109 protein-coding genes and 1 riboswitch (1 of these 110 running past the window's edge) are annotated in these 113713 nt (G+C 61.0%); of the genes, 58 read left to right on the top strand and 51 right to left on the bottom strand.

Annotated elements, in window-relative coordinates:
- Window positions 1–83: 83 nt before the first annotated feature.
- From betA to yccS, 7 genes are all read left to right on the top strand, one after another.
- Window positions 84–1784, top strand: coding sequence for a choline dehydrogenase (gene betA / locus KW841_RS02660; protein WP_218473360.1), 1701 nt, complete (start codon window positions 84–86; stop codon window positions 1782–1784).
- 264 nt (window positions 1785–2048) lie between these two features.
- On the top strand, window positions 2049–3491 hold the full coding sequence (locus KW841_RS02655; protein WP_218473358.1) for a TldD/PmbA family protein: 1443 nt from the start codon (window positions 2049–2051) through the stop codon (window positions 3489–3491).
- The gene (locus KW841_RS02650) at window positions 3491–4828 is read left to right on the top strand and encodes a TldD/PmbA family protein (protein WP_218473356.1); all 1338 of its coding nucleotides are present in this window, start codon (window positions 3491–3493) and stop codon (window positions 4826–4828) included. Before KW841_RS02655 ends, KW841_RS02650 begins: the two co-directional genes overlap by 1 nt.
- 133 nt (window positions 4829–4961) lie before the next feature.
- Window positions 4962–6389, top strand: coding sequence for a multidrug transporter subunit MdtD (gene mdtD / locus KW841_RS02645; RefSeq protein WP_015097157.1), 1428 nt, complete (start codon window positions 4962–4964; stop codon window positions 6387–6389).
- A gap of 105 nt (window positions 6390–6494) precedes the next feature.
- On the top strand, window positions 6495–7832 hold the full coding sequence (gene dbpA / locus KW841_RS02640) for an ATP-dependent RNA helicase DbpA (protein WP_238540823.1): 1338 nt from the start codon (window positions 6495–6497) through the stop codon (window positions 7830–7832).
- Between the two features lie 152 nt (window positions 7833–7984).
- Entirely contained in the window at window positions 7985–9163 is a 1179-nt protein-coding gene (locus tag KW841_RS02635; RefSeq protein ID WP_116579589.1) for an NAD(P)/FAD-dependent oxidoreductase, read from the top strand.
- A 263-nt stretch (window positions 9164–9426) separates the two neighbouring features.
- A complete protein-coding gene (yccS, locus tag KW841_RS02630; RefSeq protein ID WP_218473354.1) occupies window positions 9427–11610 on the top strand; it encodes a YccS family putative transporter in 2184 nt (727 codons plus the stop codon).
- 155 nt (window positions 11611–11765) lie between these two features.
- On the opposite strand, the gene KW841_RS02625 is transcribed toward yccS, so the two are convergent.
- The gene (locus KW841_RS02625) at window positions 11766–12503 is read right to left on the bottom strand and encodes an ABC transporter substrate-binding protein (RefSeq protein ID WP_218473352.1); all 738 of its coding nucleotides are present in this window, start codon (window positions 12501–12503) and stop codon (window positions 11766–11768) included.
- Between the two features lie 257 nt (window positions 12504–12760).
- Here KW841_RS02625 and KW841_RS02620 point away from each other — a divergent pair, with 257 nt between their 5' ends.
- Window positions 12761–13213 carry a GNAT family N-acetyltransferase gene (locus tag KW841_RS02620; protein ID WP_218473350.1) on the top strand — a complete coding sequence of 151 codons (453 nt, stop codon included), beginning with the start codon at window positions 12761–12763 and terminating at the stop codon, window positions 13211–13213.
- A gap of 111 nt (window positions 13214–13324) precedes the next feature.
- On the opposite strand, the gene KW841_RS02615 is transcribed toward KW841_RS02620, so the two are convergent.
- From KW841_RS02615 to KW841_RS02605, 3 genes are read right to left on the bottom strand one after another with little or no spacing between them, the layout of a single operon-like run.
- A complete protein-coding gene (locus tag KW841_RS02615; RefSeq protein ID WP_007894945.1) occupies window positions 13325–13621 on the bottom strand; it encodes a helix-turn-helix domain-containing protein in 297 nt (98 codons plus the stop codon).
- Between the two features lie 12 nt (window positions 13622–13633).
- On the bottom strand, window positions 13634–14140 hold the full coding sequence (locus KW841_RS02610; protein WP_218473347.1) for a YgjP-like metallopeptidase domain-containing protein: 507 nt from the start codon (window positions 14138–14140) through the stop codon (window positions 13634–13636).
- Between the two features lie 45 nt (window positions 14141–14185).
- A complete protein-coding gene (locus KW841_RS02605; RefSeq protein ID WP_218473345.1) occupies window positions 14186–16309 on the bottom strand; it encodes a bifunctional diguanylate cyclase/phosphodiesterase in 2124 nt (707 codons plus the stop codon).
- Window positions 16310–16630: 321 nt separating this feature from the next.
- Here KW841_RS02605 and KW841_RS02600 point away from each other — a divergent pair, with 321 nt between their 5' ends.
- Window positions 16631–17299: a polysaccharide lyase family 7 protein gene (locus tag KW841_RS02600; RefSeq protein WP_007975468.1), complete on the top strand. Its 669-nt coding sequence runs from the start codon at window positions 16631–16633 to the stop codon at window positions 17297–17299.
- Between the two features lie 95 nt (window positions 17300–17394).
- On the opposite strand, the gene KW841_RS02595 is transcribed toward KW841_RS02600, so the two are convergent.
- From KW841_RS02595 to tkt, 7 genes are all read right to left on the bottom strand, one after another.
- Window positions 17395–17808, bottom strand: coding sequence for a hypothetical protein (locus KW841_RS02595; RefSeq protein ID WP_218473343.1), 414 nt, complete (start codon window positions 17806–17808; stop codon window positions 17395–17397).
- A 246-nt stretch (window positions 17809–18054) separates the two neighbouring features.
- Window positions 18055–19119, bottom strand: a complete 1065-nt coding sequence (gene fba / locus KW841_RS02590) for a class II fructose-bisphosphate aldolase (RefSeq protein ID WP_007975467.1) — start codon at window positions 19117–19119, stop codon at window positions 18055–18057.
- 260 nt (window positions 19120–19379) lie between these two features.
- Complete coding sequence (locus tag KW841_RS02585) at window positions 19380–19721, bottom strand: MliC family protein (RefSeq protein WP_218473341.1); 342 nt, start codon at window positions 19719–19721, stop codon at window positions 19380–19382.
- Window positions 19722–19777: 56 nt separating this feature from the next.
- Complete coding sequence (locus tag KW841_RS02580; protein WP_218473340.1) at window positions 19778–19999, bottom strand: hypothetical protein; 222 nt, start codon at window positions 19997–19999, stop codon at window positions 19778–19780.
- A 35-nt stretch (window positions 20000–20034) separates the two neighbouring features.
- A complete protein-coding gene (locus KW841_RS02575; RefSeq protein WP_218473339.1) occupies window positions 20035–21198 on the bottom strand; it encodes a phosphoglycerate kinase in 1164 nt (387 codons plus the stop codon).
- Between the two features lie 12 nt (window positions 21199–21210).
- Window positions 21211–22263: an erythrose-4-phosphate dehydrogenase gene (gene epd, locus KW841_RS02570; protein ID WP_007975463.1), complete on the bottom strand. Its 1053-nt coding sequence runs from the start codon at window positions 22261–22263 to the stop codon at window positions 21211–21213.
- A 151-nt stretch (window positions 22264–22414) separates the two neighbouring features.
- Entirely contained in the window at window positions 22415–24412 is a 1998-nt protein-coding gene (tkt, locus tag KW841_RS02565; protein ID WP_218473338.1) for a transketolase, read from the bottom strand.
- A gap of 261 nt (window positions 24413–24673) precedes the next feature.
- Between tkt and KW841_RS02560 the strand changes: the two genes are divergently transcribed.
- From KW841_RS02560 to KW841_RS02545, 4 genes are all read left to right on the top strand, one after another.
- Window positions 24674–25669, top strand: coding sequence for a metalloregulator ArsR/SmtB family transcription factor (locus KW841_RS02560; protein WP_102699239.1), 996 nt, complete (start codon window positions 24674–24676; stop codon window positions 25667–25669).
- Between the two features lie 18 nt (window positions 25670–25687).
- On the top strand, window positions 25688–26878 hold the full coding sequence (gene metK / locus KW841_RS02555) for a methionine adenosyltransferase (protein WP_007975460.1): 1191 nt from the start codon (window positions 25688–25690) through the stop codon (window positions 26876–26878).
- A 268-nt stretch (window positions 26879–27146) separates the two neighbouring features.
- The gene (gene ligB, locus KW841_RS02550) at window positions 27147–28826 is read left to right on the top strand and encodes an NAD-dependent DNA ligase LigB (RefSeq protein ID WP_218473337.1); all 1680 of its coding nucleotides are present in this window, start codon (window positions 27147–27149) and stop codon (window positions 28824–28826) included.
- A gap of 96 nt (window positions 28827–28922) precedes the next feature.
- On the top strand, window positions 28923–29318 hold the full coding sequence (locus tag KW841_RS02545; RefSeq protein ID WP_218473336.1) for a DUF1090 domain-containing protein: 396 nt from the start codon (window positions 28923–28925) through the stop codon (window positions 29316–29318).
- Between the two features lie 130 nt (window positions 29319–29448).
- On the opposite strand, the gene KW841_RS02540 is transcribed toward KW841_RS02545, so the two are convergent.
- Complete coding sequence (locus KW841_RS02540; RefSeq protein WP_218473334.1) at window positions 29449–29898, bottom strand: cytochrome c; 450 nt, start codon at window positions 29896–29898, stop codon at window positions 29449–29451.
- A gap of 128 nt (window positions 29899–30026) precedes the next feature.
- Here KW841_RS02540 and KW841_RS02535 point away from each other — a divergent pair, with 128 nt between their 5' ends.
- Window positions 30027–31211: a murein transglycosylase A gene (locus tag KW841_RS02535; protein ID WP_218473332.1), complete on the top strand. Its 1185-nt coding sequence runs from the start codon at window positions 30027–30029 to the stop codon at window positions 31209–31211.
- A gap of 142 nt (window positions 31212–31353) precedes the next feature.
- On the opposite strand, the gene KW841_RS02530 is transcribed toward KW841_RS02535, so the two are convergent.
- Both KW841_RS02530 and KW841_RS02525 read right to left on the bottom strand, forming a co-directional pair.
- Window positions 31354–31737: an MAPEG family protein gene (locus tag KW841_RS02530; protein WP_218473330.1), complete on the bottom strand. Its 384-nt coding sequence runs from the start codon at window positions 31735–31737 to the stop codon at window positions 31354–31356.
- Window positions 31738–31786: 49 nt separating this feature from the next.
- A complete protein-coding gene (locus KW841_RS02525) occupies window positions 31787–32620 on the bottom strand; it encodes an EamA family transporter (RefSeq protein ID WP_218473328.1) in 834 nt (277 codons plus the stop codon).
- Window positions 32621–32937: 317 nt separating this feature from the next.
- On the opposite strand from KW841_RS02525, the gene KW841_RS02520 reads away from it, so the two are divergent.
- Window positions 32938–34107 carry an MFS transporter gene (locus tag KW841_RS02520; RefSeq protein ID WP_218473326.1) on the top strand — a complete coding sequence of 390 codons (1170 nt, stop codon included), beginning with the start codon at window positions 32938–32940 and terminating at the stop codon, window positions 34105–34107.
- 3 nt (window positions 34108–34110) lie between these two features.
- Here KW841_RS02520 and KW841_RS02515 read toward each other — a convergent pair whose 3' ends face one another.
- Window positions 34111–35007: a formate/nitrite transporter family protein gene (locus KW841_RS02515; RefSeq protein ID WP_218473324.1), complete on the bottom strand. Its 897-nt coding sequence runs from the start codon at window positions 35005–35007 to the stop codon at window positions 34111–34113.
- A 147-nt stretch (window positions 35008–35154) separates the two neighbouring features.
- Window positions 35155–35559 (bottom strand): acyl-CoA thioesterase, encoded by a 405-nt coding sequence (locus KW841_RS02510; RefSeq protein ID WP_102699934.1) that lies wholly within the window; start codon window positions 35557–35559, stop codon window positions 35155–35157.
- Window positions 35560–35757: 198 nt separating this feature from the next.
- A riboswitch (S-adenosyl-L-homocysteine riboswitch) is annotated at window positions 35758–35857 on the top strand.
- Window positions 35858–35880: 23 nt separating this feature from the next.
- On the opposite strand from KW841_RS02510, the gene ahcY reads away from it, so the two are divergent.
- The 4 genes from ahcY (at window position 35881) to KW841_RS02490 (ending at window position 41363) form a co-directional block, all read left to right on the top strand.
- Complete coding sequence (gene ahcY / locus KW841_RS02505) at window positions 35881–37290, top strand: adenosylhomocysteinase (RefSeq protein WP_218473323.1); 1410 nt, start codon at window positions 35881–35883, stop codon at window positions 37288–37290.
- Window positions 37291–37450: 160 nt separating this feature from the next.
- On the top strand, window positions 37451–38296 hold the full coding sequence (gene metF / locus KW841_RS02500; protein WP_104450110.1) for a methylenetetrahydrofolate reductase [NAD(P)H]: 846 nt from the start codon (window positions 37451–37453) through the stop codon (window positions 38294–38296).
- Window positions 38297–38462: 166 nt separating this feature from the next.
- Window positions 38463–39278 carry an ABC transporter substrate-binding protein gene (locus KW841_RS02495; protein WP_007975447.1) on the top strand — a complete coding sequence of 272 codons (816 nt, stop codon included), beginning with the start codon at window positions 38463–38465 and terminating at the stop codon, window positions 39276–39278.
- 222 nt (window positions 39279–39500) lie between these two features.
- The gene (locus KW841_RS02490) at window positions 39501–41363 is read left to right on the top strand and encodes a DEAD/DEAH box helicase (RefSeq protein ID WP_007975446.1); all 1863 of its coding nucleotides are present in this window, start codon (window positions 39501–39503) and stop codon (window positions 41361–41363) included.
- Between the two features lie 180 nt (window positions 41364–41543).
- Here the strand turns inward: KW841_RS02490 and KW841_RS02485 are convergent, their stop codons facing one another.
- The 3 genes from KW841_RS02485 to KW841_RS02475 form a co-directional block, all read right to left on the bottom strand.
- Window positions 41544–42131, bottom strand: a complete 588-nt coding sequence (locus KW841_RS02485) for a YceI family protein (protein WP_015097179.1) — start codon at window positions 42129–42131, stop codon at window positions 41544–41546.
- Window positions 42132–42163: 32 nt separating this feature from the next.
- Window positions 42164–42715 (bottom strand): cytochrome b, encoded by a 552-nt coding sequence (locus KW841_RS02480; RefSeq protein WP_218473322.1) that lies wholly within the window; start codon window positions 42713–42715, stop codon window positions 42164–42166.
- Between the two features lie 641 nt (window positions 42716–43356).
- Window positions 43357–45111 carry a flavin monoamine oxidase family protein gene (locus tag KW841_RS02475; protein WP_218473321.1) on the bottom strand — a complete coding sequence of 585 codons (1755 nt, stop codon included), beginning with the start codon at window positions 45109–45111 and terminating at the stop codon, window positions 43357–43359.
- Window positions 45112–45334: 223 nt separating this feature from the next.
- Here KW841_RS02475 and KW841_RS02470 point away from each other — a divergent pair, with 223 nt between their 5' ends.
- Window positions 45335–46741: an adenosylmethionine--8-amino-7-oxononanoate transaminase gene (locus tag KW841_RS02470; protein WP_218473320.1), complete on the top strand. Its 1407-nt coding sequence runs from the start codon at window positions 45335–45337 to the stop codon at window positions 46739–46741.
- Window positions 46742–46946: 205 nt separating this feature from the next.
- Entirely contained in the window at window positions 46947–47666 is a 720-nt protein-coding gene (locus KW841_RS02465; RefSeq protein ID WP_095964181.1) for a 16S rRNA (uracil(1498)-N(3))-methyltransferase, read from the top strand.
- A 122-nt stretch (window positions 47667–47788) separates the two neighbouring features.
- Here KW841_RS02465 and KW841_RS02460 read toward each other — a convergent pair whose 3' ends face one another.
- The 3 genes from KW841_RS02460 to KW841_RS02450 are packed head-to-tail and all read right to left on the bottom strand — an operon-like array spanning window position 47789 to window position 50340.
- Complete coding sequence (locus KW841_RS02460) at window positions 47789–48691, bottom strand: transporter substrate-binding domain-containing protein (protein WP_218473318.1); 903 nt, start codon at window positions 48689–48691, stop codon at window positions 47789–47791.
- A gap of 29 nt (window positions 48692–48720) precedes the next feature.
- Complete coding sequence (locus KW841_RS02455; RefSeq protein ID WP_218473315.1) at window positions 48721–49071, bottom strand: RidA family protein; 351 nt, start codon at window positions 49069–49071, stop codon at window positions 48721–48723.
- A 27-nt stretch (window positions 49072–49098) separates the two neighbouring features.
- Window positions 49099–50340 (bottom strand): D-amino acid dehydrogenase, encoded by a 1242-nt coding sequence (locus KW841_RS02450; RefSeq protein WP_218473313.1) that lies wholly within the window; start codon window positions 50338–50340, stop codon window positions 49099–49101.
- 109 nt (window positions 50341–50449) lie between these two features.
- Between KW841_RS02450 and KW841_RS02445 the strand changes: the two genes are divergently transcribed.
- Entirely contained in the window at window positions 50450–51367 is a 918-nt protein-coding gene (locus KW841_RS02445) for a LysR family transcriptional regulator (protein WP_102699944.1), read from the top strand.
- Here the strand turns inward: KW841_RS02445 and KW841_RS02440 are convergent.
- Window positions 51364–51981 (bottom strand): hemolysin III family protein, encoded by a 618-nt coding sequence (locus KW841_RS02440; RefSeq protein WP_007975433.1) that lies wholly within the window; start codon window positions 51979–51981, stop codon window positions 51364–51366. The genes KW841_RS02445 and KW841_RS02440 overlap by 4 nt on opposite strands.
- Window positions 51982–52206: 225 nt before the next feature.
- Here KW841_RS02440 and KW841_RS02435 point away from each other — a divergent pair, with 225 nt between their 5' ends.
- Window positions 52207–53121 (top strand): LysR substrate-binding domain-containing protein, encoded by a 915-nt coding sequence (locus KW841_RS02435; protein ID WP_007975432.1) that lies wholly within the window; start codon window positions 52207–52209, stop codon window positions 53119–53121.
- 110 nt (window positions 53122–53231) lie between these two features.
- On the opposite strand, the gene madM is transcribed toward KW841_RS02435, so the two are convergent.
- The 15 genes from madM to pilG all read right to left on the bottom strand — a co-directional run bounded on the left by madM (window position 53232) and on the right by pilG (window position 70829).
- Window positions 53232–53996, bottom strand: a complete 765-nt coding sequence (madM, locus tag KW841_RS02430) for a malonate transporter subunit MadM (protein ID WP_015097187.1) — start codon at window positions 53994–53996, stop codon at window positions 53232–53234.
- A gap of 1 nt (window position 53997) precedes the next feature.
- The gene (madL, locus tag KW841_RS02425; RefSeq protein ID WP_008050285.1) at window positions 53998–54414 is read right to left on the bottom strand and encodes a malonate transporter subunit MadL; all 417 of its coding nucleotides are present in this window, start codon (window positions 54412–54414) and stop codon (window positions 53998–54000) included.
- 57 nt (window positions 54415–54471) lie between these two features.
- Entirely contained in the window at window positions 54472–55383 is a 912-nt protein-coding gene (mdcH, locus tag KW841_RS02420; RefSeq protein WP_218473310.1) for a malonate decarboxylase subunit epsilon, read from the bottom strand.
- Entirely contained in the window at window positions 55380–56000 is a 621-nt protein-coding gene (locus KW841_RS02415; RefSeq protein ID WP_218473307.1) for a malonate decarboxylase holo-ACP synthase, read from the bottom strand. Before KW841_RS02415 ends, mdcH begins: the two co-directional genes overlap by 4 nt.
- Window positions 55994–56797 carry a biotin-independent malonate decarboxylase subunit gamma gene (gene mdcE, locus KW841_RS02410; RefSeq protein ID WP_218473305.1) on the bottom strand — a complete coding sequence of 268 codons (804 nt, stop codon included), beginning with the start codon at window positions 56795–56797 and terminating at the stop codon, window positions 55994–55996. The genes KW841_RS02415 and mdcE overlap by 7 nt, the downstream gene beginning before the upstream one ends.
- Window positions 56794–57645: a biotin-independent malonate decarboxylase subunit beta gene (locus tag KW841_RS02405; RefSeq protein WP_218473300.1), complete on the bottom strand. Its 852-nt coding sequence runs from the start codon at window positions 57643–57645 to the stop codon at window positions 56794–56796. The genes mdcE and KW841_RS02405 overlap by 4 nt, the downstream gene beginning before the upstream one ends.
- Complete coding sequence (locus tag KW841_RS02400; RefSeq protein WP_008001147.1) at window positions 57638–57937, bottom strand: malonate decarboxylase subunit delta; 300 nt, start codon at window positions 57935–57937, stop codon at window positions 57638–57640. The genes KW841_RS02405 and KW841_RS02400 overlap by 8 nt, the downstream gene beginning before the upstream one ends.
- Window positions 57937–58812 (bottom strand): triphosphoribosyl-dephospho-CoA synthase, encoded by an 876-nt coding sequence (locus tag KW841_RS02395; protein WP_218473298.1) that lies wholly within the window; start codon window positions 58810–58812, stop codon window positions 57937–57939. The genes KW841_RS02400 and KW841_RS02395 overlap by 1 nt, the downstream gene beginning before the upstream one ends.
- Window positions 58812–60482: a malonate decarboxylase subunit alpha gene (gene mdcA / locus KW841_RS02390; protein ID WP_218473296.1), complete on the bottom strand. Its 1671-nt coding sequence runs from the start codon at window positions 60480–60482 to the stop codon at window positions 58812–58814. The genes KW841_RS02395 and mdcA overlap by 1 nt, the downstream gene beginning before the upstream one ends.
- A 247-nt stretch (window positions 60483–60729) precedes the next feature.
- On the bottom strand, window positions 60730–61191 hold the full coding sequence (locus tag KW841_RS02385) for a chemotaxis protein CheW (protein ID WP_218473294.1): 462 nt from the start codon (window positions 61189–61191) through the stop codon (window positions 60730–60732).
- Window positions 61184–67198, bottom strand: coding sequence for an Hpt domain-containing protein (locus tag KW841_RS02380; protein ID WP_218473292.1), 6015 nt, complete (start codon window positions 67196–67198; stop codon window positions 61184–61186). Before KW841_RS02380 ends, KW841_RS02385 begins: the two co-directional genes overlap by 8 nt.
- A gap of 37 nt (window positions 67199–67235) precedes the next feature.
- Window positions 67236–69296: a methyl-accepting chemotaxis protein gene (locus KW841_RS02375; protein WP_218473289.1), complete on the bottom strand. Its 2061-nt coding sequence runs from the start codon at window positions 69294–69296 to the stop codon at window positions 67236–67238.
- A 155-nt stretch (window positions 69297–69451) separates the two neighbouring features.
- The gene (locus KW841_RS02370) at window positions 69452–69991 is read right to left on the bottom strand and encodes a chemotaxis protein CheW (protein WP_218473287.1); all 540 of its coding nucleotides are present in this window, start codon (window positions 69989–69991) and stop codon (window positions 69452–69454) included.
- Window positions 69992–70001: 10 nt separating this feature from the next.
- Window positions 70002–70367, bottom strand: coding sequence for a twitching motility response regulator PilH (gene pilH / locus KW841_RS02365; RefSeq protein WP_007975417.1), 366 nt, complete (start codon window positions 70365–70367; stop codon window positions 70002–70004).
- Between the two features lie 57 nt (window positions 70368–70424).
- On the bottom strand, window positions 70425–70829 hold the full coding sequence (pilG, locus tag KW841_RS02360; protein WP_007987791.1) for a twitching motility response regulator PilG: 405 nt from the start codon (window positions 70827–70829) through the stop codon (window positions 70425–70427).
- Window positions 70830–71175: 346 nt separating this feature from the next.
- Here pilG and gshB point away from each other — a divergent pair, with 346 nt between their 5' ends.
- The 7 genes from gshB to KW841_RS02325 all read left to right on the top strand — a co-directional run bounded on the left by gshB (window position 71176) and on the right by KW841_RS02325 (window position 77183).
- Window positions 71176–72129 (top strand): glutathione synthase, encoded by a 954-nt coding sequence (gshB, locus tag KW841_RS02355; protein ID WP_218473285.1) that lies wholly within the window; start codon window positions 71176–71178, stop codon window positions 72127–72129.
- A 64-nt stretch (window positions 72130–72193) separates the two neighbouring features.
- On the top strand, window positions 72194–73093 hold the full coding sequence (locus KW841_RS02350) for an energy transducer TonB (RefSeq protein ID WP_218473283.1): 900 nt from the start codon (window positions 72194–72196) through the stop codon (window positions 73091–73093).
- A 182-nt stretch (window positions 73094–73275) separates the two neighbouring features.
- Window positions 73276–73848 (top strand): YqgE/AlgH family protein, encoded by a 573-nt coding sequence (locus KW841_RS02345; protein WP_015097200.1) that lies wholly within the window; start codon window positions 73276–73278, stop codon window positions 73846–73848.
- Window positions 73848–74285, top strand: a complete 438-nt coding sequence (gene ruvX, locus KW841_RS02340; RefSeq protein ID WP_007975412.1) for a Holliday junction resolvase RuvX — start codon at window positions 73848–73850, stop codon at window positions 74283–74285. Before KW841_RS02345 ends, ruvX begins: the two co-directional genes overlap by 1 nt.
- A gap of 79 nt (window positions 74286–74364) precedes the next feature.
- Window positions 74365–74868: a bifunctional pyr operon transcriptional regulator/uracil phosphoribosyltransferase PyrR gene (gene pyrR, locus KW841_RS02335; RefSeq protein WP_015097201.1), complete on the top strand. Its 504-nt coding sequence runs from the start codon at window positions 74365–74367 to the stop codon at window positions 74866–74868.
- Window positions 74869–74895: 27 nt separating this feature from the next.
- Complete coding sequence (locus KW841_RS02330; protein ID WP_104450136.1) at window positions 74896–75915, top strand: aspartate carbamoyltransferase catalytic subunit; 1020 nt, start codon at window positions 74896–74898, stop codon at window positions 75913–75915.
- The gene (locus tag KW841_RS02325; protein WP_218473281.1) at window positions 75912–77183 is read left to right on the top strand and encodes a dihydroorotase; all 1272 of its coding nucleotides are present in this window, start codon (window positions 75912–75914) and stop codon (window positions 77181–77183) included. The genes KW841_RS02330 and KW841_RS02325 overlap by 4 nt, the downstream gene beginning before the upstream one ends.
- Window positions 77184–77240: 57 nt before the next feature.
- Here KW841_RS02325 and KW841_RS02320 read toward each other — a convergent pair whose 3' ends face one another.
- Window positions 77241–77660: an NINE protein gene (locus KW841_RS02320; protein ID WP_116579628.1), complete on the bottom strand. Its 420-nt coding sequence runs from the start codon at window positions 77658–77660 to the stop codon at window positions 77241–77243.
- A gap of 251 nt (window positions 77661–77911) precedes the next feature.
- Between KW841_RS02320 and KW841_RS02315 the strand changes: the two genes are divergently transcribed.
- Complete coding sequence (locus KW841_RS02315) at window positions 77912–78532, top strand: C40 family peptidase (protein ID WP_104450138.1); 621 nt, start codon at window positions 77912–77914, stop codon at window positions 78530–78532.
- A gap of 98 nt (window positions 78533–78630) precedes the next feature.
- Here the strand turns inward: KW841_RS02315 and KW841_RS02310 are convergent, their stop codons facing one another.
- Window positions 78631–79665, bottom strand: a complete 1035-nt coding sequence (locus KW841_RS02310; protein ID WP_218473278.1) for a type IV pilus twitching motility protein PilT — start codon at window positions 79663–79665, stop codon at window positions 78631–78633.
- Window positions 79666–79721: 56 nt separating this feature from the next.
- Here KW841_RS02310 and KW841_RS02305 point away from each other — a divergent pair, with 56 nt between their 5' ends.
- The 10 genes from KW841_RS02305 (at window position 79722) to KW841_RS02260 (ending at window position 86670) form a co-directional block, all read left to right on the top strand.
- The gene (locus KW841_RS02305; RefSeq protein ID WP_015097206.1) at window positions 79722–80408 is read left to right on the top strand and encodes a YggS family pyridoxal phosphate-dependent enzyme; all 687 of its coding nucleotides are present in this window, start codon (window positions 79722–79724) and stop codon (window positions 80406–80408) included.
- A gap of 35 nt (window positions 80409–80443) precedes the next feature.
- On the top strand, window positions 80444–81262 hold the full coding sequence (gene proC / locus KW841_RS02300) for a pyrroline-5-carboxylate reductase (protein WP_218473276.1): 819 nt from the start codon (window positions 80444–80446) through the stop codon (window positions 81260–81262).
- A gap of 10 nt (window positions 81263–81272) precedes the next feature.
- On the top strand, window positions 81273–81863 hold the full coding sequence (locus KW841_RS02295) for a YggT family protein (RefSeq protein WP_007975402.1): 591 nt from the start codon (window positions 81273–81275) through the stop codon (window positions 81861–81863).
- A 4-nt stretch (window positions 81864–81867) separates the two neighbouring features.
- On the top strand, window positions 81868–82155 hold the full coding sequence (locus KW841_RS02290) for a DUF167 domain-containing protein (protein ID WP_103395773.1): 288 nt from the start codon (window positions 81868–81870) through the stop codon (window positions 82153–82155).
- A 158-nt stretch (window positions 82156–82313) separates the two neighbouring features.
- A complete protein-coding gene (locus KW841_RS02285) occupies window positions 82314–83453 on the top strand; it encodes a homoserine O-acetyltransferase (RefSeq protein ID WP_218473274.1) in 1140 nt (379 codons plus the stop codon).
- A gap of 7 nt (window positions 83454–83460) precedes the next feature.
- Window positions 83461–84081, top strand: coding sequence for a methionine biosynthesis protein MetW (metW, locus tag KW841_RS02280; RefSeq protein ID WP_007975398.1), 621 nt, complete (start codon window positions 83461–83463; stop codon window positions 84079–84081).
- A 26-nt stretch (window positions 84082–84107) separates the two neighbouring features.
- Window positions 84108–84542: a DUF4426 domain-containing protein gene (locus KW841_RS02275; RefSeq protein ID WP_102699963.1), complete on the top strand. Its 435-nt coding sequence runs from the start codon at window positions 84108–84110 to the stop codon at window positions 84540–84542.
- Complete coding sequence (rdgB, locus tag KW841_RS02270) at window positions 84539–85135, top strand: RdgB/HAM1 family non-canonical purine NTP pyrophosphatase (RefSeq protein ID WP_007975395.1); 597 nt, start codon at window positions 84539–84541, stop codon at window positions 85133–85135. The genes KW841_RS02275 and rdgB overlap by 4 nt, the downstream gene beginning before the upstream one ends.
- Window positions 85132–86337 carry a radical SAM family heme chaperone HemW gene (gene hemW, locus KW841_RS02265; protein ID WP_256357669.1) on the top strand — a complete coding sequence of 402 codons (1206 nt, stop codon included), beginning with the start codon at window positions 85132–85134 and terminating at the stop codon, window positions 86335–86337. Before rdgB ends, hemW begins: the two co-directional genes overlap by 4 nt.
- Window positions 86338–86346: 9 nt before the next feature.
- Window positions 86347–86670 (top strand): DUF3392 domain-containing protein, encoded by a 324-nt coding sequence (locus tag KW841_RS02260; protein ID WP_007975393.1) that lies wholly within the window; start codon window positions 86347–86349, stop codon window positions 86668–86670.
- A 117-nt stretch (window positions 86671–86787) separates the two neighbouring features.
- Here the strand turns inward: KW841_RS02260 and trmB are convergent, their stop codons facing one another.
- From trmB to KW841_RS02240, 4 genes are all read right to left on the bottom strand, one after another.
- Window positions 86788–87513 (bottom strand): tRNA (guanosine(46)-N7)-methyltransferase TrmB, encoded by a 726-nt coding sequence (gene trmB / locus KW841_RS02255; protein WP_057712910.1) that lies wholly within the window; start codon window positions 87511–87513, stop codon window positions 86788–86790.
- 9 nt (window positions 87514–87522) lie between these two features.
- Window positions 87523–88317 (bottom strand): thiazole synthase, encoded by a 795-nt coding sequence (locus tag KW841_RS02250; RefSeq protein ID WP_218473272.1) that lies wholly within the window; start codon window positions 88315–88317, stop codon window positions 87523–87525.
- Between the two features lie 60 nt (window positions 88318–88377).
- Window positions 88378–88578, bottom strand: coding sequence for a sulfur carrier protein ThiS (thiS, locus tag KW841_RS02245; protein ID WP_162130286.1), 201 nt, complete (start codon window positions 88576–88578; stop codon window positions 88378–88380).
- An 83-nt stretch (window positions 88579–88661) separates the two neighbouring features.
- A complete protein-coding gene (locus KW841_RS02240; protein WP_218473270.1) occupies window positions 88662–89030 on the bottom strand; it encodes a DUF423 domain-containing protein in 369 nt (122 codons plus the stop codon).
- 74 nt (window positions 89031–89104) lie between these two features.
- Here KW841_RS02240 and mtgA point away from each other — a divergent pair, with 74 nt between their 5' ends.
- Window positions 89105–89827 carry a monofunctional biosynthetic peptidoglycan transglycosylase gene (gene mtgA / locus KW841_RS02235; protein ID WP_218473268.1) on the top strand — a complete coding sequence of 241 codons (723 nt, stop codon included), beginning with the start codon at window positions 89105–89107 and terminating at the stop codon, window positions 89825–89827.
- Between the two features lie 159 nt (window positions 89828–89986).
- On the opposite strand, the gene rpoH is transcribed toward mtgA, so the two are convergent.
- The 4 genes from rpoH to ftsY all read right to left on the bottom strand — a co-directional run bounded on the left by rpoH (window position 89987) and on the right by ftsY (window position 94172).
- Window positions 89987–90841 (bottom strand): RNA polymerase sigma factor RpoH, encoded by an 855-nt coding sequence (gene rpoH / locus KW841_RS02230; protein ID WP_007975386.1) that lies wholly within the window; start codon window positions 90839–90841, stop codon window positions 89987–89989.
- Between the two features lie 120 nt (window positions 90842–90961).
- Entirely contained in the window at window positions 90962–91984 is a 1023-nt protein-coding gene (gene ftsX / locus KW841_RS02225) for a permease-like cell division protein FtsX (protein WP_110661215.1), read from the bottom strand.
- Window positions 91981–92652: a cell division ATP-binding protein FtsE gene (ftsE, locus tag KW841_RS02220; protein ID WP_007975383.1), complete on the bottom strand. Its 672-nt coding sequence runs from the start codon at window positions 92650–92652 to the stop codon at window positions 91981–91983. Before ftsE ends, ftsX begins: the two co-directional genes overlap by 4 nt.
- Complete coding sequence (ftsY, locus tag KW841_RS02215; protein ID WP_218473267.1) at window positions 92649–94172, bottom strand: signal recognition particle-docking protein FtsY; 1524 nt, start codon at window positions 94170–94172, stop codon at window positions 92649–92651. Before ftsY ends, ftsE begins: the two co-directional genes overlap by 4 nt.
- A 343-nt stretch (window positions 94173–94515) precedes the next feature.
- Between ftsY and KW841_RS02210 the strand changes: the two genes are divergently transcribed.
- The 11 genes from KW841_RS02210 (at window position 94516) to KW841_RS02160 (ending at window position 106383) form a co-directional block, all read left to right on the top strand.
- A complete protein-coding gene (locus tag KW841_RS02210) occupies window positions 94516–95871 on the top strand; it encodes a pitrilysin family protein (protein WP_218473266.1) in 1356 nt (451 codons plus the stop codon).
- On the top strand, window positions 95864–97354 hold the full coding sequence (locus KW841_RS02205; protein WP_218473265.1) for a pitrilysin family protein: 1491 nt from the start codon (window positions 95864–95866) through the stop codon (window positions 97352–97354). The genes KW841_RS02210 and KW841_RS02205 overlap by 8 nt, the downstream gene beginning before the upstream one ends.
- Window positions 97354–97962: a 16S rRNA (guanine(966)-N(2))-methyltransferase RsmD gene (gene rsmD, locus KW841_RS02200; protein WP_218473264.1), complete on the top strand. Its 609-nt coding sequence runs from the start codon at window positions 97354–97356 to the stop codon at window positions 97960–97962. The genes KW841_RS02205 and rsmD (KW841_RS02200) overlap by 1 nt, the downstream gene beginning before the upstream one ends.
- A gap of 144 nt (window positions 97963–98106) precedes the next feature.
- Entirely contained in the window at window positions 98107–98301 is a 195-nt protein-coding gene (locus tag KW841_RS02195; protein ID WP_218473263.1) for a hypothetical protein, read from the top strand.
- Window positions 98302–98436: 135 nt separating this feature from the next.
- Entirely contained in the window at window positions 98437–99345 is a 909-nt protein-coding gene (locus KW841_RS02190; protein WP_218473262.1) for a pitrilysin family protein, read from the top strand.
- 158 nt (window positions 99346–99503) lie between these two features.
- The gene (gene rsmD / locus KW841_RS02185) at window positions 99504–100112 is read left to right on the top strand and encodes a 16S rRNA (guanine(966)-N(2))-methyltransferase RsmD (RefSeq protein WP_007975379.1); all 609 of its coding nucleotides are present in this window, start codon (window positions 99504–99506) and stop codon (window positions 100110–100112) included.
- 144 nt (window positions 100113–100256) lie between these two features.
- Complete coding sequence (locus KW841_RS02180; protein WP_218473261.1) at window positions 100257–101495, top strand: pitrilysin family protein; 1239 nt, start codon at window positions 100257–100259, stop codon at window positions 101493–101495.
- A gap of 169 nt (window positions 101496–101664) precedes the next feature.
- Window positions 101665–103011 carry a pitrilysin family protein gene (locus KW841_RS02175; protein WP_218473259.1) on the top strand — a complete coding sequence of 449 codons (1347 nt, stop codon included), beginning with the start codon at window positions 101665–101667 and terminating at the stop codon, window positions 103009–103011.
- Window positions 103004–104449, top strand: a complete 1446-nt coding sequence (locus tag KW841_RS02170; protein ID WP_218473258.1) for a pitrilysin family protein — start codon at window positions 103004–103006, stop codon at window positions 104447–104449. Before KW841_RS02175 ends, KW841_RS02170 begins: the two co-directional genes overlap by 8 nt.
- Before the next feature lie 98 nt (window positions 104450–104547).
- Entirely contained in the window at window positions 104548–105540 is a 993-nt protein-coding gene (locus KW841_RS02165) for a hydrolase (protein ID WP_218473257.1), read from the top strand.
- 3 nt (window positions 105541–105543) lie between these two features.
- Window positions 105544–106383, top strand: coding sequence for an AraC family transcriptional regulator (locus KW841_RS02160; RefSeq protein ID WP_218473256.1), 840 nt, complete (start codon window positions 105544–105546; stop codon window positions 106381–106383).
- Between the two features lie 131 nt (window positions 106384–106514).
- Here the strand turns inward: KW841_RS02160 and KW841_RS02155 are convergent, their stop codons facing one another.
- Both KW841_RS02155 and KW841_RS02150 read right to left on the bottom strand, forming a co-directional pair.
- On the bottom strand, window positions 106515–107369 hold the full coding sequence (locus KW841_RS02155) for a sulfurtransferase (RefSeq protein ID WP_218473255.1): 855 nt from the start codon (window positions 107367–107369) through the stop codon (window positions 106515–106517).
- A gap of 34 nt (window positions 107370–107403) precedes the next feature.
- Complete coding sequence (locus KW841_RS02150) at window positions 107404–108075, bottom strand: TetR/AcrR family transcriptional regulator (RefSeq protein ID WP_095964222.1); 672 nt, start codon at window positions 108073–108075, stop codon at window positions 107404–107406.
- A 145-nt stretch (window positions 108076–108220) separates the two neighbouring features.
- Here KW841_RS02150 and KW841_RS02145 point away from each other — a divergent pair, with 145 nt between their 5' ends.
- From KW841_RS02145 to KW841_RS02125, 5 genes are all read left to right on the top strand, one after another.
- Window positions 108221–109651, top strand: coding sequence for a coniferyl aldehyde dehydrogenase (locus KW841_RS02145; protein WP_218473254.1), 1431 nt, complete (start codon window positions 108221–108223; stop codon window positions 109649–109651).
- 28 nt (window positions 109652–109679) lie between these two features.
- The gene (locus tag KW841_RS02140) at window positions 109680–110225 is read left to right on the top strand and encodes a twin-arginine translocation pathway signal protein (RefSeq protein WP_218473252.1); all 546 of its coding nucleotides are present in this window, start codon (window positions 109680–109682) and stop codon (window positions 110223–110225) included.
- Between the two features lie 153 nt (window positions 110226–110378).
- Window positions 110379–111974, top strand: coding sequence for a GMC family oxidoreductase (locus KW841_RS02135; RefSeq protein WP_218473251.1), 1596 nt, complete (start codon window positions 110379–110381; stop codon window positions 111972–111974).
- 115 nt (window positions 111975–112089) lie between these two features.
- Window positions 112090–112569, top strand: a complete 480-nt coding sequence (gene coaD, locus KW841_RS02130) for a pantetheine-phosphate adenylyltransferase (protein WP_007975368.1) — start codon at window positions 112090–112092, stop codon at window positions 112567–112569.
- 206 nt (window positions 112570–112775) lie between these two features.
- Window positions 112776–113027 (top strand): YfhL family 4Fe-4S dicluster ferredoxin, encoded by a 252-nt coding sequence (locus KW841_RS02125; protein WP_003195146.1) that lies wholly within the window; start codon window positions 112776–112778, stop codon window positions 113025–113027.
- 144 nt (window positions 113028–113171) lie between these two features.
- On the opposite strand, the gene mutM is transcribed toward KW841_RS02125, so the two are convergent.
- Window positions 113172–113713 carry the 3' portion of a bifunctional DNA-formamidopyrimidine glycosylase/DNA-(apurinic or apyrimidinic site) lyase gene (gene mutM, locus KW841_RS02120; protein WP_015097228.1) on the bottom strand. Its footprint extends 271 nt past the window's final position, so only the last 542 of its 813 coding nucleotides appear in the window; its start codon lies off the right edge, out of view; its stop codon occupies window positions 113172–113174.

The raw sequence follows: 113713 nt of genomic DNA, 5'->3' as shown, positions 1-113713 counted from the left end.
CTGTGGGAGCTGGCTTGCCAGCGAATCGAGTGCGCAGCACTCGCCGAGGCCCGACCTGACCACCATCAAAGAGGGTGCATTCAATGTCCCAAGAATTCGACTACATCATCATCGGTGCCGGCTCGGCCGGTAACACCCTGGCGACCCGTCTGACCGAAGACGCCGGCGTCACCGTCCTGCTGCTCGAAGCCGGTGGCCCGGACTACCGTTTCGACTTCCGCACGCAAATGCCGGCCGCCCTGGCGTTCCCGCTGCAAGGCCGTCGCTACAACTGGGCCTACGAAACCGATCCTGAGCCACACATGGACGGTCGTCGCATGGAGTGCGGTCGCGGCAAGGGCCTGGGCGGTTCTTCGCTGATCAACGGCATGTGCTACATCCGCGGCAACGCCATGGACTACGACGGCTGGGCGAAACTGCCAGGCCTGGAAGACTGGTCGTACCTGGACTGCCTGCCGTATTTCCGTAAAGCGGAAACCCGCGACATCGGCCCGAACGACTACCACGGTGGCGACGGCCCGGTCAGCGTGACCACGCCGAAAGCCGGCAACAACCCGCTGTTCCACGCCATGGTTGAAGCCGGCGTGCAGGCCGGTTACCCGCGCACCGAAGACTTGAACGGCTACCAGCAGGAAGGCTTCGGCCCGATGGATCGCACCGTGACACCGAAAGGTCGTCGTGCCTCCACCGCCCGTGGTTACCTGGACGTGGCCAAGAAGCGTTCGACCCTGACCATCGTCACCCACGCCCTGACCGACAAGATCCTGTTCGAAGGCAAGCGCGCGGTTGGCGTGCGTTACCTGGTGGGCGCGGCGGAAGAGCGCGTCGAGGTCAAGGCGCGCAAGGAAGTGCTGCTGTGCTCCGGCGCCATCGCTTCGCCGCAGATCCTGCAACGCTCCGGCGTCGGCCCGGCCGCGCTGCTGAACAAGCTCGACATTCCGGTGGTCCACGACCTGCCGGGCGTCGGTGAAAACCTGCAGGACCACCTTGAGCTGTACCTGCAATACGCTTGCACCCAGCCAGTCTCGCTGTACCCGTCGCTGCTCTTGCACAACCAGCCGGCCATCGGCGCCGAGTGGCTGTTCAACGGCACCGGCATCGGCGCCAGCAACCAGTTCGAAGCCGGCGGTTTCATCCGCACCCGTCCGGAATTCGAATGGCCGAACATCCAGTACCACTTCCTGCCGGTAGCGATTAACTACAACGGCAGCAACGGCGTGAAAGAGCACGGCTTCCAGGCACACATGGGCTCCATGCGTTCGCCAAGCCGTGGGCGCATCCAGGCCAAGTCCAAGGACCCACGCCAGCACCCAAGCATCCTGTTCAACTACATGGCCACCGAGCAGGACTGGCAGGAATTCCGCGACGGCATCCGCCTGACCCGTGAAATCATGCAACAGCCGGCGCTGGACGCTTTCCGTGGTCGCGAGATCAGCCCGGGTATCGAGGTGCAAACCGACGAGCAACTGGACAAGTTCATCCGCGAACATGCCGAAACCGCTTTCCACCCGTCCTGCTCGTGCAAGATGGGCACCGACGAGATGGCCGTGGTCGATGGCGAAGGTCGCGTGCATGGCATGCAAGGCCTGCGGGTGGTCGATGCCTCGATCATGCCGATCATCACCACCGGCAACCTCAACGCACCCACGATCATGATGGCCGAGAAAATCGCCGACAAGATCCGTGGCCGCAAGCCATTGCCGCGCAGCACAGCCACTTACTATGTGGCCGGTGAAGCGCCGGTGAAGGGCAAGCCGGTGCGGGAAGTGAGCCAGACGGCGTAAGGCGTTACACCGCGTCGAACCTATCGCGAGCAAGCTCGCTCCCACAGGTTTCGGGTTGGATTGCAGATTTGTGATCCAACCGAGCCCCCTGTGGGAGCTTGCTCGCGATGGGGCCATGTCAGTCCGCACACATCTTCCAATCCCCCCACAGATCCAAACTTGATCCTCCCCCCCTCGCAGGCCTAATCTAGCGCCACGCAATCGTTTCACCCCTTCCCCTCGCAGCACCGCGTCATCGCCACTCCATAACCAGGAGGTTCACGAATGTTCGACTTCTACCCCCAGCTCAAGCAGCGCTTCGCTGCCTTGCGCACGGGTGCTGAATTCTTTTCCCTGCGTTATGTGCGCGAGTCCGGGCAGTACCTGTCGGTGCGCAAGAACGTCGCAGAACCGCCGAGCCTGAGCCGTGACGAAGGGGCGATGCTGACCGTGCGGGTCAATGGCGTCGAGGTCTATGCGGCGACCAACGATCTGTCGCAACAAGGCCTGCAGGCCGCCCTCGAGCGCGCCGAACACCAGGCCCGTCGACTCAAGCCCCACGCCTTGCTGGACCTGCGTGAACAGGCTGTTTCCAGCGACCGTGCCGATTATTTTTCGCCGAACCTCGAACAGACCTTCCCGTCCCTGAGCGACTGCTACCAACTGCTCGGCACCGAGTCGGCCGCCGTGCCCAGGGACGAGCGCCTGGTGAACTGGCAGGTCAGCCTCGGCATCACTCACGTCGAGCAGATTTACCTCAACAGCGCCGGTGCCGAACTGCGCCAGGCGCAACGCTTTGTGTACCCTGGCCTGGACGTCACGGCCTACGACGGCAACGACAGCCAGACCCGCAGCCTGGGTCGCGAGAACTTCGGCCAGCAAGGCGCGGCGGACGTCATCAGCCGCTGCGGCCTGATCGGTGCCGGTGCCCAGGTGGCTGATCAAGCGCTGCAACTGCTGCTGGCGCCAAACACACCGCAAGGCAAGCGCGACCTGCTGCTGATGCCCGACCAGATGATGCTGCAAATCCACGAATCCATCGGCCACCCGCTGGAGCTGGACCGCATTCTGGGTGACGAGCGCAATTACGCCGGCACCAGTTTCGTCAAAACCGAAGATTTCGGCCGACTGCAATACGGCTCCGGCCTGCTCAACGTGACCTTCGACCCGGACATCCCCGAAGAACTCGCCAGCTATGGCCATGACGACGACGGCACGCCCGCCAGCAAGCAGTTCCTGATCCGCGAAGGCCTGTTGCTGCGCCCGCTGGGCGGTGCGCTGTCGCAATTCCGGGCCGGCATGGACGGCGTCGCCAACAGCCGCGCCTGCGGCTGGAATCGCCCGCCGATCGATCGCATGGCCAACCTCAACATCGAGCCGGGCGATCAGTCCATCGAGCAGTTGATCGGCGGTATCGAACACGGCGTGCTGATGTCGACCAACCGTTCCTGGTCGATCGACGATGCCCGCAATAAATTCCAGTTCGGCTGCGAATGGGGCCAATTGATCGAAAACGGCGAACTCAAGGGAGTGGTAAAGAATCCCAATTACAGGGGCATCTCCGCGCAGTTCTGGAAAAGCCTCAGCGCCGTCGGCGATGCCAGTACTGTCAAGGTCCTCGGCACACCGAATTGCGGCAAGGGCGAGCCGAACCAGGTGATCCGCGTCGGCCACGCATCACCGGCCTGCGTGTTCAGCAACGTTGATGTATTCGGAGGTGACGCCTGATGCATCCGTCAATCAGCCAGTCCGCATCGTTCAAGGCGCTGGTCAACAGCCTGCGTGCAGCGCTTCACGAGCCCGAACAGTTCACCCTCAGCTACGCCGCCGAATCTTCGGCCTTCATACGTTTCAACCACGCCAAGGTGCGTCAGGCCGGTCAGGTGCAGCAGGCGAGCATCGCCCTGAAACTGATCAACGAAGGCCGCCATGCCGACCTGCAAATCACGTTGGCCGGCGATCCCCAGGTTGATCTGCAACGTTTGAACGAAGGCCTGCAACAGCTGCGCGACACCTTGCCGCTGCTACCTCCGGACCCGTATCTGCTGCTCAACCACAATGGCTGGCAGAGCAACCACGTGCAGGCCCAACCGCTGCCGGACACCGAACAGGTGGTCGCGCAAATCACCCAGGCCGCCGAAGGCCTGGATCTTGTCGGTTTCTACGCTGCCGGACCGATCAGTCGTGGTTTTGCCAGTTCTTCGGGCGCCTTCGGCTGGCATCAGGCCAACAGTTTCAATTTCGACTTCAGCCTGTTCCACGAGAACGGCCAGGCGGTAAAGGCCAGCTATGCCGGGCAGGACTGGAACAGCGAAGGCTTTGCCAAACGCTTCGAGCAAGCCCGCGAGCAGCTTGAGTTTCTGGGACGCCCGCTACGCACTTTGGCGCCCGGCCAATACCGCGCTTACCTGGCACCGGCGGCGCTGGAAGAAATCATGGGCATGCTGTGCTGGGGTGGTTTCTCGGCACAGTCGATTGCCAGCAAAAGCAGCCCGCTGCAAAGGCTCTACGGTGGCGACAGCGCGTTCAGCTCGCTGGTCTCGCTGGACGAAAAAGTCAGCGGCTCACTCAGCCCGGCGTTTTCCGATGAAGGTTATCCGCGCAGTGACCTGGGGCTGATCGTCAACGGCAAGGCCGGGGCACAACTGGTCAGCTCGCGCAGCGCCGCGGAGTACGGTTTGACTGCCAACGGCGCCAGCGGCGGTGAATCCCCGAGCGCGCTGAACATGAAAGCCGGGGCATTGCCTGACGCGGACATCCTCAAGCAGTTGGGTACGGGGCTATACATCAGCAACCTGTGGTACCTGAACTTTTCGGATCAACCGGCCGCACGCCTGACCGGCATGACCCGCTTCGCCACTTTCTGGGTCGAGAACGGCGAGATTCAAGCACCGGTCAACACCATGCGCTTTGATGACAGCGCCTTCAGCCTGCTCGGTTCGCGGCTGGAAGCGTTGACCGCGGAGCGGGAGTTGTTGTTGTCGGCGAGCACCTACAGCCAGCGGGCGACGGCTTCGGCGCTATTGCCTGGGGCGTTGGTCAGCCGATTGACTCTGACCCTGTAAACGCAATACCTGTGGGAGCGGGCTTGCCCGCGAAAGCGGCGGATCAGTCGACATTGATGTTGAATGTTACGGCCTCTTCGCGGGCAAGCCCGCTCCCACAGGGTCCGGTTACCTGACCACCACAAGAGGTCCCATGCCCAACCGCCCGCCTCTCGACGCTGTCACCGCTCGGTGGATACCCTGGGTCGTCGCCATTGCCTTCTTCATGCAGTCCCTCGACGGGACGATCCTCAACACCGCCCTGCCGGCCATGGCCCGCGACCTGGCCGAGGACCCATTGCGCATGCAAGGGGTGATCATCGCCTACATGCTCACGGTCGCCTTGCTGATCCCGGCTTCGGGCTGGATCGCCGACCGTTTTGGCACCAGGAAGATCTTCTTCAGCGCAATCCTGCTGTTCAGTCTCGGCTCATTGCTCTGCGCATTGTCGAGCAGCCTGAGCCTGCTGATCGGCGCCCGGGTGATCCAGGGCCTGGGCGGGGCGTTGATGCTGCCGGTCGGGCGGCTGGTGGTACTGCGTGCCTACCCGCGTTCGGAACTGGTGCGGATCATGGGTTTCATCACCATTCCCGGGCTGCTCGGCCCGCTGATCGGCCCGACCATGGGCGGCTGGATGGTGCAATACCTGACCTGGCACTGGATCTTCCTGATCAACCTGCCGGTGGGTCTGGTGGGCTGCTACGCCGTGTGGAAATTCATCCCGGACCTGCGCGGCTCCGAGCGCACACGCTTCGACAGCCTGGGCTTCGTGCTGTTCGGCGCGGCGATGATTCTGATCACCATCGCCATGGAAGGCCTGGGCGAACTGCACCTGCCGCACCTGCGGGTGATGCTGCTGCTGTTCGGTGGCATGGCGTGCCTGGCGGCGTACTGGTTGCGCGCCGGGCATATCGAGAACCCGTTGTTCGCGCCGTCGCTGTTCAAGACCCGGACCTTTGCCGTGGGCATTCTCGGCAACCTGTTCGCCCGTCTCGGAAGCGGCGCCCTGCCCTTTCTGGTGCCGTTGCTGCTGCAAGTGGCGCTGGGCTACTCGCCATCCCAGGCCGGGATGAGCATGTTGCCGCTGGCCGCTGCGGCGATGATCGCCAAGTGGGTGGCCCGGCCGCTGATCGAGCGTCTGGGTTACCGCATCGTGCTGACCGGCAACACCCTGGCACTGGGCATCATGCTGGCGAGCATGGGCCTGGTCAGCGAGCAGACGCCTTATTGGCTACTGCTGTGCCTGTTGGCGATTCTTGGCGCGATCAACTCCCTGCAGTTCACCGCGATGAACACCGTGACCCTGATCGACCTCGACGACGCCAGCGCCAGCAGCGGCAACAGCCTGCTGTCGGTGGTCGCGCAATTGTCCCTGAGCCTGGGCGTTGCCTGCGCCGGTGCGTTGCTCGGCGGCTTTACGGCGGAGATTGGTAACGATGGCGTGGACACGGTCCTGGGGGCATTCCAATTGACCTTCGTGACCGTGGGAATCATGGCGATGCTGGCCGCTACGATCTTCTCGCAACTGTCAAAAAATGACGGACGGCGAGTTAAACGTCCGGAAGAACACATAGAGCCTTAGGGCGAATGGCCACCGGACTGGTACACTGCGCGACATTTTGTTTTGCAGGCCAGTCCCGTGACCACCATCGCCACCGAATTTAATACTTTGCCGCTGTCTGCCGCCATGCTGGCTAACCTCGAATCCCTCGGTTATGCCCAGATGACGCCGATCCAGGCGCAAAGCTTGCCGGTGATCCTCAAAGGGATGGACCTGATCGCCCAGGCCAAGACCGGCAGCGGCAAGACCGCGGCCTTCGGCATCGGCCTGCTGAACCCGATCAATCCGCGTTACTTCGGTTGCCAGGCGCTGATCCTGTGCCCGACCCGCGAGCTGGCCGACCAGGTCGCCAAGGAAATCCGTCGCCTGGCCCGTGCCGAAGACAACATCAAGGTCCTGACCCTGTGCGGCGGCGTGTCCCTCGGCCCGCAGATCGCTTCGCTGGAGCACGGCGCGCACATCATCGTCGGCACGCCGGGGCGCATCCAGCAGCACCTGCGCAAGGGCTCGCTGGTCCTTCACGGCCTCAACACCCTGATCCTCGACGAAGCCGACCGCATGCTCGACATGGGTTTCTACGACTCGATCGAAGAAATCATCATGCAGGCCCCGGAGCGTCGCCAGACCCTGCTGTTCTCCGCGACCTACCCGGTGGGCATCAAGCAGCTTGCATCAAAATTCATGCGCAACCCGCAGCAAGTGAAGGCCGAAGCGTTCCACGACGACACGCAGATCGAGCAGCGCTTCTACGAGATCTCCCCGGATGACCGCATGAGTGCGGTGACCAAGGTACTTGGCCACTTCCGCCCGGCGTCCTGCGTAGCCTTCTGCTTCACCAAGCAGCAGGTTCAGGAAACCGTCGATCACCTGACCGCCAAAGGCATCTCCGCCGTTGGCCTGCACGGTGACCTGGAACAGCGCGACCGCGACCAGGTGCTGGCGATGTTCGCCAACCGCAGTACTTCGGTACTGGTCGCCACCGACGTCGCTGCCCGTGGCCTGGACATCGATTCCCTGGACATGGTGATCAACGTCGAGCTGGCCCGTGATTCGGAAATCCACATCCACCGCGTCGGCCGTACCGGCCGCGCCGGTGAGAAAGGCCTGGCGATCAGCCTGGTGGCGCCGTCCGAAGCACAGCGTGCACAAGCCATCGAGCAATTGCAGAAAACACCGCTGACCTGGGATCAGGTGGACAACCTCACCTCCAAGGGCGGTGGTCCGCTGTTGCCGCAGATGAGCACCCTGTGCATCGCTGGCGGCCGCAAGGACAAAGTCCGTCCGGGCGATATTCTTGGCGCACTGACCGGCGACGCTGGCATCCCCGGCGCCCAGGTCGGCAAGATCGCGATTTTCGACTTCCAGGCCTATGTGGCCGTGGAGCGCGGCGTCGCCAAACAGGCCTTGCAGCGTTTGAACGACGGCAAGATCAAGGGCCGCTCGTTGCGCGTGCGTATCCTGTAAAAACGCATCGCCCCCTGTAGGAGCGAGCCTGCTCGCGATGGACGACAGAACACCGCTGGGTATCAGACACCCCGCGTTATCGTTGACGTCCATCGCGAGCAGGCTCGCTCCTACAGGTTTGTTTTGTGGTGAGTCATCAAGAGGACACCGTTTTGCGCTCTACCGAAGTCGTGATCATTGGCGCTGGCGCCGCAGGGTTGATGTGTGCGCTGACCGCCGCCGGGCGCGGGCGCAAGGTGCTGCTGCTCGACCATGCCAACAAGGCCGGCAAGAAAATCCTGATGTCGGGCGGCGGTCGCTGCAATTTCACCAACATGTACACGGAACCAGGCAATTTTCTTTCGCAGAACGCGCATTTCTGCAAATCCGCCCTGGCCCGTTATACCCAGTGGGATTTCATCGGCATGGTGGCCAAGCACGGCGTGCCGTACCACGAGAAAAAACTCGGCCAGTTGTTCTGCGATAACAAATCCAGCGACATCCTCGAAATGCTGCTGAACGAGTGCGATCAGGTCGGCGTCAACCTGCACCTGGATACCTCTATCCAGACCATCGAGAAGCTTGAGAAGGGCTATTTGCTGGACACGACGCTCGACCAGATCACCTGCGAATCCCTGGTGATCGCCACCGGCGGCCTGTCGATCCCGACGCTGGGCGCCACCGGCTTCGGTTACCAGGTGGCCAGGCAGTTCGGCCACGAGCTGCTGCCGACCCGCGCCGGCCTGGTGCCATTCACCATCACCGATCAACTCAAGGTGTTGTGCACCGAGTTGTCCGGTACCTCGGTGGATTGCCTGGTGAGCTGCAACGACCAGAGCTTCCGCGAGAACATCCTGTTTACCCACCGCGGCCTCAGCGGCCCGGCGATTTTGCAGATTTCGTCGTTCTGGGAGTCCGGCGATACCGTCGAGATCAACCTGATGCCGGATCACGACGTGCCGAGCTGGCTGCAACAGCAACAGGCCGAACGCCCCAACAGCGAGCTGAAAACCCTGCTCGGTGAAATCTTCACCAAGAAGATGGCCAACCTGCTGGCGGACAACTGGTTCGTCTCCAAACCGATGAAGCAGTACACCCACGCGGAACTGGCTGACATCGCCGAGAAACTGGCGAGCTGGAAAGTCGTGCCGGCGGGCACCGAAGGTTATCGCACCGCCGAGGTGACCCTGGGCGGCGTCAACACCAATGAAGTGTCGTCCAAGACCATGGAGTCGCTGAAAAGCCCGGGCCTGTACTTCATCGGCGAAGTGCTGGATGTCACCGGGCATTTGGGCGGATTCAACTTCCAATGGGCGTGGGCCTCCGGTTACGCCGCGGCGCAGTACGTCTGATTCAGAAACCTACACAATCCCCCTGTGGGAGCGAGCTTGCTCGCGATGGCGGCCTATCAGTCAACATCTCTGTTGAATGTTATGGCCTCATCGCGAGCAAGCTCGCTCCCACAGGTTTCTAGGCCAGCCACAAAACTTGTGATCAACCCAGATCACCAATGCTCAAAGGAACAGATTTTGCTGTCTGATGTGATCGGCGCCATTGCGTCGGCGTCATTAGTGGCTCAATTTAGCGTCATTGCCTCGGAAGGCCTTCGCACTTCATGTCATCGACTTCGTTCCGCCAGTCTCTGCGGCGCCTTTGGGCGCTGGATAAATTCAGCTACAGCGTGCGGGTATTCATTGCCCTGACCGGCACCATGGCGCTGTGTTGGTATCAAGACGAAATGGGCCTGCTGATCCCGTTGTTCCTGGGGATTATCGCCAGTGCCCTGGCCGAGACCGACGACAGCTGGCAGGGCCGTCTCAACGCGCTGGCGGTGACGCTGGTGTGTTTCGCTGTCGCCGCCCTGTCCGTCGAACTGCTCTTCCCCTACCCCTCGCTGTTTATCATCGCTTTCGCCCTGGCCGCGTTCTGCCTGACCATGCTCGGTGCTCTCGGCGAGCGCTATGGCGCGATTGCTTCGGCAACCTTGATCCTGTCGGTCTACACCATGATCGGCGTGGACCAGCGTGGCGGCGCGGTGACCGACGTCTGGCACGAGCCGGTGCTGCTGGTGGCCGGTGCCGCCTGGTATGGCCTGCTGTCGGTGCTGTGGCAGGCGCTGTTTTCCAATCAGCCGGTGCAGCAGAGCCTGGCGCGGTTGTTCCGCGAGCTGGGCTATTACCTGAAGCTGAAATCCTCGCTGTTCGAGCCGGTCCGGCAGATGGACGTGGAGGCGCGGCGCCTGGAACTGGCCCAGCAGAACGGCCGGGTGGTGGCGGCACTGAATGCCGCCAAGGAAATCATCCTGCACCGGGTCGGCAACGGGCGCCCGGGGTCGAAGGTCAGCCGCTACCTGAAACTGTACTTCCTCGCCCAGGACATCCACGAACGCGCCAGCTCTTCGCACTATCCGTACAACGCACTCGCAGAAGCGTTTTTCCACAGTGACGTCATGTTCCGCTGCCAACGCCTGTTGCGTCAGCAAGGCAAAGCCTGCCGTGCCCTGGCCGAATCGATCCAGATGCGTCAACCGTTCACCTATGACGCCAGTTTCACCGAGGCCCTCAGCGATCTGGATGCCTCTCTCGAACACCTGCGCATCCAGAGCAACCCGGCCTGGCGCGGCCTGCTGCGTTCGCTGCGGGCACTGGCGGCCAACCTCGGCACCCTCGACCGTTTGCTCAGCGATGCCAGCAACCCCGACGCCCTGGCCGACGCCACCGACAGCAGCTTGCTCGACCGTTCGCCACGCAACCTCAAGGACGTGTGGGTTCGCCTGCGCACGCAGCTGACGCCGACCTCGTTGCTGTTCCGTCATGCCCTGCGATTGCCCCTGGCGTTAAGCATCGGCTACGCCATGGTGCATTTGATTCACCCGTCCCAGGGCTACTGGATCATCCTCACGACGCTGTTCGTCTGCCAACCGAACTACGGCGCCACCCGCCGCAAACTCGGTCAACGGATCATTGGCACCGCCATCGGCCTGACGTTGGCCTGGGCGCTGTTCGACCTGTTCCCGAACCCGCTGATCCAGTCGTGCTTCGCCATTGCTGCCGGGGTGGTGTTCTTTACCAACCGCACCACCCGCTACACCCTGGCGACGGCGGCAATCACCCTGATGGTGCTGTTCTGCTTCAACCAGGTGGGCGATGGTTACGGGCTGTTCCTGCCACGGCTGTTCGATACCCTGCTCGGCAGCCTGATCGCCGGGCTGGCGGTGTTCCTGTTCCTGCCGGACTGGCAGGGCCGGCGCCTGAACAAAGTGCTGGCCAACACCCTGGCCTGCAACAGCATTTACCTGCGCCAGATCATGCAGCAGTACGCGGCGGGCAAAAGCGACGACCTGGCCTACCGCCTGGCCCGCCGCAACGCGCACAACGCCGACGCGGCGCTGTCGACCACGCTGGCCAATATGCTGATGGAGCCGGGGCATTTCCGAAAGGAAGCGGACGTGGGCTTCCGCTTCCTGGTGCTGTCGCACACGCTGCTCAGTTACCTGTCAGGCCTGGGTGCACACCGGGAAACCCAACTGCCGGCAGACGTGCGTGAACAGTTGATCGAGGGGGCCGGGGTGAAACTGGCTGCCAGCATCGACGAAATCGCCCAGGGACTGGCGAGCAAGGCTTCGATTGCGATTCAGAGCGATGAAGAAGAAGCACTGGCCAATGAGCTGGAACAGATGCCGGATGAAATCGATGAAGGCCAGCGGCTGGTGCAGACGCAACTGGCGCTGATCTGTCGACAGCTCGGGCCGTTGCGGACACTGGCGGCGCATCTCATCAAGGACACCAGTGAGGATTGAGATTCCGGCTGGCTGTACCGGCCCCTTCGCGGGCAAGCCCGCTCCCACAGGGTTATCTGATGGTCACAAGATTTGTGTTCACCCTCGCCCACTGTGGGAGCGGGCTTGCCCGCGAAGAGGCCATCAGCAACAGTACAGAATCCGGATCAATGCACTCACATCCCATGCTGCTTCATCAACTTTTCATAACTCCCGTCCGCCTTCATCGCCGCGATCTCCCGGTCGAAGCCGGCAACGATCTGCTCATGCTGCGGGTTCTTCAGGCTGACCAGAATATGCAGGCTGTTCTCGCTCAAGGCCTTGGGCAGGAATTCCACGGCGTTTCGTACCTTGGGTGACTCGCGGGCCAGGTAATAGCGGGCGACGTACTCATCTTCCAGCGTCAGTTTGACCCGGTCGGCAGCAACCATGCGCACGGCCATGGCGAAGCTGTGCACGGGGATTTTCTGCAACGAGTCATCCTTGTCGAACCCGGGCGAATAGGCGTAACCGCGCACGATGGCAATCGGATAAGTGTGCAATTGCTGCAGGTTATTGAATTCGATGGGCGCGTCCTTACGCTTGAGAAAACGTACGCGATTGAGCAGGTATTCGCCGGAAAACTGGCCGAGACTTGTACGCTCCTCGGTGTACCAGGCATTGACCAGCACGTCGTATCGGCCCTCACCCAACCCCATCAAGGCCCGCGCCCAAGGCGCTTGTTCAAACTCACTGGCATAGCCGGCCCTGGCGAGCGCGGTACTGACAATGTCCGTGGCCAGACCACCATTGATGAGCGTGGCATCGGTAAAGGGTGGCCAGGCATCGGCGACCAACCGCAGTTTTTCTGCCGCCGCCCCCTGAACCAGCAACAGCAATCCAATCAAAGCAAAAGCTCGATGCAATCGCGGCATGCTAGAAAATCCTTAGCGGGCGATTGCCCGACGTGTTTTCAGCCAAAACCCCAAGGCCCCTGATCCGGCGATACCGGGGTACTCAACATTAGCTCATCGAAGCCACAGCACAGCGCTTCGATCCAGATTACACAAAGAAGACATCCACGCGAGAAATGAATGATGGCATTTTGGCCTTTGTCACAGATTCTCCCGCCATAAAGACTTCTGGCGTGACTGCGCTTAGTATCGGAACGACGTTTTCAGGGAATCAAAACATGACAGTCGATTGGATTTGCAAACATCACAGCGACCTGGGCAAGGAGCAGCTGTACGCCATTTTGCAGCTGCGCGCGCAAGTGTTCGTCGTCGAGCAGAAATGCGTTTACCAGGACATTGATGGCCAGGACCTGGATGGCGACACCTGCCACGTGATGGCCTGGGACGGTAACCAGCTGGTGGCCTACCTGCGGTTGCTTGACCCGCAATCGCAGGGCGGCGACGTGGTGATCGGGCGGGTGATCATTGCCCCGCAGGCACGCGGCGCGGGCCTGGGGCATGAACTGATGGACCAGGCGTTGAAACAGATCGAGAAGTACTGGCCCGGCCTGCCGGTCTACCTTTCGGCCCAGGCGCATTTGCAGGGGTATTACGGGCGCTATGGGTTTGTCGTGGCGGGTGAGGAGTATGTGGAAGATGGCATTCCACACATTGGCATGCGTCGTCCGTAAGGGCCTCTTCGTCGGAACGCCGCCCGGAGCAAGCCCGCTCCCACAGGGGACCGCATTCCAGTGTGGGAGCGGGCTTGCTCGCGAAGGCGTCAGTCAAACCACTGAAAGATTTCAGGGATACTCCAGCACCGCCTTGATCTGCCGCAGATTACGCTCGATCCATCCCCGATCAATCGCCCCCCACTCGCGAATCCGATAGCGCCCCGCATGGTTGCGCGCGCCTTCTTCCTGCTCGAATTCACAGACGATATCCAGGTCCGCCAACGCCGCGATGGTGTCCTGCGCCGTGCGCCTGGGCATGCCGGTCACTTCGGTGAGCGCCGGGACGCTGCTGGCCAGTCCGCTGTCGATCAGGTACGCCACGTACAACCGGCGATAGAAGCTGCTCTTGGTCTTGCTCACGTCCATCCATTGCTCTCCTTAAAAGATCGCAGCCTGCGGCAGCTCCCGCCACGTCAGGTACACCCGCACATCAAACTCCACCTGGTGATACCCCGGCAGCATGTGCTCGCACAGCTTGTAGAACGCCTTGTTGTGATCCGACTCCCTGAAGTGCGCCAGCTCATGCACCACGATCATTTTCAGGAACTCGCAAGGCGCTTCCTTGAACAGCGAAGCGATGCGGATTTCCTTCTTGGCCTTGAGCTTGCCGCCTTGCACCCGGGAGATCGTGGTGTGCAGGCCAAGGGCACGGTGAGTGAGGTCCAGGCGGTTGTCGAACAGCACCTTGTCGATGGCCGGAGCATTGCGCAGGTACTCCTGCTTGAGGTCCAAGGCATAGGTGTACAGCGCCTTGTCGCTCTGCACACCGTGCTTTTGCGGGTAACGCTGGCTCAGGTAATCGCCCAGCCGACCGTCGGCGATCAGCTGGCGCACCTGATCCTGCAAGGTGGCGGGATAGGCCTGGAGATATTTCAACGCGGTCATCGGGGCGGCAATACAGGTCACTGAAAGGTCGCCAGTGTAGCGAATTCAGCGGGGCAGCGCGCTCCAGTCAAACGGCTGGACAAAGACCTCGGCGTCCTCGGCCATCATCGGTCGAGCCACCAGGAAGCCTTGCACATATTCGCAACCGTTGGCCCGCAGCCACTCATACTGCGCGACGGTCTCCACCCCTTCGGCAATCACCAGCACCCCGAACTGTTTGCACAGGTCGATCACACTGCGCGCCAGCGCCGCATCCCGTACCGAGTCCGGCAACCGGGCTATCAAATGCCGGTCGAGCTTGAGGGTGTCCAGTTCCAAGTCGCGCAGGTGCGACAGGGAGCACGGGCCGGCCCCGAAGTCATCCAACGCCACTCGTACGCCCAGATTGTGCAACAGGCGTAACTGCTTGCGGGTTTCCTCGGGGTGATGCATCAAGGCCTCTTCCGTGATCTCGACCTCCAGATGACGCGGCTGCAAGCCATGGCGCTCCAGCACCTGGCGCAGTTCGGTGACCAGATTGGGCATGCCGAACTGCGTGCTGCTCAAGCTGACGCCGAGCACCAGGTCCTCAGTGAACAGGGTTTCCCAGGCTTTGCGCTGCCCAGCGCTGCGGTGGTAGATCCAGCTACCCAGCCGACTGATCAGCCGCGCCTCTTCCAGCAATGGCAAAAACAGCCCCGGCGGCACGTCGCCTACGCTCGGATGCTGCCAGCGCAGCAAGGCCTCGAAGCCACGAATCCGTCCGTCCGCAATCGCAACCTGAGGCTGATACACCAGGTTGAAATCCCGGTTCTCGATGGCCGTGCGCACACTTTCCTCGAGCATCAGCCGCGAGCGCGCCCGACCATTCATTTCGTGATCGTAGAAGCGGTATTGCTGACGACCGGCACGCTTGGCTTCGTACATGGCGATGTCGGCCGCCCGCAGCATCCCGTCGAGATTGGCACCACAATCGGGGAACGTAGCAATGCCGATGCTGGCACCCAGGGCGATATCGAGGCCGTCGACCTGCTGACAGATCGACACGCGCTCGATGAGCTTCTCGGCAATCTTCGCCGCTTGCTCGGGGACCTCCAGATCCAGCAGCGCGGTGAATTCATCGCCGCCCATCCGCGCCAGTATGTCGAAAGGCCGCAAGCACGCCTTCAACTGTTCGGAGACCCAGCGCAGCACCCGATCGCCGGCATCGTGCCCGAGCGAATCATTGACGCGCTTGAAGCCGTCGAGGTCCAGATACATCAAGACCCACGAACTGTCGGTACGCTCACCGCGCAACAGCAGGTTCTCTACGGTCTGGTAGAAACCGCGGCGGTTGAGCAATCCGGTCAGCGGATCGGTGACCGCCTGAAACTCCAGCTGCTGATGCAGATGGCGCACCACCGACATGTCCAGCACGGTCACCACCATTGCATGTTGCTCGGCAGGCAATGGCGCACAGGACAAGGCCACCGGCACCTGCTGGCCGCGCGTCGTACGCAGCAAAGCATCGTGCAGGCGCAAGGTTTCGCCACGTTTGTAGCCCGTGAAAAACTCGGAATCGGCCCAGACCGGGACATGGGGCTTTTGCAGATAGTCCAGAAACTCCTTGCCTTGCAGTTCCTGCACCGGGGCATTGAGCAGCCGCGACATCGCTGGATTGGCAAAACGAATCAGGCCGTCCTCCCCCAATACCAGAATGCCTTCGGCCGCGTTATCCAGCACCGACGCATTGAAGGCCCGGGCGGATTCCAGATCATGACTCAAGCGCTGCAAGGCCCGGCGGTTGCGCTGGTGTTCGAGCAACGCCTGGACCTTGGGCGTGAAGATCTGCGGGTCGAACGGCTTGAACAGGTAATCCACCGCACCGCTGGCATAGCCCTTGATGACCGCGTCCTGGGACTGTTCATTGGCGGTCAGGAAAATGATCGGCGTGAGGCGGGTCCGCTGGCTACCGCGCATCAGGCGCGCCACTTCAAAACCGTCCATGCCCGGCATCTGCACGTCCAGCAGCACCAGGTCGATCTCGTGTTCAAGCAACAAGCCGAGGGCCTCGAATCCCGAGGTGGCAGTAATGACTCGCCAGCCCTGGCGCTGTAACAACGCGCGCATGCTGATCAGGTTTTCAGGGTAATCGTCTACGACTAAAAGGGTTGAGCCGCCTTCTACTGGCGTGGGTTGCGCGCATTCCATGCTGCTTCTCTAATTGCGGGGCGTCAGGCCGGTTTCTCGTGAAAACCGGACAAATACTGTGCCTTCACTCTAGACCCGGTTCTGCAAAAGCAGAAGGTATCAGTGAGCCAGCATTCACCATTGTGACTTTTTGCCGACTAACGGTCGATGGTTCAGACCCATAAAACCGGGAAAGATGGCATTTCGACAGGATGTTGACGTCAACCACCCGTCAGACGAGCATTAACAAAAAACCTCGCTACGCTTATAAAGGCCGCCCCAAAGGCGCGGTCTAGAGCTAGTGGCACGTCCGTGCAGCATGAATCAAGCGGAAGAACCGACATGATCGACCTCGCAACCTGGAACCTCAGCGTCCCCGTCGGCAGCCCGCCGTACACTGTCGAAACCTCCAAGCTGGTGGATGGTTTCAAGGATCAATACTTCCACTCCGACACCGGCACATTGTTTTTCTGGTCGCCCGTGACCGGCTCCCGTACCGAAAACGCGATTTATCCGCGCACCGAATTACGTGAAACCTACAGCAACGGCACATTGAAAAACTGGTATTACCCGGATGCCGACAATTTGTTGTATGCCACGCTGGCAGTGAACCAGGTGCCGAGTTCCGGGAAAGTCGTCATCGGCCAGATCCATGCCTATCAAAGCCAGAAACCGCTGGTGAAGGTCGAATACCAATACAAAACCAGTACAGGCACGGGCAATATCGTCGCCAAGGTCCGGATGCATCCCGATGACGATACAGGCCGGGTGATCATCGTTGCGACTGGGGTGAAACTCGACCAGGAGTTCAACTACCTCATTCACCTCAGCCCCGGTGGTGCCTTGGGCATCAGCGCGGCAGGCTATCAGTGGGATACGCAAATCAGCACAACCTGGCGCGACAAGCCGCTGTACTTCAAGGCCGGGGTCTATGTGCAGGACAACACCGGGTACACCACCGAAGGCGGGAAAGTGACCTTCAGCAAGCTGGATATCGATCACAACCAGTAGTTCCTGAACCGTCGCCGCTCCATTTGACTTCCAAAAAGGAAAACCGTCCTACGACGGTTTTCCAAGTCAACCTGGCCCTCTAGCAACGCGCAAATCTATTGGATACACATCAACATAAAACTCTTCGAAGAATCGTAATCCTTCTCCAGACTCCCAACCAAATGAGTAACAACTTGAACGCTGCTAGAAGTTGGCGTACCGGCCAATTTTGCATGAGCATAAAAAATGTCATCAAACGTATCAACATCTGTTACAGATACAGCACAAAAGGCCGGAGCTTTTTTAAAGACCCCAGTTTCGAAAGCAATTTTATAAGTGGAGTAATATCCTGAACGAGGATTTACCTTTACTGCAGAAATCCATTCTGATGATTTTGCCAGCACCTTACCCCGGGAGTCGATCGAAGCAGTAAAAACTCCATCTTCCGATGCCGCTGAGCCCAGGTTCGGTGAAATCATCAAAACAACACAACAGAAGCACCTTGATATTTTTCTGAATGGCATCAGCATTTCCTTTCATCCATGAAATTTTATGCACGATTTGCGTACGAATTAATTTAAATAGCAAACTTCGATAGCAGTCAATAAAGACACCAAGATAAAGAATAATACTTCACACGCGCTCTATTTCCCCTACATAAACTGGAGCCATAAAGAACACCCAGACACCTTATTTCTCACAACAATAAATATTACAGGCAATAAAAAACCCGCATCGCTGCGGGCTTTTTAATTCAACATGAACGCACTGAAGTCTTAGTTGACCTTGGCGTTCAACTCACCTTTCAGGTAACGCTGATACATGCCTTCCAGGGAGATCGGCTTGATCTTCGAAGCGTTGCCGGCAGTACCGAAGGCTTCGTAGCGAGCGATACACACGTCGCGCATGGCGGTGACAGTGGCGCCGAAGAATTTACGCGGGTCGAATTCGCTCGGGTTGGTGGCCATCAGGCGACGCATGGCGCCAGTGGATGCCAGGCGCAGGTCGGTATCGATGTTGACCTTGCGCACGCCGTGCTTGATGCCTTCGACGATTTCTTCAACCGGTACGCCGTAGGTTTCCTTGATGTCGCCGCCGTACTGGTTGATGATCGCCAGCCACTCTTGCGGAACCGAAGACGAACCGTGCATCACCAGGTGAGTGTTCGGAATGCGCTTGTGGATTTCCTTGATGCGGTCGATCGCCAGCACGTCGCCGGTAGGTGGCTTGGTGAACTTGTAGGCGCCGTGGCTGGTGCCGATGGCAATGGCCAAGGCATCAACCTGAGTGCGTTTTACGAAGTCAGCGGCTTCTTCCGGGTCGGTCAGCATCTGGCTGTGATCCAGAACGCCTTCGGCGCCGATGCCGTCTTCTTCACCGGCCATGCCGGTTTCCAGCGAACCCAGGCAACCCAGCTCGCCTTCTACCGAAACGCCGCAGGCGTGAGCCATGGCCACGGTCTGTTGGGTAACGCGCACGTTGTAGTCGTAGTCGGTCGGGGTCTTGCCGTCTTCGCCCAGGGAACCGTCCATCATCACCGAGCTGAAGCCCAGTTGAATGGAACGCTGGCAGACGTCAGGGCTGGTGCCGTGGTCCTGGTGCATGCACACCGGGATGTGCGGGAACTCTTCGATTGCCGCCAGGATCAGGTGACGCAGGAACGGTGCACCGGCGTATTTGCGAGCACCGGCCGAAGCCTGGACGATCACCGGGGAGTCAGTCTTGTCAGCGGCTTCCATGATGGCGCGCATCTGCTCAAGGTTGTTGACGTTGAAGGCTGGAACGCCGTAGCCGAACTCGGCTGCGTGGTCCAGCATCTGGCGCATGCTGATAAGTGCCATTGTGTGTGTCTCTCCCGGTTGAGGGTCGTTAATCGTGCCAGCCTGCCGTAGCGGCGGCGGCTATTCAAGTTATTGCAGATCGGGGGTTGAGCCCGGGCTGCGAATTCGGTGTTGCGAAAATCTCAAGAACTTCCCCGGAACCCTGTGGGAGCGAGCCTGCTCGCGATGGTGGCCCAGACAGCGCGGGCATTCAGGTGCCCAGCGTTATCGTTAACGACCATCGCGAGCAGGCTCGCTCCTACAGGTACGGCGTAGTCCGTTTATTGCGCTTTACAACCGCGCCCAATCAAATCATTGGTGGCGACCCAGTAAACCAGGCCTTCCTCACCTTTTATGTGAAACGCCAGCATGTCATTGCTGTACAGCGAACCCGATGCACCCGGTTCCTGCTTCAAGCGGTAGACCTGATCGGCACCGCCAAGGCGCACGTCGACTTCCTTGCGGCTGTCGTCGGTGTAGCGCCACAGCACTTTGGCCTGGCTGTCGCAGGTCCAGGTGGTCCAGTTATCCACAGGCGCGGACGACTGGAACGGGTTCAACTGATTCATCTGAGCACAACCGGCCAACAGCGCCAGCGCCGTAACGGCGATAAAACCTTTCATCCGTGTCCCTCGACTGGCGGCGCACGCTGCCAGCCCTGAGTAATGAGTCAGACCCGTCAAGGGCAGCCATGTTCCTTGGCGGGCGTCCGGGTCTCGTATTTGTCCAGGCCTTCCGGCCCGGAACGCTTGTTGAGCACCGGGTTGGTTTCGGCCTGCCAGTCAGCCTGGTAGCAGCCTTTGTCCGACTCGGACGGCGCCGGTTCCGCAGTGGCCTTCGGGTTACTCCCGCACGCCACCAGCGAACCTGCGACGATCAACAGCGCAAACGTCTTGACCATGTCAACACTCCCTTGCCTGGTCAAACGGGCGACCCTCAGGCCTTGGCCCGGCTTTCCAGGACTTCAACGGCTGGCAGTACCTTGCCTTCGACGAACTCGAGGAACGCGCCGCCGCCGGTGGAAATGTAGGAGATCTTTTCCGCCACGCCATATTTATCGATGGCGGCCAGGGTGTCGCCACCGCCGGCAATGGAGAACGCTGCGCTTTCAGCGATGGCCTGGGCCAGCACTTTGGTGCCATTGCCGAACTGGTCGAATTCGAACACACCGACCGGACCATTCCACAGGATGGTCTTGGACGATTTCAGCAGTTCGGCGAAGTTCGCAGCGGTCTGCGGGCCGATGTCCAGGATCATGTCGTCGGCAGCGACGTCAGCGATCAGTTTGACGGTCGCAGCGGCGCTTTCAGCGAATTCCTTGGCAACCACCACGTCAACTGGCAGCGGCACGCTGACTTTGGCGGCGATGGCGCGAGCGGTGTCGAGCAGGTCCGGCTCGTACAGCGACTTGCCGACCGGGTGACCGGCAGCGGCCAGGAAGGTGTTGGCAATGCCGCCGCCGACGATCAACTGATCGCAGATCTGGCTCAGGCTGTTCAGTACGTCGAGTTTGGTCGACACCTTGGAGCCAGCGACGATGGCCGCCATCGGCTGGGCCGGGGCACCCAGGGCCTTGCCCAGTGCGTCGAGCTCAGCGGCCAGCAGCGGGCCGGCAGCGGCGACTTTGGCGAACTTGGCCACGCCGTGGGTCGAACCCTCGGCACGGTGAGCGGTGCCGAAGGCGTCCATTACGAACACGTCACACAGGGCGGCGTATTGTTGGGCCAGTTCGTCGGCGTTCTTTTTCTCGCCTTTGTTGAAGCGCACGTTTTCGAACAGCACGATGTCGCCGGCCTTGACGTCAACACCGCCCAGGTAATCAGCCACCAGCGGCACTTCACGACCCAGGGCACGGCTCAGGTAGTCGGCAACCGGCTTGAGGCTGTTCTCGGCCGAGAACTCACCTTCGGTCGGACGGCCAAGGTGCGAGCAAACCATCACGGCCGCACCTTTTTCCAGGGCCAGCTTGATGGTCGGCAGCGAGGCCAGGATACGCGCATCGCTGCTGACAACACCGTCCTTGACTGGGACGTTGAGGTCTTCGCGGATCAATACGCGCTTACCTTGCAGATCGAGGTCGGACATCTTCAACACGGTCATGGGTCGCACTTCCTACGGTTTTTTTGAAGTTGCTGTTTGCAGATAGTGTTCTGCAACGTCCAGCATTCGGTTGGCAAAACCCCATTCGTTGTCGAACCAGGCCAGGATGTTCACCAGCCGTGGGCCGGAAACGCGGGTCTGACTGGCATCGACGATCGCCGAATGTGGGTCATGGTTGAAATCACAGCTTGCGTGGGGTAACTCGGTGTAAGCCAGCAGGCCTTTGAGCGGGCCGCTGGTGGCGGCTTCGCGCAGGATCCGGTTGACCTCGGTGGCGTCGGTCGCAGTGGCGGTCTGCATCGTGATATCGAGGCAGGACACGTTGACCGTCGGCACCCGCACGGCTTTGGCCTGAATTCGTCCGGCAAGTTCCGGCAACAGGCGTTCGATACCACGCGCCAGACCGGTGGACACCGGAATCACCGACTGGAACGCCGAACGGGTGCGGCGCAGGTCTTCGTGGTGATAGGCATCGATGACCGGCTGATCGTTCATCGCCGAGTGAATGGTGGTGATCGATACGTAATCCAGGCCAATGGCCTGATTCAGCAGGCGCAACAGCGGCACACCGCAGTTGGTGGTGCAGGAAGCGTTGGACACCAGCAGTTCGTCGCCGGTCAGGCAATCCTGGTTCACGCCGTAGACGATGGTGGCGTCGACATCGGTCTCGCTGGCCATCGGCTGGGAAAACAGCACACGTGGAGCGCCGGCGTCGAGGAAACGCTGGCCGTCTTCGCGAGTGTGGTAAGCGCCGGAGCACTCCAGCACCAGATCGATGCCCAGGGATGCCCAATCGATGCCTTCGGGGGTGGCACTGCGCAGGACCTTCACGCAGTCGCCATTAATATGCAGACAATCGCCATCGACCTTCACTTCGCCGGGGAACCGGCCATGGGTGGAGTCGAAGCGTGTCAGGTATTCGATGCTGGCCATGTCCGCCAGATCGTTGATCGCGACAATCTCGAACCCGGCCTTGTCGCCTCGCTCGAACAACGCACGCAAGACGCAACGACCAATCCGGCCGTAGCCGTTGAGTGCAACTTTGTAGGGACGCGGTTGAGGCATGGGGTTCTCGATTACCGTGGTGAATCCGTTAGTGCAGCGTTGAATGTTCCATTGTCATCGCGAGCAAGCTCGCTCCCACAGGGTATACACCGTCCATGTGGGAGCGAGCTTGCTCGCGATAGCGTCAGTTCAGACAACCCGATTTCCGGATTTAGTCTTCCAGCAGTTCTTCAGCCTGACCCAGGATGTTTTCCAGGGTGAAGCCGAACTCTTCGAACAGAGCCGACGCAGGTGCCGACTCGCCGTAGGTGGTCATGCCGATCACGCGGCCTTCCAGGCCCACGTACTTGTACCAGTAGTCCGCGTGAGCAGCCTCGATGGCGATACGGGCGCTGACCTGCAACGGCAGGACCGATTGCTTGTAGCCGGCGTCCTGGGCATCGAACACGCTAGTGCACGGCATGGAAACCACACGAACCTTGCGGCCCTGCTCGGTCAGTTTGTCGAAGGCTTGAACAGCCAGGCCGACTTCCGAACCGGTAGCGATCAGGATCAGCTCAGGCTCGCCTGCACAGTCCTTCAGCACATAACCACCGCGGCTGATGTCGGCGATCTGGCCGGCATCACGGGTTTGGTGCTGCAGGTTCTGACGGGAGAAGATCAGGGCCGAAGGACCGTCCTTGCGCTCCAGCGCGTACTTCCAGCACACCGCCGATTCAACGGCGTCGGCTGGACGCCAGGTGTCGAGGTTCGGCGTGCAGCGCAGGCTGGCCAGTTGCTCGATTGGCTGGTGAGTCGGGCCGTCTTCGCCCAGACCGATGGAGTCGTGGGTGTAGACGTGGATCACGCGCTGCTTCATCAGGGCCGACATGCGCACCGCGTTGCGCGCGTACTCCATGAACATCAGGAAGGTCGCGCCGTAAGGCACCAGGCCGCCGTGCAGGGCAACGCCGTTCATGATCGCGGTCATGCCGAACTCGCGCACGCCGTAGTACATGTAGTTGCCGCTGGCGTCTTCGGCGGTAACGCCTTTGCAACCTTTCCACAGGGTCAGGTTGGAACCGGCCAGGTCGGCCGAACCGCCGAGGAACTCGGGCAGCAGCGGGCCAAATGCGTTCAGGGCATTCTGGCTGGCTTTACGGCTGGCGATGGTTTCGCCCTTGGCAGCCACTTCGGCGATGTAGGCCGCGGCTTTTTCGCTGAAGTCGGCTGGCAGGTCACCGCTCAGGCGACGCACCAGTTCGTTGGCTTCAGTCGGGAACGCAGCGGAGTAGGCAGCGAAACGCTGGTCCCACTCGGCTTCGACAGCCTTACCTGCTTCCTTGGCGTCCCACTCGGCGTAGATGTCGGCCGGGATTTCGAACGGGCCGTGGTTCCACTTCAGCGCCGCACGGGTCAGGGCGATTTCCGCGTCACCCAGCGGGGCGCCGTGGCAGTCTTCCTTGCCTTGCTTGTTCGGCGAACCGAAGCCGATGGTGGTCTTGCAGCAGATCAGGGTTGGCTGCGAGCTTTTGCGCGCAGTGTCGATCGCGGTCTTGATCTCTTCCGGATCGTGACCGTCAACGTTGCGGATCACTTGCCAGTTGTAGGATTCGAAACGCTTCGGCGTGTCGTCGGTGAACCAGCCTTCGACTTCGCCGTCGATGGAGATGCCGTTGTCATCGTAGAAGGCGATCAGCTTGCCCAGGCCCAGGGTACCGGCCAGGGAAGCGACTTCGTGGGAAATGCCTTCCATCATGCAGCCATCACCCAGGAACACATAGGTGTGGTGGTCGACGATGTTGTGGCCAGGACGGTTGAACTGTGCCGCCATAACTTTTTCAGCCAGGGCAAAACCCACGGCGTTGGCCAGGCCCTGGCCCAGTGGACCGGTGGTGGTTTCCACGCCCGGGGTGTAGCCGAGTTCCGGGTGGCCCGGGGTGCGGCTGTGCAGTTGACGGAACTGCTTGAGGTCATCGATCGACAGGTCGTAGCCGGTCAGGTGCAGCAGCGAGTAGATCAGCATCGAGCCGTGGCCGTTGGACAGCACGAAGCGGTCACGGTCGGCGAACGATGGATTGCTCGGGTTGTGCTTGAGGTAGTCGCGCCAAAGTACCTCGGCGATATCCGCCATACCCATTGGGGCACCGGGATGGCCGCTGTTGGCTTTTTGCACGGCATCCATGCTGAGGGCACGAATGGCGTTGGCACGCTCACGACGGCTAGGCATCGCTGTTCTCCTGGGGACTTGAATAAAACGAAACGGAAAAAAGGCGAGCATTTTCCCTCACCGGGCCGCCTCGGGGCAATGACAGATAGTCATCTGAAGGCGTTTTTCCAATGGATAACGACGTATTCGCCTGATGAAACCTTTCCGCTGTTCGTTTGTTGACTGAAGCTAACGTCAAGAAGTGCCATCTATCGAGCAATATCAAAACTTTTTGATATTGCTCTTGCGATGCCTTCGACCCGTGACTAGACTGCCGGCCTTATGAATTTACGCGTGCCCTCCATTCAGCATGACGATTGCGATGAGCTGGCAGCCTTGTGCAAGGCTGGCGGCGATCCCCTGCGGTTGAATGTTTTGCGCGCACTGGCCAACGATTCGTTTGGCGTGCTGGAACTGGCGCAGATCTTCGGCATCGGCCAGTCAGGCATGAGCCACCACCTCAAGGTACTGGCCCAGGCCGGCCTGGTGGCAACACGCCGCGAAGGCAATGCGATTTTTTACCGTCGCGCCCTGCCCCACACCGAACTGCTGGGCGGCAAATTGCACGCAGCCCTGCTCGAAGAAGTCGACAACCTGACACTGCCGGCCGATGTGCAGGCGCGCATCGCCCAGGTCCACGGGCAACGAGCAGCCGCCAGCCAGGACTTTTTCTCACGGGTAGCGGAGAAGTTTCGCGCCCAGCAAGACTTGATCGCCGGCCTGCCGCAATACCGCGAAAGCGTGGTGGCCCTGCTCGACAAGTTGAGCCTGGGCAAAGACGCCACGGCCATTGAAGTCGGCCCCGGCGATGGTGCATTCCTGCCGGAACTGGCGCGCCGCTTCTCGCAAGTCACGGCGCTGGACAACAGCACCGCGATGCTCGAACTGGCGCGCCAGGTCTGCGAACGCGACAAGCTGACTAACGTTAGCCTGCAATTGGCCGATGCATTGAACGGCGTCAGCCTCAAGGCCGATTGCGTGGTACTGAACATGGTGCTGCATCATTTTGCCGCGCCGGCCGATGCGCTCAAGCACATGGCCCACTTGCTGCAACCAGGCGGTAGCCTGTTGGTGACAGAGTTATGTAGCCACAACCAGAGTTGGGCCAAGGAGGCCTGCGGTGATCTCTGGCTGGGGTTTGAACAGGACGATCTGGCCCGTTGGGCCACCGCTGCGGGACTCGTTCCCGGGGAAAGCCTCTATGTAGGCTTACGTAATGGTTTCCAGATCCAGGTTCGCCACTTTCAGCGACCGGCTGGCGACACTCACCATCGGTAATTTCAGGAAAACATCGAGATGAGCGAATACTCCCTTTTCACCTCCGAGTCCGTGTCTGAAGGGCATCCGGACAAAATCGCCGACCAGATTTCTGATGCGGTGCTGGACGCCATCATTGCTGAAGACAAGTTCGCCCGTGTGGCGTGCGAGACTCTGGTGAAAACGGGCGTGGCCATCATCGCCGGCGAAGTCACCACTTCGGCCTGGGTTGACCTGGAGCAGATCGTTCGTGACGTGATCACCGACATCGGCTACACCAGCTCCGACGTTGGCTTCGACGGCGCCACCTGCGGCGTGATGAACATCATCGGCAAGCAGTCCCCTGACATCAACCAGGGCGTCGACCGTGCCAAGCCTGAAGATCAGGGTGCCGGCGACCAGGGCCTGATGTTCGGCTACGCCAGCAACGAAACCGACGTGCTGATGCCAGCGCCGATCACCTTCTCGCACCAGCTGGTGCAGCGCCAGGCTGAAGCCCGCAAATCCGGCCTGCTGCCTTGGCTGCGTCCGGATGCCAAGTCGCAAGTGACCTGCCGCTACGAAAACGGCAAAGTCGTCGGTATCGACGCAGTCGTCCTGTCGACCCAGCACAACCCGGAAGTGTCGTACAACGACCTGCGCGAAGGCGTGATGGAGTTGATCGTCAAGCACGTGCTGCCTGCCGAACTGCTGAGCAAGGACACCCAGTTCCACATCAACCCGACCGGCCAGTTCATCATTGGCGGCCCGGTGGGTGACTGCGGCCTGACCGGTCGCAAGATCATCGTCGACAGCTACGGCGGCATGGCCCGTCACGGCGGTGGCGCGTTCTCCGGTAAAGATCCATCGAAGGTTGACCGTTCGGCGGCCTACGCCGGTCGTTACGTGGCCAAGAACATCGTTGCCGCCGGCCTGGCCGAGCGTTGCGAGATCCAGGTTTCCTACGCGATCGGTGTTGCTCAACCGACTTCGATCTCGTTGAACACCTTCGGCACCGGCAAGATCAGCGACGACAAGATCGTCAAACTGGTTCGCGAAGTGTTCGACCTGCGTCCATACGCGATCACCACCATGCTCGACCTGCTGCACCCGATGTACCAGGAAACCGCGGCGTACGGCCACTTCGGTCGCACCCCGGCGACCAAGACCGTGGGTGACGACACCTTCACCACGTTCACCTGGGAAAAAACCGACCGCGCCGACGCCCTGCGTTCTGCTGCCGGCCTGTAAGACTTCCCCGCAACACCCGAAGCCCCGCACGGCTCGCGCCTTGCGGGGCTTTTTATTGGCTGCGCTTGAGACCGCATTGCCCCCATCGCGAGCAGGCTCGCTCCCACAGTAGACGGTGGTGTTCTGACTAACTCACAACCCTGTGGGAGCGAGCCTGCTCGCGAAGAGGCCAGCAAGGCCACCGGAAATACCCGGCAAAACACCCACCCGCTGCACCGACAGATACTGACCTAGCCTTCACGCACCTCACCGAGCAAGGACGCTCAAGATGCTTCCCGACCTGCGCCTGTTTTTCGCCGCCCTACTGACCTTTGCCTGCCTGAGTGCCAGCGCCACCGAGTGCCCGGACTGGCCACCCGAACGCGCCCTGAACGAAGTCGGCACACTGCAACAGCAGATCGACTTATGGGACGACAGCTATCACCGTCAGGGACATTCACTGGTCGCCGATGAACTCTACGACCAGTCCCGCGCGCGACTCACCCAACTGCGCCACTGCTTCAACCTGAACCCGCCCGCAGACCCCTTGCGCACTGCGCGCGGCGCACTGCCCCACCCCATCGCCCACACCGGCCTGGGCAAACTGCATGATCGGCCCGCCGTCGAAAAATGGCTGCGTGACCGGGTGGACGTCTGGGCTCAGCCTAAAATCGACGGGGTGGCGGTGACCCTGGTTTACCGTAATGGTCTGCTGACCCAGGCCATCAGCCGCGGCGACGGCGAGAGCGGTCAGGACTGGACGGTTCCGGCACGACAGATTCCGGCCATCCCGCAGCAGCTATCCCAGCCTCGGGATCTGCTCGTGCAAGGCGAACTGTATTGGCGCCTGACCGATCATGTGCAGGCCCGCGCCGGCAGCCTCAACGCCCGCGCCACGGTGGCGGGCCTGATGGCGCGCAAGGTCTTGAGCACCGAACAGGCCGCCGGCATTGACCTGTTTGTCTGGGACTGGCCCCAAGGGCCGGCAAGCACACCCGCCCAGGCCGCAGCACTGAAGGCGCTGGGCTTCCCCAGTACCACGGCATACAGCCAGCCAGTCGCCTCCGTCAGCGATGCCGAACGCTGGCGCGAACACTGGTATCGGGCCTCCCTGCCCTTTGCCAGCGACGGCATCGTCCTGCGCCAGAACCAGCGCCCGGCCGCCGAACGCTGGCAGGCCCGGTCACCCTACTGGGCCATCGCCTGGAAATATCCCTTCGCCCAGGCACTGGCCGAAGTCCGCCAGGTTCACTTCAAAATCGGCCGGACCGGGCGAATCACTCCGGTACTGGAACTGACCCCGGTGACGCTCGATGACCGGCAGATCAAACGCGTCAGCGTCAGCTCGCTGCAACGCTGGCGGGCAATGGACATACGTCCGGGTGATCAGGTCGCCATCAGCCTGGCCGGGCTGACTATTCCCAGGCTCGATGGCGTTGTGTTGCGCAGCAGCGAGCGCGTCGAATTGAGCGTGCCGAAGGCAGCGGACTTTCATTCATTGAGTTGCTGGCAACCGAAACCGGGTTGTGAGGGCCAGTTTCTCGCACGCCTGACCTGGCTCAGCGGCAAACAGGGTCTGGCGCTGCCCAATGTCGGTCCGGGCACTTGGGAAAAACTTCTTGCAACAGGTCGCCTGAACGGTCTGCTGGATTGGTTGACCCTTGATGCCCAAGAGCTTGCTACCATTGACGGTTTCGGCGAGCGCAGTGCGACTCGCCTTGCAGACAGCTTCAACCAGGCCCGGCAACGCCCGTTCGCGCACTGGCTGAAAGCCTTGGGATTGCCGCCTGCAGGTCCGGTGCCTCTCGGCGATTCATGGCAGACGCTGGCGCAGCGAGACATCGAGCAATGGCGAGCCGAGGCCGGTATCGGACCGGGACGCGCGGCGCAACTGAGCGCTTTTTTCCGCGATCCGCAGGTCCTGGCCTTGAGTGAAACGTTACGTGAAACGGGGATTGACGGCTTTTAGCTGCCAGCCCCGTGCCCACCGGGAACCCCTGGGGATCGCTGGGCTCCAACAAGCCATTGCCACACCGGCCCGCTGGCCTTCCTACATGGAGCTTTTATGAAATTTCTTTCACCGCTCGTCCTCCTGGCCCTGTGCAGCATGCTGGCCACCCCGTTGATGGCGGACGAGGAAGCGCCGGGGCTGTCCGGTTGCGCCGCCAAGAAGCAAGGTATCGTCAACCAGATCGAATTGGCCAAGGTCCACGGCAACGCCGACCAGCAGGCCGGCCTGGAAAAGGCCCTGAGCGAAGTCGAAGCCAACTGCACCGACGCCTCGCTGAAGAAGGAACGGGAAAACAAGGTGCTCGACGCCAGGCACGAAGTCAGCAAGCGTCAGGCGGACCTCGACAAGGCCATGAGCAAAGGTGACTCCGAGAAGATCAACAAGCGCAAAGACAAACTGGCCGATGCCCGCAAGGAATTGCAGGACGCTTTGGATGAGCTGGATAAGTAAGTACAGATTAAGGAACAAAGATTTCGGTGTTGCCAAAGCAGTCTTCGCGAGCAGGCTCGCTCCCACAGGGTTATGAGACCACCCGTGGGAGCGAGCCTGCTCGCGAAGGCGTCAGACCGAACAACGCCAATCAATGATCCCGAAACGCCTTATGACACGCACTGCAAGCATCTTCGACTTTCTGCACCGCCGGCCCCAGGTTACTGGCCTTGTAGGGTTGAACCTGGCTAGCGATCACCAGTTCACCGGTGGCGGATTCAAGATCGCGGGCCATGCCCTGAAAGCGTGCCTGCTGCTCCCAGACATCGCTCTTGGCGCTGGTGTGATCCTCCTCGCGCGCCTGCGGAAAATGTTTCCACGGCTCACGGGACAACCCATCGAGCTTCACCGCGCCCTCGGCGAATTTCGGGCCATCGAACGGGATACGCCCGCGCAACATGCCGCCCAGGTCTTCGCCGGTCTTGAGCATCTGCTTGAAAATGGCCTTGCGCTGACCGAGCGGCGAGTTGGGGTCAACGCCGCCACAAGCGGACAATGTCAGGCAGGCCAGCAATACAACAGAAAGTCTTTTAAGAGTCATGGTGGCTTCAGGTCACGGGAAACGGCGGCCAGTATCCTCGTGTCATCGGCAAAGACCAATAGCCCTATTATCAATACGGGTTGCTTGAGCGCATGGAGCGATCAGGCAACCGGCAAAGGAATCACTCCATGAACAGCCGTTTAAAGGCATGGCGTCACAGCCTGGCCTGGACCCTGCCGATGATGGCCCTGCTCGCAGGCTGCACCGGTGGCGACAAGCAACAACCGAAAACCCATGCCCTGGCCACTTACTCCAGCGCTACATGGGAAGCGCTGCCGGCGGTGTCCGACACCGACCTGGTCGCCGGTTTCGGCTCCTGGCGCAGCGCCTGCACCCGACTCAAGGCCGACCCGGTCTGGGGTGGCACCTGCGCGGCGGCGGCCAACGTGCCGCAAACCGCCAGCGACATTCGCGGCTTTCTCAAGCAGAACCTCGATGTGTATGGCCTGCGCGCCGCCAACGACAACCCCAACGGCTTGATCACCGGCTACTACGAGCCGGTCTATCCGGGCAGCCTGACCCAGACCGGCTTGGCCAATGTCCCGGTCTATGGCGTCCCCGAAGACATGATCATCGTCGCCCTCGACAGCATTTACCCGGAACTCAAGGGCAAACGCCTGCGCGGTCGACTTGAAGGTCGCGTGCTCAAGCCGTACGACGATGCGGCAACCATCGAGAGCAAAGGGGTCAAGGCACCGGTCGTGGCCTGGCTGACCGATCCGATGAACCTGCAGTTCCTGCAAATCCAGGGTTCGGGTCGCATCCAGCTCGATAACGGCCGCCAGTTGCGCATCGCCTATGCCGACCAGAACGGCCATCCGTATCGACCGATCGGCCGCTGGCTGGTGGAACAGGGCGAGTTGAAAAAAGAAGACGTGACCATGGGCGCCATCAGCACCTGGGCCAAGGCCAATCCGTCGCGGATTCCCGAACTGCTCGGCAGCAACCCCAGCTATGTGTTCTTCACCCGTAATCCGGACAGCAACGAAGGTCCGCGCGGCTCGTTGAACGTACCCTTGACCGCCGGTTTCAGCGCAGCCGTGGATCGCAAGGTGATTCCGCTGGGCAGCCTGCTGTGGCTGTCCACCACCAGACCGGACGGTACAGCCCTGGTTCGCCCCGTAGCAGCGCAGGACACCGGCGGCGCGATTGCCGGCGAAGTCCGGGCGGATCTGTTCTGGGGCACCGGCGATGCAGCCGGGCAACTGGCCGGGGACATGAAACAGCAGGGACAGATCTGGATGCTCTGGCCCAAAGGTGCGGCGTTACCGCAAGTGCCGCAGGTGGCGGATGCGGTTAAAACCAATCCTTGAGTCTCGCATCGCCTGACAGTTAGCTTTCGCGAGCAAGCCCGCTCCCACACAGGATCACTGTCGAACAGAGAATCTGTGTCCACTGAGGATCAAATGTGGGAGCGGGCTTGCTCGCGAAGAGGCCTTGATTAGCGCCTGAGACTCAGATGGACACTACAAAGAAACTCACGATCAACGCCATCCCCACGAACCACATCAACGACCGCAGCGCCGCCAAGTCCGCCAGATAGAAAATGATGAAAAGCAGACGACTGGTGATGAACAACACCGACAACACATTGATGGTCACCAATTCGGCGTTGCCCGCCAGGTGCGCCACGATCACCGCGGCTGCAAACGCCGGCGTCACTTCAAAACTGTTCAGCTGCGCCGCATTTGCCCGCTTGCCCAAACCCTCCAGGGAATCGAGAAACCCTCGTGGATCATGATTGTCTTTCAGTCGGAACCCGCCACTGACCTTCGCGACACCCGTGCATAGATACGGCAGGAAGATCGCAATCAAAATGCACCACAGAGCAACCGTCATTACGCAGTCCCTTCTTCATGTTGTAGAAAATCGAATCCATCAACGGCGATCAAAACTTCATCACCAGTATGCCGATCAGCACCAGCCCACAGGCTAAGAGGCGTGGCCCGCCAAAAGGTTCTTTGAGGTAACGCATGCCAAACAGCACCACCAGAATGACGCTGATCTCGCGCAACGCTGCCGCTTCTGCAATCGAGCCCAATTGCATCGCCCACAGCACCAGAGCGTAGCTGAACAACACGCAAAACCCGACCGCCAGACCCAGGCGCCACTGCTCGCGCCAGAACAGCATGAACGCGGGGCGCTTGCGCACCAATGCCAACAATGGAAACGGCCAGGCACTGAGCAGGGTGACCCAGACCAGGTAATCCAGAGGATGGGACCAGCGCCGCAAGGCCTGACCGTCGATGTAGGTGTAGCAACCAATGCACAGGCCGATCAATGCCACCACCGGCAGCATCGACCACGGCAAACGCGCACCGCCGCCACCCTGCCAGAGCAGGCACAGCATGCCGAACGGGATCAGCAGGATTCCGAAAATCTGCTGATGGGTCAGCACCTCCCCGGCAAAGATCAGCGTCAGCGCCAGCACCACCAACGGTGACAGACCACGCATCAGCGGATAAACCAGCCCGAGGTCGCCGACCCGATAGGCCTGGATCAGTAAGTAGCGGTAGAGCAGTTCGAACGCCGCCGAGGCCAGGATCCACGGCCAGATCTCCAGCGGCGGCAGGCTCAGGAACGGCACCATCAGCGCGACAAAGAGCAGCGCCACGCTGTCCATGCAGGCCACCACCAACAGCCGCTCCGCACTGAACTTGATCAGGGTATTCCACGCCGCGTGCAACAGCGCCGCCACCAACACCAACGCCGTCGCAAGCACGGCCCACTCCTTTTGTTGTCTACACGATCTCTGTAGGAGCGAGCTTGCTCGCGATGGACGTTAACGATAACGCGTGCTGTCTGGATAAACGCGTCGCCTTGACGTCTTTCGCGAGCAAGCTCGCTCCTACAGAATTTCGGTAGATAATTGATTCGCCATATGTCAGCAGCTGTTTATACTGCAAACGACCACGCCGCACTCAGTTGCGCACAGACCAATTCCAATAAAAATCCTGCCCCGCCCGCTCTCGTCGAGAACGGTCGTCGGCCTGCGTATGCCTGATCACAGCGTCAAGACTACCGACAGAGACCTTGCGCATGCCACTCGCTTTGCTTGCCCTCGCCGTTGCCGCCTTCGGCATCGGCACCACCGAATTCGTGATCATGGGCCTGTTGCCCGACGTCGCCCGCGATCTCGGCGTCAGCATTCCCGATGCCGGATTGCTGATCACCGGTTACGCCCTGGGCGTGGTGTTCGGTGCACCGATCCTCGCCGTCGGCACCGCCAACATGCCGCGCAAAGCCACCCTGCTGGGCATGACGCTGATGTTCATCCTCGGCAACATGCTCTGCGCACTGGCACCGAACTACGCCACGCTGATGGCCGCGCGGGTGATCACGGCACTCTGCCACGGCGCATTTTTCGGCATCGGTTCGGTGGTGGCTGCCGGACTGGTCGCCCCCAACAAACGGGCCCAGGCGATTGCCATGATGTTCACCGGCCTGACCCTGGCCAACGTGCTCGGCGTGCCATTGGGTACCGCGCTCGGGCAATACGCGGGTTGGCGCTCGACGTTCTGGGCGGTATCGGTGATCGGTGTGCTGGCCGCGATTGCGCAATGGGTCTGGCTGCCGAAAAACATCGCGATGGATAAAGCCAACCTGGCCAGCGAGTTCAAGGTGCTGGGCAAGGCCAACGTGCTACTGGCCCTGGGCATGAGCGTGCTGGCCTCGACCAGCCTGTTCAGTGTGTTCACTTACATCGCGCCGATCCTGCAGGAAATCACTGGCGTCAGTCCCCACGGCGTCACCATCATGTTGCTGTTGTTCGGTGTTGGCTTGACCGCCGGCAGCATGCTCGGCGGTCGTCTGGCGGACAGCCGCTTGCTGCCATCGCTGGTGGGCATGGCATTGGCGGTACTGGTGGTGCTGGCGGCATTCACACAAACCAGCCAATCGGTGATTCCGGCGGCAATCACACTGGTGTTGTGGGGGACGTTCGCCTTCGCGCTATGCCCGATCCTGCAACTGCTGATCATCGATCAGGCCCATGAAGCACCGAACCTCGGCTCAACGTTGAACCAGAGTGCCTTCAACCTCGGCAACGCCGCCGGCGCATGGATTGGTGGCCTTGTAGTAGCCAGCGGCGCAGACCTGGCAGACCTGCCGTGGACCGGCGCACTGGTCAGTGGCTTGACCGTGCTGACCGCACTGTTCTTCATCTATCGCCAGCGTCGCAGTGCGGCTGCACTGATTGCGGCGGGCTGAGCATCACCTTGATGGTTTTTTGATCTTCTGCGGAACAGGTGCCTGACTCTGATCCGCTGACTCTTTCGGCGGCCCGCTTTCGCTGCGAATCTGCGCATGACTGATCAGCGCGAAAATAAAGCTGCCACCTATGATGTTCCCCGCCAGCGTCGGCCCGGCGAACACCAGCCAGAAGTCCTTCCACGGCAACTCGCCGGCAAACACCAGATACGAAACCTCCAGCGAGCCGACGACGATGTGGGTGAAGTCTCCCAGCGCCATGAGATAGGTGATGAGGATGATGATCCACATCTTGGCGCTCTCCATGGACGGAATCATCCAGACCATGGTCGCGATCATCCAGCCGGAAACGATGCCCTTGGCGAACATCTGGCTGGCGTGGTTTTCCATGACCTTGCGGCCGATATCGAGAAAGGCGACGTCGGTCTTGCTGTCGAAAATCGGCAGCTCCAGCATCACGTACGCCACCAGCAAAGTGCCGCAGAGGTTACCGACCAGCACCACCGTCCACAGCCGCAGCAGACGGCCGAAGTTGGCCAGGGTCGGCTTGGTCATCACCGGCAGCACAGCGGTCAGGGTGTTTTCGGTGAACAGTTGCTGACGAGCGAGGATCACCGCGAGGAAACCGGCGCAATAACCGAAACTGGCGATCACCTTGAATCCCTCGCCGTCCGGCAGGCGCGAATTGAGCAGCCCCATGCCCATCAGTGACAGACCCATGGTCAACCCCGCCGCCAGCGCCGACCACCACAAAGCGGCAATGCTGCGCTCCAGCTCCTGATCGCCCTGGGTGCGGATGATCTCGTGCAACACGGCGGCACGGGGCGGCTGGCTCTTTTCGACTTCGTGCTCTTCTTGCGCCGAAAGGTTCGGGGTCTTGCCGTCTTGTGCCGAGTTCATGATGTGCGCAACCAGTGGCGGGCTATTTAGCTACGACACGCGGGCGTTCTATTCCGTTCTGTAGGAGCTGCCGCAGGCTGCGATCTTTTGATCTTTTAAAATCAGGATCAAAAGATCGCAGCCTGCGGCAGCTCCTACTGGCTCGCATTACGAGCCGGCGTCATCGTCCTGGAACTGGTCTTTGACGTACTTGATCTCGGTCCGGCCGTGGGGCGCCGGCAAGCCGTCTTCACCGAGGTTCACGAAGACCATTTTCTCGACCGTGAGGATGCTCTTGCGGGTGATCTTGTTGCGCACTTCGCAGGTCAGGGTGATCGAGGTACGGCCGAACTCGGTGGCGGTGATGCCCAGTTCAATGATGTCGCCCTGGCGCGAGGCGCTGACGAAGTTGATTTCGGAAATGTACTTGGTCACCACACGCTGGTTGCCCAACTGGACGATGGCGTAGATCGCCGCCTCTTCGTCGATCCAGCGCAACAGGCTGCCGCCGAACAACGTGCCGTTAGGGTTGAGGTCTTCGGGTTTTACCCATTTGCGGGTGTGGAAATTCATGTTCACTCCTGAACGTCTTGCCGAATGATGCTGACCATCATGGCAGAGCCCGACCCAGAGCTCTATTGAGCATCGACTATGGTCTCGATTACCGTTCGGACATTGACCGACAGAAACACTTTGGAAGATCAGCATAGCCCGCTATAATCGCCACCGTTTCAAAACGGTCATCATCACTTGATACCGTTTTCCCGCCACCTGTCCGAGGGGCGCTGCAGCAGGTTCGACCTGTCAGGCTCGGATGGGGCGTTGCCTGGCCTTAAGCCAGACACTAAACGCACAACGGCGCCCATTCGCATACATTACGAATGGAGGCTCTTCATGAGCGCTGTTATCACGCCTGCAGATTTTACCGATTACAAAGTCGCCGACATGTCCCTGGCTGCCTGGGGCCGTCGCGAAACCATCATCGCCGAATCCGAAATGCCAGCCCTGATGGGTCTGCGTCGCAAGTACTCCGAAGAGCAACCGCTCAAGGGCGCGAAGATCCTCGGCTGCATCCACATGACCATTCAGACTGCCGTGCTGATCGAGACCCTGGTTGCCCTGGGTGCCGAAGTGCGCTGGTCGTCCTGCAACATTTTCTCGACTCAGGATCAGGCCGCCGCTTCCATCGCCGCTGCCGGCATCCCGGTTTTCGCCTGGAAAGGTGAAACCGAACAAGAGTACGAGTGGTGCCTGGAGCAAACCATCCTCAAGGATGGCCAGCCATGGGACGCCAACATGATCCTCGACGACGGCGGCGACCTGACCGAACTGCTGCACAAGAAGTACCCACAGGTTCTGGATCGCGTCCACGGCGTGACCGAAGAAACCACCACCGGCGTTCACCGCCTGCTGGACATGCTGGCCAAGGGCGAGCTGAAAATCCCGGCCATCAACGTCAACGACTCGGTGACCAAGAGCAAGAACGACAACAAGTACGGCTGCCGTCACAGCCTGAACGATGCCATCAAGCGCGGTACCGACCACCTGCTGTCCGGCAAGCAAGCGCTGGTGATCGGCTACGGTGACGTGGGCAAGGGTTCCGCTCAGTCCCTGCGTCAGGAAGGCATGATCGTCAAGGTTTCCGAAGTCGACCCGATCTGCGCCATGCAAGCCTGCATGGACGGTTTCGAACTGGTTTCGCCGTTCATCGACGGTATCAACACCGGTACCGAAGCCAGCATCGACAAAGCGCTGCTGGGCAAGATCGACCTGATCGTGACCACCACCGGCAACGTCAATGTTTGCGACGCGAACATGCTCAAAGCCCTGAAGAAGCGCGCAGTTGTCTGCAACATCGGCCACTTCGACAACGAAATCGACACCGCTTTCATGCGCAAGAACTGGGCATGGGAAGAAGTGAAGCCACAGGTTCACAAAATCCACCGTACCGGCGCTGGCGATTTCGACCCGCAGAACGATGACTACCTGATCCTGCTGGCCGAAGGCCGCCTGGTTAACCTGGGCAACGCCACCGGCCACCCGAGCCGCATCATGGACGGTTCGTTCGCCAACCAGGTTCTGGCGCAGATCTTCCTGTTCGGCCAGAAGTACGCCGACCTGTCGCCAGCCCAGAAAGCCGAGCGCCTGACCGTTGAAGTACTGCCGAAGAAACTCGACGAAGAAGTGGCCCTGGAAATGGTCCGTGGCTTCGGCGGCGTGGTGACTCAACTGACCAAGACCCAGGCCGATTACATCGGCGTGACCGTCGAAGGTCCGTTCAAGCCGCACGCTTACCGCTACTGATCGGATCTGCTGCCTGCTCTCCCTGTGGGAGCGGGCTTGCTCGCGAAGGCGGTTTATCATTCAACATTAATGTCGACTGACCCACCGCCTTCGCGGGCAAGCCCGCTCCCACATGGGATATGCAAGCCTCACAGGCTTACGCGTTTTCAAGGGTATTCCCATGTCCCAAGATCGTCGCTACAGCTTCGAGTTCTTCCCTACGAAGACCGATGCTGGGCATGAAAAGCTGCTCGCCACTGCTCGTCAGCTGGCCATCTACAACCCCGATTTCTTCTCCTGCACCTATGGCGCCGGCGGTTCGACCCGTGATCGCACGCTGAACACCGTGTTGCAGCTGGAAAGCGAAGTCAAAATCCCTGCCGCTCCGCACCTGTCCTGCGTGGGCGACAGCAAAGACGACCTGCGTGGTCTGCTGGCCCAGTACAAGGCCGCCGGCATCAAGCGCATCGTCGCCCTGCGCGGTGACCTGCCTTCGGGCATGGGCATGGCCAGTGGCGAAATGCGCCACGCCAATGACCTGGTTGAATTCATTCGTGAAGAAACCGGCGACCATTTCCACATCGAAGTCGCCGCCTACCCGGAAATGCATCCGCAAGCGCGCAACTTCGAAGACGATGTCGCCAACTTCGTGCGCAAGGCCAACGCCGGCGCCGATAGCGCGATCACCCAGTACTTCTTCAACGCCGACTGCTACTTCTACTTCGTGGAACGTGTGCGGGCGTTGGGCGTGGACATCCCGATCGTGCCGGGCATCATGCCGATCACCAACTACAGCAAGCTGGCGCGCTTCTCCGATGCCTGCGGTGCGGAGATTCCGCGCTGGATCCGCAAGCAACTGGAAGCTTACGGCGACGACACCCAGAGCATTCAGCGCTTTGGCGAACAGGTCATCACCGAGATGTGCGAACAACTGCTGCAGGGTGGCGCTCCAGGGCTGCACTTCTACACGCTGAACCAGGCTGAAGCGAGCCTGGCGGTGTGGAACAACCTGAAGTTGCCGCGTTAAGCAAAGCAAGATCAAAAGATCGCAGCCTGCGGCAGCTCCTACAGGAGCTTTCGTGGGCTGCGATTTTTTTGCTTCAACGCACTATAAATGTGCAGCAATCCACGGAGTTAGAGCATCTGCGGTGAGTTTCTGGCTCTTTCCGGTTTCTCGTCGTAATCTCAAGCCCATGCCTTTGATCACGCAGTTAATCGCCGTACTTGCCTTCACTTGCCTGAGCTTCGCCGCCCGGGGCGAGAAGTTGCGCATTGTCACGGAGCCGTGGGCGCCTTATGTGTACGAGGACAACGGCAAGTCACTGGGCCTGGACTACGAAACCACCGCCATTGTCTTCAACCGCCTGGGCATCGAAGTGGAGTGGCAGTTCCTGCCATGGAAACGCTGCCTGTCGATGCTTGAATCAGGCCAGGCCGACGGCGCGCTGGACATCTTTCACAGCGATGAGCGTGATGCGACCCTTCTCTACCCCAGCGAACCACTGTCTGAAGTGCAGTTCGTGTTGTTCTACGCCAATGACCGGCCCCATCCGTTTCGCACCCTTGATGACTTGCGCGGCCTGACCATCGGCACCTCGCCGGGTTACCTGTACAGCAAGGACTTCAGCGACTCCACGCTGTTCACTCGCGAGCCGGCGCCCACCCACGAAGCCAACTTCGGCAAACTGCTGCGCGGGCGGATTGACCTGTTGATTACCGACCGCCGGGTCGGCCAGCATTTGCTCGATGAACTGGGCATCCGCGACAAGATCACCGAAAACCCGACGATCATCAGCCAGCAAAGCCAGTTTCTCGCGGTGCGGCGCAATGCGGGCATGGACTTGCTGGTGCAACGTTTCGGTGCCGAACTCAAACGCTTCAAGCGCGAGCCCGCCTACGCCGAACTGAGTGCCCGCTATGGCGCGGAACCGGCCGTCAACATGAAAACTGAAAAGACCACGGCCGCCACGGAAAAAACCGTTGAGCAGCAGGAAAGCGGCGCGCAGTGATTGCTCTGTTATACTCCGGCCTTCCCGCCAGGCTCACGCCCGGACGCCCGGAATCGTTAAAGGCATCTCAACCCCGCTACTGCGCAGCTTTCAGCCCGCGCGAGCGCTTGCAGACGAGCCTTCGAGACCCAGCAGGACCGGACGGGATTGCGTCCTCTTAAACGCCATTCGCGCCAGGCAAGACTCCCATTGGGCCAAGCCCTAACTAAAACAGGATTACTCATGTCCTTTGCTTCCCTCGGTCTCTCCGAGGCTTTAGTCCGCGCCATCGAGGCAGCGGGCTATACCGAGCCTACTCCGGTGCAACAGCGGGCCATTCCCGCCGTGTTGCAAGGTCGCGACCTGATGGTCGCGGCACAGACAGGTACTGGTAAAACCGGCGGTTTCGCCCTTCCGATCCTGGAGCGGTTGTTCCCCAACGGTCACCCGGACAAATCCCAGCGTCACGGCCCGCGCCAGCCGCGCGTACTGGTCCTGACCCCGACTCGCGAACTCGCCGCGCAAGTGCATGAAAGCTTCAAGGTCTATGCCCGTGACCTGAAGTTCGTCAGCGCCTGCATCTTCGGCGGTGTCGGCATGAACCCGCAGGTTCAGGCCATGTCCCGTGGCGTAGACGTGCTGGTGGCCTGCCCTGGCCGTCTGCTTGACCTAGCCGGCCAAGGCAGCGTCGATCTGTCCCACGTGGAAATCCTCGTGCTGGACGAGGCCGACCGCATGCTCGACATGGGTTTCGTCCATGACGTGAAAAAAGTCCTGGCCCGCCTGCCGGCCAAACGCCAAAACCTGCTGTTCTCGGCGACCTTCTCCAAGGACATCACCGACCTCGCCGGCAAGCTGCTGCACAACCCGGAACGCATCGAAGTCACGCCGCCGAACACCACGGTCGAGCGTATTGAACAGCGCGTATTCCGTCTGCCGGCCAGCCACAAGCGTGCCTTGCTGGCGCACCTGATCACCGCTGGCGCCTGGGAACAGGTACTGGTGTTCACCCGCACCAAGCACGGCGCCAACCGCCTGGCCGAGTACCTGGACAAACACGGCCTGAGCGCCGTCGCGATCCACGGCAACAAGAGCCAGAACGCCCGCACCAAAGCCCTGGCCGACTTCAAGGCCGGCACCGTGCGTATCCTGGTGGCCACCGACATCGCCGCCCGCGGCCTGGACATCGACCAGTTGCCACACGTGGTCAACTTCGAGCTGCCGAATGTCGATGAAGACTACGTGCACCGTATCGGCCGTACCGGTCGTGCCGGTCGTTCGGGCGAGGCGATTTCGCTGGTCGCCCCGGACGAAGAAAAACTGCTGAAAAGCATCGAGCGCATGACCAAGCAGAAAATCGCCGACGGCGACCTGATGGGCTTCGATGCAAGCACCATCGAGGCGGAAAAGCCTGAAGTGCGCGAGCGCCCGGACATGCGTAACCCGCGCAATCCGCGTGGCCCGCGCGGCGACGGCCCGAACGGCAGCGGTGGTGGCGGCGGCCGCAAGGACAAAGGCAAGGACAAGGGCAAGGAAAAACCGGCCGGCGAACGCGGCGAGCGCCCTGCCCGTCAGCAAAAGCCACGTGAAGGCACTCCGGCACGCGAACAGCGTCCGTCGCAGCCTCCTCGTGCCGCCGCTGACCGTGCCCCGGACGAGTTCCTGGACGACGATATCGATAACTTCGGTAACCGCGTCGACTACGTACCGCAGCAGAAACCCGCGCAAGGCCGTGGTCGCCGTCCGGGTGCTCCGGCACAGGGCACCGCCGCAGGCACTCCACGTTCCGGCAAGCCACAAGGTCGCCAGAACGGTCCGCGCAACAGCGATGGCGCCAGTACCGGCACCCCGCCGGCCAAGCGTAACGGTCCTCGCAGTGGCGCACCACGCGATGGCCAGGCCCGCCGCGAAGACTCACGCAATCGCCGCCCGGCCCGTGACGACCAGCCTCGTTCGGAACCGGCTGTGCAGAACCCGCGTGGCCCGGCACCGAAGATCATGCACAAGGAATCGAAAGCCGACCGCTTCCCGACACCTGAGCAGCTGGATCAACTGCCAAGCCGTCCTCGTGGTGAGAAACCAGCGCTGCTGACCCGCAATCGCTGAGTTATCGCTGTAATAAAAAATGCCCCGGTTTGTGAGAACCGGGGCATTTTTTTATGGCTGATGTAATACCCTGTAGGAGCGAGCTTGCTCGCGATGGTCGTCAACGATAACGCTGGAAGCCTGATGCTCCGCGGCGCTCTCGTGTCTATCGCGAGCAGGCTCGCTCCTACAGACTCAGCATTACTTCGCTTTGACACCTTCGAACGTCACGTACATCTCAACCGCATCGGACGATGGGCCCAGGTCTTTCTGCTTGCCGAAATCGGAACGCTTGAGGCTGAAAGTACCCTCAAAGCCTGCACGGTAGCCGCCCCATGGATCCTTGCCTTCACCCAGGAAAGTGGCCTTGACCACGATTGGCTTGGTTACACCGAGGATCGTCAGGTCGCCAGCCACGTCAGCAGTGTCCTTGCCAGCGGCATTTTTGCCGGTAGGTTTGACGCTGGTGGAAACAAACGTGGCTTTGCTGGCGTTCAGGAAGTCTTTGCTGGCGATGTGCTTATCACGCTCGGCGTTGTTGGTGAACACGCTGGCGGTGTTCACGTTGAACTCGATCTTGCTGTCTTCAGGCTTGGCAGCGTCGAAGCTGAACTTGCCGTCGATGTCCTTGAAAGTACCGGTGATGAAGCTGTAACCCAGGTGGCTGATCTTGAAGTCAACGAAGGCGTGCTGGCCTTCTTTGTCGACCACGTAGTCAGCGGCCATTACGTTACCGGCGGACAACAGGGCCGAACCGATTGCCAGAGCGGCCAGAGTCTTTTTCAACATGCTTTGTTTTCCTTGGGAGTCGAGGTTGAACTTCAGGCTTTGCGACCCAGCATTCGCTTGAGGGTCACATCACGGTCGATAAAGTGGTGCTTCAATGCTGCCAACGCATGGAGGCCGGAAAAAATTACCAGCACCCACGCCAGATAGAGGTGAATCACCCCAGCGGTATCTGCCTGGTCCGGCAATCCGGATACCAGAGCAGGCACTTCAAACAAGCCAAACACCGGGATACCGACGCCTTCTGCGGTGGAAATCAGGTAACCGGCAATCATCACAGCGAACAGGCAGAGATACAGAAAGCCATGGCCGAACCTGGCGCCCAGGCGCGTCATGCGGCTGTAGCTGGCCAGGGTTGGCGGCGGCGGGCTGATGAAGCGCCACAGCACCCGCAGCAGCATCACACCCAACACCACCAGGCCGATGCTCTTGTGCAGGTCCGGCGCGTCTTTGCGCCAGGTGCTGTAGTAGTCGAGCCCGACCATCCACAACCCAAGCGCGAACAAACCGAACACGGCCAGCGCCACGCCCCAGTGCATGAAGATGCTGACCCAGCCGTAGCGGGAGGTAGAGTTACGTAGCTGCATTGCCTGGATCCCTGTAAGTGCTGGCTCAAGAGTATCGAGTTATCTATCGAATTAAAGCGGAAAAATTTGCTTTGAAATATCGAAAAATACGATCAACAGTCTGAAGCCTGCGAGTTAAGGAAAGATTAAAGTCGAAATTGTGAGTAAAAGTGAATACAAACCAGAGAACACCTGTATCAAAAAATTTATTCGATTCTGGTCCCGGCTTTCTCCAGGCAAAAAGAAGCGGCCCTTGAGCCGCGTTTTTTGCCTGAACGTCACTGAGCCTTGATCTCAGCGGTCACGCCCTCCCTAATTGTGGAACACTGGAGGGGGCTGTAAACAATCAGGACTGTAGGGATTCATATCGCATTCAAAGGCCAGCTCATGGCCGTATCCTCCAGGAAATAGACGTCCCTCTACACAACCAGAAAGCGCTATCAATATGATTATTACTGCTAGTTCTTTCATACATTCTCCAGTTTTTGAAGATCGTAGGGCTCAAGATCAGGCGCTATCTATCATCTCCCTCTGGTTCGTTTGTGGGAGGCATCTGATGTATCGCTGAGGCGTGTAGGACTGGTAGACAAAGTCGAGATGTCTCATGTGCGATGGCAAAAAAAAAGCGCGGCCCTTGAGCCGCGCTTGTTTACGCCTGAACGTTACTGCGCCTTGGCATCCGTTGCCGGAGTCACAGCCGGTTTGGCCGCTGGCTTCTTGGCCGGCTCGGCTTTCTTGACGGGTGCCTTGGCCGGGGCTTTTTTCGTTTCGGTCTTGGCGGCCGGTTTGACCGGTGCCTTCTTGGCTGGCTCGGTTTTTACCGGTGCCGCAGCCTTCGGTGCTTCCACCGGTGCCGGCGCGGCGGCCGGGGCTGGCGCCGGAGCAGGTGCTGGCGGTGCAACAGGCTCAGGTGCCTTGACCGGTTCCGGCTTCTTCTCGTCATCCGAGCCGCCGAACAGGTTGCTGAAGAAGTTGCCCTTCTTCGCCGCCACCGCACCAGCGCCCGCCGCAGCGGCGGCCGGAACCACTTTCGCCGGTTCGAACGACTTGCCCGCCGCCAGGTCTTCAACCTGGCTGGCCGCACGCTGACCGGTGCGCAGCGCGCCTTCCAGGGTGCCCGGATACAGGGTATCGGTGTGTTCGCCAGCGAAGGTTACGCGCTGAATCGGGCGTTCCCACAGGCGCCAGAACTTGCTGATCTGGCCCGGGCCGAAGGCCAGGTAGGCACCGCCAGTCGACGGGTCGGTGCTGTAGCGACGGATTTCATAACCGGTGAACGAACCGCGGGCCTGTGGATAGAACGCGTGCAGGCGGATCAACACCTGATCGACCATCTGCTTGTCGCCGAACGCCTGCATTACTCGCGCATTGTCGCCGGACAGGTTGATCACCACGTTGGCGCCGCCCTTCAGGGCAGGCTCGATCCACAACATGCCCAGGCCGGTGTTGCTGTAGATCTCGCCGGACATGCGCGCCTTGCTTTCCCACACCGGCGTCTTGAACTTCAGCATGATCTGGTCGCGCCAGCCGTAGTTGGTGCCCTTGATCGCTGCCAGGTGCTGGGCGTCCAGCGCCGGAGTCATCTGGATCTTGTTCAGGGCGCGCAACGGCACGGCCAATACAACGTAGTCAGCTTTATAACCGACACTGTCGACTTTGACGGTCACGCCGTCCTTGTCCTGAATGATCGCCGAAACCGGGGAGTTGGTCTTGATGGTTTTCAGCTGCTTGACGAAGGCCTGGGCCAGCACCGGGCTGCCACCGACCAGGCGCGAAGCACGCAGGTCACGATCGGAGACGCCACGGTAGACGCGGCTCTGCTGCGCGAAGTACAGAAGCGACAAGCGCGAAGGTTCGTCGTAGCGGGTACGGATCTGCTGGTTGATCAACTGGCGGGCAGTGGCCGGCAGGTTCTGCTTGTCGAGCCAGCTCGACACGTTGATCTGATCCAGCGCGTGCAGCGTGTTGTTGGCGGCCGGGTTCAGCGGGTCGTCAATCGAACGCGCCAGATCGTCCAGAGTCTTGTCAAAACGCTTGAGCGCCTCGGCGGTGGCCGGTTGTTTGGTCGCCAGATCGGCGGCAGAGAAATACTCGCCATCGATCAGGTAGCCTGGGGTCCGCACGAATTCAGGGGCCGGCGTGGTGCTCAGCTTGAAGTTCGATACGTACTTGTTCAGCACCGGCTGGGTCTTGTCGTTGCCGATCCACTCGCTGGTGGCCATGCCGGAACGGCCGCCCAGACTCGACTTGGCTTCCAGCAGGGTGACCTGCCAGCCCTTGCTCTGCAGCTCGTACGCGGCAGTCAGGCCCGACAGGCCGCCGCCGATCACGATCGCGGTTTTATCCTTGGCCAGCGCAGACACGCTGAACAGCCCCAACATCACCAGCGCACAGGCGCGCAGCCAACCGACAGACATTCAGCGAACTCCGGAATCACACGAGGAAAACAGCAGTTTTTGCGAGCCAGACGGCTCAAGAAGCGCGAAGGATACGTCAGCTATCAGGCACCTGCCAGCAACGTCTATCGGCCTGAACGAAGTAGCTCTTTCGACACAATGGGTTGTCCCCGTGGCACGCATTGCATAGGCTTGCCCGATTGTTTGTCCGCGCAGGTCACGGACCGCCTCCAGGAGAGTGAAAATGGGCCTGAATAATCAGTGGATGCAACGCGATCTAGCCGTGTTGTGGCATCCCTGCACCCAGATGAAAGATCACGAACAACTGCCGCTGATCCCGATCAAACGCGGGGAAGGCGTGTGGCTGGAAGACTTCGAAGGCAAACGCTACCTCGATGCGGTCAGCTCCTGGTGGGTCAATGTGTTCGGGCACGCCAACCCGCGGATCAATCAGCGCATCAAGGACCAGGTTGATCAACTCGAGCATGTGATCCTTGCCGGTTTCAGTCATCAACCGGTGATCGAGTTGTCCGAGCGCCTGGTGAAGATGACGCCGGAAGGCCTGACCCGGTGTTTCTACGCCGATAATGGCTCGTCCTGTATCGAAGTCGCGCTGAAAATGAGCTTTCACTACTGGCTCAATCGCGGTCAGCCGGGCAAGAAGCGCTTCGTCACCCTGACCAACAGCTACCACGGCGAAACCATGGCGGCGATGTCGGTGGGCGACGTGCCGCTGTTCACCGAGACCTACAAGGCGCTGTTGATGGACACCATCAAAGTGCCAAGCCCGGACTGCTACCAGCGTCCCGAGGGCATGAGCTGGGAAGAACACTCGCGCAACATGTTCGCCGCGATGGAACAGACCCTGGCCGAGAACCATGACAGCGTCGCAGCCGTGATTGTCGAGCCGCTGATCCAGGGCGCCGGTGGCATGCGCATGTACCACCCGGTGTACCTCAAGCTGCTGCGCGAAGCCTGCGATCGCTACGGCGTGCACCTGATCCACGACGAAATCGCCGTCGGCTTCGGCCGCACCGGGACGATGTTCGCCTGCGAACAGGCTGGCATCCGCCCCGATTTCCTGTGCCTGTCCAAGGCCCTGACCGGCGGTTATCTGCCACTGGCGGCGTGCATGACCACAGACGAAGTCTACAGCGCCTTCTACGACGACTACCCGACCCTGCGCGCCTTCCTGCACTCCCACAGCTACACCGGCAACCCGCTGGCGTGCGCGGCGGCCCTGGCAACCCTGGACATCTTCGAAGAAGACAACGTCATCGAGAACAACAAGGCCCTGGCGCAGCGCATGGCTTCGTCGACGGCGCATCTGGTGGATCACCCGAACGTGTCCGAAGTGCGCCAGACCGGCATGGTGCTGGCCATCGAGATGGTCAAGGACAAGGCCAGCAAAGAGGCTTACCCGTGGCAGGAACGCCGTGGCCTGAAGGTGTTCCAGCACGCCCTGGAGCGCGGTGCTTTACTGCGCCCATTGGGCAGCGTGGTGTATTTCCTGCCGCCGTATGTGATCACCCCGGAACAGATCGACTTCCTGGCCGAAGTGGCCAGTGAAGGGATCGACATCGCCACCCGTGACAGTGTCAGCGTGGCAGTGCCGAAGGACTTCCATCCGGGGTTCCGTGATCCGGGCTGACAGTCACTGATTACCCTGTGGCGAGGGGGCTTGCCCCCGTTGGGTCGCATAGCGACCCCAGATTCGGCAACCTGGTTTCCCCAGATAAATCGCATCAGCAGGATTTGCGACTGCTTCGCAGCCGAACGGGGGCAAGCCCCCTCGCCACAAAAAGCTACTCCGACACACTTACGATGCCGAACATTAGATTCAGTAGAGACCCCGCATGAGACTGTCCCGCTTCTTCATCGACGCCCCCCTGAGCACCGGCGAGCACGAATTGCCCGAAGCCCAGGCCCATTACATCAGCCGCGTGCTGCGCATGGCCGAGGGCGATGCGTTGCAATTGTTCGACGGCTCGGGCCAGGAGTTTCGCGCCAGGCTGGTCGAAGTCGGCAAAAAGCGCGTCGTGGTGCAGATCGATGAAAGCTTCGCCGGGCAGATCGAATCGCCGCTGCAGATCCATCTCGGCCAGGGCCTGTCCCGGGGCGAGCGCATGGACTGGGCGATTCAGAAAGCCACGGAACTGGGCGTCAGCGAAATCACCCCGATCTTCACCGAACGCTGCGAAGTCAGGCTCAAGGACGAGCGCGCCGACAAACGCCTGCTGCACTGGCGCCAGGTGGCGATCAGCGCTTGCGAGCAATGCGGCCGTTCAAGGGTACCGGTGATTCATCCGCCGCTGTTGCTGGCTGACTGGTTGAAGCAGACGCAAGCCGAGTTGAAGCTGGTGCTGCACCCGGTGGCCGAGCCGCTGGTGAGCCATGCCAAGCCTTCAAGTCTGGCATTCCTGATCGGTCCGGAGGGTGGGTTGTCCGATGCCGAAGTCGATCAGGCCAAGGCCGGCGGCTTCCACGCCGCCCGCCTCGGTCCACGGGTACTGCGCACCGAAACCGCGCCGGTGGTGGCGTTGGCGGTGGCCCAGCAACTGTGGGGGGATTTCTAGGCCCCCATCGCGAGCAAGCTCGCGCCCACAGTAGATCTCCAGTGATCACAAAATCTGTGAGCACCACAGGTCCAATGTGGGAGCGAGCCTGCTCGCGAATGGCCACGACACGGTCTGGATGACTACTGCACCGGATCACTCACCGGTTTGGCAATGATCGCCTTGAGTTCGCTGGTCATCGGGAACTCAAGGTTCAAACCCTTCGGCGGGATCGGCTGCTCGAACCAGCGTTTGTAGATGCCATTGATCTGGCCCGAGCTGTACAGATCCGCCAACGCACCGTTGACCAGCGCCAGGAACTGCGGATCGTCCTTGCGCACCATGCAGCTGTAGATCTCCCGCGATTGCTCCTCCCCGACCACCACCCATTTGTGCGGTTCGTTGGCCTTTGCGCGCTCGCCATAGAGCAGCGCGTCGTCCATGTAGAACGCCACCGCCCGGCCCGACTGCAGCATCTGGAAGGCTTCGCCGTGGTCCTTGGCGCTGATCACGAACATGTCGATCTTGTGATCGACGTTGTAGCTTTTCAGGAAGCGCTCGTTGGTGGTGCCGGCGGTGGTCACCACGTTCTTGCCGCGCAGGTCAGCAAAGCTCTTGATCCCGCTGTCCTTCGCGGTCAGCAACTGGCCTTTGACGTAGATGAAACCATAAGAGAACGCCACCTGTTTCTGTCGTTCGGCGGTCACGCCGGTGGAGCCGCACTCCAGGTCCACGGTGCCGTTCTGCACCAGTGGAATACGGGTCTGCGAGGTCACCAGGTTGTACTTCACCTTCAAGTCCGGCAGCGCCAGTTGCTGCTGGATGCGCTCGACGATCTTGCCCGCCAGATCCACCGAGTAACCCATCGGCTTGCCGCTGTGATCACCCACGTACGAGAAAGGCACCGAAGCATCGCGATAGCCCAGAGTGATGCTGTTGGCGCTGGCGATTTTGCTCAGGGTGCCGGTCAAGGGCGCTTCATTGGCCTGAACCTGACTGCCGAGCAACAGGCCAAGCGTACAAGCGAGCAACGTGATTTTTTGCATTGTTATTCTCCGTTGTGGGTGTTGGTTCATCAGACGCGTGCAGCGATGACGGTGATTTCCACCAGCACCTGCGGGCGGGCCAGTTCGGCCTGCACGGTGGTGCGGCTCGGTGCCTGCCCCGGCGATAGCCAGGCCGACCAGGCCTCGTTCATCGCGGCGAAATCCTCGGTGATGTTCTTCAGGTAAATGGTCGCACTGAGTAGATGATCCTTGTCGCTGCCCGCCTCGGCCAGCAAGGTATCGATTTTCGCGAGCACTTCGCGGGTCTGGCCGCTGGCATCCCGGGCATCGCCCGGCACCTGCCCGGAAAGAAACACCAGGTCGCCAAAGGTCACGGCGCCAGACAGGCGCGGGTTGCTGTGCAGTCGGGTAATGGTCATTGCAGTGTCCTCTTCAGAAATCAGTATTCAGGCGGCCCGGTGGCTGAAACCCTGAAGGTCAATGGAGGGCTGGCGCTCGCCGATCAGCTCGCTGAGCAAGCGCCCGCTGCCGCATGCCAGGGTGAAACCCAGCGCGCCGTGGCCGAGGTTGAGCCACAGGTTGCGATACGCCGTCGCGCCCAGCAACGGCACGCCGCTAGGGGTGGCCGGGCGCATGCCAGCCCACTCGACGGCTTCGTCATAGGTGCCGGCATCTGGAAAGGTGTCATGGGCCTGACGCTTGATCAGTGCCAGGCGCTTGGGGTCCAAAGCAGGGTCGAAGCCGACAATGTCGACCATTGCCGCCACTCGCAATTGCTTGCCGATGCGGGCGTAGACGATCTTGCGGTCGTAGTCGGTGATGCTCACGTCCGGCGCCCGGTGACCGGCGCCGATCGGCACGGTCAGGCTGTAGCCCTTGAGCGGGTAAAGTGGCAGTTGCAACCCGGGAAGCGCCAACAGCGGGCTACGGTGACCGGCGGCGATCACCAGTTGATCGACCGGCAGCACTTGCTCGCCCAGTTCGATGGCGTTGACGCTGCCGTTGCTGTGGCGGATGCCGGTTACCGCTTGCCCGAGACGAAACTCGCAACGGCCGGATGCTTGCAGCCGGGCGGCCAGTTGCTGGCAAAAACCGTGGCAGTCGCCCACCTCTTCGTCCGGGGTGTAGATCGCCCCGACAAAGGGCGCATCGATCAGCGCCGGTTCCACTTGCGCGCATTCGGCCGGCGACAACACCTGCTGTTGCTGCGGGTCGGCCAGGCTCTGGCGCGCACGCTCAAAGCTGCTGTTCTGGCGGAAGGTCACCAGTTTGCCATTGCGCCGCCACTGGAATCCCGTCAGCCCATCGCCTTCGCGCCAGGACTTCAATGTGTCCTGGCTGAACAGCGCCAGACGCAGCAGGTGCGCGGCGTTCTCGCGGTTGACCGAGCGGCGGCAGGCGCCGAGGAACGATGCCATCCAGCGCCACTGGGCCGGGTCAAAGCGCGGGCGCAGCTTCAACGGTGAGTCGCCGCGCAGTATCCAGCCTATGGCTTGCAAAGGCACACCGGCGTCGGCCAGGGGCGCGACATAGCGATAGGACAACTGGCCGCCGTTGGCGAAGCTGGTTTCGCTGCCCAGCGAGCCCCGTGCCTCGACCACCGTCACCTCAAAGCCGTCGCGCACCAGCGCATAGGCCGTTGCCAGGCCAATCACACCGCCACCGATGATGCACACACGCTGAGCCATGTCCGTCCTTAAAACCGTTGCGAAGACGAGGCCAAGGTTAGAGCCAGGTGACAGACGTTGAACAATGCATAAAGATGGCAAACCCATAAACAAAGGTTATGGACTTGCCATGCGCCTACGCCATATCGAGATTTTCCAGGCCATCCGCCAGACCGGTTCGATCAGCGCTGCCGCGCAATTGCTGCACGTCTCGCAGCCGGCGGTGAGCAAGGTGTTGCAGCACGCCGAGCAACAATTGGGTTTCCCGCTGTTCCTGCGGGTACGCGGCAAGTTGCAGGCGACGCCGGAAGCGCTGGAGCTGGAGCGTGAAGTGGACAAGGTCAGTGAAAGCCTGCAAGGCGTGCGACGCCTGGCACAGAGCCTGCGCCGCGAACCGGGCCACAGCCTGCGCATCGGTGCCACCCCGGCACTGGCCCTGTCATTGCTGCCGCCGGCCATTCACGAATGGACCGGGCGCTACCCGGACATCGCTTGCGAACTCTCCAGCGCCCACAGTCGCGAACTGGTGCAGAACCTGTTGATGCGCGAAGTGGATGTCGCCCTGACCCTGCAACGCCCGGATCACCCGGGGCTCAAGGCCCAGGCGCTGGCGTCCGGCGTGCTGGTGGCGCTGGCGCCGAGTGGTTACTGGACTCAGGAAGAGGTGGGTAAACCGTTACCGCTGATGGCGCTGGCGGATGCGCCGCTGATCGGCCTATCCAGCGCCGATCCACTGGCCGCGCGGCTCGACAGTTACCTGGAAGCGGTCGAACCGCCGCCCCGGGTACGCATCGCCGTGCAAACCTACTCACTGGCACGGGCGATGGTGGAATCTGGCGCGGGCCTGGCGGTGATCGATCCGTTCACCGCCCTTGGCGCCTCTCCCGCCAACACAATGATCCGCCCTCTGGCACCGCCGTTACCCATCACCCTGTACGCAGTGACCCGCGCCGCCGAACCACCGCCCCACACCTTGAATGACCTGTTGCAGGTATTCAGCCGCCGAGCCCGGGAGCAATTGGATCGGCTGGCCCCGGTACAGCCTTAAAGGACATAAAAGAAAATCGCCACAAAGTGCAGCAAGCTCCCGGCGATCACGAACAGATGCCAGATCCCGTGGGCATGGCGCAGGCGATGATCAAGGGCAAAAAAGATTATCCCCACCGTGTACAACACCCCGCCCGAGGCCAACCACGCAAACCCGGCGCCGCCCAGCGCCGCGAGCAGCGGCTTGACCGCCACCAGCACAATCCAGCCCATCACCGCATAAATCACGATCGACAGAATCCGCGCCTCCGAACGCGGCTTGATCTCTTGCAGGATGCCGATCAGCGCCAGCCCCCAGACAATCCCGAACAAGGTCCAGCCCCACGGCCCGCGCAGGGTCACCAGGCAGAAAGGCGTGTAGCTGCCGGCGATCAACAGGTAGATCGAGAAGTGATCGACCTTCTGCATGATCGCTTTCTTGCGTCCGCGCACGCTGTGGTACACGGTCGATGCGCTGTAAAGCACCAGCAAGGTAAAGGCGTAGATCGCCATGCTGACAATCTTCCACGGGCTGCCGTCGAGACTGGCCAGCACAATCAGCCACACCCCGCCGATAAACGCCGCCACAGCCCCGGCCAGATGCGTCCAGGCGTTCAGTCTTTCTCCGTGATACATCGATTACTCACCTTAAAAATAGTTACCGCAAAACAAGGCTCAAGCCTTGAGCGTAAAAGTGCAATGTTTCCGTACGTCACGATTCCTGTAGGAGCTGCCGAAGGCTCGGGCCGCGTTCGGACGATCTTTTGATCTTCAACGTCAAAAGATCGCAGCCTTCGGCAGCTCCTACAACGCTCCGTGTTTAACGGGCACAATTGACCGATACCAAAAAGAGTCCGCCCCATGCTGATCGATGAAGAGTTGACCCTGAAAAAACTCGAGGTGTTCCTGGCCTTCATGCGCACCGGCAACCTGGCACGCGCCGCCGCCGAATTGCAGACCAGCAACGTCAGCGTGCATCGGGCGATCCATTCCCTGGAAAGTGCCCTGCGCTGCCCGCTGTTCAAGCACGAAGGCCGCAACCTCACACCGCTGGAAAGCGCTTACGTGCTGGAAGAGCGGGCGCAGAAGCTGATTCAGGATGTCGTCGAAAGCGTGCGCCTGACCCGCGAGGCCGCCGGGTTCTCGGCCGAGCGTTTCAAGTTGGGATCGCTGTATTCGCTGACGGTGAAGACCGTACCGCAACTGATCATGGGCCTGAAAATCCGCCGCAGCGAACTCAACATCGACCTGATTCTGGGCTCCAATATCGACCTGCTCTACAAGCTCAAGAACATGGAAGTCGATGCGGCCCTGGTGTCGCTGGACGAGAGTGTCAACGATCCGGATTGCGAGCAGATCCCGCTGTTTTCCGACGACATCTTCCTCGCCACACCCGCCGACTCGAAGTTTGCCCAACGGACTGAAGTCGACCTGGCCGAAGTCCGCGACGAAACCTTCATCACCCTGACCCAGGGCTTCGCCACCCATCAGGACGGCAAGCGGGTATTCGAGCAGGCAGGGTTCGAACCGAAGGTGGCGATGCAGGTCAACGACATCTTCACCCTGCTGAGCATGGTCAGTTCGGGCGTGGGTTATGCGTTGCTGCCGGGACGTATTGCGGCTGTGTACGAGAACCGGGTGAAGCTGATCCCGTTGCAGGAAAAGTACCGCTTGCAGCAACACATTGGCGTGGTGTTCCTGAAGGCCAAGGAGCGTGATCCGAACCTGCTGGCGTTGCTGGCGGAGTGTCGGATGTATGCCAATCGCCAGGCTTGAAACCGAGTCGCACCCTTCGCGAGCAAGCCCGCTCCCACAGGAACTGCGCTGTCCCTGTGGGAGCGGGCTTGCCCGCGAAGGCGTCGGATCTGACGACTCAGGATTTGTGGCTACCCCACAATCCCGCGAACAATGAAGAACAACAGCGAAGGCCCCAGCAGACAGCCAAGCCCGGTGTGGAACGTGGCCGTTAGCGCGCCATAAGGCACCAGGCGCCGGTCCGTCGCCGCCAAGCCGGCGGTCACGCCGCTGACCGTACCAGCCAGCCCACCGAACACCATCGCCGAACGCGGGTTGTCCAGGCCCATCCAGCGCGCCGCCATCGGCGTGCCCACCATTACCAGGATCGCCTTGATCAGGCCGGTGGCAATCGACAGCGCCACCACATCGGAACTGGCGCCAATCGCGGCCCCGGTCACTGGGCCGACGATGTAAGTCACCGCACCGGCGCCAATGGTGGTCATGCTCACCGCGTCGCGGTAACCGAATACCCAGGCCATGCACGCGCCGACAATGAACGGCAGCACCGTGCCCAACAGCAGCGCGATCACGCCAATCAAACCGGCCTTTTTCGCTTCGGTGGCCTGCACCTCGAATGCCGTGGCGACGATGGCAAAGTCCCGCAGCATGGCGCCACCCATCAGGCCGATGCCGGAAAACAGCGTCAAGTCCGCCAGGCCCTTTTGCCCGCCGGTCATCGTTCCGCCAACCCAGGCCAGCACCAGGCCGATGACGATGGCAATCGCCGAGCCGTGGATGCGTCCGAAGGTCAGGCGTTTGGAGATCACCACTGACACCCACATGATCACGCCGACGAAGGCGAATGCGGTGACCAGACCGTTGTGTTCCAGACCGCTCTTGATCAGATCCCACATATCAGCGACCTCCTGCCGGTGCGCCAACCTGCGTTACATCCGCCGGTTCATCGGGCAAGGGTTCGCCTTTGTGGGTCCGGCTGATCAGGGCAATGGTGCAACCGCAAACCACCACCGAACCGATCGCCGCCAGCACCGCCACCGGACCACCGTGCAGCGCCGTAACCACGTTCTGTTGCGCCGCCATCGCCACCACCACCGGGATGTACATCGCGCCCCAGAAACCGACGCCCATCTCGCACTCCCGGGTCATGCCGCCACGCCTGTGCATCCACAACCGTGCGCAAATCAGCAGGATCATCGCGATCCCGACGCCGCCGACGTTTGATTTCACACCCAGCAACACCCCGAGCATGTCACCCATGATCACCCCTGCCAGCGTACAGATCGCCAACAGCGCCACACCGTAAATAATCATTGTTGTAGTCCTCAAAGTGCATTTCGAATGTTGTTTTTGTTGTTCGAAGCCTGAGTTTTAGGAGTGGCGGCTTCCCTCCTCACGCATCAGCGCCTGCAGGGTATCGAGCCGAGCACCGTCGAAGGCAATCACGCTGCCCTGTTCGAACACCCGGCGCGCCAGCCCGGTCAACACCGCACCGGGCGGCAGTTCGATCTGTAGACGTACGCCGCGCTCGTAGGCGCTTTGTACCGTACCGCGCCAATCGACGATGCGGCACATGTTGAAAGCCAGGTCGTCACGCAAGGCTTCAGGCCTGTTCAGCGGACGCGCACGGCTGCCGCTCAGATAGCCCACCTTCGGGGTTTGCAGCGCTACCCTGGCGAAGGCTTCGGCTAGTCGTTGCGCGGGCACCTCAAGCAGTGGGCAGTGGGATGGCACGCTCACTGCCAGACGCTTGGCCAGTCCGGCTCCGCAACCTTTCGCCAACTCGGCTACCGCTTTCATCGCCGCATCGCTACCGGCAATCACCACCTGGTTATCGGCGTTGATATTGGCCAGATAGACCGGCGCATCGGCGCTGTGAACCTGCGCCAACAAATCTTCCACCAGGGCCAGCTCCAGACCGATGATCGCGGTCATGCCGTAGCCCTGTGGATAAGCCTGCTGCATCAGCTCACCGCGCAGGCTGACCAGATGCAGTGCATCGCTGAAACCCAATGCACCCGCCACCACTGCCGCCGGATAAGCGCCAATCGACAAGCCGGCCACGTAGTCCGGGGCCATGGCCAGCTGGCGTGAAGCGGCGACGCCAGCGATCAGCAGGCAAAGCTGAACCGCCCTCGTCGACCGCAGCGCTTCGGCAGAATCCAGCTGCGTCACGTCTTCACCGAGCCAATCGCTCGCCTCGTTCAACGTTTCCCGAGGCAAGCGCGCCAGCATGCCGGGTTGCTGCGCACCCTGGCCGGGGAACACCAGCAAGCTGCTCACGCTGCCTGCTCCCGTGGATGCCACGGGTCAGTGACCAGACGGGCCTGAGTGGCGTTTTTCAGCAGGACCCGCGACGCAGTGCCGGCCCACTCGCGCAAGGTAACGGCGCCCAAGGGTGTCTGCAATTGCAGGTCCACGCGGCACACGGCCGTGTCGAGAACGGCCACCAGCGCCTGCGCGTCGGCACGACTCAACGGCCGTGGCGTTCGCAGGATCAGGTCGAGATCGCTGCCCTCGTGCAATGCGGCAAACCCGCTGGCCAACTCAAACCCGGCACTGCCACTGACACCCCAGACCCAGCCACTCTCATCGAGGTGCAAGCGCAGTTGCGCCAAGGCACGCAGCGCCGGGAAATCACGCAGGCCTTGAACACGGCAAAGTTCTTCCGGCCGCACCCGCCGCGTGATGGTGGCGACTTCCATCTGCGTCGCAAACCGCTGTTCGCGCAACGGCCCGCGCACGCCCACCGCCACCTGCCCCGCCGCGCTCAAGGCGCGACGGACCACCACCGGCTGGCCGGCACTGATCGAGTCGATCACCCACGCCGGGGCATCCACAGGCAACTGTCGCGGGGTCATGCCCCACAGCAGGTCGTGAGCCAGAAGCGCATTCACCACTGTGCTCTCAGCAATTGGCGAACCTTGCTCGACGCCGCACGATTGGCTGCACCGAGACGACCTCTGAGATCTGCACCCTTCTCGGCGATATCGCCCATCGCCTGCCCCAGGCACTCGGTCACCCGCGCCAGATCCGCCTTAGTCGGCTGCTCGATTTGCTCCACCGACAAGGTTTCCCACAGCAGCCCGAGGCTGGCATAGCTGTCGATGTCATAGGCCATCGGCGGCACGCTGGCCGCCAGGGCTTCGAGTTCTTCGACGCTGCGCAAGGTCACCCGCGCCGCCGACGCCTTGCCCATGGCATGCACCATCACCCCCGGATCGCGCAGGGCGATCAAACGATTGGCCTGATAGCCGTGGGCCAGGAACGCCCCGGACATCGCCTTGCCCACCAGCAAACCGATCACCGCATGGCCGGCCAGACGGGCACGGGCGTAACTGCCCGCCGCTGCGGCCAGCGCCTGATGAACGCCGAGCGCTTCTTCGCGGCGACCGTAAGCCTGGCTCGGCACGTCGACGATGGCGATCAGGGCGCGTTTGCGGGCCTTGTTCTGATCGGCGGCGATGACTTCATCCACGGCCTTGGCCAGGCCCCAGCCTTCGAGCAAACCTACTTCGCCATTGCGTGCACGGACGAAGCGGTTTTCCGGATCGGCCACCACCGCGATGAAACGCACAGGCTGATCGCCCAGCGCACCGTCCGCGACCTTCAGCGAAGCCGGCAAACCCTCGACCGCTTTCGCCCCGGCGCTCAAGGCGTTGAACCAGTTCAAACCACGCAGGGAATACGAGCTCATGGGCGTTCTCCTTGGTACAGATCGCGAACCACGGACGGCTCGATTTGCGGTTCGGCGTCCAGACGTGCCAGGCGTTGCAGGAACAGTTCGGCCTGACGACTGCGTGATTGCGCCGGCAAACCCTGCTGGAGCAACTCACCCACCTGCTGGCGAATCTGCGCCACGTCGTCGGCCACATAGCGATCCACCAGACCACTGGCGAAGCGCTGTTCGCCACCGGTCAGGCTCCAGATGAAGGGCCGGTCGCGGGAGTCGTATTCCTCGAGTCCAGCTTCCTGCTCGATCACCTGCGGGCCATTCAGGCCGAGTCGCGCTTCCTGGGTCACCAACAGGTAGCTGCACAAACCGGCAGCAATCGACATGCCGCCAAAGCAACCGACACTGCCCGCCACGACTCCGACCACGGGTTGGTACTGCTGCAAATCGACAATCGCCGCGTGGATGTCGGCAATCGCTGCCAGGCCGAGGTTGGCTTCCTGCAAACGCACGCCGCCGGTTTCCAGCAGCAGCACGGCGCGAGTCGGGATGCCGTTGCGGTTGTCTTCGGCGGCCAGTTCCAGCGCACCGGCGATTTTTGCCCCGCCGACTTCACCGAGGCTGCCGCCCTGAAACGCGCCTTCGATGGCGGCGATCACCACCGGCAAACCATCGAGGCTGCCCTTGGCGATCACCACGCCGTCGTCGGCTTGCGGCACCACGCCTTGGCGCGACAGCCACGGCGACATGATCCGTTGAAAAGGGTCGAGCAGTTCGCGGAAGGTGCCGGTGTCGAGCAGGGCCTTGGCCCGCTGCCGCGCACCGAGTTCGACGAAGCTGTGCTTTTTCAGCAGGGATGCGCTGTCAGTCATGGCCGATCTCCTCGAAACCCTGTTCCAGACGCAGGCGCACCACACCGGGGGTCGCGCCGAAATCGTGGATGTCGATGGCCATCGCCGGTGGCGTCTGGCCGTCGAACATCCGTGCGAACAGATGCTGCCAGCGTTGTTCGCTGCCATTGACCGAGGTCTGCACGTTGATCGTCAGCTTGCCGGCCTGACCCGGTTCGATCAGCACTTCCAGATCGCCCGAGCCGACACAGCCCACCAGGGTACGACCGCGTGGCGGCTGCCCGGCGGGAAATTCAAAAGATAAGGTTTCCATCAGAAAGCTCCCTGTTTGAGGCTGTCGCCCGACTCGATACGGTCGATGAACAGGCAGGCTGCGAGCAGGTCCGCAGCACCACCGGGCGAGGCATTCAACGCGATGAGTTGTTGGTCCAGTTCATGCAGGCGGCGACGTCCGGCGAGGCTGGCGCTACCTCCGGCATCGAGCACTGCCTGGGCGCCGAGTTGCATGGTGTGCAGGCCTTGTTCTCCAGCGCGATAAAGCACGCAGGTGTCGGCCAGATTCGTCATGATCGCCAGCAGCGCATCGAGCCGGGCGTTCTGTTCGCCATGGCCGGCGGCGCGGCTGCATTTGAGTTGCGGCAACGCGCGTTGCAACACCGCCGGGAAGCCCAGTTGCGCTTCTTCACGGGCGCCCCGTGCGCCGTAGCGTTGGGCGACTTGAGCACCGTGACTGAGTGGCCGCGGTGCGTAACGGTCGTCGAGCAGCGCCAGACGCGCCGCACGAGTCGATACGCTGTTTGCAGCCGTTGATTCAGGGTCCAGCGCAGCGGCAGTGACCAACAGGCCCAAGGCCCAGATCGCCCCGCGATGAGTGTTCACGCCGCCCGTGGTGTCGAGCATCGCTTGCTCGCCTTCGCGACCGATGCGGCCCACGGCTTCGCGCAGGGGCATGCCGATCTCACCGAACTCAATCGCGGCATCGGCCATCGCCTTGAAGGCTGGCCACAGGGACAGCGCCGAAGCGTGCATCAGCCCCAGGTGCAAATCGCTGTGAGCGCCATTGCCGCGACGATCGACCAGTGCCGGTTTCGGCGACAGATCAGCCTCGTCGATCAGCGCGTCCACCGCCAGGTCCGCCAGCTGCTCGGCCAGGCTCAGGGTTTTGGGTTGCAGGTTGAGTGCGTGCATTACCAGCTCCTGAACTTGGCGGGCGGGTTGTAGAGGCCACCGGACCACTCCACCAGATCGGCCACGCTTTTCGCCGCGAGCAGTTCGCGGGTGGCGTCGGTTCGGCGGATGCCGAGGTCTTCGGGCAAGGCGATCAGGCCTTCGCGGCGCATGCGCGCGGTGTCTTTGGGGTTGTGGCGCAGGCCGATGGCGGTCACCCCGGCGACGGCGGCGATCATCGCCTGGCGCTCTTCCAGCGAGCGCGCCTTGTACAGGTAGGCGATACCTTCTTCGGTCAACAAATGGGTGACGTCGTCGCCATAGACCATGATCGGCGCCAGCGGCATGCCGCTTTTCTTCGCTACATCAACGGCATCAAGGGTTTCGACGAAGGTCGGTTTGCCGCCCTCCTGGAAGGTCTCGACCATCTGCACCACGAGTTTCTTGCCACGCTCGAGCATCGGCTCGGCCACGTCGGTGTTGCGCATGTCGAGCCAGGCCGGCGTGCCGTGGCGACGACCGCGCGGGTCGTGGCCCATGTTCGGCGCGCCGCCGAAACCGGCCAGGCGCCCACGGGTCACGGTGGAGGAATGGCCGTCGCCATCCACCTGCAAGGTCGCACCGATGAACAGGTCCACGGCGTATTGCCCGGCCAGTTGGCTGAACATCCGGTTGGAACGCAGGGAACCGTCGCGCCCGGTAAAGAACACATCCGGCCGCGCCGCAATGTAGTTCTCCATCCCCAGTTCGGTGCCGAAGCAATGCACACTTTCGACCCAGCCACTTTCAATCGCCGGAATCAGGGTCGGGTGCGGGTTGAGCGTCCAGTTGCGGCAGATCTTGCCTTTGAGGCCGAGGGATTCGCCGTAGGTCGGCAGGATCAGCTCGATGGCCGCGGTGTTGAAACCGATGCCGTGGTTGAGGGACTGCACGTTGTGTTTTTCGTAGATGCCGCGGATCGCCATCATCGCCATCAGCACGTGCACCGGTTTGATGTGCCGCGGGTCGCGGGTGAACAGCGGTTCGATGTAGAACGGCTTGTCGGCCACCACCACGAAGTCGACCCAGGAGGCGGGAATGTCGACGCGCGGCAGGTCGCTGACATCGTCCACCAACTGATTGACCTGGACAATGACGATGCCGTCGCTGAAGGCCGCCGGTTCGATCAGTGCCGGGGTGTCTTCGGTGCTCGGCCCGGTGTAGATGTTGCCGGCGCGGTCGGCCATGAAGCCGGCCGAGAGCACGACGTTGGGAATCAGGTCCACCACCAGCCGCGCGTAGAGTTCGATGTAGGTGTGGATCGCGCCGATTTCCAGCAGGCCGTCTTCGAGCAACTGGCTGATGCGCAGGCTTTGGGTGCCGGCGAAAGAGAAGTCGAGCTTGCGCGCGATGCCGCGTTCGAACAGGTCCAGATGCTCGGCGCGCCCGACGCTGGGCATGATCATGTGCAGGTCATGCAACTTCTCGGGGTCGGCCTTGGCCAGGGAACGTGAAAGGAAATCCGCCTGCTTCTGGTTGTTGCCTTCGAGCACCACGCGGTCGCCCGGCAGGATCAACGCCTCCAGCGCCGCGACGATGTTATCGGTGGGCAACACCACACCGTCGGCAAGACCTCGCACCAGCTCGAGACGCCGCTGCTTTTCGCTGCGCCGCCGCGTCCATCGCGAGTCGGGGGATATTGTTGTTGTCATGACCACTCCACGGGTTCGCTGTCGTGGAGGTCACATTAGGAGTGTTGGGTGGGGGCATCAATCAAGCAGAGTGGTGGATCGTTACGCTCAGGTTAATGATCGAGATCTGCGTCGCTCATGCTGGCCTCTTCGCGGGCAAGCCCGCTCCCACAGGGTTAGTGGTTGCCGTTGAATTTGGGCAACACACGGACACTGTGGGAGCGGGCTTGCCCGCGAAGAGGTCGGTGCAGTCAACGCAAGACCGCAATCAGATGGCCAACCCGGCATCCACCAACAACGCCTCCAGCGCCAACAAATCCGGCACCTTCGCCACCTGCTCCCCCACCTGCACCGCCGCCTGCTCCAGCGCACACAACGGCACATCCACATAACTCAACTGGCTGTCGAGCTTGCACGAGCGCGGAATCCCTTGCACCAGCAGCGCAATGAACTTCAGCTCGGGGCGCCCGCCAAGGGCGTTGAGAATGACGATCCGCGCGCGTTCACCGATGACGATTTTCTGCCCGCAGGCCGATTCGAAACTCAGCAGCGGTATCTGCCGTTCGCGCCATGTCACCAGGCCCAGGTACCACGGCGGTGTGTCGAGATCGAAGGTCCCCGGTTGCTGGTAATCGATCAGCTCGGCCACGGCGACGTTCGGCAGGATCAGGTTGCGGTCGGCCAACGGCAGCAGCAGGCCGGTGAGGTTGCTGGTGCGGTGTTCAAGCATGGGTCTTGCTCCAAAAGGCGATGCTTTCGAGCAGCACCGACTCCTGGTACGGCTTGCCCAGGTAGTCGTTGACGCCGATGGCCATGGCGCGGTCGCGGTGCTTCTGCCCGGTGCGGGAGGTGATCATGATGATCGGCAGGTGCTGCAGGCGTTCGTCGTTGCGCACCTGGGTCGCGACCTCGAAGCCGTCCATGCGCGGCATCTCGATATCCAGCAGCATCAGGTCGGGCATGTGCTCTTCCAGCAGCAGCATGGCATCGACCCCGTCCTTGGCGGTCAGCACGTTCATGCCGTGGCGTTCGAGCAAGCGGCTGGTGACCTTGCGCACGGTGACCGAGTCGTCGACCACCATCACCAGCAACGGCCGATGCGGTTCGGCCTCGACCTCCTGCCCCGCGAGATGTTGGGGTACGCGGGCCTGCATGGCGCGGATCGGCGCCAGCAGATCCAGGATCAGCACCACCCGGCCATCGCCGAGAATCGTCGCCCCGGACACCCCTTGCACCGCCGCGAACTGCGGCCCCAGGCTCTTGACCACGATCTCGCGAGTGCCGGCCATGGCGTCTACCAGCACCGCGATGTGCCGTTCGTTGCACTGCACCAGCAGCACAGGCAATGGCAGGCTCTGGCCCAACAGTTTCGGGCGCGGGATGGTTTTCAGCAGCTCACCCAGGTAGCACAGCTCGTAACGTTGCCCGGCGTATTCGTAGGTGGGCGAATCGAAGCGGAAATAGCCCTCAAGCTCATTGGGCAGGACGCGCACGATGCCGTCGATGGTATTGAGCGGAATCGCGTATTGGTCCTCACCGCACTGCACCATCAACGCCCGGTTGACCGATACGGTAAACGGCAGGCGAATGCGGAAATGCACGCCCTGCCCGGGCACCGAGTCGATGCTCATGGTGCCGCCCAGTTGCCGCACCTCTTCATGCACCACGTCCATGCCGACGCCCCGCCCGGAAATCTGGGTGATTTTCTCGGCGGTGGAAAACCCCGGTTGCAAGATGAACTGCAACACGTCGTGATCACTGATGACGCTGTCCGGGGCGAGCATGCCGCGCTTGATCGCCTTGCGCCGCACCGCGTCCAGCGGCACACCGGCGCCGTCGTCGCGGATGTCGAAAATGATGTCGCCGCCTTCACGCAACAGATCGAGGGTGATCTTGCCCTTGGCCGGCTTCCCCGCCGCCAGCCGCGCTTCGACGGACTCCAGGCCATGGTCGACGGCGTTGCGCAGCATGTGTTCCAGCGGCGCGGCCATGCGTTCAAGCACGTTGCGATCCATCTCGCCTTCGGCGTTATCGACGATGAAATCCACGTCCTTGCCCAATTCGCTGGACACCTGGCGGACGATGCGCTGTAACCGCGGGAGCATGCGTTCGAACGGCACCATGCGCGTGCGCATCAGCCCTTCCTGCAACTCGGTGTTGATGCGGCCCTGCTGTTGCAGGAGGTTTTCCGTGTCGTGATTGCGTCGTTCGAGGGTTTCCTTGAGGTCGAGCAAGTCAGAGGCGGATTCGAACAGCGCGCGGGACAGTTGCTGCAACTGTGAGTGGCGGTCCATTTCCAGCGGGTCGAACTCTTCATAGCCCAGGCGTTCGGCGTCGACTTGCTGGCGGCTGAGGATCCGCCCCTGGGTTTCGGTATCGAGGCGACGCAACTGGTCGCGCATGCGCTCGATGGTGGTCTCCATCTCGCTCAGGGCGATGTGCGCATCGTTGACCTGCTGTTCGATCCGGCCACGGAAGATCGATGTTTCACCGGCCAGGTTGACCAGATCGTCGAGCAGCTCTGCCGAGACCTTGACCATGTCGGCGCCGGCATCGGACGGCGGCGCCAGTGGTTCGGCCTTGGGCGTGGCCGGCGACGCAACCGGCGTGGGCGCCTCGGGCACGGCCGGGTGGCTGAAGTTCTTGATCGCATCGATCAAGCGGTCGGCGGGCGGCATCGGCTCACCGGCGCGGGCCGCGTCGAGCATCTGCGCCAGGCGGTCATGGCTGCGTTGCAACAGCGCGAACAACGGCGCCGTCGGTTGCAGCACGCCGGTGGACAGGCCTTCGTAGAGGAATTCCAGTTCATGGGCCAGGTCGCCAATCGCGGCGATTTCCACCATGCGTGCACCGCCCTTGAGGGTGTGCAGGTCGCGCAGCAGGGTTTCCACTTCCTGACGGCTAGAAGGCTGGGCCTGCCAGCGCTCCAGCGCCGCACCGGAGCTTTCGATGATGTCGAAACCTTCCTCGAGGAAGATCTCCAGCAACTCCGGATCATGGGCGACCGAGTCATTGGTGGCCGCCAGTTCACTGACCTCGGCGGCGCCGGAGTGGCCCAGCCGGTAGGCGCGAATGGCCTCGATCAGCTCAGCGCAATCGCCCAGGGGCTGGTTGTGCTGTAACTGGTCAAGGTACTGCGCCAAGCGGTCATGGCTCTGCTGCAATAGCACCGCCAATGAGTCGCTGTAGGCGTAGCGCCGATCCACCAGGCCTTCGTAAAGGCTTTCCAGTTCATGGGCCAGATCACCGACCGGCCCGACCTCGGCCATGCGCGCGCCGCCTTTGAGGGTGTGCAAATCCCGTTGCAGGGACGACAGCGGCGCGGCGTTGTCCGAGTCACGTAACCATCGCTGCAAGGCCTGACCGGCGCTTTCGAGGATGTCCACCGCTTCTTCAAGGAAGATCGCGACGATTTCATCGTCCAGTTCGCGCCCCTCTCCTGTAGGAGCGAGCTCGCTCGCGATGGTCTCACCGGCGCCGCGTTTATCCAATGATAACGCGTCATCGTTAACGTCCATCGCGAGCGGGCTCGCTCCTACAGGGGGTAGCGTGTGCTCTAGATCGGCGGTGGCTGCGCCCAATTCGCGGATGCTCAGGGTGCGGCTGCCATCACTGCGGATCAGGCCCATGGCCGACGGGTCGAGGCTCTCGTCGAGCAGCTCGCGCAAGGCCCTGATCCGTTGCGGTTGCGGGCTGACTTCCTGACCGGCGGCCAGTTCGTCGAGCATGTTGATCAGCGCTTCGTGGGCACCCTGAGCCTCATGGAAAAACCGCTCGCTGACCGCCAGGCTGCTTTCTTCCACGGCACCGTAGAGGTCGAGCAACGCCTCGCACAGCTCATCCACCGGGTGCAGGTCGGCCAGGTGGGCGCCTTCGCCGAGGGTGGTCAATTCATCCAGCAGCGCGCTGAGTTCCTGGCGTTCGCCGGGGTGTTGCTGCCAACGTTGTAGCAGGCTCTCGGCGTCCAGCAGGATGTCCATGCCCTGGGCGAGGAAGTTGTTGATCAGTTGCGGGTCGCGCTTGATCCGCAGCCCGGTGTTCGGAGTGTTCAGCAGGTTTTCCAGGCGCTCGGCCAGCAGCGCTTTGGCTCGCTCGGTCAAATCCCGGGCGCCGGGAATTTCCGCCAGCGGATCGGACTTGAGCTGGCGCAAACCGAGGCGGAACAGTCCTTCGGCTTCCAGCAGCAATTCCACTTCGTCCAGGTCCAGCGCGATCAGGTGTGCCTTGTATTCCCGGGCCAGTTGATCCAGTGGCGCGGCCAGCTCGGCAATCGGCAAGACACCGGCCATATAGGCACTGCCCTTGAGGGTGTGCAAGGCCCGCTGCAATTCGTCGCTGGCCTGCAACGGCACATGCTCGGCGGCCTGATCAAGGAAACGATTGAGGCTGCCCAAGTGGGTTTGCGCCTCTTTGCGGAAGATCTCCAGCAACAGCGGGTCGAGGGCCGCGACATCCTGCGTATCCTCATCGGACACCGGTTCGTCGCCCTTGGCCAGGGCATGGGCGCGGGCGGCCAACTGGTCGACATCGTTGCGCTGGCGCTGGGCATTGGCGGCGTATTCAGCCACCAGCTCCGGCAGCAGCTGCAGCACATCGCCAATCAGTTGCTGCACCGTAGCGCCCGGCTCCACGCTGTTTTCCAGTACGCGGTTGAGCAGGTTTTCCACGGCCCAGGCCAGCTCGCCCAGCACCAGGGCACGCACCATGCGGCCACTGCCCTTGAGGGTATGAAAGGCGCGGCGCAGTTCACTCAGGGCCGAGCGGTTGTCAGGGTTGACCGACCAGCGCGGCAAATACTCGCGCAGGATTTCCAGGACTTCGTCGGTCTCTTCAAGGAACACCTCGCGCAGTTCCTCGTCCACCGGCTCTTCGCCCGGGGGTGGCGGCAGCAAGCTGCCCGGGGTGTCCAGGGCGGGCGGGTTCAGGCTCGAAACCGGGCTGGCGAGCACATCGGCCAGGGTCTGGACGATCTGCGGGTCATCCAGCTCCTGCATCATCTGCATGACCTGCGCTTCGCTCGGGTTGAGCACATCATCCAGCACGGGCACATGCTGCTCACTGGGGAAAAACCCGAGGTTCGCCAGGCTCTTTTCCGCGACATCGAGCAGGTTTTCACCCTGCGCCTGCGGGTCATCGCCGAGGCGCTCGAGGTAGTATTCGATGCTGGTGATCACGTCGGCCAGGCTGTCCAGCTCCTGCCAGCCCGGCTGACCCGGCTCGAGCAACAGGTGCTCGCGAATGAAGTGATTACAGGTTTCGACCAGGCTTGCCGCCCGGTTCAATGGAATCATCGCCAGCGCGCCGCGCACCTGGGTCAGCAAGGCCGGCAGCGCCTGCAAATGCTGGCGGTCCCAATCGGCGTCGATGTAGTCGACGATCATGTCCTTGGCCTGCTGCAAACAGATGCGGGCCTCCTTGATCACGATCTGATGGATCTGCGTCAGGTCGGTGGTCGGCAGGCGATTGTCATCCTGGCTCTCCGGCTCCACGGTGCCGACCATGCCGGCCAGCGTCGCTTCGACGTACAGCAAGGCCCCGGCAACGTCCATGAGGATCGCATCGTTGGGTTCGCGCTGGCCCTGGGCGAGGCTGAGCACCACTGCCAATTGATCGATGATCACCTTGCGCGGCTGGCCGAAGCCCAGGACCGCCAGGGTGTCGGCGATTTGCCGCAGTGGTGCCAGCAGGCTGTCGAGGTCAGAGGTGTGCTGGCGGTCACTGCGCACGAACAGATCCAGGCGTTCCTTGACCCGCACCAGCTCTTCGCACAGCGCTGCCAGCACCGAGCGCATGGCATCACGGTCGGGACCGGCCAGCCGCGCGCGTTCTTCATCGACCATCGCGCTGTCGGGCAACGCGTCGTCCAGTGAGTAGCGTTCTTTCATGGTCAGCATCTGCCCGGTGGGATGTTCGGCCTTGGCAATGTAGAACAGCAAACTCTTGAGCAGCTCCGGTGGCGCCGGTTGGTTGATGCCGCGCATGCCTTCTTCGAGCAGGCGCTTGAGTTCCTTGTCGGCGTCCTTGAACAGGCTGCGCAAGGCCGGGCTGTTGGCGATCGCACCGCCCTGCATGCCTTCGACCAGCGCCGAGGCCACCTGCCATAACGGGTTCAGGGGGGCATTGGCGCACAGTGCTTCGAGGCGGGCGAAGACCTTGGCCAGGTAATCGAGGTTGGTTTCGTTGTCCTGCTCACGCAGGAACCCGACCAACGCCATCTGCAGCATCTGCCGCAGCTTGCGCAGCACATTGGGCAATTCGGCCGGCTCAAGCTGCGCCAGCGTTTCTGCATCCAGTGCAGGCAACTCGGGCAATTGCGGGCTGAACAGGCTGGTTTCCGACAGCAGGCTTTCGCCACGGGCGCTGCGCAGGTCGTTGATCAGGGGCAACACCACCAGTGGCAGGTCGCGGCGCGCACCTTGCACCCGGTCCAGGTAGATCGGCAACTGCCCGAGGGACTGCATCAACAGGTGCAACGCCTCATCGCGATGGCTGACACGGTCACCCTGCAAGGCCATGGCCAGCTGTTCCATTTCTTCGGCGAGCAATGCCGCACCGTAGAATTCGACCATCTGCAAACTGCCGTGGACCTGATGGATGCACGCAAGGCATTCATCCAGCGCGTGCGTCGCCTGCGGGTCATCGAGCAGGTTTTCAATCGCGTGATGAGCCTGTTTCAGCGTTTCGGCAATCTCGCCCTTGACCCACTCGAGGGCCACATAGTCGTGCCGATCACCCATAACCACTCCAATCACAATTCACATACCCATGGGCGGTTCAAGCTTTGTCCACAACCTGCGCCTTGGCATCCGGCAAGGTGAAACCGGACACCGAACGACGCAACTGACTGGCCATTTTAGCCAGGTTGCCGATGCTGTCGGCCGTGGCGGTGGAACCCGACGACGTCTGCGAGGTGATCTGCTGGATCACGTTCATCGTCAGGGAAATCTGGCCGGCCGACGACGTCTGCTGTTGTGCGGCATTGGAGATGCTCTGGATCAGCGCCGCGAGCGTCTTCGACACACCCTCGATTTCTTCCAGGGCCACACCGGCATCCTGCGCCAGTCGGGCGCCGCGCACCACTTCGGTCGTCGTCTGCTCCATGGAGATAACGGCCTCGTTGGTGTCGGTCTGGATTGCCCGCACCAGGGTCTCGATCTGCCGGGTGGCGGCTGAAGAGCGCTCGGCCAGCCGCTGCACTTCATCGGCCACCACGGCGAAACCGCGACCGGCGTCGCCGGCCATGGACGCCTGGATGGCCGCGTTGAGGGCGAGGATGTTGGTCTGATCGGCAATGTCATCGATCAGGCTGACAATGTCGCCGATTTCCTGGGACGACTCGCCAAGACGCTTGATGCGCTTGGCGGTGTCCTGAATCTGCTCGCGAATGTTGTCCATGCCGTGGATGGTGTTGTGTACCACCTCGTTGCCCTTGTTGGCGATTTCCACCGAGCGCTCGGCAACCGCCGAAGATTCAGCGGCATTGGCCGACACCTGGTCGATGGACTCGGCCATGTCGTTGATCGCCATCGAGGCCTCGGAAATCTGCTGGGCCTGATGTTCCGAAGCCTGGGCCAGGTGCATGGCGGTGGCCTGGGTTTCCTGTACGGCGGCGGCGACCTGGCCGGCGGTGAGGTTGATGGTCGCGACCAGATCGCGCAACTGGTCGACGGAGTAATTGATCGAGTCGGCGATGGTGCCGGTGAAGTCTTCCGTCACCGAGGCCGTCACCGTGAGGTCGCCGTCGGCCAGGTCTTCGATCTCGTCGAGCAAACGCATGATCGCGTTCTGGTTACGCTCGTTTTTTTCGGCGGTTTCGCGCAGCTGGCGATTGGTTTCGCGCACCATCACCAGGCCGATCAGGATGATCGACGTCAGCGCCAGCAAGCCCAGCACATAACCGCCTATGGTGTCGGTGGTGCGCCCGCCGACCATGTTTTCAAAACCGCTGGCCAGGTGTGAGGCTTCGTCGAGCAGGGTTTGCGACAGACTGAAAATGTTCGAGGCCGATTCACGAACCTTGAACAGCTCAGGCGAGGTTTCGAGGATCTCGTCCACCGAGCCCGAGACGAACTCGAACAGCTCGGCGATTTCCGCCAGTCGCGCACGGGCGTCGTGGTCTTCGACCTGGCTGACCTTGAGCGCCGGGTCGCCTTGGAGCATGCCGTTGAGCACCTTGCCGAACTGCGTCGCGTCACGCCCGAACGCATCGGCGGCCTGCTGTGAGTTTTCGTCGCCGGCCAATACCGTATTGACCGCACCGAGGATCCGCTCGGCCAGCAGCGATTGGCGCTGGGCCATGGCCACCTGGGCTGCCGGGGCGCCCCGTTGCAGGAGGATCTCGACGACTTTTTCGTACTCGACCTGCAATTGCGGCACGGTTTCAGCCAGCGTCGCGGCGACCTGATGCAGGGACAGTACGGTTTGCTCGCTGGAGAGAATCGCGTCGGTGTTTTTCAGCAGGTGTTCCCAGTCCTGTTGCACCGCGCGCATCTCTGGACGCACGGTGGCGGGGGCCGGTGGCAGGCTGGTGGCCGGGTCGCCCTTCTTCAGATAGCCCCAGCGCCGGGCAAAATCGTTGCGCGCATCGCTGAGCAACTTGAATGCGGCAGCCTTGCCGGCGGCCGCTTCGGTGGCGTTCTTGGCGATACGCTGGGACAACACGCGCAGTTCGCCGGCGTGGCCGATGTACTGTTTGTCGTAGGTAGCCTGGGTGTTGAGATACGCGAAGTTGGCGAACAGCAGCATGATGAAGACGATCAGCGCGATAAACAGCACGATGATCTGCGACCGGCTGCGCGACCCTTCCATTGGCTTGCCTGCTTTTGTTTTTATCATCGGTCCTCGCCTGTTAACCAACACCCTGTAATGCCCGCCGAAGAAACTGTGGGAGCGGGCTTGCCCGCGATAGCGGTGTATCAGTCGACACTGATGCTGGCTGTCAGTCCGTCATCGCGAGCAAGCTCGCTCCCACTGGTTTTCCGTTGTACCGGCTACACCGCGACGTTCATAAACCCCTGAGACCGCGCCAACGCAAACGGGCTGAACACCTGCCAGCACTGCCCGCGCTGAAACCGGCCTTTGACGAATGCCGCCACCGGCCCTTTCAACTCCTCTGCCGGCACCGGCTCCAGGCTGTCCCGGGCAAAGTGCTGGAGGCCGACGACTTCATCGACCAGCAACCCGGCAAACACCTCATCGTGGTCCACCACCAACACCCGGCGTTGCCGGCGCACCGCTGAAAGTTCGTGCCCGAAGAAACCGCTCAGATCCATGACCGGCAGCAATCGCCCGCGCAGGTTGGCGACACCCTTGACCCAGGATTTGACCCCCGGCAGCTGAGTGAGTCGCGGCTCATGCAAGACTTCGCTGACTTCACTCATGGGCGCGACATACCAGTGCTCGCCCAGGCGAAAACCGATGCCGCTCCAGCTGTCCCGACGGGTCGGCTGGGACGGCAAGTCCGCCGCCAGCAAACGACAGCGCTGGTCGATCTGCAGCAGCAGTTCGAAAGCCGTCAGCGACTCGTTCATGCCTTGACGATCAACCGGCCAGCACGTTGTTAAGGGTCTTGATCAGGGTCTCTTCATCGACCGGTTTGGTCAGGTAGTCCTTGGCGCCCTGGCGCGTACCCCAGACCTTGTCGGTGTCCTGGTCCTTGGTGGTGATGATGATCACCGGGATGTGTCCGGTTTCCGGGTCCTTGGTCAACTGGCGTGTTGCCTGGAAGCCATTGAGGCCGGGCATGACGATGTCCATCAGGACGGCGTCGGGCTTTTCCTGGCGGGCCAGGGCTACGCCGTCGGCGCCGTTTTCGGCTTTCAAGACTTCATGACCATGCTTTTCCAGCATGCCGGTCAGTTTGTACATTTCGGTCGGCGAATCATCGACGATCAGAATACGTGCCATGGTCTTCCCCATTCTTGTCGACGCAGGGCCCGATGGCCGAGCGTCACTGTGCGTGTCCTACTGCGGCAAAACAGCGGCGAAACCAGGTACATGGGCCTGGATCGCATCGAGCAATTCTTCCTTGCTGAAAGGCTTGGTCAAAAACTGGTCGGAGCCGACGATGCGCCCCTTGGCCTTGTCGAACAGGCCATCCTTGGATGACAGCATAATCACCGGGGTGGACTTGAACGCACTGTTGTTCTTGATCAGGGCGCAGGTCTGATAGCCATCCAGGCGCGGCATCATGATGTCGACAAAGATGATGCCGGGGTGGTTGTCGGCAATCTTGGCCAGGGCATCGAAGCCGTCGATGGCCGTGATGACCTCACAACCCACGTTCTTGAGCAGCGTTTCGGCGGTACGACGGATCGTCTTCGAATCGTCGATCACCATGACCTTCAAGGCGCTGGGGTGCTGTTCCATAAGATGCTCTGCGTCGCCTTTACGAATCAAATTGTCCGTTTGCGGGTAATTGGCGGCTCGAAACCCTTGATACTCAAGGGCCAGCACGGCATGGCAGCCTTTTTAGCACAGTCTCCAGAACCAATCTATCGGCCGACCGGGACGATGGTTTTTCCTTGACCGCAAACACACTCAGCGCCACTCTGACGCCACTTTTATACGGCCCTTTGGCCTGATCGCTTTTTGTGGGAGCGAGCCTGCTCGCGATGGTGTATCAGCTGCATTGATGTGGACTGACACGCCATCGCGAGCAGGCTCGCTCCTACAGAAGATCAACGTCCGGCCCCCAAATTTCGAGGAAAACCCAATGAGCGTTCGCGTCGGGATTGTCATGGACCCTATCGCCAGCATTTCCTATAAAAAGGATAGCTCGCTGGCCATGCTGCTGGCCGCGCAGAAGCGTGGCTGGGAGCTGTTCTACATGGAACAGCGCGACCTGTATCAGGGCGAAGGTGAGGCCCGGGCGCGGATGCGTCCGCTGCAGGTGTTCGCCAATCCGGAAAAATGGTTCGAACTGGGCGCCGAAAACGACGCGCTGCTGAGCGATCTGGACGTGATCCTGATGCGCAAGGATCCGCCGTTCGACATGGAGTTCGTCTACTCCACCTACTTGCTGGAACAGGCCGAGCGCGCCGGTGTGCTGGTGGTCAACAAGCCGCAGAGCCTGCGCGACTGCAACGAAAAGCTGTTCGCCACGCTGTTCCCGCAGTGCACGCCGCCGACCGTGGTCAGCCGTCGCGCCGACGTGTTGCGTGAGTTCGCCGCCAAACACGGCGATGTGATCCTCAAGCCGCTGGACGGCATGGGCGGCACGTCGATCTTCCGTCACCGCGCGGGCGATCCGAACCTGTCGGTGATCCTCGAAACCCTCACGGCCCTCGGCGCCCAGCAGATCATGGGCCAGGCCTACCTGCCGGCCATCAAGGATGGCGACAAGCGCATCCTGATGATCGACGGCGAGCCTGTGGATTATTGCCTGGCACGGATTCCGGCCCAGGGCGAAACCCGTGGCAACCTCGCCGCCGGCGGCCGTGGCGAAGCCCGTCCGCTGACCGAAAAGGATCGCTGGATCGCCGCACAAGTCGGCCCGACCCTGCGTGAAAAAGGCCTGTTGTTCGTTGGCCTGGACGTGATCGGCGAGCACCTGACCGAGATCAACGTCACCAGCCCGACCTGCATCCGCGAAATCGACAATGCCTTTGGCACCGATATCGGCGGCCTGCTGATGGATGCCATCGATCAGAAGCTCAAGGCACGTTGATTAGCCAAACCAACATTGCGTTATCATGCGCGGCCTGTGAAAACGCGATGTTGGTTTCCTTGTCATGACCCTCCCGTCCGATCTGCCTGCCGAACTCGCCCACCGAGGCGTGCGCCCGGCCGATCGCCTCGGTTTTACCCTGTTCCTGGCGGCGCTGATCCACCTGGCCTTGCTGCTGGGTGTCGGGTTTGCCGTGGTCGAGCCCAAGCAGATCAGCAAAACCCTGGAAATCACCCTCGCCACCTTCAAAAGCGAAAAGAAGCCTGAAAAGGCCGATTTCCTGGCGCAAGAGAACCAGCAAGGCAGCGGCACCCTGGATAAAAAGGCGATTCCCAAGACCACCGAGGTCGCGCCCTTCCAGGACAACAAGGTACAGAAAGTCACGCCACCGCCGGCCGCCAAGCCAGAAGTGCAGGTAGCCCCACCGAAGGCTGCCGTGACCACCGTGGCGCCGAAACCGAAAAAAGCCCCCGCCAAGACCGAGGAGCCCAAGACCGAGGTCAAACCTCAGGTCCAGGCGCCGACGTTCGACAGTGAGCGGCTGTCCAGCGACATCGCCAGCCTCGAAGCGGAACTGGCCGCCGAACAACAACTGTACGCCAAGCGCCCGCGCATCCACCGCTTGAGCGCCGCCTCGACCATGCGCGACAAGGGCGCCTGGTACAAGGACGAATGGCGCAAGAAAGTCGAGCGCATCGGCAACCTCAATTACCCCGACGAAGCACGGCGCAAACAGATCTACGGCAATTTGCGCCTGATGGTGTCGATCAACCGTGACGGCTCGCTGTATGAGGTGCTGGTGCTGGAATCTTCAGGCCAGCCGCTGCTGGACCAGGCGGCGCAACGGATAGTCCGGCTGGCGGCGCCGTTCGCACCCTTTACCGGGGATCTATCGGATGTTGACCGGCTGGAGATCATCCGGACCTGGAAGTTTGCCCGCGGCGATCGCCTCTCAAGCAACTGACCCGCACAAATCCCCCTGTAGGAGCGAGCTTGCTCGCGATGGTCGCCAACGATAACGCTGCAAGCCTGACACCCCGCAGTGCTCTCAGGTTCATCGCGAGCAAGCTCGCTCCTACAGAATTACGGCATTTCCTGCGCATCCCCGGCTTGTCAGTTCGCCCCTCGAACGCCACACTAGCGCACATGAAAAACGTCAGCCCCAGCTACCTCAAGCATCAATTCCTGATCGCCATGCCGCACATGGCCGACCCGAACTTTGCGCACACCTTGACCTACATCGTCGAGCACACGGCCAATGGTGCCATGGGGCTGGTGGTCAACCGTCCGCAAGAACTGAACCTGGCCGATATCCTTGAGCAATTACGCCCGGAAATCGAACCGCCAGCGCTCTGCCAGCATGTGCCGATCTTCATCGGCGGCCCGGTGCAAACCGATCGCGGCTTCGTCCTTCACCCCAAGGGGCAGAGTTTCCAGGCGACCGTTGATCTGGAAGATGAGTTGTCCCTGTCGACGTCCCAGGACGTCCTGTTTGCCATCGCTGACGGCGTCGGCCCGGCAAAAAGCCTGATCGCCCTCGGTTATGCCGGCTGGGAAGCCGGGCAACTGGAGGCCGAACTGGCGCAGAACGCCTGGCTGAACTGCCCGTTTGACGCCGATATCCTGTTCAACACCAGCAGCGAACTTCGCCTGGAAGCGGCCGCCAGGCACCTGGGCGTCAACCTCAGCCTGCTGACCAGCCAGGCGGGGCACGCCTGATGGCCCTGAAGCTGATTCTGGGTTTTGACTATGGCACCAAACAGATCGGCGTTGCGGTCGGCCAGGTGATTACCGGCCAGGCCCGTGAGCTGTGCACCCTGAAAGCGCAGAACGGCATTCCTGACTGGAACCAGGTCGAAGCCCTCATCAAAGAGTGGAAACCCGATGCCGTGGTGGTCGGCCTGCCGCTGAACATGGACGGCACGCCCAGCGACATGTGCGCCCGCGCGGAAAAGTTCGCCCGGCGCCTGAACGGCCGCTTCAACCTGCCCTTCTATACCCACGATGAACGCCTGACCACCTTCGAGGCCAAGGGCGAACGCCTGGCTCGTGGCGGTCAGAAAGGCAGTTACCGCGACAACCCGGTCGACGCCATCGCCGCCGCCCTGCTGCTGCAAGGCTGGCTCGACGAAAATGGCGCACTGTTCGAATCCTGAAGAGCCGCGATGCGTCTCTCTTAGCTACAACCCGAGCCACCTTGCATGAAACCCGGCTCGGGCCCAAGAAGGAGCAACCATGAGCCTGCCCAATCCCGCCGAACTGATCAGCCAGATGGCCACGCGCCTGAAGGCCCACCTGGAACACCGTGGCATCAGCGACCCGCGCTTCATCGGCATTCGTACCGGCGGCGTCTGGGTGGCCCAGGCCCTGCTCAAGGAACTGGGCAGCAATGAGCCCCTCGGCACCCTCGACGTGTCCTTCTACCGCGACGATTTCAGCCAGAACGGCCTGCACCCGCAGGTTCGCCCTTCGGCGCTGCCGTTCGAGATCGAAGGCCAGCACCTGGTGCTGATCGACGACGTGCTGATGAGCGGCCGGACCATCCGCGCCGCCATGAACGAACTGTTCGACTACGGCCGCCCGGCCAGCGTGACGCTGGTGTGCCTGCTGGACCTGGACGCCGGCGAACTGCCGATCCGCCCGAACGTGGTGGGCGCGACCCTGTCGCTGGCCGCCCACGAACGGGTGAAACTGTCCGGCCCGGAGCTCGCGCTCGAACTGCAAGACCTCGCCCTTTAATTCGCCCTATTGAGAGTCCCCCTTGCGATGACGCCTCTAGACACCAAGCGCCCGCTGCAGCTCAATGATCAGGGCCAGCTGCGCCACTTCCTCTCGCTCGACGGTTTGCGCCGTGAGCTGTTGACGGAAATCCTCGACACCGCCGATTCCTTCCTCGAAGTCGGCGCCCGGGCCGTGAAGAAAGTCCCGTTGCTGCGCGGCAAGACCGTGTGCAATGTGTTCTTCGAGAACTCGACCCGTACCCGCACCACCTTCGAACTGGCGGCTCAACGGCTCTCGGCGGACGTGATCACCCTCAACGTGTCCACGTCGTCCGCGAGCAAGGGCGAGACCCTGCTCGACACTCTGCGTAACCTGGAAGCCATGGCCGCCGACATGTTCGTCGTGCGCCACGGTGATTCCGGCGCCGCGCACTTCATCGCCGAGCATGTCTGCCCGCAAGTGGCGATCATCAACGGTGGTGACGGCCGGCACGCGCACCCGACCCAGGGCATGCTCGACATGCTCACCATCCGCCGGCACAAGGGCGGTTTCGAAAACCTTTCGGTGGCCATCGTCGGCGACATCCTGCACTCGCGGGTCGCTCGCTCGAACATGCTGGCCCTGAAAACCCTCGGCTGCCCGGACATTCGCGTGATCGCACCGAAGACCCTGCTGCCGATTGGCATCGAGCAATACGGCGTGAAGGTCTACACCGACATGACCGAAGGCCTGAAGGACGTCGACGTGGTGATCATGTTGCGTCTGCAGCGTGAACGCATGACCGGCGGCCTGCTGCCGAGCGAAGGCGAGTTCTACCGCCTGTTCGGCCTGACCACCGCGCGCCTGGCCGGCGCCAAACCCGATGCCATTGTGATGCACCCGGGGCCGATCAACCGCGGCGTGGAAATCGAGTCGGCAGTGGCCGACGGCCCGCACTCGGTAATCCTCAACCAGGTGACCTACGGGATCGCCATTCGTATGGCCGTGCTGTCCATGGCCATGAGCGGGCAGACTGCGCAGCGTCAATTCGAGCAGGGCCAATTCGAACAGGAGAACGCACAGTGAAGCTCAGCATTCTCGGCGCCCGCGTGATCGATCCGGCCAGCGGCCTGGATCAAGTGACCGATATCCACATTGAAGCCTGCAAAGTCGTCGCCCTTGGCGCGGCGCCCGCCGGTTTTGTCGCCGTCGACACGATCGACGCCAAAGGCCTGGTGGCCGCTCCCGGCCTGGTCGACCTCAATGTTGCCCTGCGCGAGCCGGGTTACAGCCGCAAAGGCTCGATTGTCAGCGAAACCCGCGCGGCGGCGGCTGGCGGCGTGACCAGTCTGTGCTGCCCACCGAAGACCAAACCGGTGCTGGACACCTCGGCGGTGGCCGAACTGATCCTCGACCGCGCCCGTGAGGCCGGCAACACCAAAGTCTTCCCGATTGGCGCCCTGAGCAAAGGCCTGGACGGTGAGCAACTGGCCGAGCTGGTTGCCTTGCGCGACGCCGGTTGCGTGGCCTTCGGCAACGGCCTGGAAAGCTTCCGCAACACCCGCACCCTGTGCCGGGCGCTGGACTACGCGGCAACGTTCGACCTGACGGTGATTTTCAACTCCCAGGATCACGACCTGGCCGAAGGTGGCCTGGCTCACGAAGGCCCGACCGCCAGTTTCCTTGGCTTGCCGGGCATCCCGGAAAGCGCCGAAACCGTCGCCCTGGCCCGGGACCTGCTGCTGGTTGAACAGACCGGCGTGCGCGCGCACTTCAGCCAGCTCACCAGTGCCCGCGGCGTGGAACTGATCGCCCAGGCCCAAGCCCGGGGCCTGAAGGTGACCGCGGATGTCGCCCTGTACCAGTTGATCCTGACCGACGAAGCCCTGATCGACTTCAGCAGCCTGTATCACGTCCAGCCGCCGCTACGCACCCGCGCCGACCGCGATGGCCTGCGCGCAGCGGTGAAATCCGGCGTGATCTCGGCCATCTCCAGCCATCACCAACCCCATGAGCGTGACGCCAAGCTGGCACCGTTCGGCGCGACCGAGCCGGGCATCAGCAGCGTTGAACTGCTGTTGCCGCTGGCGATGACCCTGGTCGAAGACGGCTTGCTGGACCTGCCGACGCTGCTGAAACGCCTGAGCGCCGGCCCTGCCGAGGCCTTGCGCCTGCCGGCAGGCAAACTGGCGGTGGGTGGTGCGGCGGACATCGTGCTGTTTGACCCGGAGACCTCGACCGTCGCGGGCGAAACCTGGTTGTCGAAGGGCGAGAACTGCCCGTTCATTGGTCACAGTTTGCCGGGTGTGGTGCGTTACACCCTGGTGGATGGGCGTATTAGCCACCAGGCTTAAAAACAAAAGATCGCAGCCTGCGGCAGCTCCTACAGGCTGCGATCTTTTGCGCTTCGCTTATCGTCTCTGCGCGTTACGCACCGACACCTGGTCATTCAACGTCCAGAAGTCATACAGCACCCCAAGAAAGAACAACCCGCCGGTGAGCAGGTACAGCAGCCCACTGATCCATTTCCCCTGATACATCCGGTGCACACCGAACACCCCGAGAAACGTCAGCAGAATCCACGCCACGTTGTATTCGATGGGCCCCGCGGTAAACCGAAGGTCAGCCTCGCGATCCATCGCCGGGATCAGGAACAGGTCGATCAGCCAGCCGATGCCCAGCAAACCAAAGGTGAAGAACCAGATCGTCCCGGTCACCGGCTTGCCGTAATAGAAGCGGTGAGCGCCGGTAAATCCGAAAATCCACAGCAAATAACCGATCACTTTGCTGTGGGTGTCTTGCTGCGGAAAAGTCTGTTGATAGGGGTTCATGAATGACCTCGATTCACGCGATAGATAAATATTCTTCATTTCTTTGTGACTTTTTTACAGGCACCCGACGTATGGCAAATGCTACCTTCACTCCCGTCAAAGCCTTGTAACACCGGACTTCTGTCCGACAATTGCGCCATTTTGCCGCTTTTTTGCCACCATTGTCCCCCAGGTTGAATCGACCAACGGCCTCGGAAGCGGCAAAAAAGCTGTTATAAAGTTGCGCGCTAACTTATTAAGAGCCTTGCCTAATGCGTTCATTTTTCAAGACATGGCTAACCATTTGCCTTTTGATGCCACTGGCCGCCCACGCCACCAATCGTGAGCAACGTCTTCCTAACGTTAATGGTTACACCCCTAAATCCCATGTCTCTGCTCCTTCGAGCAAAGACAAGAAATCCGCCAAATATGCTCCAAGCCTGGCCAACAGCAAAAGCGGCCTGGTTCCTCCGATGGGCACCAAGGAAAGCAGCGACGTGCTGAGCCGCGCCGTGAACGTCCTTGGCACTCCTTATCGTTGGGGCGGCAGCAGCCCAAGCAAAGGCTTCGATTGCAGCGGCCTGGTGAAATACGCGTTCAACGACGCCACGTTCGACCTGCCACGCACCTCCAATGCCATGGCCAGCGGTCATGGGGAGAAAGTCGATCGCAACGATCTGAAGCCGGGCGACCTGATTTTCTTCAACATCAAGAGCCGCCGGGTCAATCACGTCGCCATTTACCTGGGCAACGACCGTTTCATCCACGCGCCACGTCGCGGCAAGTCGGTGAGCATCGACACCTTGAAGAAACCGTACTGGGAAAACCACTACGTGGTTGCCAAGCGGGTTCTGCCGAAAGAGCCGAATCAGATGCGGGTTGTTCAGCGCTGATTGAAACAAGGTCAAAGGATCGCAGCCTTCGGCAGCTCCTACAGGACACATCCTGTGTAGGAGCTGCCGAAGGCTGCGATCTTTTGCTTTAAGGGCGATCAAAACCCCTCCGGCGACCTCGCCTTCTCCCGCGCATGATCACGACTGATCACCCCCTTGGTCACCAGGTCCTTCAAGCACATATCCAGCGTCTGCATTCCCAACGCGCCTCCCGACTGAATCGCCGAGTACATCTGCGCCACCTTGTCCTCGCGGATCAGGTTGCGGATCGCCGACGTCCCCAGCATGATCTCGTGGGCCGCGATGCGTCCGCCGCCGACCTTCTTCACCAGCGTCTGGGACACCACCGCCAGCAGCGACTCGGAGAGCATCGAGCGCACCATTGACTTCTCGTCCCCTGGAAACACGTCCACCACCCGGTCAATGGTCTTCGCCGCCGACGTGGTGTGCAGCGTGCCGAACACCAGATGGCCGGTTTCGGCCGCGGTCAACGCCAGGCGTATGGTTTCCAGATCGCGCATCTCCCCCACCAGAATCACGTCCGGGTCCTCCCGCAACGCCGAGCGCAGGGCCGTGGCGAAGCTGCGGGTATCGCGGTGGACCTCACGCTGGTTGATCAGACACTTGCGAGGCTCGTGGACAAACTCGATAGGGTCTTCAATGGTGAGGATGTGGTGATGGCGATGGTTATTGAGGTAATCGATCATCGCCGCCAGCGTGGTGGACTTTCCGGAGCCGGTCGGGCCGGTCACCAGCACCAGGCCGCGGGGAGCGTCGGTCATTTTGCGAAACACTTCTCCCATGCCCAGTTCGTCCATGCTCTGCACTTTCGCCGCAATGGTCCGAAACACCGCACCCGCGCCTCGGCTCTGATTGAACGCATTGGCCCGAAAACGCGCCACACCGGGCACGTCAAAGGAAAAGTCGATTTCCAGATGCTTCTCAAAGTCCGCCCGCTGGGTGTCATTCATGATGGCATCGATCAGCGCCTGCACCTGTTGGTGGTCCAGGGCCGGCAGGTTGATGCGCCGCACATCGCCATCCACCCGAATCATCGGCGGCAGGCCAGCAGACAAATGCAGGTCCGACGCCCCCTGTTTGGCGCTGAACGCCAGCAGTTCAGTGATATCCATAGCGCCTCTCAATTCCAGTAGAATGCCGCGAACCTTCAGACCGCTGGCGCCTCTTGATGTCCACCATAGCAGACAACATTCTCGAAGTTAGTTCGCGCATCCATGCCGCAACACTTGCCGCCAATCGCGCCGAAAACAGCGTCCATCTGCTGGCCGTGAGCAAGACCAAACCCGCACAGGACCTGCGTGAAGCCTACGCCGCCGGCCTGCGCGACTTTGGCGAGAACTACCTGCAGGAAGCGCTGGGCAAACAACTTGAACTGGCCGACCTGCCCTTGATCTGGCACTTCATCGGCCCCATTCAATCGAACAAGACTCGTGCTATCGCCGAGCACTTCGACTGGGTGCATTCCGTGGATCGCCTGAAAATCGCACAACGCCTATCCGAACAACGTCCTGCCGATTTGCCGCCCCTGAATATCTGCATTCAGGTCAACGTCAGCGGTGAAGCCAGCAAATCCGGCTGCACCCCGGCTGACCTGCCGGCCCTGGCCAGTGCCATCAGCGCCTTGCCGCGCCTGACGTTGCGCGGGCTGATGGCCATCCCTGAGCCGACCGAAGATCGCGCCGCCCAGGACGCCGCGTTTGCGGCCGTGCAAAGCCTGCAAGCCAGCCTGAACCTGCCACTCGACACACTTTCCATGGGCATGAGCCACGACCTTGAGTCGGCCATTGCCCAGGGCGCCACCTGGGTCCGTATCGGTACGGCCCTGTTTGGCGCCCGTGATTACGATCGGCCATAACCCATGACCGACTCTCTTCTTTATAAGGACCTGACATGAGCAAGACGCGTATTGCCTTTATCGGTGCCGGCAACATGGCCGCCAGCCTGATCGGCGGCCTGCGGGCCAAGGGTCTGGAAGCCGCGCAGATTCGCGCCAGCGATCCGGGCGAAGAAACCCGCGCTCGCGTGAGCGCTGAACACGGCATCGAAACCTTCGCCGACAACGCCCAGGCCATCGACGGCGCCGACGTCGTCGTCCTTGCGGTCAAGCCGCAGGCGATGAAAGCCGTGTGCGAAGCGATTCGCCCAAGCCTCAAGCCTAACCAACTGGTGGTGTCGATTGCAGCAGGCATCACCTGCGCCAGCATGAACAACTGGCTCGGCGCCCAGCCGATCGTGCGCTGCATGCCCAACACCCCGGCGCTACTGCGTCAGGGCGTGAGCGGCTTGTTCGCAACAGCCCAAGTGAGCGCCGAACAGCGTCAGCAAGCCCAGGAGCTGCTGTCTGCGGTCGGCATCGCCTTATGGCTCAATGAAGAGCAGCAACTGGATGCCGTCACCGCCGTTTCCGGCTCGGGCCCGGCGTATTTCTTCCTGCTGATCGAGGCCATGACCGCCGCCGGGGTGAAACTTGGCCTGCCGGCGGACATCGCCGCACAACTGACCCTGCAAACCGCACTGGGCGCCGCGCACATGGCGGTCTCCAGCGACGTCGACGCGGCCGAGCTGCGCCGTCGTGTCACCTCCCCAGCGGGCACCACGGAAGCTGCAATCAAGTCGTTCCAGGCCAATGGTTTTGAAGCCCTGGTCGAAAAAGCACTCGGCGCTGCTGCGCATCGCTCGGCCGAAATGGCCGAACAACTGGGTCAATAAGGAGCTTTTCATGATTGGATTGAACACCGCAGCGGTCTACGTGCTGCAAACCCTCGGCAGCCTGTACCTGCTGATCGTGCTGATGCGCTTCGTGCTGCAACTGGTGCGGGCGAACTTCTACAACCCGATCTGCCAGTTCATCGTCAAGGCCACCCAGCCCCTGCTCAAGCCGCTGCGCCGGATCATCCCGAGCGTGTTCGGCCTGGACATGTCCTCGCTGGTGCTGGCGATCCTGGTGCAACTGGCCCTGATGGCCCTGACCCTGTTGCTGACCTACGGCACCACCGGCAATCCGCTGCAACTGCTGATCTGGTCGATCATCGGTGTGACCGCGCTATTCCTGAACATCTTCTTCTTTGCCCTGATCATCAGCGTGATCCTGTCCTGGGTCGCACCGGGCAGCCATAACCCGGGCGCCGAACTGGTGAACGACGTCTGCGAGCCGGCCCTGGCGCCATTCCGCAAGTTCCTGCCAAACCTGGGCGGGCTTGATCTGTCGCCGATCTTTGCGTTCCTGGCGATCAAACTGATCGACATGCTGGTGATCAACAACCTCGCCGCCTTGACCATGATGCCGCAAATCCTCCGCGTACTGATCTGACCCGGTGAGCTGGTTTCGCTGGGACGGTGACGACCTGATTCTGGAGTGTCACCTGCAACCGGCAGCCCGTAGCGATGATTTCTGCGGGCTGCACGGCGATCGCCTGAAGATCCGCCTGACCGCGCCGCCAGTCGAGGGCAAGGCCAACGCGTACCTGATGGCGTTTCTGGCCAAGGCCTTTGGCGTGTCCAAGAGCCAGGTCAGCTTGATCAGTGGCGAGTTGAACCGGCAGAAGCGGGTGCGAATCTGTTCGCCGAAGAAGTTGCCGGACCTTCCCGACCTGAAACGCTGAACCCACTGTAGGAGCTGGCTTGCCAGCGATCCAGGCAACGCGGTGTGTCAGGCCCGCCGCCTCGCCGGCAAGCCGGCTCCTACAGAGGGCAAGGGTTAGCTTGCTGCTAGGGTCGGCGGTCTTTAGACTTACGCCTCATTTCAATGAGAGCAGGGTCGATGCCAGCTGCCTTTCCCCCCGATTCTGTTGGTCTGGTGACGCCGCAAGTGGCGCACTTCAGCGAGCCGCTGGCTTTGGCCTGTGGTCGTTCGCTCCCGGCCTATGACCTGATCTACGAAACCTACGGCACGCTCAACGCCACGGCGAGCAATGCCGTGCTGATCTGCCACGCCTTGTCCGGGCACCACCACGCTGCCGGCTATCACAGCCCCGACGACCGTAAACCCGGTTGGTGGGACAGCTGCATCGGCCCCGGCAAGCCAATCGACACCAACAAGTTCTTTGTGGTCAGCCTGAACAACCTCGGCGGCTGCAACGGCTCCACCGGCCCGAGCAGCATCAACCCGGACACCGGCAAGCCGTTCGGCGCCGATTTCCCGGTATTGACCGTCGAAGATTGGGTGCACAGTCAGGCGCGCCTGGCCGATCGCCTCGGCATCGCCCAGTTCGCGGCCGTGATCGGCGGCAGCCTCGGCGGCATGCAAGCGATGCAATGGAGCATCACCTACCCCGACCGCATCCGTCACTGCCTGGCCATCGCCTCGGCCCCCAAGCTGTCGGCACAGAACATCGCGTTCAACGAAGTGGCGCGCCAGGCGATCCTGACCGACCCTGAATTCCACGGCGGTTCGTTCCAGGAACAGGGCGTGATCCCCAAGCGCGGCCTGATGCTGGCGCGGATGGTCGGGCACATCACCTACCTGTCCGACGACTCCATGGGCGAGAAATTCGGCCGCGGCCTGAAGAGCGAGAAGCTCAACTACGACTTCCACAGCGTCGAGTTCCAGGTCGAAAGCTACCTGCGCTATCAGGGCGAAGAGTTCTCCGGGCGCTTCGACGCCAACACGTACCTGTTGATGACCAAGGCGCTCGATTACTTCGATCCGGCGGCGAACTTCGACGATAACCTGGCGAAAACCTTCGAAGGCGCGAAAGCCAAGTTCTGCGTGATGTCGTTCACCACCGACTGGCGCTTCTCCCCTGCCCGCTCGCGCGAGCTGGTGGACGCGCTGATGGCCGCGCGCAAGGACGTCTGCTACCTCGAGATCGACGCACCCCAAGGCCACGACGCCTTCCTGATTCCGATCCCGCGCTACCTGCAGGCATTCGGCAATTACATGAACCGCATTACGTTGTGAGAAAGCCATGAGAGCTGATCTGGAAATCATCCAGGAATGGATCCCCGCCGGCAGCCGCGTGCTCGACCTCGGGTGCGGCGATGGCGAACTGCTGACCTGGCTGCGCGACAACAAGCAAGTCACCGGTTATGGCCTGGAAAACGACGCCGACAACATCGCCGAGTGCGTGGCCAAGGGCATCAACGTCATCGAACAGGACCTGGACAAGGGCCTGGGCAACTTCGCCAGCAACAGTTTCGACATCGTGGTCATGACCCAGGCCCTGCAAGCCGTGCACTACCCGGACAAGATCCTCGAAGAAATGCTGCGCGTGGGCCGTCAGTGCATCATCACCTTCCCCAATTTCGGTCACTGGCGCTGCCGCTGGTACCTGGCGAGCAAGGGCCGGATGCCGGTTTCCGAGTTCCTGCCGTACACCTGGTACAACACGCCGAACATCCACTTCTGCACCTTCGCGGACTTTGAAGCCTTGTGTCGCGAACGTGAAGCGAAGGTCATTGATCGGCTTGCCGTGGATCAACAGCATCGGCACGGGTGGGCCAGTAAGCTATGGCCTAATCTGTTAGGTGAGATCGGAATCTACCGTGTCAGCAGTCCGGGACTTTCCGACCACAAGGTCGCGGTCTGATCCACCCTATTTCAAGGAGAACGATCATGGGTCGTCTTGCTTTGTTTCTACTCACTGCCTGCCTGAGCGTCACCGCCATGGGCGCCGAAGCCATCAAGGGCGAGCGCCAGGAAACCTTTGGCGACGTGACGGTGCACTACAACACCTTCAACTCCACCTACCTGACCCCGGACATTGCCAAGTCCGCCGAACTGATCCGCAGCAAGAACCAGGGCGTGATCAATGTCTCGGTGCTCAAGGAAGGCAAGCCACTGATGGCCCAGGTGAGCGGTTCGGTCAAAGACCTGACCAGCCAGACGGTGCCACTGCAGTTCAAACAGATCACCGAACAAGGCGCGATCTACTACATTGCGCAATATCCGGTGGATCAGCAGGAAGTCCGCACCTTCGACATCAAGGTGCAGACCGGTGACAAAATCAACACCATCAATTTCAACCAAGAGCTCTTCCCTGGCCAATGATCAACTTCACGCAACTCGTATTGGCCAGCCATAACGCCGGCAAACTCAAGGAACTCCAGGCCATGCTCGGCGAATCGGTGCATCTGCGCTCGATCGGCGAGTTCAGCAGCGTCGAGCCTGAAGAAACCGGTCTGTCGTTCGTCGAGAACGCCATCCTCAAGGCCCGTAATGCCGCGCGCATTTCCGGTTTGCCGGCACTGGCCGACGATTCCGGGCTGGCGGTGGATTTCCTCGGTGGTGCGCCAGGCATTTATTCGGCGCGCTATGCCGACGGCAAGGGCGATGCGGCGAACAACGCCAAGCTCCTCGACGTGCTGAAAGACGTGCCTGAAGCCGAGCGTGGGGCGCAGTTCGTCTGCGTGCTGGCACTGGTACGTCACGCCGACGATCCGTTGCCGATCCTCTGCGAAGGTTTGTGGCACGGGCGAATCCTGACCCAGGCCAGCGGCGAACACGGTTTTGGCTACGATCCGCTGTTCTGGGTGCCGGAGCGCGATTGCTCCAGCGCCGAACTGAGCCCTGCCGACAAGAACCAGATCAGCCACCGCGCCCGTGCAATGGATCTGCTGCGCCAGCGTCTGGGCTTGAAATGACCCGTGAATCATCCGCTTCGCCGCTGATCTTCGGCGGCGATGCTTCATCGCCCCGGGCGGCATTGCCTGTGTTGCCGCCCCTGGCGCTGTACATCCACATCCCGTGGTGTGTGCGTAAATGCCCTTATTGCGACTTCAACTCCCACACCGCCAGCCCTGTGCTGCCGGAAGAAGAGTATGTCGACGCGTTGCTGGCTGATCTCGACCAGGACCTGCACGCCGTCCATGGCCGTGAACTGAGCTCGATCTTCTTTGGTGGCGGCACGCCGAGCCTGTTCAGCGCCGATTCCCTTGGTCGCTTGCTCAAAGGCGTCGAACAACGCATCCCCTTTGCCAGCGACATCGAAATCACGCTGGAGGCCAACCCGGGGACGTTCGAGCAAGACAAGTTCGTGGCGTACCAGAAACTGGGGATCAATCGCCTGTCGATCGGCATCCAGAGTTTCCAGCAGGAAAAACTCCAGGCCCTGGGCCGGATTCACAACGGCGACGAAGCCGTACGCGCCGCCGGTATGGCGCGGCAGGCCGGCTTCGATAACTTCAACCTGGACTTGATGCATGGCTTGCCGAATCAGTCCCTGGACGATGCCTTGGCCGACCTGCGCACCGCCATCGCCCTGAAACCGACTCACCTGTCGTGGTATCAACTGACCCTGGAACCGAACACGGTGTTCTGGAACCAGCCGCCGACACTGCCGGAAGACGACACGCTGTGGGACATTCAGGAGGCCGGGCAAGCGCTGCTGGCCGAACACGGTTACGCACAGTACGAAGTCTCGGCCTATGCCCTGCCCGGTCGCCCGGCGCGACACAACCTCAATTACTGGAGTTTCGGCGACTTCATCGGCATCGGTGCCGGCGCCCACGGCAAGCTCAGTCACCCGGACGGGCGCATTGTCCGCACCTGGAAAACCCGCCTGCCGAAGGATTACCTGAATCCGGCGAAAAGCTTCCTGGCCGGCGAGAAAGCGCTGGGCAACGATGAAATGCCGTTCGAATTCCTGATGAACGCGCTGCGCCTGACTGAAGGCGTCGAATCGCGGCTGTACCCTGAACGTACCGGCATGCCCCTGGAAAGCCTTGCTGAAGGTCGCCGTGAAGCCGAACAAAGCGGCCTGTTGCAGGTCGAACCGTCACGCCTGGTAGCCACGATGCGCGGACAACTCTTCCTCAACGACTTGCTGCAGAAATTTCTGACATAAGGAAATCGAATGGATTTGGTACTCGACCTGCTTGCCACCGTGTCTCGCTGGAGCCGCAGCAACCTCTCGGAAATCGCCCTGGCCCTGGTGGGCTGCCTGCTGGTGCTGTTTGGTGCGGATTTCAAAGGCTGGGTCGAGCAGCGCCTGGGCAGCATCGCCGGCGCCTTGCGCGTGCCACTGATGGCCCTGCTGTGCATGATCGGCAGCGGCGCGGCGCTGATCTACGCCACGCCGTGGGTCGTACGCGGCTTGAGCCAGTTCAACAACTACAGCCTGGCGCCGGTGTTGTTGGTGGTGTTGGTGTTGATTGGCGTGGTCGCGGATCGCCGCTAATCCTGCAGCACACACAAAACAACTGTGGGAGCGAGCTTGCTCGCGATGGGGCCATAACATCCAACATCTCTGTTGACTGTCAGGCCGCCATCGCGAGCAAGCTCGCTCCCACAGGTTTTACGCCAGTTTCTCGAACTTCAAATCCCACACGCCATGCCCAAGACGTTCGCCACGGCGTTCGAACTTGGTGATCGGCCGCTCGGCCGGGCGCGGTACGCACTTGCCGTCTTCGGCGAGGTTGCGGTAACCCGGGGCGACATTCATCACTTCCAGCATGTATTCGGCGTACGGTTCCCAGTCGGTGGCCATGTGCAGAATGCCGCCGACCTTCAACTTGCTGCGCACCAGCTCGGCGAAGGACGCCTGGACGATACGGCGCTTGTGGTGACGGCTCTTGTGCCACGGATCCGGGAAAAACAGCATCAGCCGGTCAAGGCTGTTATCGGCCACGCAGCGGTTGAGCACTTCGATCGCATCGCAATCGTAGACCCGCAGATTGGTCAGGCCTTGCGTCAGCACGCCATTGAGCAGCGCCCCGACACCCGGACGGTGCACTTCTACGCCGATGAAATCCTGGTCCGGCGCAGCCGCTGCCATTTCCAGCAGCGAATGGCCCATGCCGAAACCGATTTCCAGCGAGCGCGGTGCCGAGCGACCGAACACCTGGTCGAAGTCCACCGGCGCGTCGGCCAGCGGCAGCACGAACAGCGGCGTGCCCTGCTCCAGGCCTTTTTGCTGGCCTTCGGTCATGCGCCCGGCGCGCATCACGAAACTCTTGATGCGGCGGTGTTGGCGCTCGTCGCCTTCTTCCGTCTGGATTGGCGTGTCGTTCGATTCAGTCATCAATGGCTCTTACTTGATCAGACCATCCAGCGGCGAAGAGGCGCTGGCATAGAGTTTTTTCGGCATACGGCCGGCGAGGTAAGCCAGGCGGCCTGCGACGATCGCATGTTTCATGGCTTCAGCCATCATGACCGGCTGCTGGGCGTGGGCGATGGCCGAGTTCATCAGCACAGCATCACAACCCAGCTCCATGGCGATGGTGGCGTCGGAAGCGGTACCGACGCCGGCATCCACCAGTACCGGAATTTTGGCTTCTTCAAGAATGATCTGCAGGTTGTACGGATTGCAGATCCCCAGACCCGAACCGATCAGACCGGCCAAAGGCATCACCGCGATGCAGCCGATTTCCGCCAACTGACGGGCGATGATCGGATCATCACTGGTGTAGACCATCACGTCGAAGCCTTCCTTGACCAGCGTTTCGGCGGCCTTGAGGGTTTCGATCACGTTGGGGAACAGGGTTTTCTGATCGGCCAATACTTCCAGCTTCACCAGGTTGTGGCCGTCGAGCAGCTCACGGGCCAGGCGACAGGTGCGCACGGCTTCGACGGCGTCGTAGCAACCGGCGGTGTTCGGCAGGAAGGTGTAGCGATCCGGCGACAGCACTTCGAGCAGGTTCGGCTCGCCCTCGATCTGTCCGAGGTTGGTGCGACGCACGGCGAAGGTGACGATCTCGGCACCCGAGGCTTCGATGGCCAGGCGGGTTTCTTCCATGTCACGGTACTTGCCGGTACCGACCAGCAAACGCGACTGGTAAGTACGACCGGCCAGGACGAAAGGCTTGTCGCTGCGAACGATGCTCATGGGAAATCCTCTGTAGGGATGAGGTACTTGCAGAATTCTGTGGCCACTCGGCCGAGACTACTAGCCGCCGCCGATGGCGTGCACCACTTCGACGTTGTCGCCGTCGTTCAACCTGGTGTCTGCATGCTGGCTGCGCGGGACGATATCCAGATTGAGTTCGACCGCCACCCGGCGTCCGGTCAGGTCCAGACGGGTGAGCAGGGCCGCAACGGTTTCACCGTCGGGCAGTTCAAAGGATTCGCCGTTCAACTGAATGCGCATGCCGGATGCCGCCATCATTTTTTGGGGCAGGCATTCTAGCTTGATCATGACCTAAAGGTCAGCAACAAGCGTCAAGCGGTAGGCTACAAACGCCAGGCGGCCAGGCCCAGGCAAAACCAGCCAACCAGAAACGCCAGGCCACCGAACGGGGTGATGATGCCGAGCTTGCTGATGCCCGTCAGCGTCAGCACGTAAAGACTGCCGGAGAACAGCAGGATACCGATGGCAAACGACGCGCAGGCCCAAGTGGCGAGTCGACCGGGAATTTGCGTGGCCAGCGCGGCGACACCGAGCAGCGCCAAGGCATGCACCAGTTGATAGGTGACGCCAGTGTGGAAGATCGCCAGGTACTCGGCGCTCAGGCGGTTCTTCAGCCCATGGGCGGCAAAGGCCCCGAGGCCGACACCGGTGAAGCCGAAAAAAGCGGCCAGCATCAGAAAGCCACGCAGCATGCAGAACTCCAGTCAGTTTCGATCCAAAGGGTCTGTATAATGGCCCGCTCAACGGGTTCGGCCAAGCCATCTCTATGCTGCGTATCTATTTCCGTCATTTCTCCAAGGCCGTGCTCTGGTTCATGGGTGGCAGCGTATTGCTGGTGCTGATCTTTCGCGTGGTGCCGCCTCCGGGGACGACGCTGATGATCGAGCGCAAGATCGAATCCTGGATTGACGGCGAACCCATCGACCTGCAACGGAGCTGGAAACCCTGGGACGAGATCTCCGATGACCTGAAAGTCGCGGTGATTGCCGGCGAAGACCAGAAATTCCCGGAGCATTGGGGCTTCGATATCGGCGCGATTCAGGCGGCGTTCGCCCATAACGAACGCGGCGGTTCGATCCGTGGCGCCAGCACCCTCAGCCAGCAAGTCTCGAAAAATCTGTTTCTGTGGTCTGGCCGCAGCTGGCTGCGCAAAGGCCTGGAAGCCTGGTTCACCGGACTGATCGAAGTGTTCTGGCCCAAGCAGCGGATTCTTGAGGTGTACTTGAATAGCGTTGAGTGGGATGACGGGGTGTTTGGCGCAGAGGCTGCGGCACGGCATCATTTTGGGACCAGCGCGAAAAACCTGAGCCGACAGCAATCGAGCTTGCTGGCCGCCGTACTGCCAAACCCGCGGGTCTGGAGCGCAAGCCATCCGACTTCATACGTATCGCGGCGAGCGGGCTGGATTCGACAACAGATGAGCCAGTTGGGTGGGGACAGCTATCTGGTCGGGCTGAACGATTCGCGTCGGGCGCCTTGGTCTCAATAACCGATCACAATTCTTCAGGCCCTGAAAACCACTGTGGGAGCGGGCTTGCCCGCGATGACGGCCTGACATTCAACTTATGTATTGAATGTTTGGACCTCATCGCGAGCAAGCTCGCTCCCACAGGATCACTGCTCGGTTTTTTTACTGTCTGCCCGCCAGTTACGCAGCGATCGACAACTTGAGCTTGTTCATCGCGCTCTTCTCGAGCTGGCGAATACGCTCGGCCGACACGTTGTACTTCTGCGCCAGGTCGTGCAGCGTGGCTTTTTCTTCCGCTAGCCAGCGCTGGTAGAGAATGTCACGGCTACGGTCGTCCAGCACTTCCAGCGCTTCGTGCAGGTTGTGGTTGGAGTTGTCGCTCCAGTCGGCGTCTTCCAGTTGACGCGCCGGGTCGTACCGGTGGTCTTCCAGGTAGTTGGCCGGCGACTGGAATGCACTGTCGTCGTCCGCTTCTGCAGCCGGGTCGAAGGCCATGTCATGGCCGGTCAGGCGGCTTTCCATCTCGCGCACTTCCCGAGGCTCTACGCCCAGGCTTTCAGCGACGCGATGAACTTCCTCGTTATTCAACCAGGCCAAACGTTTCTTCTGGCTGCGCAGGTTGAAGAACAGCTTGCGCTGGGCCTTGGTGGTCGCGACTTTCACGATGCGCCAGTTGCGCAGGATGAACTCGTGGATTTCCGCCTTGATCCAGTGCACGGCAAAGGACACCAGGCGCACGCCCATTTCCGGGTTGAAGCGCTTCACGGCCTTCATCAGGCCGACGTTGCCTTCCTGGATCAGGTCAGCCTGGGCCAGGCCGTAGCCGGAATAGCTACGGGCGATATGTACGACAAAACGCAGGTGGGCGAGCACCATCTGCCGAGCCGCCCCCAAATCCTGCTCATAATAGAGACTCTCGGCCAGTTCACGCTCCTGCTCCGGCGACAGCAATGGAATGCTGTTGACGGTGTGCACATAGGCCTCCAGGTTCGCACCCGGGACCAGAGCATATGCAGGTTGCAAAGAATTGGTCATACGAAAAAACCTCCGACTTACAAACTCGTGCAGTTCAGCACTGCGAAAATTGACCGGAAACCGAAAGACAAGTTCCCTAAAACCCAAAACCGCTGAAAGGTCAATACGAGCAAAATGATACTACTTAGGCGCAAGCTCCCTCAGGTGGCGTGCGACTGCAATCCATGCACCGATATACCCCAACAGCACCGCGCCAAGCAAGAGAGACAGACCGTCGGCAACTGGCACTCCAGCCAGCGCAAAATCACTGCCGTACAAACCGGCCAGCCCTACCACTGCGTCGTTCAGCCAATCAAGGCCGAACGCAAGCACGCCCCAGGACAGAATCCCCGCACCGAAGCCATACAGCGCCCCCATGTACAGGAAGGGCCTGCGGACATAGCTGTCAGTGCCGCCGACCAGTTTAATCACTTCTATCTCTGTGCGGCGGTTTTCAATATGAAGACGAATGGTATTGCCTATCACCAAAAGTAATGCAGAAACCAGAAGCACGGTCAGACCGAAGACAAAACGGTCACCCAGCTTGAGGATGGCTGCCAGGCGCTCGACCCAGACTAAATCAAGTTGCGCCTGTTGTACCTTCGGCAGCTCGGATAGTTTTTGTCTTAATGCTTCAAGGGCCGGCTTGTCGACCTCGTTCGGCGTCACCAGGACCACGCCCGGAAGCGGATTCTCCGGCAACTCTTTGAGCGCCTCGCCCAGACCGGACTGTTGCTGGAACTCTTCCAGCGCCTGCTCCCGGCCAACGTATTCGGCGTCGGCGACGCCCGGCATGCCCTTGATCTGATCGCGCAGCGATTCGCCTTCGGCCGGCTTGGCCTCAAGGTCCAGATACAGGGAAATCTGCGCCGCGCGTTGCCAGGAACCACCCAGACGCTCGACGTTACTTAGCAAAAGTGACAGCCCCATGGGCAAGCTCAGGGCCACCGCCATCACCATGCAGGTGAAAAAACTGCCGATCGGCTGCTTGCCCAGGCGACGCAGGCTGTCGACCATGCTGGCGCGATGGCTTTCGATCCAGGCACGGAACAACGTGGCGAAGTCCGGCCCGTCATCATCGTCGTGTTTTTTCTTTTGCGGCTGCGGATCGGCGGCTTTCGGGGCCACGCGCTCGGAAACCTTGGGGCTACGTGTTGCACTCATACCGCGGCCTCCCCGTCACCGATCAATCGACCGCGTTGCAGCGTCAGCATGCGATGGCGCATGCGGGCGATCAGGGCCAGGTCGTGACTGGCGATCAGCACGCTGGTACCCAGGCGATTGATGTCTTCGAACACACCCATGATCTCGGCGGCCAGACGCGGGTCGAGGTTACCGGTCGGTTCATCCGCCAGCAGCAAGGCCGGACGGTGGACGATGGCGCGGGCGATGCCGACGCGCTGCTGCTGACCGGTGGACAGGTCACCCGGGTACAGATCGGTTTTATCCGACAGCGCCACGCGTTCCAGTGCCGAGTCCACGCGTTTGGCGATCTCGGCCTTGGACAGGCCCAGGATCTGCAAAGGCAACGCGACGTTATTGAACACCGTGCGATCGAACAGCAATTGGTGATTCTGGAACACCACGCCGATCTGCCGGCGCAGGAAAGGAATCTGTGCGTTGCTGATGGTGCTCAGGTCTTGCCCGGCGAGCAGCAACTTGCCGCTGGTCGGGCGCTCCATCGCCAGCAACAGGCGCAACAGCGTGGATTTACCGGCGCCGGAATGGCCGGTGACAAACAAGAACTCGCCACGACGAACTCGAAAGCTCAGCTCATGCAAGCCGACGTGACCGTTCGGGTAGCGCTTACCGACCTGTTCGAAACGAATCATGAACGCTCCCGCTCGGCAAACAATGCCTGGACAAAGGGTTCTGCTTCAAAGGTACGCAAATCGTCGATGCCTTCGCCGACGCCAATGTAGCGGATCGGCAGGCCGAATTGCTTGGCCAGGGCAAAAATCACCCCGCCCTTGGCGGTGCCGTCGAGCTTGGTCAGCGCCAGGCCCGTCAGTTCGACGGTCTGGTTGAATTGCTTGGCCTGGTTGATGGCGTTCTGGCCGGTGCCGGCGTCAAGCACCAGGAGCACTTCGTGAGGTGCGTCGGCGTCGAGTTTGCCGATGACGCGGCGAACCTTTTTCAGCTCTTCCATCAGGTTGTCTTTGGTGTGCAGGCGGCCGGCGGTGTCGGCGATCAGCACATCGATGCCGCGAGCCTTGGCGGCCTGCACGGCGTCGAAGATCACCGAAGCCGAATCGGCGCCAGTATGCTGGGCGATCACCGGGATCTTGTTGCGCTCGCCCCAGACCTGCAACTGCTCTACCGCCGCCGCACGGAAGGTGTCGCCGGCGGCGAGCATGACTTTCTTGCCTTCCAGCTGCAGTTTTTTCGCCAGCTTGCCGATGGTGGTGGTCTTGCCGGCACCGTTGACGCCGACGACCAGAATCACGAACGGCTTGTTCTGCGAGGTGATTTTCAGCGGCTGCTCGACGGGCTTGAGCATGGCCGCCAGCTCGGCTTGCAGGGATTTGTACAGGGCATCGGCGTCAGCCAGCTCCTTGCGCGCAACCTTCTGCGTCAGACGCTGAATGATCACCGAGGTGGCTTCGACACCGACGTCGGCGGTCAGCAAACGGGTTTCGAGGTCTTCGAGCAGCTCATCATCAATAACCTTCTTGCCCAGGAACAGGCTGGCCATGCCTTCGCCGATACTGGCGCTGGTCTTGGACAGGCCCTGCTTGAGGCGGGCGAAGAAACCGGCCTTGGTTTCTTCGGTGCGTACGGGTTCTACCGGGGTTTCGACGGGCGTCGCGATCGGCGCAGGAATCGGAGCGGGTGCCGGTGCTTGAGCAACCGGAGCAACCGGAGCAACCGGAGCATCGAATACCGGAACCTCTGGCTGGCTGACAACGGGAACAGGCTCGGCCACGACGAAGGGTTCAACAATCGCTTCGACCACAGGCGCATGAACCGGTGCAGGCGCAAACGCTGCCGGGGCCGGAATCGGCGGGGTCACGTGGGGGGCCAGGTCATTTTCGACCAACGCCACGGGCTCTTCGGCTACCGGCAGGGTCAACCAGGGTTCGGCCGTCGGGGCCAGCGGCTGTTCGGTGACGATTTCGCTGACAGGTTCGGGAGCGGCTTCAACCTTGGGCTGCAGCAACGGCTCGGCAACCGGCAGAACAACCGGCGCGGGCGCTTCTTCTATTACCGGAACCGGCGTCGGTGCTGGCTCAGGAATGGCTTGTGGCTGTTCGACGACGGGTTCCTGCGGCTTTTTGCGCAGCCATCCGAACAGGCTTTTTTTCTCGCCAGCCGCAGCTGGGGTCTTCTTGTCGTCGTTGGAACCAAACATGGAGGACGGCTATCTCACGGTAGCGACGCGCCAATGGCGCCCCGGCAAATAAATAATCGATGCAGAACAGACTGTGTTTCACCCAGCTTGTTCACGCGCAACATTTTGTCGAGGTGCCAACGGCGCCTCAAAGGTCGACTAATACGAAGGACTGAAACGGCATCGTCGGCGAAAACGCAGAGTTTAGCTGACAAACTCAAAGTTTCTGCCGGTAACCCATACAACCCGCAGGCCAATCAAAGGCCTGATAGGCGTGGCCGCCAGTAAAACGGATCAGTATCCTAGCACCCTCTCGCCCGCTGACGCTAAGAACAAGCGGGCAGCCCCAAAGGTTTGAAAACGAATGAATGCTCTTGCCCGCCGCGCCGCAGGCCTGCTGCTCAGCACAGTTTGCCTGCCCCTTTCGGCCCTGGCTGCCGACCCGCAACCCACCCACGAATTCACTCTCGACAATGGCTTGAAGGTGGTCGTGCGTGAAGACCATCGTGCACCTGTTGTCGTTTCCCAGGTCTGGTACAAGGTCGGCTCCAGCTACGAGACGCCGGGCAATACCGGCCTGTCCCACGCTCTGGAACACATGATGTTCAAGGGCAGCGAGAAGGTCGGCCCCGGTGAAGCCTCGCTGATCCTGCGCGACCTCGGCGCCGAAGAGAACGCATTCACCAGCGACGACTTCACCGCGTACTACCAGGTGCTGGCCCGGGATCGCCTGGGCGTAGCCTTCGAACTGGAAGCCGACCGCATGGCCAGCCTGCGCCTGCCGGCCGACGAGTTCGCCAAGGAAATCGAGGTCATCAAGGAAGAACGTCGCCTGCGCACCGACGACAAGCCGATGTCCAAGGCCTATGAGCGCTTCAAGGCCATGGCTTACCCGGCCAGCGGCTATCACACGCCGACCATCGGCTGGATGGCCGATCTTGAGCGGATGAAGGTCGAAGAACTGCGCAACTGGTACCAGACCTGGTACGTGCCGAACAACGCCACGCTGGTGGTTGTCGGCGACGTGACGCCGGACGAAGTCAAGGTTCTGGCCCAACGCTATTTCGGCCCGATCGCCAAGCGTGATGTGCCGGCCGCGAAGAAGCCGCTGGAACTGGCCGAACCGGGCGAGCGCCAGATCACCCTGCATGTGCAAACCCAACTGCCCAGCCTGATGCTCGCCTTCAACGTGCCAAGCATTGCCACCGCCGAAGACAAACGCCTGGTCAATGCCCTGCGCCTGATCTCGGCGCTGCTCGATGGCGGCTACAGCGGACGCATCCCGACGCAACTGGAGCGCGGAGAGGAGCTGGTGTCCGGCGGCTCGTCGAGTTACGACGCCTACACCCGTGGCGACAGCCTGTTCACCCTGTCTGCATCGCCAAACACACAGAAACACAAGACCATCGCCCAGGCCGAAGCCGGATTGTGGAAGCTGCTCGATCAGTTGAAAACCACTGCGCCGACGGCCGAAGAGCTAGAACGGGTTCGCGCACAAGTCATCGCCGGCCTGGTCTACGAGCGCGACTCGATCACCAGCCAGGCCACCGCCATCGGCCAACTGGAAACCGTCGGCCTGTCGTGGCAGCTGATGGACACCGAACTGGCCGACCTGGAAAGCGTGACCCCGGAAGATATCCAGAAAGCCGCCAAGCTGTATTTCACCCGCGAACGTCTCAGCGTCGCCCATGTACTGCCTCTGGAGACGACTCATGAGTGAGCGTAAACCCTCCCGCCTGGCCCTGATCGGGCTGATCGCTGCCGCCGTAATCGGCTCTGCCGCGTTCTATCTGTCGCGCCCTGGCGAAACCAGCGCCAGTGAAGCCCTGGACAAAGCCAAGGCCAGCCAGAAACTGCAATCGCTGACCGAGCTCAACGGCAAGGCGCCGGACCACCGCAAGCTGGACGTGCAGACCTGGAACACTGCCGAAGGCACCAAGGTGCTGTTCGTCGAAGCCCATGAGTTGCCGATGTTCGACATGCGCTTGATCTTCGCCGCCGGCAGCAGCCAGGACGGCGATGCACCGGGCCTGGCGCTGCTGACCAACGCCATGCTCAACGAAGGCGTGGCCGGCAAGGACGTCGGCGCCATTGCCCAGGGCTTCGAAGGCCTGGGCGCCGATTTCGGCAACGGTGCTTACAAAGACATGGCAATCGCTTCACTGCGCAGCCTGAGTGCCAAGGACAAGCGCGAGCCGGCCCTGAAGCTGTTCGCCGACGTCATCGGCAAGCCGACCTTCCCGGCTGACTCTCTGCTGCGCATCAAGAACCAGATGCTCGCCGGTTTCGAATACCAGAAACAGAACCCCGGCAAACTGGCGAGCCTGGAACTGATGAACCGCTTGTACGGTGATCACCCGTACGCGCATTCCAGCGACGGCACGGCGAAAAGCGTACCGGCGATCACCCAGGCACAACTGCGTGCGTTCCACGAGAAAGCCTACGCAGCAGGTAACGTGGTGATCGCGCTGGTCGGCGACCTGTCCCGCGCCGAAGCCGAAGCAATTGCCGAGCAGGTTTCCGCCGCCTTGCCCAAAGGTCCGGCGCTGCCAAAAATCGCGCAGCCGACTGAACCGAAGGCGAGTATCGGCCACATAGAGTTCCCGTCCAAGCAGACCAACCTGTTGCTCGCGCAGTTGGGCATCGATCGCGACGATCCGGACTACGCGGCGTTGTCCATGGGTAACCAGATTCTCGGTGGCGGCGGTTTCGGCACTCGATTGATGAGCGAAGTGCGCGAGAAGCGCGGCCTGACTTACGGCGTGTATTCGGGCTTTACCCCGATGCAGGTGCGCGGCCCGTTCATGATCAACCTGCAGACCCGCGCCGAGATGAGCGAAGGCACCCTGAAACTGGTGCAGGACGTCCTGGCCGACTACCTTGAAACCGGCCCGACCGAAAAGGAACTCGACGACGCCAAGCGCGAACTGGCAGGCAGTTTCCCGCTGTCCACCGCCAGCAACGCCGATATCGTCGGCCAACTGGGCGCCATCGGTTTCTACAACCTGCCGTTGAGCCACCTGGAAGAATTCATGCAACAGTCCCAGGCCTTGACCGTCGAACAGGTCAAAGCCGCCATGAACAAACACCTGGGCACGGACAAAATGGTCATCGTCAGCGCTGGCCCGACCGTGCCGCAAAAGCCGTTACCGGCCCCTACTGATAAACCTTCCGAGCAGCCGCTCGGGGTTCCGGAGCATTAATGGCCAGTCCCAAGAAACCCGCCAAAAACATCCATAACGGTGTGAACCAGTTGCGCATCATCGGTGGCGAATGGCGCAGCCGCAAACTGAGCTTCCCCGACGCCCCGGGCCTGCGCCCGACGCCGGACCGCGTACGTGAAACCCTGTTCAACTGGCTCGCGCCTTACGTGCCGGGCGCCAAGGTGCTCGACCCCTTCACCGGCAGCGGCGCGCTATTCCTCGAAGCCCTGTCCCGCGGCGCGGCCATGGGCCAGGCGCTGGACGCCAGCAGCATCGCGGTGTCCAGCCTGAAGGAGCACCTGGGCACCCTGCGGTGCACCAACGGCCAGGTCCAGACCGCCGATGCCCTGCGATATCTGGAAACCCAGACGGCAACGGCCTACGACCTGGTGTTCCTCGACCCACCGTTCAACCAGAACCTGCTGCCCGCCGTTTGCAAGTTGCTCGAAGAGCGTCAATGGCTGGCCGAAGATGCCTGGGTGTACACCGAAAGCGAAACCGCACCGTCGACCCTGGGCCTGCCGGACAATTGGCGCCTGCACCGCGAGCAGAAATCCGGGCGGGTTTATTACTCGCTTTGGCAGCGCAACGCTGTCCTGTCCGCATAGCCAACTTCGGGTGGGCATCCACTCACCCGATCACTCCGCAAACATTGTAATTAGAAATATATTTACGCTAGATAGATTTATTACTTGCGAGCCATCTTAGACGGGCGAAATAACTCGCGTAACCGCAAATGGACTTGCAAACCTATGCAACTAAAATACCCCACCACACCAACAAAAGAACTCACTCTCGACAACGGGTTGAAAATCATTACCGGCGAAATAAGTCAAGCTGCCGACGCTTACATCGATCTCGCTTACAAAGTCAGCCGCTGTAACGAATTACCGGAAAACGCAGGTATAAACATCATTCTTTCCAGCTTATTACTTAATGACAACTAATATATACCAAGCCCCGACGGAAAGGAGCTTACCTCATTTCACCTTGATGACTTCACAAGCTACAGGCAGCGTGTACGCCTTGCCGATTTAGACGTAGCCTTCAGCCAACTCGCAACCATGATGTCCGCACCAAAAATGACCGAAGCAACTTTACAGAAAGTCATTAAACGGAAAAATAGCCATCGGGCCGCGCGGGATATTTTTATATCCAACTACCTCACCCCCCAGGAAGTCACCGAACTACTTTACCCTTTCAGCGGCTACTCCAACAATCCAGACGGCACTCCAACCAGCCTGTCACGCCTTGATCTCGATCAGTTACAGCAATGGCATCAACGATGGTATATGCCCAACAATGCAACGCTGATCGTTGTTGGGAATGTAAGCGCCGACAATATTTTCTCTTTGGCAGAACAACATTTCTCCGCGATCCCACACAAACCCCTTGAAGACTTCAAGTACGACAAAGAAGCTGCCGAACCGGGCAAGCGACACATCGAAGTGCGCAAAGACACTAAAGAGCCCCTAGCGATCATGGCGTTCAATCTGCCTGACTTCGATTTTTTAAAAGATAATCCTAACGCTCTTGGCGCCCTGGATATCATCGTGGAGCTTCTGAACAACTACTTCCGGATTATGCCCGGCGGATCTGGCGCTGCGCGGAAAATCCTCAACCAAAATTCGGGCATTTTTTTCTTAAGCGTCAAGGCTCAATCGGCAGATCAGACTCCAAGTCAATTAGAAAGCGGATTGCGCACTTATCTCAATGAGCTGAAGCAAAATCCAATCGAAGCACAAAGCTTGGAGCACGCTCGTGAAAACATACTTACACGATGGGCTGGATGGGAGCACAACCCATCGGTTTTGCCTATCCTCCTCACCACCTATCACTATGCAAAACTGCCTCTGGATAGTAGGGCGCAAAGATACCAAACGCTGCTGAACATCACGCCCATGGACATTCAAAATTTCGCCAACACATACTTCACAGAACAGCGAATGACAACAGCCCACATTTTTCCAATGGCCGGTTCACCGGAATAATTCTGTTGCTCATTTTTAAATCCTGCTGTTGAGAGGCGAACAGCAAACCAAGGGGCTGCCGAACCGCAGCCCCGCGCTGGCCCAACCACGCCGCAAAAGCCGTTACCGGCCCCTACTGATAAACCTTCCGAGCAGCCGCTCGGGGTTCCGGAGCATTAATGGCCAGTCCCAAGAAACCCGCCAAAAACGTCCATAACGGCGTGAACCAGTTGCGCATCATCGGTGGCGAATGGCGCAGCCGCAAACTGAGCTTCCCCGACGCCCCGGGCCTGCGCCCGACGCCGGACCGCGTGCGTGAAACCCTGTTCAACTGGCTCGCGCCGTACGTGCCGGGCGCCAAGGTGCTCGACCCGTTCACCGGCAGCGGCGCGTTGTTCCTCGAAGCCCTGTCCCGTGGCGCGGCCATGGGCCAGGCGCTGGACGCCAGCAGCATCGCGGTGTCCAGCCTGAAGGAGCACCTGGGCACCCTGCGGTGCACCAACGGCCAGGTCCAGACCGCCGACGCCCTGCGATATCTGGAAACCCAGACGGCAACGGCCTACGACCTGGTGTTCCTCGACCCACCGTTCAACCAGAACCTGCTGCCCGCCGTTTGCAAGTTGCTCGAAGAGCGTCAATGGCTGGCCGAAGATGCCTGGGTGTACACCGAAAGCGAATCCGCGCCGTCGACCCTGGGCCTGCCGGACAATTGGCGCCTGCACCGCGAGCAGAAATCCGGGCGGGTTTATTACTCGCTTTGGCAGCGCAACGCTGTCCTGTCCGCATAGCCAACTTCGGGTGGGCATCCACTCACCCGATTACTCCGCAAACGTCGTAATTAGAAATATATTTACGCTAGATAGATTTATTACTTGCGAGCCATCTTAGGTGGGCGAAATAACTCGCACAACCGCAAATGGACTTGCAAACCCATGCAGCTAAATTACCCCACCACGCCAATAAAAGAACTCACTCTCGACAATGGTTTGAAAATCATTACCGCTGAAATCAGTCAAGCTAGCGATGCTTACATCGATCTCGTTTACAAAGTCAGCAGCTGTAACGAACTACCAGAAAACGCAGGCATAAACATCACTCTTGCCAGCGTATTATTTTCTGACAACGAACATACATCAGCCCCTGACGAAAACGAGCACCTTTCATTTCACTTTGATGACTTCACGACCTATAGACAGCGTGTACGCCTTGCCGATTTAGACGAAGCCTTCAGCCAACTCGCAACCATGATGTCCGCACCAAAAATGACCGAAGCCTCTTTACAGGCAGTCATTCAAGAGACCAATAGCCATCGCGCCGCGCGGGATATATTTATATCCAACTACCTAACACCCCAGGAGGTCACCGAACTACTTTACCCTTTCAGCGGTTACTCCAACAATCCACAAGGCACTCCAACCAGCCTGTCACGCCTTGATCTCGATCAGTTACAGCAATGGCATCAACGTTGGTACATGCCCAACAATGCAACACTGATCGTTGTTGGAAATGTAAACACCGACAATATTCTCTCATTGGCAGAACAGCATTTCTCCGCGATCCCTCACAAACCTCTTGAGGTCTTCAAGTACGACAAAGAAGCTGCGGAACCGGGCAAGCGACATATCGAAGTTAGCAAAGACACTAATGAGCCCCTAGCGATCATGGCGTTCAACCTGCCTGACTTCGATTTTTTCAAAGGTGATCCTAACGCTCTTGGCGCCCTGGATATCATCGAGGAGCTTCTGAAAAACCACTTCCGGCTTATGCCCGGCGGATCTGGCGCTGCGCGGAAAATCCTCAACCAAAATGCGGGCATTTTTTTCTTAAGCGTCAAGGCTCAATCGGCAGATCAGACTCCATGTCAATTGGAAAGCGGACTGCGCACTTATCTCAATAAGCTGAAGCGAAATCCAATCGATGCACAAAGCTTGGAGCACGCTCGTGAAAACATACTTACACGATGGGCCGGATGGGAGCACAACCCTTCGGCTTTGCCCTACCTCCTCACCACCTATCACTATGCAAAACTCCCTCTGGATAGTAGGGCGCAACGATACCAAGCGCTGCTGAACATCACGCCCATGGACATTCAGAATTTCGCCAACACATACTTTACAGAACAGCGAATGACAACAGCCCACATCTTTCCAATGGCGGGCTCACCGGAATAATTCTGTTGCTCATTATTTAAATCCTGCTGTTGAAAGACGAACAGAAAACCAAGGGGCTGCCGAACCGCAGCCGCTTGGGGTGTGCACTACATAGTTACCGCCTGACACCTTTCCGGATGATCCACAGTGGTTTGCGCAAATACCTGCAAACCACTGAGGATGTACACGGATGAACATCTCCCGCAACACGCTGGTGCTGTCCTTTATCGCCTGGTTGCCGCTCATGGCTGCCGCGGCTTCACCCCCTGCAACACAAGACTTTTTGCTGGATAACGGTCTCAAGGTCGTCGTACGCGAGGACCACCGATCCCCCATCGTCACCGTCCAACTCTGGCTCAAGGTCGGCTCAAGCTACGAACTGCCCGGTCAGTCGGGCTTGTCCCACGCCCTCGAACACATGGTGTACAAGGGCAGCAGCAAAGCCTGCGCCGGAGAGTTCGCGGCGATACTGGACAAACTGGGGGCCAGCCAAAACGCCTTTACCGGCACCGACTTCACGGTCTTTCACCAGACACTATCTTCCGGACGCGCCGGCGTCGCTTTCGAAATACTCGCCGACCTGATGAGCACGGCCGAACTGGATGCACAGGACTTTACGCCGGAGCTCAAGGTCATTCAGGAAGAGCGTCGGATGCGTGTTGATGATGAAATCACCACTTCGGCTCACGAACGACTGAACAGCATCGCCTACCCGACCAGCGGCTACCGCACCTCGACAATTGGCTGGATGCACGACCTGCGACGAATGAACGCCGTGCAATTGCAGCAGTGGTATCAGGCCTGGTACTCGCCGGACAATGCGACGCTGGTGGTCGTTGGCGATGTTGCACCTGGGCGGATCAAGGCGCTGGCACAGCAGTACTTCGGCCACCTGCAGCGGCGCGCTACACCTGCAGCGCCTGTACCCGTCGAGCTGGCTTCAGCCGGTGAACGGTCACTGACCCTGCATGCACCGATAGCATCCCCGCGCCTGATCATGAGCTTCAACGCGCCCAGCCTGGCCACGGCCCTGGATCGTCGGACCGCCCATGCCCTGCGCCTGCTCGATATGTTACTGGCCGGATCCGGTAGCGCGCGGATCAAACAGCAACTGCAACTGGGCGAGGCGATATTCACTGAGGCCCAATCAGAGTACGACGCCTTCAAACGAGGTGACTCGTTACTGACCATCAGCACACAACTCAACCCGGACAAGCTCACTGACACAGACGAAGCCCTCGCCCGTCTGTGGCAAGTGATCGAATCACTGAAGAGCAAAGCACCGGAACCGGCAGAACTGGAGCGTGCGAAAAACGTCCTGATCGCGAACACAGTTTATGCGCAGGACGATCTGGAAGGGCAGGCCAACACCTTGGGCCTGCTGGACACCATCGGCCTCGACTGGCGGCTGGCCGATCAGGATACGGATGAGCTGAACAAGGTCACCCCCCTGGATATTCAACAGGTCGCAAAGACTTACCTGACGCGTGAGCGCCTGAGTACCGCGAAAATCTTGCCGGAGAAAAACAATGGATAAGTTCAAAGGCCTCATCAATGGATTGATCATGGCCGGCATGCTTTTGAGTGCTCAGGCCCATGCCGCTGCAACCACGGCACCCCAGAAGCCAGGGCTGCAATCGCTCAAGGAACCACAGATTCCGGCTATCCACCGCACGCTGTCGATCAAGGGGTACAAAACTCACAGCGGGACCAAGATCCTGTTCATCCGCACCCCTGGCCTGCCGATGTTCGACGCTCTGGTGAGCTTTGCCGCCGGCAGCGCCCACACCCCCCATCAACCCGGCCTGGCAGCGGTGACCTTAAGCCTTTTGAATGAGGGCGTGGCTGGCAAGGACGTCAATGCCATACAGGCGACGTTCGATAATCTGGGTGCAAGGATGGACATGGGTATCGGTCAGGACCGGACCTGGTTTTCCCTGCGCAGCCTGAGTGACGAATCACGGCGCGCTCCAGCCCTGGAACTGTTTGCCCAGGTACTTGGCAAGCCGCTGTTGCCGGAGGCATCCCTGCCTGCGGTGAAATCCCAACTGCAGTACTTTCTGGACCTCGAGGATCAGTCCCATGCCACTCAATCCCGGCAAATGAACCTCGGCCAACTGTTTCCCGACCACGGTTATGCTCAGTCCCTCTACGGTACCCGGGCCGGGCTTGCCTCCATCACCCGCACTCAGGCGCAAGACTTTCATCGCGAGGCTTATGCCGCAGGCAATGCCCAGATCACACTGGTCGGCGACCTCACCGAGGAAGAAGCCCAGCGCATTGGTACACAGATATCCGCAGCCTTGCCGCTGGGGCCGGCCACTGCCGCGATCCAGTCAGTGACAAGTCCAACGGCCCCGAGTCTGCTGCGGGTTGAGCGACCATCGGCCCAGGCTTACCTGCGCCTTGCCCAGCCAAGTGTCCTGCGCAGCAGCCCGGACTACGACGCGCTGCAGATGGCCATGCGGGTGCTCACCAACCGACTGAGCAATGAACTCCGTGAACGCCGAGGCCTGACCTACCACGTTGAAGCCGACCTCTCAGCCCTTCAGGCACAAGGGTTGCTGACCATTAGATTGCAGACTCCACCCGAGCAGGTCGATGCCGTGCTGGCCCATATCAAGACGATGTTCAGCGACTTCCTCGCCCAAGGGCCGACCCAAGAGGAGCTTGACGACAGCCAGCAGCAACTGGCCGGTAGCGCACCGTTGAACAGCGCTACCAATGCGCAGATTTTGAGCCAGCTGTACGCCATCAGTGCCCACAATCTGCCGCTGGACCTCGACTTCTCCACGCAAGCCGCCTTGAAGCTGAACCTCGCATCCATCAAAACCGCGCTCAACCGGCATTACCACGCCGACCAATGGCGCGTTGTCATCCTGGGGCCGAAGACAGATCAACAACCGCTTCCCGCTCCAATCGAAAGCGCAACCAACGCCATGTGTCGCGCACCTGACGAGATTGTGGCAAGTTAGTTACCCCCCGACGACGCGGTCGCGGCGCTGTCCCGCCGCGCCTTCGGACAGACCCATGAGCACTTTCTCCGAGAATCACTGTGCACCCGCACCCCGCAATGGCCCAGTCACCGTTCACCCCAGCCTTTGGCCTCGGCAATCCGCACTTGCAAACCTTGTGGGGACCGCTGTGGCGTAAAACCGTGCACATCGGCCGCGAACGGGAACGCCTGTGGCTTGAAGATGGCGACTTTCTCGATCTGGACTGGCACGGTCCGCACAGCGTCGACGCGCCTTTGGTGCTGGTGCTGCACGGGCTCACCGGGTCCTCGAATTCACCTTATGTCGCTGGCCTGCAAAAAACCCTGGGTGATCGGGGCTGGGCCAGTGTCGCGCTGAACTGGCGCGGTTGCTCGGGCGAACCCAATCTGCTGCCACGCAGTTACCATTCCGGTGCCAGTGAAGACCTGGCCGAAGCGATCAAACACTTGCGGGCCAAACGACCTCTCGCACCACTGTATGCGGTGGGTTACTCCCTGGGGGGTAATGTCCTGCTCAAGCACCTGGGCGAAACCGGCAGCGACAGCGGCGTGACGGCCGCCGTGGCGGTATCGGTGCCGTTCCGCCTGGACCAGTGCGCCGACCGCATCGGCCAGGGTTTCTCCAGGGTTTACCAGGCACATTTCATGCGCGAGATGGTCGCCTACATCAAGAACAAACAGCGACAGTTCCAGCACGACGGACGGGAGGATGGACTGGCCGCATTGGCTGCGCTTGGCTCGCTGGAAAACATGCGCACGTTCTGGGATTTCGATGGCCGCGTCACCGCGCCACTGCACGGTTTCGCCGATGCCGAGGATTACTATCGCCGCGCATCAAGTCGCTATTTCCTTGGCGAGATTCGTACGCCGACCTTGATGATTCAGGCCGCCGACGATCCCTTCGTGTTTCCCCACAGCCTGCCGCACGCCGATGAGTTGTCCGCATCCACGCAATTCGAGCTGCAAGCCAAGGGCGGGCATGTCGGCTTCGTCGACGGCACGCTCAGGCAACCGGGTTACTACCTTGAACGGCGCATCCCCGCGTGGCTGGCCGCCGCAGGGCGCGCTTGAATCATGGACGCTGACCAGGGCGAGTCAATCCACTTCTGGCAAACCCCGCCCCTGGCTGGGGTCGAGTTATTGTCCGCCCGCTACATCGATCATCGTTTCGCCCCGCACGTGCATGACGGCTATGTGATCGGCATGATCATGGCCGGCGCCCAGCGTTACCGCTATCGCGGTGCCGAACACCTCGCGGGCAGCGGCACGCTGGTACTGATCAACCCCGATGAATTGCACACCGGCCACAAAGGCACCGAGGATGGCTGGCTTTACCGGGCGTTTTATCCGGACAGCGGGCAGATAACCTCGCTGCTGGCCGAACTCGAACTGCCCACCCACCACCTTCCGGCCTTCGGCGCCACGCTGTATCGCGATCAGGATCTGGTGAACGGCTTCTGCCAACTTCATCGCCTGCTGGAAAGCCCCGCCACCGCGTTGCAGCAACAAACGGTCTGGCGCGAACTGGTGCTGTCGCTGTTGCAGCGTCATGCGGCGGTGCCCGATGCCAGTAAACCCGGCAAGGAACACCGGGCCGTGAGCCTCGCCAAGGAATTGCTGCACGCGCAACTGGCAGCGCCGCCCTCACTGGAGACGCTGGCAGCGGCGGTCAACCTCTCGCCCTTCCATTTCGCCCGGGTGTTCCGTAGGGCTACCGGCATGCCGCCGCACACCTGGCTGATGCAACAGCGCATCGCCCGGGCGCGGGCGTTGCTGCAGAGTGGCTGTCTGCCGCTGGAAGTCGCCATGCAACTGGGGTTTGCCGACCAGAGCCACCTGAGTCGGCAGTTCAAGCAGGTGTATGGGGTTGGACCGGGGGCGTATCGCAGCGCAAAAAGGGGACTCGAGTCTTAACTAGATCTCACAAACACCATCCATCCCTGTGGGAGCGAGCTTGCTCGCGATGGCGGCTTAACAATCAGCATCAATATTGAATGTGATGGCCCCATCGCGAGCAAGCTCGCTCCCACAAGGTTTCGTGATGCTCACTCGCCCGTGGCAATGCCCCGCGCAGGCTCGTTGATCCACTCGCTCCACGACCCGGCATACAACGAACCCAACGGATAACCGGCCAGACACAACGCAAACAGGTTGTGGCACGCCGTCACGCCGGAACCGCAGTACGCCACCAGATCCTTCGGCGAACGATCGCCCAGTTTTGCGGCAAAACGCTGCTTGAGCTGATCGGCTGGCAGAAAACGCCCGTCACTGCCCAGGTTGTCGGTAAACGCCGCACATTGAGCGCCAGGAATGTGCCCGGCAATCGGATCGATCGGCTCCACTTCACCCTTGAAACGCGGCAGTGCGCGGGCATCGAGCAGGGTCAGTTCCGGCCGGGAGAGGCGCTTATGCAGCCGCTCGGCACTGATCAGCAACGCCGTGTCAGGACTGCCAGTGAAGGAACCACGAGTGATCGCCGGCGCATCCAGGCTCAGCGGCAAACCGGCCGCGTGCCAGGCCTTGAGACCGCCATCGAGGATAAATACACCGTCGCGTTTGCCCAACCACGCCAGCAACCACCAGGCCCGCGCCGCATAGGCCCCCGGACCATCGTCGTACAGAACCACTTCGCTATCGGCGTTGATGCCCCAGGCTTGCAGGCGCTCGATCAGTTGCGCCGGCTCGGGCAGCGGATGACGCCCGGTCAAACCCTTGACCACCGCGCCGCTCAGATCACGCTCAAGGTCGGCATAGCTCGAACCGGCGATGTGCCCTTCGGCATAGCTGCGCTGACCGTAATCCGGGTCTTCAAGGGCAAAACGACAATCCAGAATAACCAGCCCCGGCTGGTCCTTTTTCAGGTCCAGTGCTTGCGGGCTGATCAGTTGCGCAATGGGCATAACGGGCTCCTGTGATTTTTATCAGACGTCGATCCTACGACACTTCCTCGAGCGCCTGGGCCAGGGGCACATAAAACTCTTCGAACAAGGCCTTGACCGCATCGCGGGACTGATCCGTGACGAACCCGGCTTCCAGCACCAACACCTGATAAACCCCACGTTTAATGGCCTGTTCGCTCAAGTGGCTGGAGTTTTCCCTCGTTGTGCACAGGAAGCGCACCCAGGACGTGAGGATGATCCAGGCATTGAGGGTCAGGGATTCGATCTGCACTTTGTCCATTTGCAAAATGCCGGCGGCGACAAAGCCTTCATAGATCGCTCCACCCTGGATCAGGCAGCGCTGGGAAAAGCGTCGATAGCGGTCGGCCAGCTCGGGGTCGCTGTCGAGTAAATGTTCGAGATCGCGATGCAGAAAGCGGTAGCGCCACATCGCCGACAGCAGCTCCTTGAGGTAGAAGCGTTTGTCTTCCACCGTGGCGGCGCGGCCCTGGGGCGGGCGCAGGAAGCTGTCCACCAGGCTTTCGTACTCGCTGAACAGCACGGCGATGATCGCCTGCTTGTTAGGGAAGTGGTAGTACAGATTGCCCGGGGAAATTTCCATATGGGCAGCAATGTGGTTGGTACTGATGCTGCGCTCGCCCTGTTGATTGAACAGCTCCAGGCTGTTCTGCACGATGCGCTCGCTGGTTTTGATCCGTGGGGCCATGGCTTGAGCTTTAATTCAGAGTGCGTTGACGGGCATCTTAGATCTATCCGCGAGCGGATAAAACAAAGCTGTTACAGGATGTCATTTGACTTTTTAGAGCATACACTCTAAAAAGTGCTTCATTACAATAAATCCGGAGCCGACCATGACTGCTGACATTTCCTACCTGCAAAACCTACAGCAGCCGCTGGAAGAGCTTCAGGCCCTGTTTGACGCCCAGCGTGCCGCCTACGCCGCCAACCCGATGCCGCCTGCCGCGCAGCGTCAGCAATGGCTCAAGGCCCTGAAGGATTTATTGAACAGCGAACGCCAGACCCTGATCGATGCGATCAGCCAGGACTTCAGCCATCGCAGCGCCGATGAAACCCTGGTCGCCGAACTGATGCCCAGCCTGCACGGCATTCATTACGCCAGCAAACACCTCAAGGGCTGGATGCGAGCTTCGCGGCGCAAGGTCGGTGTCGCATTCCAGCCCGCCTCTGCCAAAGTCGTTTACCAACCGCTGGGCGTGGTCGGGGTCATCGTGCCGTGGAACTACCCGCTGTACCTGGCCATCGGTCCGTTGGTCGGCGCGCTGTCGGCGGGCAACCGGGTGATGCTCAAGCTCAGTGAGTCGACCCCCTCGACCGGCCTGCTGATGAAGCAACTGCTGGCGCGCATCTTCCCCGAAGACCTGGTATGCGTGGTCCTTGGCGAGGCAGATATTGGCGTGGCGTTTTCACGTCTGCCGTTCGATCACCTGCTGTTCACCGGCGCCACCAGCATCGGCAAACACGTGATGCGCGCCGCTGCGGAAAATCTGACCCCGGTGACCCTTGAGCTGGGCGGCAAGTCCCCAGCCATCGTTTCCCACGATGTACCGCTCAAGGACGCCGCCGAGCGCATCGCCTTCGGTAAAACCCTGAACGCCGGCCAGACCTGCGTGGCCCCGGACTATGTGCTGGTGCCGGAGGATCGCGTGGGAGGTTTCGTCGAAGCCTATCGTTCTGCGGTCCGCGGGTTTTATCCGACGCTGACCGACAACCCGGACTACACCGCGATCATCAATGAGCGACAACTGGCGCGCCTCAACAGCTATATCAGCGACGCCACCAGCAAGGGTGCGCTGCTGATGCCGCTGTTCGACCAGGGCCAGGGCCGCCGCATGAGCCATAGCCTGCTGCTCAATGTCACCGACGAGATGACGGTAATGCAGGACGAAATCTTCGGGCCGCTGTTGCCGATCGTGCCGTACAAGGATCTGGACCAGGCCTTTGCCTACATCAATCAACGCCCGCGCCCACTGGCGCTGTACTACTTCGGCTACGACAAGCGCGAACAACAGCGCGTGCTGCACGAAACCCACTCCGGCGGCGTGTGCCTGAACGACACGCTGCTGCACGTCGCCCAGGATGACATGCCGTTCGGCGGCATCGGTGCCTCGGGCATGGGTCATTATCATGGCCATGAAGGCTTCCTGACCTTCAGCAAGGCCAAGGGTGTCTTGATCAAACAGCGGTTCAACGCGGCGAAACTGATTTACCCGCCGTATGGCAAATCGATCCAGAAGCTGATCCAGAAACTGTTCATCCGCTAACGATCATCACCGCCGGGTAATAACAATAATGAATCCCAGTCTGTCCGATACACCCGCGCTGTCACGGCGCGGGTTGCTTAAATTCAGCCTCGGCGCCAGCGCCTTTCTCGCCACTGCCGGGTTGGGCGCCAGCCTCAGCGGCTGTTCGGCGAGCGTCCCGGCCAATGGCTTCGTCACGCTGCGCAGCGGTGACCTGCTGTTCTTGCGAGCGTTGATTCCGGTCTTGCTCGATGGCGCCGAGACCTCCGAACGGATGCCCGAGGCTGTCGAAGGCACACTTAAAAGCCTGGATTACAACCTCGCGCATCTGTCGCCGGAAATGCTCAAACTGACCCGCCAACTGTTCGATGTGCTGGGCATGGCCGTCACCCGCGGACCGTTGACCGGAATCTGGGGCAGCTGGGAAAACGCCAGCGCCGACGATATCCGGCAATTCCTCGATCGTTGGGAAAACAGCTCGTTGAGCCTGTTGCGCATGGGCCACAGCTCTTTGCTGCAACTGGGGATGATGGCCTGGTACGGCCGCAAGGAATCGTGGGCGCATTGCGGGTATCCCGGGCCGCCCACTGTCTGATACCGAGTCGCCCCCTTCGCGGGCAAGCCACGCTCCCACAGGTTTGAGGTGTTCGCACCTTTTGTGAACGACTCAACACTGTGGGAGCGTGGCTTGCCCGCGAAGGCGCCAGACGCTTCACCGCCTACTCCAACAATAAAAAGAGAACCGAAGATGCCCGTACCCGATCCGTTTCGCGAAGGCATGGCCCGAGGCTGGAAAACCTACAACGGCTCACAACTGACCCAGGACCTGACACTCGAAGCAGACGTGGCGATCATCGGCAGCGGTGCCGGCGGCGGCACCACCGCCGAAATCCTCAGCGCGGCCGGTTACAAAGTGCTGCTGATCGAGGAAGGCCCGCTCAAGACCAGCAGCGACTTCAAACTGCTTGAAGACCAGGCCTACAGCAGCCTCTATCAGGAAGGCATCGGCCGCATGAGCAAGGATGGCGCAATCACCATCCTCCAGGGCCGGGCGGTGGGCGGCACCACGCTGATCAACTGGACTTCCAGTTTCCGCACCCCGGAGCCGACCCTGGAACACTGGGCCAAAGAGCACAACGTCAAGGGTCACAGCCCGGCGGACATGGCGCCGTGGTTCGAGAAAATGGAGCAGCGCCTGGGCGTCGCGCCGTGGATGGTGCCTCCCAATGCCAATAATGATGTGATCCGCAAAGGCTGCCAGGAACTCGGTTACAGCTGGCACGTCATCCCGCGCAACGTTCGCGGCTGCTGGAACCTCGGCTACTGCGGCATGGGCTGCCCGACCAACGCCAAGCAATCGATGATGGTCACCACCATCCCGGCGACCCTGGAAAAAGGCGGCGAGTTGCTTTACCTGGCCCGCGCCGAAAAACTCATGATCAGCGGCGACAAGGTCACCGGCCTGCACTGTTCGGCGATGGATGAACGTTGCGTCGCACCGACCGGGCGCACCATCACGGTCAAGGCGCGGCATTTCGTGTTGGCCGGTGGCGGCATCAACAGCCCGGCCTTGCTGATGCGCTCCGGGGCGCCCGACCCGCACAAGCGCCTGGGCAAACGTACGTTCCTGCACCCGGTGAACATGTCCGCCGCGTTGTTCGACGAAGTCGTCAACCCGTTCTACGGCGCACCGCAGTCGATCTATTCCGACCATTTCCAGTGGCAGGACGGCACCACCGGCAAAATGTCCTTCAAACTGGAGGTCCCACCATTGCATCCGGCGCTGGCCGCCACCTTGTTCGGCGGTTTCGGCCAGGAAAATTCGCAACACATGGCCAACCTGCCCCACACCCACGCCATGCTGGCGTTGCTCCGGGACGGCTTTCACCCGAACAGCCCCGGTGGCAGCGTCGAATTGCGCAGCGACGACACGCCGGTGCTGGATTACCAGCTCTCGCCTTACGCCTGGGATGGCTTGCGCCGGGCATTCCACAGCATGGCCGAGATCCAGTTTGCCGGTGGTGCCAGGGCCGTCATGCCGATGCACGCCGACGCCCGTTACGTGAAGACCCTCGCGGAAGCCCGTACGCTGATCGATGGCCTGAGCCTGGAGTTGTACCGCACGCGCCTGGGCAGTGCCCATGTGATGGGCGGCTGCGCCATGGGTGAAGACCCGAAAAGCGCAGTGACCGACAGCCTCGGCCGGCACCATCAGTTGGGCAATCTGTCGATCCACGACGGCTCGCTGTTCCCCACCAGCATTGGCGCCAATCCGCAATTGTCGGTCTACGGACTGACGGCACAACTGGCGACTTCCCTGGCCGAGCGTTTAAAAAACTCATGAAAATGACGATTATTCCCATCGTCTATAGTGCTTTCTTACCCAACAGGCGACTTGGCCGACCGGGAAGGCTGCGATACCATCCGACTCCCCAACGGATTCCCGCCAGGACGACGCGATGAACCGAGTGTTGTACCCAGGTACCTTCGACCCTATTACCAAGGGCCATGGCGATCTGGTCGAACGCGCCTCGCGCCTGTTCGATCACGTGATCATCGCCGTCGCCGCCAGCCCGAAGAAAAACCCGCTGTTTCCTCTGGAACAACGGGTGGAACTGGCGCGCGAGGTCACTAAACATCTGCCGAACGTAGAAGTCGTCGGTTTCTCGACGCTGCTGGCGCATTTCGCCAAAGAGCAGAATGCCAACGTGTTCCTGCGTGGTTTGCGCGCGGTGTCGGACTTCGAATACGAATTCCAGCTGGCCAACATGAACCGCCAACTGGCGCCGGACGTGGAAAGCCTGTTCCTGACCCCGTCCGAGCGTTATTCGTTCATCTCCTCGACGCTGGTCCGTGAAATTGCGGCCCTGGGTGGCGATATCACCAAGTTCGTACACCCTGCGGTGGCGGACGCCCTGACCGAGCGCTTCAAGAAATAACCCCGCAATACTGTAGGAGCGAGCCTGCTCGCGATGGACGTCAACGATAACGCGGGAAACCTGACACCCCGCGGTGTTCTCGGCTTCATCGCCAGCAAGCTGGCTCCTACAGTACGTCGCACCTGCGTGCAACACGGGCGCCAATGCGGCACAATTGTACGCATTGGTTTATTGCGCCCGGGCCTGCCGCCCCGGCTGGAGTTAGCATGTCCCTGATCATCACCGACGATTGCATCAACTGCGACGTCTGCGAACCCGAGTGCCCGAACGCCGCCATTTCCCAGGGCGAAGAGATCTACGTGATCGACCCGAACCTGTGCACCCAGTGTGTCGGCCACTACGACGAACCGCAGTGCCAGCAGGTCTGCCCGGTGGATTGCATTCCACTGGACGAAGCCCATCCGGAGACTGAAGAACAGTTGATGGAGAAGTACCGCAAGATTACCGGCAAGGCTTGAATGTTGTAGTGTTCTTTCGGGCGTCATCGCGAGCAAGCTCGCTCCCACATTAGATCTGCGCCGTTCACAAATCCCCTGTGGGAGCGAGCTCGCTCGCGATGGGGCCATCAGCCACGCCGAGTCTCTAACGGATTGCCGCGCATATCAGCTCTGACAACGCGGGCAAAAAACGCTGGCGCGCTGCCCCAGTTTCACTTCCCGCAGCCCCGTCCCACAAACCTTGCAGTGCTCACCACCACGGCCGTACACGAACAGCTCCTGCTGGAAATAACCAGGCTGACCGTCACCACCGATAAAGTCCCGCAGCGTGGTACCGCCGCGCTCGATGGCGGCCGCCAGGATGCGCTTGATCTCGATGGCCAGTTTCAAATACCGCGCACGGGAAATGCTCTTGGCTTCGCGGCGCGGGTCGATTCCAGCAGCGAACAACGCTTCGGTCGCATAGATATTGCCGACGCCCACCACCACCGCGTTATCCATGATGAACGGCTTGACCGCCATCGAACGGCCACGGGACTGCTGGAACAGGCGCTCGCCGTCGAACAGGTCGGTCAGCGGTTCCGGCCCCAGGCGAATCAGCAATTCGTGATTGAGCGGATCGAGGCTCCAGAGCATGGCGCCGAAGCGCCGCGGGTCGGTGTAACGCAGGGCCAGGCCCGACTCCAGTTCGATGTCCACATGCTCAT

It is taken from the genome of Pseudomonas sp. PDM28 (genome assembly GCF_019219115.1).
Classification (GTDB): Bacteria; Pseudomonadota; Gammaproteobacteria; order Pseudomonadales; family Pseudomonadaceae; genus Aquipseudomonas; species Aquipseudomonas laurylsulfatiphila.
The sequence above is the reverse complement of the archived record's forward strand: the minus strand, read 5'-3'. Positions and strand labels throughout refer to the sequence as shown.

Excerpts from the sequence above, each read along its gene's own strand:
- KW841_RS02490 (WP_007975446.1), top strand. The coding sequence starts at position 39,501 with ATGTCCTTTGCTTCCCTCGGTCTCTCCGAGGCTTTAGTCCGCGCCATC.
- KW841_RS02560 (WP_102699239.1), top strand. The coding sequence starts at position 24,674 with ATGAATTTACGCGTGCCCTCCATTCAGCATGACGATTGCGATGAGCTG.
- ftsY (WP_218473267.1), bottom strand. The coding sequence starts at position 94,172 with ATGTTTGGTTCCAACGACGACAAGAAGACCCCAGCTGCGGCTGGCGAG.
- gshB (WP_218473285.1), top strand. The coding sequence starts at position 71,176 with ATGAGCGTTCGCGTCGGGATTGTCATGGACCCTATCGCCAGCATTTCC.
- epd (WP_007975463.1), bottom strand. The coding sequence starts at position 22,263 with ATGCCTCAACCGCGTCCCTACAAAGTTGCACTCAACGGCTACGGCCGG.
- mdcE (WP_218473305.1), bottom strand. The coding sequence starts at position 56,797 with ATGAGCTCGTATTCCCTGCGTGGTTTGAACTGGTTCAACGCCTTGAGC.
- KW841_RS02190 (WP_218473262.1), top strand. The coding sequence starts at position 98,437 with ATGACCGAAGCAACTTTACAGAAAGTCATTAAACGGAAAAATAGCCAT.
- KW841_RS02275 (WP_102699963.1), top strand. The coding sequence starts at position 84,108 with ATGGGTCGTCTTGCTTTGTTTCTACTCACTGCCTGCCTGAGCGTCACC.
- KW841_RS02350 (WP_218473283.1), top strand. The coding sequence starts at position 72,194 with ATGACCCTCCCGTCCGATCTGCCTGCCGAACTCGCCCACCGAGGCGTG.
- KW841_RS02375 (WP_218473289.1), bottom strand. The coding sequence starts at position 69,296 with ATGATAAAAACAAAAGCAGGCAAGCCAATGGAAGGGTCGCGCAGCCGG.
- KW841_RS02485 (WP_015097179.1), bottom strand. The coding sequence starts at position 42,131 with ATGTTGAAAAAGACTCTGGCCGCTCTGGCAATCGGTTCGGCCCTGTTG.
- ruvX (WP_007975412.1), top strand. The coding sequence starts at position 73,848 with ATGGCCCTGAAGCTGATTCTGGGTTTTGACTATGGCACCAAACAGATC.
- KW841_RS02540 (WP_218473334.1), bottom strand. The coding sequence starts at position 29,898 with ATGACTCTTAAAAGACTTTCTGTTGTATTGCTGGCCTGCCTGACATTG.
- tkt (WP_218473338.1), bottom strand. The coding sequence starts at position 24,412 with ATGCCTAGCCGTCGTGAGCGTGCCAACGCCATTCGTGCCCTCAGCATG.
- KW841_RS02395 (WP_218473298.1), bottom strand. The coding sequence starts at position 58,812 with ATGCACGCACTCAACCTGCAACCCAAAACCCTGAGCCTGGCCGAGCAG.
- KW841_RS02435 (WP_007975432.1), top strand. The coding sequence starts at position 52,207 with ATGCTGATCGATGAAGAGTTGACCCTGAAAAAACTCGAGGTGTTCCTG.
- KW841_RS02320 (WP_116579628.1), bottom strand. The coding sequence starts at position 77,660 with ATGAACCCCTATCAACAGACTTTTCCGCAGCAAGACACCCACAGCAAA.
- KW841_RS02240 (WP_218473270.1), bottom strand. The coding sequence starts at position 89,030 with ATGCTGCGTGGCTTTCTGATGCTGGCCGCTTTTTTCGGCTTCACCGGT.
- KW841_RS02515 (WP_218473324.1), bottom strand. The coding sequence starts at position 35,007 with ATGAACTCGGCACAAGACGGCAAGACCCCGAACCTTTCGGCGCAAGAA.
- KW841_RS02400 (WP_008001147.1), bottom strand. The coding sequence starts at position 57,937 with ATGGAAACCTTATCTTTTGAATTTCCCGCCGGGCAGCCGCCACGCGGT.
- KW841_RS02210 (WP_218473266.1), top strand. The coding sequence starts at position 94,516 with ATGAATGCTCTTGCCCGCCGCGCCGCAGGCCTGCTGCTCAGCACAGTT.
- KW841_RS02445 (WP_102699944.1), top strand. The coding sequence starts at position 50,450 with ATGCGCCTACGCCATATCGAGATTTTCCAGGCCATCCGCCAGACCGGT.
- KW841_RS02195 (WP_218473263.1), top strand. The coding sequence starts at position 98,107 with ATGCAACTAAAATACCCCACCACACCAACAAAAGAACTCACTCTCGAC.
- KW841_RS02285 (WP_218473274.1), top strand. The coding sequence starts at position 82,314 with ATGCCAGCTGCCTTTCCCCCCGATTCTGTTGGTCTGGTGACGCCGCAA.
- KW841_RS02440 (WP_007975433.1), bottom strand. The coding sequence starts at position 51,981 with ATGTATCACGGAGAAAGACTGAACGCCTGGACGCATCTGGCCGGGGCT.
- coaD (WP_007975368.1), top strand. The coding sequence starts at position 112,090 with ATGAACCGAGTGTTGTACCCAGGTACCTTCGACCCTATTACCAAGGGC.
- KW841_RS02575 (WP_218473339.1), bottom strand. The coding sequence starts at position 21,198 with ATGACCGTGTTGAAGATGTCCGACCTCGATCTGCAAGGTAAGCGCGTA.
- KW841_RS02625 (WP_218473352.1), bottom strand. The coding sequence starts at position 12,503 with ATGCCGCGATTGCATCGAGCTTTTGCTTTGATTGGATTGCTGTTGCTG.
- metK (WP_007975460.1), top strand. The coding sequence starts at position 25,688 with ATGAGCGAATACTCCCTTTTCACCTCCGAGTCCGTGTCTGAAGGGCAT.
- KW841_RS02145 (WP_218473254.1), top strand. The coding sequence starts at position 108,221 with ATGACTGCTGACATTTCCTACCTGCAAAACCTACAGCAGCCGCTGGAA.
- KW841_RS02140 (WP_218473252.1), top strand. The coding sequence starts at position 109,680 with ATGAATCCCAGTCTGTCCGATACACCCGCGCTGTCACGGCGCGGGTTG.
- fba (WP_007975467.1), bottom strand. The coding sequence starts at position 19,119 with ATGGCACTTATCAGCATGCGCCAGATGCTGGACCACGCAGCCGAGTTC.
- KW841_RS02530 (WP_218473330.1), bottom strand. The coding sequence starts at position 31,737 with ATGACGGTTGCTCTGTGGTGCATTTTGATTGCGATCTTCCTGCCGTAT.
- KW841_RS02600 (WP_007975468.1), top strand. The coding sequence starts at position 16,631 with ATGATCGACCTCGCAACCTGGAACCTCAGCGTCCCCGTCGGCAGCCCG.
- KW841_RS02165 (WP_218473257.1), top strand. The coding sequence starts at position 104,548 with ATGGCCCAGTCACCGTTCACCCCAGCCTTTGGCCTCGGCAATCCGCAC.
- KW841_RS02385 (WP_218473294.1), bottom strand. The coding sequence starts at position 61,191 with ATGCTTGAACACCGCACCAGCAACCTCACCGGCCTGCTGCTGCCGTTG.
- KW841_RS02545 (WP_218473336.1), top strand. The coding sequence starts at position 28,923 with ATGAAATTTCTTTCACCGCTCGTCCTCCTGGCCCTGTGCAGCATGCTG.
- KW841_RS02455 (WP_218473315.1), bottom strand. The coding sequence starts at position 49,071 with ATGACCATTACCCGACTGCACAGCAACCCGCGCCTGTCTGGCGCCGTG.
- KW841_RS02315 (WP_104450138.1), top strand. The coding sequence starts at position 77,912 with ATGCGTTCATTTTTCAAGACATGGCTAACCATTTGCCTTTTGATGCCA.
- KW841_RS02605 (WP_218473345.1), bottom strand. The coding sequence starts at position 16,309 with ATGGAATGCGCGCAACCCACGCCAGTAGAAGGCGGCTCAACCCTTTTA.
- KW841_RS02380 (WP_218473292.1), bottom strand. The coding sequence starts at position 67,198 with ATGGGTGATCGGCACGACTATGTGGCCCTCGAGTGGGTCAAGGGCGAG.
- KW841_RS02205 (WP_218473265.1), top strand. The coding sequence starts at position 95,864 with ATGAGTGAGCGTAAACCCTCCCGCCTGGCCCTGATCGGGCTGATCGCT.
- metW (WP_007975398.1), top strand. The coding sequence starts at position 83,461 with ATGAGAGCTGATCTGGAAATCATCCAGGAATGGATCCCCGCCGGCAGC.
- KW841_RS02260 (WP_007975393.1), top strand. The coding sequence starts at position 86,347 with ATGGATTTGGTACTCGACCTGCTTGCCACCGTGTCTCGCTGGAGCCGC.
- ligB (WP_218473337.1), top strand. The coding sequence starts at position 27,147 with ATGCTTCCCGACCTGCGCCTGTTTTTCGCCGCCCTACTGACCTTTGCC.
- KW841_RS02295 (WP_007975402.1), top strand. The coding sequence starts at position 81,273 with ATGATTGGATTGAACACCGCAGCGGTCTACGTGCTGCAAACCCTCGGC.
- KW841_RS02180 (WP_218473261.1), top strand. The coding sequence starts at position 100,257 with ATGCAGCTAAATTACCCCACCACGCCAATAAAAGAACTCACTCTCGAC.
- pilG (WP_007987791.1), bottom strand. The coding sequence starts at position 70,829 with ATGGAACAGCACCCCAGCGCCTTGAAGGTCATGGTGATCGACGATTCG.
- KW841_RS02305 (WP_015097206.1), top strand. The coding sequence starts at position 79,722 with ATGTCCACCATAGCAGACAACATTCTCGAAGTTAGTTCGCGCATCCAT.
- proC (WP_218473276.1), top strand. The coding sequence starts at position 80,444 with ATGAGCAAGACGCGTATTGCCTTTATCGGTGCCGGCAACATGGCCGCC.
- pyrR (WP_015097201.1), top strand. The coding sequence starts at position 74,365 with ATGAGCCTGCCCAATCCCGCCGAACTGATCAGCCAGATGGCCACGCGC.
- KW841_RS02160 (WP_218473256.1), top strand. The coding sequence starts at position 105,544 with ATGGACGCTGACCAGGGCGAGTCAATCCACTTCTGGCAAACCCCGCCC.
- KW841_RS02460 (WP_218473318.1), bottom strand. The coding sequence starts at position 48,691 with ATGCAAAAAATCACGTTGCTCGCTTGTACGCTTGGCCTGTTGCTCGGC.
- hemW (WP_256357669.1), top strand. The coding sequence starts at position 85,132 with ATGACCCGTGAATCATCCGCTTCGCCGCTGATCTTCGGCGGCGATGCT.
- KW841_RS02125 (WP_003195146.1), top strand. The coding sequence starts at position 112,776 with ATGTCCCTGATCATCACCGACGATTGCATCAACTGCGACGTCTGCGAA.
- mdcA (WP_218473296.1), bottom strand. The coding sequence starts at position 60,482 with ATGACAACAACAATATCCCCCGACTCGCGATGGACGCGGCGGCGCAGC.
- metF (WP_104450110.1), top strand. The coding sequence starts at position 37,451 with ATGTCCCAAGATCGTCGCTACAGCTTCGAGTTCTTCCCTACGAAGACC.
- rsmD (WP_218473264.1), top strand. The coding sequence starts at position 97,354 with ATGGCCAGTCCCAAGAAACCCGCCAAAAACATCCATAACGGTGTGAAC.
- pilH (WP_007975417.1), bottom strand. The coding sequence starts at position 70,367 with ATGGCACGTATTCTGATCGTCGATGATTCGCCGACCGAAATGTACAAA.
- KW841_RS02510 (WP_102699934.1), bottom strand. The coding sequence starts at position 35,559 with ATGAATTTCCACACCCGCAAATGGGTAAAACCCGAAGACCTCAACCCT.
- mdtD (WP_015097157.1), top strand. The coding sequence starts at position 4,962 with ATGCCCAACCGCCCGCCTCTCGACGCTGTCACCGCTCGGTGGATACCC.
- KW841_RS02310 (WP_218473278.1), bottom strand. The coding sequence starts at position 79,665 with ATGGATATCACTGAACTGCTGGCGTTCAGCGCCAAACAGGGGGCGTCG.
- KW841_RS02470 (WP_218473320.1), top strand. The coding sequence starts at position 45,335 with ATGGGCCTGAATAATCAGTGGATGCAACGCGATCTAGCCGTGTTGTGG.
- ftsX (WP_110661215.1), bottom strand. The coding sequence starts at position 91,984 with ATGAGTGCAACACGTAGCCCCAAGGTTTCCGAGCGCGTGGCCCCGAAA.
- KW841_RS02175 (WP_218473259.1), top strand. The coding sequence starts at position 101,665 with ATGAACATCTCCCGCAACACGCTGGTGCTGTCCTTTATCGCCTGGTTG.
- KW841_RS02615 (WP_007894945.1), bottom strand. The coding sequence starts at position 13,621 with ATGGACGTGAGCAAGACCAAGAGCAGCTTCTATCGCCGGTTGTACGTG.
- KW841_RS02465 (WP_095964181.1), top strand. The coding sequence starts at position 46,947 with ATGAGACTGTCCCGCTTCTTCATCGACGCCCCCCTGAGCACCGGCGAG.
- dbpA (WP_238540823.1), top strand. The coding sequence starts at position 6,495 with ATGCTGGCTAACCTCGAATCCCTCGGTTATGCCCAGATGACGCCGATC.
- KW841_RS02250 (WP_218473272.1), bottom strand. The coding sequence starts at position 88,317 with ATGAGCATCGTTCGCAGCGACAAGCCTTTCGTCCTGGCCGGTCGTACT.
- KW841_RS02620 (WP_218473350.1), top strand. The coding sequence starts at position 12,761 with ATGACAGTCGATTGGATTTGCAAACATCACAGCGACCTGGGCAAGGAG.
- mtgA (WP_218473268.1), top strand. The coding sequence starts at position 89,105 with ATGCTGCGTATCTATTTCCGTCATTTCTCCAAGGCCGTGCTCTGGTTC.
- ahcY (WP_218473323.1), top strand. The coding sequence starts at position 35,881 with ATGAGCGCTGTTATCACGCCTGCAGATTTTACCGATTACAAAGTCGCC.
- KW841_RS02170 (WP_218473258.1), top strand. The coding sequence starts at position 103,004 with ATGGATAAGTTCAAAGGCCTCATCAATGGATTGATCATGGCCGGCATG.
- thiS (WP_162130286.1), bottom strand. The coding sequence starts at position 88,578 with ATGCGCATTCAGTTGAACGGCGAATCCTTTGAACTGCCCGACGGTGAA.
- KW841_RS02150 (WP_095964222.1), bottom strand. The coding sequence starts at position 108,075 with ATGGCCCCACGGATCAAAACCAGCGAGCGCATCGTGCAGAACAGCCTG.
- KW841_RS02520 (WP_218473326.1), top strand. The coding sequence starts at position 32,938 with ATGCCACTCGCTTTGCTTGCCCTCGCCGTTGCCGCCTTCGGCATCGGC.
- trmB (WP_057712910.1), bottom strand. The coding sequence starts at position 87,513 with ATGACTGAATCGAACGACACGCCAATCCAGACGGAAGAAGGCGACGAG.
- KW841_RS02475 (WP_218473321.1), bottom strand. The coding sequence starts at position 45,111 with ATGTCTGTCGGTTGGCTGCGCGCCTGTGCGCTGGTGATGTTGGGGCTG.
- ftsE (WP_007975383.1), bottom strand. The coding sequence starts at position 92,652 with ATGATTCGTTTCGAACAGGTCGGTAAGCGCTACCCGAACGGTCACGTC.
- madM (WP_015097187.1), bottom strand. The coding sequence starts at position 53,996 with ATGTGGGATCTGATCAAGAGCGGTCTGGAACACAACGGTCTGGTCACC.
- KW841_RS02610 (WP_218473347.1), bottom strand. The coding sequence starts at position 14,140 with ATGACCGCGTTGAAATATCTCCAGGCCTATCCCGCCACCTTGCAGGAT.
- KW841_RS02405 (WP_218473300.1), bottom strand. The coding sequence starts at position 57,645 with ATGACTGACAGCGCATCCCTGCTGAAAAAGCACAGCTTCGTCGAACTC.
- KW841_RS02330 (WP_104450136.1), top strand. The coding sequence starts at position 74,896 with ATGACGCCTCTAGACACCAAGCGCCCGCTGCAGCTCAATGATCAGGGC.
- KW841_RS02135 (WP_218473251.1), top strand. The coding sequence starts at position 110,379 with ATGCCCGTACCCGATCCGTTTCGCGAAGGCATGGCCCGAGGCTGGAAA.
- betA (WP_218473360.1), top strand. The coding sequence starts at position 84 with ATGTCCCAAGAATTCGACTACATCATCATCGGTGCCGGCTCGGCCGGT.
- KW841_RS02535 (WP_218473332.1), top strand. The coding sequence starts at position 30,027 with ATGAACAGCCGTTTAAAGGCATGGCGTCACAGCCTGGCCTGGACCCTG.
- rpoH (WP_007975386.1), bottom strand. The coding sequence starts at position 90,841 with ATGACCAATTCTTTGCAACCTGCATATGCTCTGGTCCCGGGTGCGAAC.
- madL (WP_008050285.1), bottom strand. The coding sequence starts at position 54,414 with ATGATTATTTACGGTGTGGCGCTGTTGGCGATCTGTACGCTGGCAGGG.
- yccS (WP_218473354.1), top strand. The coding sequence starts at position 9,427 with ATGTCATCGACTTCGTTCCGCCAGTCTCTGCGGCGCCTTTGGGCGCTG.
- KW841_RS02370 (WP_218473287.1), bottom strand. The coding sequence starts at position 69,991 with ATGAACGAGTCGCTGACGGCTTTCGAACTGCTGCTGCAGATCGACCAG.
- KW841_RS02650 (WP_218473356.1), top strand. The coding sequence starts at position 3,491 with ATGCATCCGTCAATCAGCCAGTCCGCATCGTTCAAGGCGCTGGTCAAC.
- rdgB (WP_007975395.1), top strand. The coding sequence starts at position 84,539 with ATGATCAACTTCACGCAACTCGTATTGGCCAGCCATAACGCCGGCAAA.
- rsmD (WP_007975379.1), top strand. The coding sequence starts at position 99,504 with ATGGCCAGTCCCAAGAAACCCGCCAAAAACGTCCATAACGGCGTGAAC.
- KW841_RS02580 (WP_218473340.1), bottom strand. The coding sequence starts at position 19,999 with ATGGTCAAGACGTTTGCGCTGTTGATCGTCGCAGGTTCGCTGGTGGCG.
- KW841_RS02655 (WP_218473358.1), top strand. The coding sequence starts at position 2,049 with ATGTTCGACTTCTACCCCCAGCTCAAGCAGCGCTTCGCTGCCTTGCGC.
- KW841_RS02450 (WP_218473313.1), bottom strand. The coding sequence starts at position 50,340 with ATGGCTCAGCGTGTGTGCATCATCGGTGGCGGTGTGATTGGCCTGGCA.
- KW841_RS02480 (WP_218473322.1), bottom strand. The coding sequence starts at position 42,715 with ATGCAGCTACGTAACTCTACCTCCCGCTACGGCTGGGTCAGCATCTTC.
- KW841_RS02495 (WP_007975447.1), top strand. The coding sequence starts at position 38,463 with ATGCCTTTGATCACGCAGTTAATCGCCGTACTTGCCTTCACTTGCCTG.
- KW841_RS02155 (WP_218473255.1), bottom strand. The coding sequence starts at position 107,369 with ATGCCCATTGCGCAACTGATCAGCCCGCAAGCACTGGACCTGAAAAAG.
- KW841_RS02595 (WP_218473343.1), bottom strand. The coding sequence starts at position 17,808 with ATGCTGATGCCATTCAGAAAAATATCAAGGTGCTTCTGTTGTGTTGTT.
- KW841_RS02345 (WP_015097200.1), top strand. The coding sequence starts at position 73,276 with ATGAAAAACGTCAGCCCCAGCTACCTCAAGCATCAATTCCTGATCGCC.
- KW841_RS02585 (WP_218473341.1), bottom strand. The coding sequence starts at position 19,721 with ATGAAAGGTTTTATCGCCGTTACGGCGCTGGCGCTGTTGGCCGGTTGT.